The organism is Brevibacillus fluminis (assembly GCF_052072235.1).
Classification (GTDB): Bacteria; Bacillota; Bacilli; order Brevibacillales; family Brevibacillaceae; genus Brevibacillus_D; species Brevibacillus_D fluminis_A.
This window is the reverse complement of the sequence record NZ_CM125436.1, coordinates 1,852,442-1,967,784: the sequence shown is the minus strand read 5'-3', so window position 1 is coordinate 1,967,784 and position 115,343 is coordinate 1,852,442. Positions and strand designations below refer to the sequence as shown.

Annotated in this window: 105 protein-coding genes, 1 pseudogene and 4 other annotated features (1 of these 110 cut by a window edge); of the genes and pseudogenes, 15 read left to right on the top strand and 91 right to left on the bottom strand. The window is 53.7% G+C overall.

Annotated elements, in window-relative coordinates:
• Window positions 1-86: 86 nt before the first annotated feature.
• A complete protein-coding gene (locus ACTID9_RS09785) occupies window positions 87-368 on the top strand; it encodes a hypothetical protein (protein WP_441071040.1) in 282 nt (93 codons plus the stop codon).
• Entirely contained in the window at window positions 365-1,171 is an 807-nt protein-coding gene (locus ACTID9_RS09780; RefSeq protein WP_441071038.1) for a GGDEF domain-containing protein, read from the top strand. Before ACTID9_RS09785 ends, ACTID9_RS09780 begins: the two co-directional genes overlap by 4 nt.
• A 65-nt stretch (window positions 1,172-1,236) precedes the next feature.
• On the opposite strand, the gene ACTID9_RS09775 is transcribed toward ACTID9_RS09780, so the two are convergent.
• Together ACTID9_RS09775 and ACTID9_RS09770 are read right to left on the bottom strand one after the other, a co-directional pair.
• The gene (locus tag ACTID9_RS09775; protein ID WP_441071036.1) at window positions 1,237-2,409 is read right to left on the bottom strand and encodes an anti sigma factor C-terminal domain-containing protein; all 1,173 of its coding nucleotides are present in this window, start codon (window positions 2,407-2,409) and stop codon (window positions 1,237-1,239) included.
• Window positions 2,406-2,909, bottom strand: a complete 504-nt coding sequence (locus ACTID9_RS09770; RefSeq protein ID WP_441071034.1) for a sigma-70 family RNA polymerase sigma factor — start codon at window positions 2,907-2,909, stop codon at window positions 2,406-2,408. The genes ACTID9_RS09775 and ACTID9_RS09770 overlap by 4 nt, the downstream gene beginning before the upstream one ends.
• Window positions 2,910-3,110: 201 nt before the next feature.
• On the opposite strand from ACTID9_RS09770, the gene ACTID9_RS09765 reads away from it, so the two are divergent.
• On the top strand, window positions 3,111-3,923 hold the full coding sequence (locus ACTID9_RS09765) for a MerR family transcriptional regulator (protein ID WP_441071033.1): 813 nt from the start codon (window positions 3,111-3,113) through the stop codon (window positions 3,921-3,923).
• Between the two features lie 97 nt (window positions 3,924-4,020).
• On the opposite strand, the gene dtd is transcribed toward ACTID9_RS09765, so the two are convergent.
• The 8 genes from dtd to ACTID9_RS09725 all read right to left on the bottom strand — a co-directional run bounded on the left by dtd (window position 4,021) and on the right by ACTID9_RS09725 (window position 13,484).
• On the bottom strand, window positions 4,021-4,458 hold the full coding sequence (dtd, locus tag ACTID9_RS09760; protein WP_441071031.1) for a D-aminoacyl-tRNA deacylase: 438 nt from the start codon (window positions 4,456-4,458) through the stop codon (window positions 4,021-4,023).
• Between the two features lie 119 nt (window positions 4,459-4,577).
• Window positions 4,578-6,746, bottom strand: a complete 2,169-nt coding sequence (locus ACTID9_RS09755; protein ID WP_441071030.1) for a RelA/SpoT family protein — start codon at window positions 6,744-6,746, stop codon at window positions 4,578-4,580.
• Window positions 6,747-6,918: 172 nt separating this feature from the next.
• Window positions 6,919-7,431 carry an adenine phosphoribosyltransferase gene (locus ACTID9_RS09750; RefSeq protein ID WP_441071028.1) on the bottom strand — a complete coding sequence of 171 codons (513 nt, stop codon included), beginning with the start codon at window positions 7,429-7,431 and terminating at the stop codon, window positions 6,919-6,921.
• 15 nt (window positions 7,432-7,446) lie between these two features.
• The gene (gene recJ / locus ACTID9_RS09745) at window positions 7,447-9,816 is read right to left on the bottom strand and encodes a single-stranded-DNA-specific exonuclease RecJ (protein WP_441071027.1); all 2,370 of its coding nucleotides are present in this window, start codon (window positions 9,814-9,816) and stop codon (window positions 7,447-7,449) included.
• Window positions 9,817-9,918: 102 nt separating this feature from the next.
• Complete coding sequence (locus ACTID9_RS09740; RefSeq protein ID WP_441071025.1) at window positions 9,919-10,836, bottom strand: cation diffusion facilitator family transporter; 918 nt, start codon at window positions 10,834-10,836, stop codon at window positions 9,919-9,921.
• 136 nt (window positions 10,837-10,972) lie between these two features.
• Window positions 10,973-11,917: a protein translocase subunit SecF gene (secF, locus tag ACTID9_RS09735; protein ID WP_441071023.1), complete on the bottom strand. Its 945-nt coding sequence runs from the start codon at window positions 11,915-11,917 to the stop codon at window positions 10,973-10,975.
• Window positions 11,907-13,142, bottom strand: a complete 1,236-nt coding sequence (gene secD, locus ACTID9_RS09730; protein WP_441071021.1) for a protein translocase subunit SecD — start codon at window positions 13,140-13,142, stop codon at window positions 11,907-11,909. The genes secF and secD overlap by 11 nt, the downstream gene beginning before the upstream one ends.
• A 99-nt stretch (window positions 13,143-13,241) precedes the next feature.
• Window positions 13,242-13,484 (bottom strand): post-transcriptional regulator, encoded by a 243-nt coding sequence (locus ACTID9_RS09725; protein ID WP_441072528.1) that lies wholly within the window; start codon window positions 13,482-13,484, stop codon window positions 13,242-13,244.
• 113 nt (window positions 13,485-13,597) lie between these two features.
• Between ACTID9_RS09725 and spoVB the strand changes: the two genes are divergently transcribed.
• Window positions 13,598-15,178: a stage V sporulation protein B gene (gene spoVB, locus ACTID9_RS09720; RefSeq protein WP_441071020.1), complete on the top strand. Its 1,581-nt coding sequence runs from the start codon at window positions 13,598-13,600 to the stop codon at window positions 15,176-15,178.
• Here the strand turns inward: spoVB and ACTID9_RS09715 are convergent.
• Window positions 15,175-15,873 carry a YetF domain-containing protein gene (locus ACTID9_RS09715; RefSeq protein WP_441072526.1) on the bottom strand — a complete coding sequence of 233 codons (699 nt, stop codon included), beginning with the start codon at window positions 15,871-15,873 and terminating at the stop codon, window positions 15,175-15,177. The two genes, spoVB and ACTID9_RS09715, sit on opposite strands and share 4 nt — an antisense overlap.
• A gap of 142 nt (window positions 15,874-16,015) precedes the next feature.
• Window positions 16,016-16,993 (bottom strand): magnesium/cobalt transporter CorA, encoded by a 978-nt coding sequence (gene corA, locus ACTID9_RS09710; protein ID WP_441071018.1) that lies wholly within the window; start codon window positions 16,991-16,993, stop codon window positions 16,016-16,018.
• A gap of 133 nt (window positions 16,994-17,126) precedes the next feature.
• Between corA and ACTID9_RS09705 the strand changes: the two genes are divergently transcribed.
• Window positions 17,127-17,501 carry a TIGR04086 family membrane protein gene (locus tag ACTID9_RS09705; RefSeq protein ID WP_441071016.1) on the top strand — a complete coding sequence of 125 codons (375 nt, stop codon included), beginning with the start codon at window positions 17,127-17,129 and terminating at the stop codon, window positions 17,499-17,501.
• Between the two features lie 115 nt (window positions 17,502-17,616).
• On the opposite strand, the gene yajC is transcribed toward ACTID9_RS09705, so the two are convergent.
• The 17 genes from yajC to ACTID9_RS09620 form a co-directional block, all read right to left on the bottom strand.
• The gene (yajC, locus tag ACTID9_RS09700; RefSeq protein ID WP_441071014.1) at window positions 17,617-17,937 is read right to left on the bottom strand and encodes a preprotein translocase subunit YajC; all 321 of its coding nucleotides are present in this window, start codon (window positions 17,935-17,937) and stop codon (window positions 17,617-17,619) included.
• 37 nt (window positions 17,938-17,974) lie between these two features.
• The gene (gene tgt, locus ACTID9_RS09695; RefSeq protein ID WP_441071012.1) at window positions 17,975-19,105 is read right to left on the bottom strand and encodes a tRNA guanosine(34) transglycosylase Tgt; all 1,131 of its coding nucleotides are present in this window, start codon (window positions 19,103-19,105) and stop codon (window positions 17,975-17,977) included.
• A gap of 96 nt (window positions 19,106-19,201) precedes the next feature.
• On the bottom strand, window positions 19,202-20,233 hold the full coding sequence (gene queA, locus ACTID9_RS09690) for a tRNA preQ1(34) S-adenosylmethionine ribosyltransferase-isomerase QueA (protein ID WP_441071010.1): 1,032 nt from the start codon (window positions 20,231-20,233) through the stop codon (window positions 19,202-19,204).
• Window positions 20,234-20,275: 42 nt separating this feature from the next.
• Window positions 20,276-22,345 (bottom strand): SpoIID/LytB domain-containing protein, encoded by a 2,070-nt coding sequence (locus ACTID9_RS09685; RefSeq protein WP_441071009.1) that lies wholly within the window; start codon window positions 22,343-22,345, stop codon window positions 20,276-20,278.
• Between the two features lie 151 nt (window positions 22,346-22,496).
• The gene (locus ACTID9_RS09680; RefSeq protein ID WP_354092754.1) at window positions 22,497-23,027 is read right to left on the bottom strand and encodes an XRE family transcriptional regulator; all 531 of its coding nucleotides are present in this window, start codon (window positions 23,025-23,027) and stop codon (window positions 22,497-22,499) included.
• Entirely contained in the window at window positions 23,020-23,817 is a 798-nt protein-coding gene (locus tag ACTID9_RS09675) for an ATP-binding cassette domain-containing protein (protein ID WP_441071006.1), read from the bottom strand. The genes ACTID9_RS09680 and ACTID9_RS09675 overlap by 8 nt, the downstream gene beginning before the upstream one ends.
• A 4-nt stretch (window positions 23,818-23,821) precedes the next feature.
• Complete coding sequence (locus tag ACTID9_RS09670) at window positions 23,822-24,793, bottom strand: ABC transporter ATP-binding protein (RefSeq protein WP_441071004.1); 972 nt, start codon at window positions 24,791-24,793, stop codon at window positions 23,822-23,824.
• A gap of 13 nt (window positions 24,794-24,806) precedes the next feature.
• Window positions 24,807-25,682, bottom strand: coding sequence for an ABC transporter permease subunit (locus ACTID9_RS09665; RefSeq protein WP_441071003.1), 876 nt, complete (start codon window positions 25,680-25,682; stop codon window positions 24,807-24,809).
• Between the two features lie 12 nt (window positions 25,683-25,694).
• Complete coding sequence (locus tag ACTID9_RS09660) at window positions 25,695-26,699, bottom strand: ABC transporter permease (RefSeq protein WP_441071001.1); 1,005 nt, start codon at window positions 26,697-26,699, stop codon at window positions 25,695-25,697.
• A gap of 29 nt (window positions 26,700-26,728) precedes the next feature.
• A complete protein-coding gene (locus tag ACTID9_RS09655) occupies window positions 26,729-28,348 on the bottom strand; it encodes an ABC transporter substrate-binding protein (protein ID WP_441070999.1) in 1,620 nt (539 codons plus the stop codon).
• A gap of 79 nt (window positions 28,349-28,427) precedes the next feature.
• Complete coding sequence (locus tag ACTID9_RS09650; protein ID WP_441070998.1) at window positions 28,428-29,153, bottom strand: M15 family metallopeptidase; 726 nt, start codon at window positions 29,151-29,153, stop codon at window positions 28,428-28,430.
• Window positions 29,154-29,286: 133 nt separating this feature from the next.
• Window positions 29,287-29,505, bottom strand: coding sequence for a DUF2905 domain-containing protein (locus ACTID9_RS09645; RefSeq protein WP_441070997.1), 219 nt, complete (start codon window positions 29,503-29,505; stop codon window positions 29,287-29,289).
• Window positions 29,502-30,500, bottom strand: coding sequence for a Holliday junction branch migration DNA helicase RuvB (ruvB, locus tag ACTID9_RS09640; RefSeq protein ID WP_441070995.1), 999 nt, complete (start codon window positions 30,498-30,500; stop codon window positions 29,502-29,504). Before ruvB ends, ACTID9_RS09645 begins: the two co-directional genes overlap by 4 nt.
• Before the next feature lie 6 nt (window positions 30,501-30,506).
• Window positions 30,507-31,124, bottom strand: coding sequence for a Holliday junction branch migration protein RuvA (ruvA, locus tag ACTID9_RS09635; protein WP_441070993.1), 618 nt, complete (start codon window positions 31,122-31,124; stop codon window positions 30,507-30,509).
• The gene (gene ruvC / locus ACTID9_RS09630) at window positions 31,121-31,621 is read right to left on the bottom strand and encodes a crossover junction endodeoxyribonuclease RuvC (protein ID WP_441070991.1); all 501 of its coding nucleotides are present in this window, start codon (window positions 31,619-31,621) and stop codon (window positions 31,121-31,123) included. The genes ruvA and ruvC overlap by 4 nt, the downstream gene beginning before the upstream one ends.
• Window positions 31,622-31,767: 146 nt before the next feature.
• Window positions 31,768-31,965 carry a hypothetical protein gene (locus ACTID9_RS09625; RefSeq protein ID WP_441070989.1) on the bottom strand — a complete coding sequence of 66 codons (198 nt, stop codon included), beginning with the start codon at window positions 31,963-31,965 and terminating at the stop codon, window positions 31,768-31,770.
• Window positions 31,966-32,031: 66 nt separating this feature from the next.
• Window positions 32,032-32,625 carry a BofC C-terminal domain-containing protein gene (locus ACTID9_RS09620; protein ID WP_441070987.1) on the bottom strand — a complete coding sequence of 198 codons (594 nt, stop codon included), beginning with the start codon at window positions 32,623-32,625 and terminating at the stop codon, window positions 32,032-32,034.
• Between the two features lie 241 nt (window positions 32,626-32,866).
• Between ACTID9_RS09620 and ACTID9_RS09615 the strand changes: the two genes are divergently transcribed.
• Entirely contained in the window at window positions 32,867-34,792 is a 1,926-nt protein-coding gene (locus ACTID9_RS09615; protein ID WP_441072524.1) for a bifunctional 2',3'-cyclic-nucleotide 2'-phosphodiesterase/3'-nucleotidase, read from the top strand.
• Between the two features lie 99 nt (window positions 34,793-34,891).
• On the opposite strand, the gene ACTID9_RS09610 is transcribed toward ACTID9_RS09615, so the two are convergent.
• Together ACTID9_RS09610 and safA are read right to left on the bottom strand one after the other, a co-directional pair.
• On the bottom strand, window positions 34,892-35,920 hold the full coding sequence (locus ACTID9_RS09610) for a phosphotransferase (protein WP_441070985.1): 1,029 nt from the start codon (window positions 35,918-35,920) through the stop codon (window positions 34,892-34,894).
• A 6-nt stretch (window positions 35,921-35,926) separates the two neighbouring features.
• A complete protein-coding gene (safA, locus tag ACTID9_RS09605; protein ID WP_441070983.1) occupies window positions 35,927-37,075 on the bottom strand; it encodes a SafA/ExsA family spore coat assembly protein in 1,149 nt (382 codons plus the stop codon).
• Between the two features lie 149 nt (window positions 37,076-37,224).
• Window positions 37,225-37,502, top strand: a binding site (T-box leader).
• A gap of 60 nt (window positions 37,503-37,562) precedes the next feature.
• Window positions 37,563-37,834: a binding site (T-box leader), on the top strand.
• Window positions 37,835-37,925: 91 nt separating this feature from the next.
• On the opposite strand from safA, the pseudogene ACTID9_RS09600 reads away from it, so the two are divergent.
• A pseudogene (locus ACTID9_RS09600) lies at window positions 37,926-39,089 on the top strand (2-isopropylmalate synthase); the annotation flags it as partial.
• A gap of 146 nt (window positions 39,090-39,235) precedes the next feature.
• On the opposite strand, the gene pheA reads toward ACTID9_RS09600, so the two are convergent.
• The 5 genes from pheA to ACTID9_RS09575 form a co-directional block, all read right to left on the bottom strand.
• On the bottom strand, window positions 39,236-40,114 hold the full coding sequence (gene pheA / locus ACTID9_RS09595; RefSeq protein WP_441070981.1) for a prephenate dehydratase: 879 nt from the start codon (window positions 40,112-40,114) through the stop codon (window positions 39,236-39,238).
• A gap of 20 nt (window positions 40,115-40,134) precedes the next feature.
• Entirely contained in the window at window positions 40,135-41,058 is a 924-nt protein-coding gene (thrB, locus tag ACTID9_RS09590; RefSeq protein ID WP_441072522.1) for a homoserine kinase, read from the bottom strand.
• Window positions 41,059-41,062: 4 nt separating this feature from the next.
• Entirely contained in the window at window positions 41,063-42,154 is a 1,092-nt protein-coding gene (gene thrC, locus ACTID9_RS09585) for a threonine synthase (RefSeq protein WP_441070979.1), read from the bottom strand.
• A 4-nt stretch (window positions 42,155-42,158) separates the two neighbouring features.
• Window positions 42,159-43,457 (bottom strand): homoserine dehydrogenase, encoded by a 1,299-nt coding sequence (locus ACTID9_RS09580; RefSeq protein ID WP_441070977.1) that lies wholly within the window; start codon window positions 43,455-43,457, stop codon window positions 42,159-42,161.
• Window positions 43,458-43,538: 81 nt separating this feature from the next.
• Entirely contained in the window at window positions 43,539-43,985 is a 447-nt protein-coding gene (locus ACTID9_RS09575; RefSeq protein WP_441070975.1) for an ACT domain-containing protein, read from the bottom strand.
• 206 nt (window positions 43,986-44,191) lie between these two features.
• Between ACTID9_RS09575 and ACTID9_RS09570 the strand changes: the two genes are divergently transcribed.
• Complete coding sequence (locus ACTID9_RS09570; RefSeq protein ID WP_183192358.1) at window positions 44,192-44,341, top strand: hypothetical protein; 150 nt, start codon at window positions 44,192-44,194, stop codon at window positions 44,339-44,341.
• 82 nt (window positions 44,342-44,423) lie between these two features.
• On the opposite strand, the gene ACTID9_RS09565 is transcribed toward ACTID9_RS09570, so the two are convergent.
• The 32 genes from ACTID9_RS09565 to ACTID9_RS09410 form a co-directional block, all read right to left on the bottom strand.
• Entirely contained in the window at window positions 44,424-45,287 is an 864-nt protein-coding gene (locus ACTID9_RS09565; RefSeq protein ID WP_441070972.1) for a DUF4097 family beta strand repeat-containing protein, read from the bottom strand.
• 1 nt (window position 45,288) lies between these two features.
• Window positions 45,289-45,840: an HAAS signaling domain-containing protein gene (locus ACTID9_RS09560; protein WP_441070970.1), complete on the bottom strand. Its 552-nt coding sequence runs from the start codon at window positions 45,838-45,840 to the stop codon at window positions 45,289-45,291.
• A 172-nt stretch (window positions 45,841-46,012) separates the two neighbouring features.
• A complete protein-coding gene (gene obgE / locus ACTID9_RS09555; RefSeq protein ID WP_441070968.1) occupies window positions 46,013-47,293 on the bottom strand; it encodes a GTPase ObgE in 1,281 nt (426 codons plus the stop codon).
• 8 nt (window positions 47,294-47,301) lie between these two features.
• Window positions 47,302-47,895 (bottom strand): Spo0B domain-containing protein, encoded by a 594-nt coding sequence (locus ACTID9_RS09550; protein ID WP_441070966.1) that lies wholly within the window; start codon window positions 47,893-47,895, stop codon window positions 47,302-47,304.
• A gap of 245 nt (window positions 47,896-48,140) precedes the next feature.
• On the bottom strand, window positions 48,141-48,440 hold the full coding sequence (gene rpmA / locus ACTID9_RS09545; protein WP_425456287.1) for a 50S ribosomal protein L27: 300 nt from the start codon (window positions 48,438-48,440) through the stop codon (window positions 48,141-48,143).
• Entirely contained in the window at window positions 48,437-48,793 is a 357-nt protein-coding gene (locus ACTID9_RS09540; protein ID WP_441070963.1) for a ribosomal-processing cysteine protease Prp, read from the bottom strand. Before ACTID9_RS09540 ends, rpmA begins: the two co-directional genes overlap by 4 nt.
• Window positions 48,794-48,805: 12 nt before the next feature.
• Window positions 48,806-49,117: a 50S ribosomal protein L21 gene (gene rplU, locus ACTID9_RS09535; protein ID WP_122917508.1), complete on the bottom strand. Its 312-nt coding sequence runs from the start codon at window positions 49,115-49,117 to the stop codon at window positions 48,806-48,808.
• Window positions 49,118-49,130: 13 nt separating this feature from the next.
• Window positions 49,131-49,219, bottom strand: a sequence feature (ribosomal protein L21 leader region).
• Between the two features lie 73 nt (window positions 49,220-49,292).
• Window positions 49,293-50,774, bottom strand: a complete 1,482-nt coding sequence (locus ACTID9_RS09530) for an Rne/Rng family ribonuclease (RefSeq protein WP_441070961.1) — start codon at window positions 50,772-50,774, stop codon at window positions 49,293-49,295.
• Window positions 50,775-50,866: 92 nt separating this feature from the next.
• Window positions 50,867-51,712: a M50 family metallopeptidase gene (locus ACTID9_RS09525; RefSeq protein ID WP_441070959.1), complete on the bottom strand. Its 846-nt coding sequence runs from the start codon at window positions 51,710-51,712 to the stop codon at window positions 50,867-50,869.
• Window positions 51,705-52,505 carry a peptidoglycan DD-metalloendopeptidase family protein gene (locus ACTID9_RS09520; protein ID WP_441070957.1) on the bottom strand — a complete coding sequence of 267 codons (801 nt, stop codon included), beginning with the start codon at window positions 52,503-52,505 and terminating at the stop codon, window positions 51,705-51,707. Before ACTID9_RS09520 ends, ACTID9_RS09525 begins: the two co-directional genes overlap by 8 nt.
• Before the next feature lie 186 nt (window positions 52,506-52,691).
• Window positions 52,692-52,892, bottom strand: coding sequence for a cold-shock protein (locus tag ACTID9_RS09515; protein WP_441070955.1), 201 nt, complete (start codon window positions 52,890-52,892; stop codon window positions 52,692-52,694).
• Window positions 52,893-53,166: 274 nt separating this feature from the next.
• Window positions 53,167-54,294 carry an FtsW/RodA/SpoVE family cell cycle protein gene (locus ACTID9_RS09510; protein WP_441070953.1) on the bottom strand — a complete coding sequence of 376 codons (1,128 nt, stop codon included), beginning with the start codon at window positions 54,292-54,294 and terminating at the stop codon, window positions 53,167-53,169.
• Window positions 54,295-54,376: 82 nt separating this feature from the next.
• Window positions 54,377-55,171, bottom strand: coding sequence for a septum site-determining protein MinD (gene minD / locus ACTID9_RS09505; RefSeq protein WP_441070952.1), 795 nt, complete (start codon window positions 55,169-55,171; stop codon window positions 54,377-54,379).
• A gap of 128 nt (window positions 55,172-55,299) precedes the next feature.
• The gene (gene minC / locus ACTID9_RS09500) at window positions 55,300-55,968 is read right to left on the bottom strand and encodes a septum site-determining protein MinC (protein WP_441070951.1); all 669 of its coding nucleotides are present in this window, start codon (window positions 55,966-55,968) and stop codon (window positions 55,300-55,302) included.
• Window positions 55,969-56,052: 84 nt separating this feature from the next.
• Complete coding sequence (locus tag ACTID9_RS09495; protein WP_441070950.1) at window positions 56,053-58,500, bottom strand: peptidoglycan D,D-transpeptidase FtsI family protein; 2,448 nt, start codon at window positions 58,498-58,500, stop codon at window positions 56,053-56,055.
• A gap of 31 nt (window positions 58,501-58,531) precedes the next feature.
• Window positions 58,532-59,056: a rod shape-determining protein MreD gene (gene mreD / locus ACTID9_RS09490; RefSeq protein WP_441070949.1), complete on the bottom strand. Its 525-nt coding sequence runs from the start codon at window positions 59,054-59,056 to the stop codon at window positions 58,532-58,534.
• Window positions 59,056-60,039: a rod shape-determining protein MreC gene (gene mreC / locus ACTID9_RS09485; protein WP_441070948.1), complete on the bottom strand. Its 984-nt coding sequence runs from the start codon at window positions 60,037-60,039 to the stop codon at window positions 59,056-59,058. The genes mreD and mreC overlap by 1 nt, the downstream gene beginning before the upstream one ends.
• Window positions 60,040-60,051: 12 nt before the next feature.
• Window positions 60,052-61,095 carry a rod shape-determining protein gene (locus tag ACTID9_RS09480; protein WP_122917497.1) on the bottom strand — a complete coding sequence of 348 codons (1,044 nt, stop codon included), beginning with the start codon at window positions 61,093-61,095 and terminating at the stop codon, window positions 60,052-60,054.
• A 64-nt stretch (window positions 61,096-61,159) separates the two neighbouring features.
• Window positions 61,160-61,861 (bottom strand): RadC family protein, encoded by a 702-nt coding sequence (gene radC, locus ACTID9_RS09475; protein WP_441070947.1) that lies wholly within the window; start codon window positions 61,859-61,861, stop codon window positions 61,160-61,162.
• Between the two features lie 74 nt (window positions 61,862-61,935).
• Window positions 61,936-62,529, bottom strand: a complete 594-nt coding sequence (locus tag ACTID9_RS09470) for a Maf family protein (protein ID WP_441070946.1) — start codon at window positions 62,527-62,529, stop codon at window positions 61,936-61,938.
• Window positions 62,530-62,560: 31 nt separating this feature from the next.
• The gene (locus tag ACTID9_RS09465; RefSeq protein WP_441072520.1) at window positions 62,561-62,755 is read right to left on the bottom strand and encodes a DUF4321 domain-containing protein; all 195 of its coding nucleotides are present in this window, start codon (window positions 62,753-62,755) and stop codon (window positions 62,561-62,563) included.
• A gap of 210 nt (window positions 62,756-62,965) precedes the next feature.
• Window positions 62,966-64,342 (bottom strand): hypothetical protein, encoded by a 1,377-nt coding sequence (locus tag ACTID9_RS09460; RefSeq protein WP_441070945.1) that lies wholly within the window; start codon window positions 64,340-64,342, stop codon window positions 62,966-62,968.
• A gap of 73 nt (window positions 64,343-64,415) precedes the next feature.
• Window positions 64,416-65,123, bottom strand: a complete 708-nt coding sequence (gene pilO / locus ACTID9_RS09455; protein ID WP_441070944.1) for a type 4a pilus biogenesis protein PilO — start codon at window positions 65,121-65,123, stop codon at window positions 64,416-64,418.
• Window positions 65,124-65,152: 29 nt separating this feature from the next.
• Window positions 65,153-65,788, bottom strand: coding sequence for a PilN domain-containing protein (locus tag ACTID9_RS09450; RefSeq protein ID WP_441070943.1), 636 nt, complete (start codon window positions 65,786-65,788; stop codon window positions 65,153-65,155).
• Window positions 65,785-66,876, bottom strand: coding sequence for a type IV pilus biogenesis protein PilM (gene pilM / locus ACTID9_RS09445; protein ID WP_441070942.1), 1,092 nt, complete (start codon window positions 66,874-66,876; stop codon window positions 65,785-65,787). Before pilM ends, ACTID9_RS09450 begins: the two co-directional genes overlap by 4 nt.
• 10 nt (window positions 66,877-66,886) lie before the next feature.
• On the bottom strand, window positions 66,887-67,660 hold the full coding sequence (locus tag ACTID9_RS09440) for a prepilin peptidase (protein ID WP_441070941.1): 774 nt from the start codon (window positions 67,658-67,660) through the stop codon (window positions 66,887-66,889).
• A gap of 26 nt (window positions 67,661-67,686) precedes the next feature.
• Window positions 67,687-68,226 carry a type II secretion system protein gene (locus ACTID9_RS09435; protein ID WP_441070940.1) on the bottom strand — a complete coding sequence of 180 codons (540 nt, stop codon included), beginning with the start codon at window positions 68,224-68,226 and terminating at the stop codon, window positions 67,687-67,689.
• A 22-nt stretch (window positions 68,227-68,248) separates the two neighbouring features.
• Window positions 68,249-69,457 (bottom strand): type II secretion system F family protein, encoded by a 1,209-nt coding sequence (locus tag ACTID9_RS09430; protein WP_441070939.1) that lies wholly within the window; start codon window positions 69,455-69,457, stop codon window positions 68,249-68,251.
• A complete protein-coding gene (locus ACTID9_RS09425) occupies window positions 69,450-70,508 on the bottom strand; it encodes a type IV pilus twitching motility protein PilT (protein ID WP_441070938.1) in 1,059 nt (352 codons plus the stop codon). Before ACTID9_RS09425 ends, ACTID9_RS09430 begins: the two co-directional genes overlap by 8 nt.
• 14 nt (window positions 70,509-70,522) lie before the next feature.
• Entirely contained in the window at window positions 70,523-72,181 is a 1,659-nt protein-coding gene (locus ACTID9_RS09420; protein ID WP_441070937.1) for a GspE/PulE family protein, read from the bottom strand.
• Between the two features lie 30 nt (window positions 72,182-72,211).
• Window positions 72,212-73,717 carry a VanW family protein gene (locus tag ACTID9_RS09415; protein ID WP_441070936.1) on the bottom strand — a complete coding sequence of 502 codons (1,506 nt, stop codon included), beginning with the start codon at window positions 73,715-73,717 and terminating at the stop codon, window positions 72,212-72,214.
• 43 nt (window positions 73,718-73,760) lie between these two features.
• A complete protein-coding gene (locus tag ACTID9_RS09410) occupies window positions 73,761-74,759 on the bottom strand; it encodes a hypothetical protein (protein ID WP_441070935.1) in 999 nt (332 codons plus the stop codon).
• A gap of 246 nt (window positions 74,760-75,005) precedes the next feature.
• Between ACTID9_RS09410 and ACTID9_RS09405 the strand changes: the two genes are divergently transcribed.
• Genes ACTID9_RS09405 through ACTID9_RS09395 form a run of 3 tightly spaced genes read left to right on the top strand, consistent with a single transcriptional unit; the run spans window position 75,006 to window position 78,207 of the window.
• Window positions 75,006-75,662, top strand: coding sequence for a hypothetical protein (locus ACTID9_RS09405; protein WP_441070934.1), 657 nt, complete (start codon window positions 75,006-75,008; stop codon window positions 75,660-75,662).
• Window positions 75,659-76,372 carry a type II secretion system protein gene (locus ACTID9_RS09400; RefSeq protein ID WP_441070933.1) on the top strand — a complete coding sequence of 238 codons (714 nt, stop codon included), beginning with the start codon at window positions 75,659-75,661 and terminating at the stop codon, window positions 76,370-76,372. Before ACTID9_RS09405 ends, ACTID9_RS09400 begins: the two co-directional genes overlap by 4 nt.
• Window positions 76,373-76,389: 17 nt before the next feature.
• A complete protein-coding gene (locus tag ACTID9_RS09395; protein ID WP_441070932.1) occupies window positions 76,390-78,207 on the top strand; it encodes a hypothetical protein in 1,818 nt (605 codons plus the stop codon).
• A gap of 120 nt (window positions 78,208-78,327) precedes the next feature.
• Here ACTID9_RS09395 and ACTID9_RS09390 read toward each other — a convergent pair whose 3' ends face one another.
• The 7 genes from ACTID9_RS09390 to ACTID9_RS09360 form a co-directional block, all read right to left on the bottom strand.
• Complete coding sequence (locus tag ACTID9_RS09390; protein WP_441070931.1) at window positions 78,328-83,619, bottom strand: Ig-like domain-containing protein; 5,292 nt, start codon at window positions 83,617-83,619, stop codon at window positions 78,328-78,330.
• Window positions 83,620-83,773: 154 nt separating this feature from the next.
• The gene (gene murC / locus ACTID9_RS09385; protein ID WP_441070930.1) at window positions 83,774-85,162 is read right to left on the bottom strand and encodes a UDP-N-acetylmuramate--L-alanine ligase; all 1,389 of its coding nucleotides are present in this window, start codon (window positions 85,160-85,162) and stop codon (window positions 83,774-83,776) included.
• 1 nt (window position 85,163) lies between these two features.
• Window positions 85,164-86,522: a bifunctional folylpolyglutamate synthase/dihydrofolate synthase gene (locus tag ACTID9_RS09380; protein ID WP_441070929.1), complete on the bottom strand. Its 1,359-nt coding sequence runs from the start codon at window positions 86,520-86,522 to the stop codon at window positions 85,164-85,166.
• 48 nt (window positions 86,523-86,570) lie between these two features.
• Window positions 86,571-89,237, bottom strand: coding sequence for a valine--tRNA ligase (locus ACTID9_RS09375; protein ID WP_441070928.1), 2,667 nt, complete (start codon window positions 89,235-89,237; stop codon window positions 86,571-86,573).
• Window positions 89,238-89,281: 44 nt separating this feature from the next.
• Window positions 89,282-89,537 (bottom strand) — a binding site (T-box leader).
• Window positions 89,538-89,598: 61 nt separating this feature from the next.
• The gene (locus ACTID9_RS09370; protein WP_441070927.1) at window positions 89,599-89,922 is read right to left on the bottom strand and encodes an STAS domain-containing protein; all 324 of its coding nucleotides are present in this window, start codon (window positions 89,920-89,922) and stop codon (window positions 89,599-89,601) included.
• Window positions 89,923-90,054: 132 nt separating this feature from the next.
• Window positions 90,055-90,609, bottom strand: a complete 555-nt coding sequence (locus tag ACTID9_RS09365) for an ATP-binding protein (RefSeq protein ID WP_441070926.1) — start codon at window positions 90,607-90,609, stop codon at window positions 90,055-90,057.
• A 17-nt stretch (window positions 90,610-90,626) separates the two neighbouring features.
• Window positions 90,627-92,747 (bottom strand): PP2C family protein-serine/threonine phosphatase, encoded by a 2,121-nt coding sequence (locus ACTID9_RS09360; RefSeq protein WP_441070925.1) that lies wholly within the window; start codon window positions 92,745-92,747, stop codon window positions 90,627-90,629.
• Window positions 92,748-92,966: 219 nt separating this feature from the next.
• Here ACTID9_RS09360 and ACTID9_RS09355 point away from each other — a divergent pair, with 219 nt between their 5' ends.
• Window positions 92,967-93,149 (top strand): hypothetical protein, encoded by a 183-nt coding sequence (locus tag ACTID9_RS09355; protein ID WP_441070924.1) that lies wholly within the window; start codon window positions 92,967-92,969, stop codon window positions 93,147-93,149.
• A gap of 54 nt (window positions 93,150-93,203) precedes the next feature.
• Here ACTID9_RS09355 and ACTID9_RS09350 read toward each other — a convergent pair whose 3' ends face one another.
• From ACTID9_RS09350 to ACTID9_RS09320, 7 genes are all read right to left on the bottom strand, one after another.
• On the bottom strand, window positions 93,204-94,205 hold the full coding sequence (locus ACTID9_RS09350; RefSeq protein ID WP_441070923.1) for a hypothetical protein: 1,002 nt from the start codon (window positions 94,203-94,205) through the stop codon (window positions 93,204-93,206).
• Window positions 94,202-95,200, bottom strand: a complete 999-nt coding sequence (locus ACTID9_RS09345; RefSeq protein WP_441070922.1) for a phosphotransferase — start codon at window positions 95,198-95,200, stop codon at window positions 94,202-94,204. The genes ACTID9_RS09350 and ACTID9_RS09345 overlap by 4 nt, the downstream gene beginning before the upstream one ends.
• A 21-nt stretch (window positions 95,201-95,221) precedes the next feature.
• Window positions 95,222-97,150 carry a LysM peptidoglycan-binding domain-containing protein gene (locus tag ACTID9_RS09340; RefSeq protein WP_441070921.1) on the bottom strand — a complete coding sequence of 643 codons (1,929 nt, stop codon included), beginning with the start codon at window positions 97,148-97,150 and terminating at the stop codon, window positions 95,222-95,224.
• 127 nt (window positions 97,151-97,277) lie between these two features.
• A complete protein-coding gene (locus ACTID9_RS09335) occupies window positions 97,278-98,594 on the bottom strand; it encodes an esterase-like activity of phytase family protein (protein WP_441070920.1) in 1,317 nt (438 codons plus the stop codon).
• A 250-nt stretch (window positions 98,595-98,844) separates the two neighbouring features.
• Complete coding sequence (locus ACTID9_RS09330) at window positions 98,845-100,089, bottom strand: MFS transporter (protein WP_441070919.1); 1,245 nt, start codon at window positions 100,087-100,089, stop codon at window positions 98,845-98,847.
• A 315-nt stretch (window positions 100,090-100,404) separates the two neighbouring features.
• A complete protein-coding gene (locus ACTID9_RS09325) occupies window positions 100,405-102,222 on the bottom strand; it encodes a bifunctional metallophosphatase/5'-nucleotidase (protein ID WP_441072519.1) in 1,818 nt (605 codons plus the stop codon).
• Between the two features lie 129 nt (window positions 102,223-102,351).
• Window positions 102,352-102,765 carry an Lrp/AsnC family transcriptional regulator gene (locus tag ACTID9_RS09320; RefSeq protein ID WP_441070918.1) on the bottom strand — a complete coding sequence of 138 codons (414 nt, stop codon included), beginning with the start codon at window positions 102,763-102,765 and terminating at the stop codon, window positions 102,352-102,354.
• 140 nt (window positions 102,766-102,905) lie between these two features.
• Between ACTID9_RS09320 and ACTID9_RS09315 the strand changes: the two genes are divergently transcribed.
• The gene (locus ACTID9_RS09315) at window positions 102,906-103,679 is read left to right on the top strand and encodes an MBL fold metallo-hydrolase (RefSeq protein ID WP_441070917.1); all 774 of its coding nucleotides are present in this window, start codon (window positions 102,906-102,908) and stop codon (window positions 103,677-103,679) included.
• 176 nt (window positions 103,680-103,855) lie between these two features.
• Here ACTID9_RS09315 and hemL read toward each other — a convergent pair whose 3' ends face one another.
• The 9 genes from hemL to ACTID9_RS09270 all read right to left on the bottom strand — a co-directional run bounded on the left by hemL (window position 103,856) and on the right by ACTID9_RS09270 (window position 114,400).
• Window positions 103,856-105,145 (bottom strand): glutamate-1-semialdehyde 2,1-aminomutase, encoded by a 1,290-nt coding sequence (gene hemL / locus ACTID9_RS09310; RefSeq protein ID WP_441070916.1) that lies wholly within the window; start codon window positions 105,143-105,145, stop codon window positions 103,856-103,858.
• A gap of 102 nt (window positions 105,146-105,247) precedes the next feature.
• A complete protein-coding gene (gene ahbA, locus ACTID9_RS09305; RefSeq protein WP_441070915.1) occupies window positions 105,248-106,300 on the bottom strand; it encodes a siroheme decarboxylase subunit alpha in 1,053 nt (350 codons plus the stop codon).
• Between the two features lie 2 nt (window positions 106,301-106,302).
• On the bottom strand, window positions 106,303-107,280 hold the full coding sequence (gene hemB, locus ACTID9_RS09300; RefSeq protein ID WP_441070914.1) for a porphobilinogen synthase: 978 nt from the start codon (window positions 107,278-107,280) through the stop codon (window positions 106,303-106,305).
• 13 nt (window positions 107,281-107,293) lie between these two features.
• Window positions 107,294-108,802, bottom strand: a complete 1,509-nt coding sequence (cobA, locus tag ACTID9_RS09295) for a uroporphyrinogen-III C-methyltransferase (RefSeq protein ID WP_441070913.1) — start codon at window positions 108,800-108,802, stop codon at window positions 107,294-107,296.
• Window positions 108,799-109,743: a hydroxymethylbilane synthase gene (gene hemC / locus ACTID9_RS09290; protein WP_441070912.1), complete on the bottom strand. Its 945-nt coding sequence runs from the start codon at window positions 109,741-109,743 to the stop codon at window positions 108,799-108,801. The genes cobA and hemC overlap by 4 nt, the downstream gene beginning before the upstream one ends.
• Entirely contained in the window at window positions 109,740-110,390 is a 651-nt protein-coding gene (locus ACTID9_RS09285; RefSeq protein ID WP_441070911.1) for a precorrin-2 dehydrogenase/sirohydrochlorin ferrochelatase family protein, read from the bottom strand. The genes hemC and ACTID9_RS09285 overlap by 4 nt, the downstream gene beginning before the upstream one ends.
• Window positions 110,391-110,403: 13 nt before the next feature.
• Window positions 110,404-111,222 carry a cytochrome C assembly family protein gene (locus ACTID9_RS09280; protein ID WP_441070910.1) on the bottom strand — a complete coding sequence of 273 codons (819 nt, stop codon included), beginning with the start codon at window positions 111,220-111,222 and terminating at the stop codon, window positions 110,404-110,406.
• Between the two features lie 79 nt (window positions 111,223-111,301).
• Window positions 111,302-112,660 carry a glutamyl-tRNA reductase gene (hemA, locus tag ACTID9_RS09275; protein ID WP_441070909.1) on the bottom strand — a complete coding sequence of 453 codons (1,359 nt, stop codon included), beginning with the start codon at window positions 112,658-112,660 and terminating at the stop codon, window positions 111,302-111,304.
• Between the two features lie 120 nt (window positions 112,661-112,780).
• Window positions 112,781-114,400, bottom strand: a complete 1,620-nt coding sequence (locus ACTID9_RS09270) for a methyl-accepting chemotaxis protein (RefSeq protein WP_441072517.1) — start codon at window positions 114,398-114,400, stop codon at window positions 112,781-112,783.
• A 130-nt stretch (window positions 114,401-114,530) separates the two neighbouring features.
• Here ACTID9_RS09270 and ACTID9_RS09265 point away from each other — a divergent pair, with 130 nt between their 5' ends.
• Together ACTID9_RS09265 and ACTID9_RS09260 are read left to right on the top strand one after the other, a co-directional pair.
• Window positions 114,531-114,887 carry a hypothetical protein gene (locus ACTID9_RS09265; RefSeq protein ID WP_441070908.1) on the top strand — a complete coding sequence of 119 codons (357 nt, stop codon included), beginning with the start codon at window positions 114,531-114,533 and terminating at the stop codon, window positions 114,885-114,887.
• An 82-nt stretch (window positions 114,888-114,969) separates the two neighbouring features.
• Window positions 114,970-115,343, top strand: the 5' end (the start) of a protein-coding gene (locus tag ACTID9_RS09260) for a DMT family transporter (protein ID WP_441070907.1). The gene runs 562 nt beyond the window's last position; 374 of the gene's 936 nt are visible here — the first part of the coding sequence; its start codon is at window positions 114,970-114,972; its stop codon lies off the right edge, out of view.

Below are 115,343 nucleotides of genomic sequence, written 5' to 3'. Positions count from 1 at the left end.
ATGAGGGAATACACATGATCAATGGAAATCCGTACTCGCGAAAAGCGTCTTTATCCTTACATATAACCGAATTTGAGATGCCTCCCATGCAAGATTTGTTGATTATCGGCAAAAAAGCGCCCATCGGGCCAGAGGCAGTACGGCGAATGGCAGAAGCACTCTCTCCCGATCAATTTGAGGTGATCCATCTCGACCATGCCAAGATCGAAGCGCTTCTGGTCAAGAAAACGCTGCTGGAAATGCTCGATCGCGAAACCTTGATGCAAATCGCCTTGGAAGAAACGCAAACCATCTTTAACGAGTACATGGTGTTGCGCTCTGAAGTGAAGCTTTCTATCAAAGTAAATCGAGAGGTTGATTTGAAGTGAAGTTAGCCCACATTTTGACACGTGACGTGCATACGATTACATCGGATAAAAGCGTCAAAGCCGCAGGCGAGAAAATGGATGCCTGCAAGGTTGGCTCGCTTGTCGTCGTTGAAGCGGAGCAGGTGATCGGCATCATCACCTCGCGCAACGTCCGGACAAGCCATCCGAACCGTCTGGTAGCAGACGCGATGACCACCAAGCTCATCGCGGTCTCGCCTGAGCTTTCCATTTTTGACGCGATGAACACGATGCAGCGGCATGAGATCGAGCGTTTGGTTGTGATGCAGGAAGGCCAGCTGGAAGGAATTGTGACGCGCGAAACCGTGATGGCCAGCATCAGCATGTTGCTGGACCCGCTGACAAAGCTTTACCGCAGCCCGTACATCACCTACATCACCGAGCAATTGCTGGCTTCCGGACAGCCCTTCTGGTTTTTGTTTGTGGACATGAACGATTTCGGTTTCGTCAACAAAGAGTACGGCCATATGGTCGGCGACCAGGTCTTGACCCATTTCAGCGAGCAGTTGCGCCAGTGTGCGCTCGAAAGCGACGCGCTGTGCCGCTTTGCCGGCGACGAATTCATTGTCCTGACGACCCATTCGCAGGAACATGCGCAGCGGCTGGTTGATCGGCTTTCGCAGCCGTTCCTATGCGAGCCGGTCACCTATAGCGCAGCGGTTGCCATGTACACGCACGCCGGTACCTCCACCTCCCCTTCCCCGACCTTCCGGGACATCTTGAACCGGACCAGTCTCCAAACGTCACAGATGAAAAAAAAAGCCGCACTCGCCCACCACAACTGAAGACCTGCGAAAAAAAGCAAAAGCACCCCTTTTGACGCAAGCGCCAGGGGTGCCCGTTTTTTTGTCTAGTAACTGTATTCGATCCCGTACGTGCCTGCCTGGTCCCAGTTCCACCATTCGACTTGCCCCACATACGGGTGGGAAAACCGCGTTTCCTGCTTCAGTTTAAGCAGCTCTTTCGTCGGTCCCGTGATGACTGCGCCGTACAGCTTGACGCCGTGCTGCTTCAGGTAGTCGATGCGCTCCCCAAGCTTGGGAGCCGGGCGGAAGCGCGCGTCTTCCAGCATGGAGGTGGCCAGCGCTTTTTGGCTGTCCAAATACTCGAGTTCCCGAATCAACAGCTGTGACCGGCGCTCCCCCTGACCATTGACTTCTAGCGAGCCATCCGCGAAAAGGAAGTGCGCCTCGGTATCGTATCCCCATACCTCGCCTTTGCCCAGCGTCCCTTTCTCCTGCCCCTCCTGACCGGTATCGATGGCCAGCCAGGTCGTATCCAGATCATACTTGCGGATAATGGCAAAATACTCGTCGTGCGTCATCAGCCGGTCAAACGAGACGGCAAGCTGCGCGACCGTCCCTTCCGGCAGTTTTTCCAGCGTCCGCCATCCGGCGCTGGTGACTCCCGGCGTATCCGCTTTCGACTGCTGTACTGCTGGCGGAAAGTGAAAAAACAGCCGGTTTTGATGAAACCCCTGATTCCAGGCGTACTTGAATTGAGGCTTGAATAAAAAAACATCGTTCTCCGCTTTGCCCACCGACTTGCGCTCGCGGCCCACTTTCTCCTCCAGATCGTACTTCATCTCCATGGAAAAAAACAAGCCGCCGTTCGTCCCCCCGCCGCCAACGGACATGCCCGGATTCGTAAAGGTCACCACATCCTCCATCACCCGCTGAAAATCTTTGGACGCGGGCCAAAACCACAAATAATTGAAAACCTGGCTCAAGATCAACAGCGTCACGATGATCGCCGTAATTCCCCCCGTGGTGAAAAAAATGTGGGAGAATCGGCTGCGCCACTTGCTCTTTCGCAAAATTTGCCGCTGCTTTTGCTCGGAGAGCGCCGGCAGCTCATCCGGATCTCCAGCGAGGAGTTCGTCGAACATCAGCTTCTCCAGCTTGCCCTCCAGCATCGCATCCTGCGCAATCTCCGCCCGCAGCTTGCGAATCTCGTCTTCGTCCAGCTCGCCGCGCAAATAGGCTTGCAACTTTTGGACCGAATCGTTGTGGCTGTCTTTCATTTGTTCATCCGCTCCTTCCAAATCCCCTGCAGCTTCTGCCTGCCGCGATAGACGGTTATTTTGACATCCGCTGCCGTCAAATCGAGCACTTCGCCGATTTCCGCATAACTGAAATGATGCTTGTAGCGAAGCAGCAGCACCTGTTTTTGTTTTTCGGAAAGCAGGTCGAGCAGTTTCAGAAACGTGTGCCACTCTTCCTTTTCCAGCAGCTGCCTCTCCGGACTGCCTCGTTCATCAGCGTGCTCCACCATTTCTTGCAAGACGACAGGGTCCATCGGAATTTGCAACCGCTGTTTGCGATGCCAATCGACAAAGGCGTGGTACGCCACTTTAAACAGCCACGGCCTCACTTTTTCCCCCTGGTAGTCATCGAGATACAAGTAGGCACGGATGAACGTATCTTGGGTCAAATCTTCCGCCTGCTTTTCATTTCTCGTCAATCGGTAGAGGTACAAGTAGATTTCTTTCATGTACAGGCGATAGATGTGATCTAGGTTCACGGCTCCACCTCTCCCTTTCACTCCTTTCCACGGCTCTGCCGTCAAAGAAGTTACAGCTCTGCACGATTTTTTTTGGCAGTAAAAACGTTTTCAACGAATGCGATTTTTCTGGTATTGTAAAAAATAGAAGGAATCGCCATTGACCTTCCCCCAAGGGCAATGATGTACGCTACGGTTGTAGCCGAAGAAAGGAGGCGTGCGATGTTAACCATCGGCCAAATCGCGAGAATCTTTGGAATCTCGACCAAAACGCTGCGGCACTATGACGCCATTGGCCTGTTTTCACCGACGCATATCGGCAGTGAGAACCAGTACCGGTATTACGCACCGGAACAGCTAGCCATCCTGCGCAATATTCTCATGCTGCGACAGCTCGGCCTCGGGCTTGAGGTGATCAGCGGCCTCGTCCAAAGCAACGCTTTTGATGATCCGGCCCTGATCTCACGCATCCTGCAGGAGCATGCCGAGCGCATCCGGATGGAAATCGAGCAGAAGCAAACCATATTGCGAGCAGTCGAGATGATGAACCATCAAATTGAGAAATGGGGAACGATGATGCTGGAGCCAAAAGTAGTGGTTTTACCCGAAATAACGATCGTCGGAATGGAATATCGCAGTACAAATACGGAAGACAGCATCCCAGCGATGTGGCAGCGGTTCATTCCGCGCGAGCACGAAATCCGGCATAAAGTGAATCCGGACGTGTCCTACGGCGTTTGTGACGGCAAAACCGATGGGCTGCTGATTTATGTGGCCGGCTATGAAGTCTCCCAAGCGGTGGACATCCCGGATGGCATGCGGGCGATCACGATCCCGTCGCAAAAATATGCGGTCTTTACGCACACGGGCCCAACCACGCAAATTGCCGCCACCTTCCAAAACATTTATGCCAAATGGCTGAAGGAGTACAAGCTCGAGCCGGTCGAAGGCTATGATTTCGAACGGTATGATCAGCGCTTTCTCGGGCCTATGCACGAGCAATCGCAGCTGGACTTGTATATTCCCGTCCGTTAAATGAAAAAACCATCTCGCAAGTGCCGGCTGTGCGGCCCAAGAGATGGTTTTTTCATGGTCTGGGGGTGTGGCCGTTTTCGCTGTGTGAATCGCAGCCTCATGATTCAACAATCAACGTGGTCGGTCCATGGTTGATCAGCTGCACGTCCATCATTGCCCCGAAGCGGCCCGTCTCCACGACGAGGCCGCGCTCGCGCAGCTTGCGATTGAACAAGTCGTAGAGCGGTTCCGCCTGCTCGGGACGCGCCGCCTCGATAAAGCTGGGACGACGGCCTTTGCGGCAGTCGCCGTACAAGGTAAACTGTGAAATCGAGAGAATTTGTCCGCCCGTGTCCAATACGGACCGGTTCATTTTCCCTTCCTCGTCTTCAAAAATCCGCAGATTGGCCACCTTTTCGGCCACATACTCCACATCTTTCTCGGTATCTGTATGCGTGATGCCGACCAACAAAACCAGGCCGTGCTCAATCTGCCCGACGATTGCCTGATCGACTGTTACGCTCGCTTGTTTGGAACGCTGCACAACAACGCGCATCTTCTTCTCTCCTGTCTGCTTCCATCCTTTTTTCAGATGCCGAATACATCCGTTTTCGCGCATGAAAGAAAAGCAGTGACCCGCACGTAAACCGGGCCGCTGCTTTGGGTGTATTCCGTCTATGTGTTCAAAATCCGGCGCACCGAGTAAATGTCTTTGATTCGCTTAATGCGCTCCACAACCTTGTGCAAATGCTCCACATTGTTGATCGAGATCGTCATGTGAATGGTGGCGACCCGGTTTTTGTCTGCCTTGCCGCTAACGGCGGAGATGTTGGTCTTGGTTTCGCTCACAACCTGCAGCACGTCGTTGAGCAGACCGTGGCGGTCATGGCCGGTGATCTCGATATCCACGCTGTAGTTGTGGGTCAAAATCTGATCCCACTCGACGGCAATCAACCGCTCCTCGTTATTTTCCGCCAACACGTTTGGACAGTTCAGACGGTGTACAGAGACGCCGCGCCCGCGCGTGACAAACCCGATGATCTCATCCCCCGGCACCGGCGTACAGCAGCGCGACAGGCGCACCAGCAAGTTTTCCACGCCTTTCACCTTGACGCCCGATTCGCTGCGCGCCTGCTTTTGCGGAGCAGCCGACTTGAACTCTGGAATCGCCTGCTGCTCTTCCCGCTCTTTGCGCAGCTTATCGGTCAGGCGCGTCACGACTTGCGCGGCGGTCAAGCCGCCATAGCCGACTGCGGAGAACATATCCTCATGCGCGCTGAAGTTGAACTTGTCCGAGGCTTCCTTCAGGTTTTCTTCCGTCATGACCTCTTTGACATCGAACCCGCGCGCCTTGATCTCCATCTCGACCATCTGCTGCCCTTTGGCAACGTTTTCTTCGCGGCGCTCTTTCTTGAACCACTGCTTGATCTTCGCTCTGGCCTGCGCCGATTTGGCGATCTTCAACCAGTCCTGGCTCGGCCCGTACGAATGCTTCGAGGTGAGAATCTCTACGATATCACCCGTTGCAAGCGTGTAATCAAGCGGCACGATCTTGCCGTTGACTTTGGCCCCGATCGTCCGGTTTCCGACCGCAGAGTGAATCCGGTAGGCAAAGTCAAGCGGAACGGAACCTTTCGGCAGCTCGACGACGTCTCCTTTTGGCGTAAAGACGAACACCATGTCGGAGAACAAATCTTGCTTGAGCGATTCCATGAATTCCTGCGCGCTCGGCGATTCCTCCTGGCGCCCCTGGATGATTTCCCGCAGATTGCCGATTTTCTCCTCGAACGAGTCCTTGACGACGCTTTTGCCTTCCTTGTATGCCCAGTGCGCGGCAATCCCCATCTCGGCCGTCCTGTGCATGTCCCATGTGCGAATCTGCACCTCAAGCGGCTCCCCTTTTGGGCCGATTACGGTCGTATGCAGCGACTGGTACATGTTGGCCTTCGGCATCGCGATGTAATCTTTGAAACGCCCTGGCATCGGCTTCCACAGCGTATGGACGATCCCGAGGACGGCATAACAGTCGCGAATATCCTGCACGATCACACGCAGCGCAAGCAGGTCATAAATCTCATAAAACTGCTTGTTCTGGGTCGTCATCTTCTTGTAAATGCTGTATATATGCTTCGGCCGGCCTGAAATCTCGGCCTCGATATGCAGTTCTTTCAGCTTTTCCTGAATGTTGGCGGACGCTTCTTTCAAATAGTCCTCTCGCTCCGCGCGTTTCTTTTGCATCAGATTGACGATGCGGTAATACTGCTGCGGATTGAGATAGCGCAGCGCCGTGTCTTCCAGCTCCCATTTGACCGAGGCAATCCCCAAACGATGGGCCAACGGAACATAAATCTCCAGCGTCTCGTCGGAGATTTCCCGCTGCTTGATTTCCGACATGTGCTTCAATGTGCGCATGTTGTGCAGACGGTCAGCCAGCTTGATCAAAATCACGCGAATGTCCTGGGCCATGGCCACAAGCATTTTCCGATGGTTTTCCGCAAGCTGTTCTTCTTTGGACTTGTACTTGATCTTTTCCAACTTGGTCACGCCGTCTACAAGCAAAGCGACTTCGTTGCCGAACTCAGCCCTGAGCATATCCAGCGTAATGTCCGTATCTTCCACTACATCGTGCAGGAAGCCTGCCGCCACTGTAACTGCATCCAGCTGCAGATTGGCCAAAATCCCGGCAACTGCAATCGGATGCATGATGTAAGGAACGCCAGATTTGCGAATTTGGCCTTCATGAGCCTTGTTCGCCATCTCATAAGCGCGCTTAATCATTTCCACGTCAGCTTCGGTTAAATAGGCACTCGCCTTCTTAATCACTTCTTCTACGCCGCTTATCATAGGTCCCTTCCCTTGTACGCAACCTGTTCATGTATGGTGAATCCTCCGGACAAGCCGAAAGAAAAGAATGTAGGTGTTTCATATTATTATCTGGTAAGTCGGGTTGCTTGTAAAGGTGTAGTTCGATGAAAACGAAAAAACGGGCATTTGCCCGTCTTTTGTAAGCGAAAGATTAATATTGCACCAAGGATTTTACTGGAATGTCGCCCAGGTGATTGCGTCCATCCAGGTAGGACAGTTCAATCAAGAATGTGGCGCCGACCACGATGCCGCCCAGCTGCTCAATCAGCTTGATCGTCGTCGCGATGGTTCCGCCGGTCGCGAGCAAGTCGTCTGCGATCAGCACGCGCGTGCCTGGTGTGATCGCGTCCACGTGCATCGCCAACGCGTCCTTGCCGTATTCGAGGCTGTAGTCAGCCTTGATCGATTCATACGGCAGCTTGCCCGATTTACGCACCGGCACAAACCCGATGCCCATTTCTACTGCAAGCGGCGCGCCGACCACGAAGCCGCGCGCTTCCGGGCCCGCGATGACATCGGCTTGCAGCGTGTCCGCAAAGCTTTTCAGCTCCATAATCGCCGCTTTGTACGCAGGGCCATCCTTCAACAGCGTGGTGATGTCTTTGAAACGGATGCCTGGCTGCGGAAAATCGGGAATAACGCGAATATAATCTTTAAAATTCATCGATTTCATGTCCTCCTAAGACGGCGTCGTCGCCATCCATGTCGTAAGATAGTGAGTCAGTGATTCGTGCGAGGAAAGCAACAATTCTGTCGCCATTTCGGCTTCCTCTTGCCATGATTGAAAATAAGTGGAACGATCCAGCGCTGACTTTGCCGGCTGCGGGTTCAGCACGTAGTCGGTTTCCGTCTCGGTGATGAAGGACAGCTCCAAAAACACAGCCAGCATTCGTTTCAGGATGTCAGGCTTGAGCTGCTGCCGTTTCGCCAACGCATCAAGATGGATCTTTTTGATGGCGGGATATTGTCTCATGAATTGGTACAGTTGTTTGAATTGCTCTTGCCGCGGAAACTGGATTTGGTCGAGACCGTGCTCCGGGTCGCCAAACATGCAGTAGATCCGTTCAAGCTGCGGGCTTGCGGCAAGCAGGCTGGACAGCGCTGCGCGTCTTCTCGGCATGTCGTAGAGGATGAGCCAGCGGCACTCCTGCGGCACACGCTCGTGCCCCTCGCCGCGCCAATGCAGATAGCTCGCCCGCCCCGCTTCCCCTTCCGCATCCTTGCGCATCAGTTCATCAAGGCCGGGGATGCTCTCTTCATGAAAAACAACGGTCAGCGCCTGCTTCTCGCGCGCAAGCTGGCGCCATTTCGCCCGTTTCTCCCGGCTGCCGCGCCAGTCGAACACTTGCAGATGCGGAATCGATGCGTCGCGGATGATGACTTGCGGCTTGCGCCTGCCGTTCCACTCGTTGACCGACAGCTCGCCGACCACGGCAAGTTTTGCCTTCGGCGTCACCTGGTCGCCCAAATGCGCCAGCTTGAATCCGATCGCGTCCAGGTTTTTGCCCCCGTTCGCCAAAGTGCACTTCAAATGGTTTTCATCGCGCCCGATTTTGCGGATGTCTGTCGCCGCTACCTCGTCGATGAGCAAAATCGGCGTTGTGTTGCCCATGCCAAACGGTGCAAGCGCCTCCAATTGCTCTGCCAAATCCAGACCGATCTCGTCGATGGTCGTCGCCAGATCGACTTTGGTGATCGGGACGTAATCCTCGGGCTTCAAGCACTCGTTCGCCACCTGTTTGAGACGCTCGCGCAGCAAATCGACGTTTTCGATCGGCAGGGTCATCCCCGCCGCCATGACATGGCCGCCGTAATGCGGCAGCAAATCTTTGCAGGCCGTCAGCGCTTCATACATATCAAACCCGACGATGCTGCGGGCCGAGCCTTTGGCAATGCCTTTTTCGCGGTCGATGCCAAGCACGATGGTCGGGCGGTAGAACGTTTCCACCAACCGCGAGGCAACGATGCCGACTACGCCTACGTTCCAGCCTTCTTGCGCCACGACGAGCACCGGATTGGTCTCGGGCGGAAACTCGCGCTCCACCATGGCGATCGCTTCTTCCGCCATTTGGGCGACCAGCTCCTGACGCTCCTGGTTCAGTTGGTCGAGTTCCTGCGCGTACCGGTCGGCTTCAGCCGGATCGGTCGCCGTCAACAGTTTTACAGCTGCCTCTGCGGTTTCCAATCGTCCGGACGCGTTAATCCGGGGCCCGATCGCGAAGCCGACATGACCTGCCGACAGCTCCGTTTCCTCCAAGCCGCACACACGAATCAGCGACTTCAGCCCGATGTTGCGCGTCGCATGTAAACGGCGCAAGCCCAATGCGGCAAAAATCCGGTTCTCATCCACCAGCGGGACCAGGTCGGCAATCGTGCCAATGGCCGCCAGATCAATGAGATGCATCGGCGGTTTTTCCAGCAAAGCATGCGCCAGCTTAAACGCGACGCCCACTCCTGCGAGCATGTCGAACGGATAGGTGCAGCCTGGCTTTTTGGGATTGATTACGGCATACGCATCGGGAATGACAGCAGGCGGTTCATGGTGGTCCGTTACAATGATGTCCATCCCAAGCTGCTGTCCGTGCTCGACCTGCTCCACAGCGCTTATGCCCGTATCGACTGTGATGACGAGCTTCACACCGGACTGCGCCAAATGGGTCAGCGCTTCATTGTTTAGGCCGTAGCCTTCTTTAAAGCGATTCGGTATATAGTAATCAAAGTTCGCCCCCAGCTCGCGCATGAGATGCACCATCAAGCTGGTAGAGCTTACCCCGTCGGCATCATAGTCGCCATAAATGCAGATGGCTTCCCCTCTTTCGATTGCCTGCCGAATGCGGAGCACGGCTTTCTCCATGCCATCGAGCAAATAAGGGGAATGAAACTGTTCTTCGCTAACATGCAAAAAGGCTTTTGCCCGCTCCGGCGTATCGAGTCCGCGAATCGCCAGCAATCTCGCCAGCAGCGGAGAGATTCCACAGGCTTGCGCAAGCTCGCTCGTGATCGCTTCATCATAGCTGGCCACTTGCCAGCGCGTCCTCGCTTTTAGCATAGGCCCCCCTCCAATCCCAGTTAATTATATGCGAAAACGGGGCGGGAGCCAAGCCTTTGCCGACGATCGACTGTACGCTTGCAAAACGGAACTGTATGTACGTTATTCCGACTTCTGTTCGTGCCCTTTTTCGGTCGGATCAAACGGATTGATGTGGACGAACACATCGCGCACTTCTTTGAACCGGGTGAGCAAATCATGCTTCACCTGCTTGCCGATCCGGTGCCCTTCCTCCACGGTGATATGCGGATTCACGCTGATTTTCACATCGACGATCTGATAATGGCCATGCTCCCGTGCGCGCAGCTCATCGACGCGGAGCACGCCTTCTACCGAGCGGATCGAGTCGCGCAGCGGAGCTGTCTGTTCCTCATGCAAGACATGGTCGAGCGTGCTGTGGATCGACTCCATCAAAATATCGTACGCCATCTTCAAGACGAGCAAGGATACGAATATGCCTGCCACCGGGTCGAGATACAGCATCCAGCCTACATGCCATTTCGCGCCGAATATGGCGCCGCCGATGCCAATCAGCGCGGCGAATGAAGAATAGACGTCCGAGCGGTGCTCCCATGCGTTGGCGATCAGCGACTGGCTGTTTAATTTTTTGCCCAGATTGTATTTGTAGCGGAACATGGCTTCCTTGACGATCATCGAGCCGATCGCCGCCCATACCGCCAGCATGTCGGGCGCCTGCAACGGCTTGAACAGCGATTCGATCGAACCGTACCCGATTTCAAAACCGACCAGCATCAGCAGGACGGAGACGATGATGGAAGCGACAGATTCCGCTTTCCCGTGTCCGTAAGGGTGGTCCTTGTCTGGCGGTCGTTCGGCGGCGCGAAGCCCGATGAGCACAGCGACAGACCCGACGACATCCGAGGCGGAATGGGCAGCGTCGGCGATCAACGCACGCGAATTGGCCGCGTAGCCGATCACCCACTTGATGGCGGTCAACAAAATGTTGCCGATAATTCCCACCCAGGCGCCAAACTGGGCTTTTGCCAAACGATCGTCCATGAATGTACTCCCCTTTCTCCCAGATAGTTTATCACGATGGAGCGATTTCCTTTCCTCGTTTGCAAAAATCTTCGCGAAGCCGCAAGCGTCACAAAACGAAAAACCCGCAGGTGATGTCCACCTGCGGGAGAATGTCTTACCCTTCGTTCGGGGTCGGAGCAAATTTTTTGCGGGCCATTTCGCGTTTTTTCAACGTTACCCACACTTGTGCAGCGATAAAGATGGAAGAATAGGTACCGCTCACCAGACCGAAAATAAGGGCAAGTGAGAAATTGCGGATTCCTTCGCCACCCAAAAGCGCAATCGCCAGCGCTGTGAAGAATACCGTCGCAACGGTAAAGACCGAGCGGCGCATCGTTTGCCAGAGGCTCACGTTGACCAGATGCTCAAGGTCTTCCGGCGTTTTTGCTTTCATCGTACGCAAGTTTTCGCGGATCCGGTCAAAGATAACGATGGTATCGTTGATCGAGTAACCGACGATCGTCAAAATCGCCGCGATGAACGTCAGATCCACTTCCAGACGGAAAACGGAGAACAGCGCGATCGGAATGAACGCATCGTGCAAAAGCGAGATGATGCAGGCGATCCCGAACAGGAACTGGAAGCGGAACGCAATGTAGATCACGATCCCGACAGAGGCGATCGCGAGTGCCACCCCTGCTTTCCACGCCAGCTCTTTCGCGATGGACGGGTCTACGGACGACTCTTGCTTCGTTACCTGGTTGCCGTATTTCGCTTTCATCGCCGTTTCAATGTCCTCCAGCTGCTTGGACGGTACTTTTTGGTCAAAGCGAGTGGTTGCCGACTGATTCTTGTCACCGAACTTGGTCACGATGGATGCGTGATAGCCCGGTGCTTTTTCTTCGATGATCTTGTGAACATCTTCTGTGTTGAAATCTTTGCCGATAAACAGATCGAGTCGTGTCCCCGCTTTGAAGTCTACCCCCAAATTGAGGCCGAACACCATCATGATGATAAGCCCGACGACCAGGATCACCCCGGACAAGGCGTAAAATTTGCGTCTGTTTTTAACAATGTCAAACTTGATGACATCTTCATGATCCAGCTTCTTAGAGCTCACCGATGTCACTCTCCTTTACTCCGTACCAGAACGGTTTCTTAAACATGTTGGCGCGAATGACCATCCAGAGCAAAAGGCGCGAGAAGAACACATTGGTGATGATGCTGACGATGATCGTCATAATCAGGATGATCGCGAAGCCTTGAATGGAGCTTGTCCCGAAATACATCAGAACTGCAGCCGCGATCATGGTTGTCACGTGTCCGTCGATAATCGTGATGAACGAACGGCGTTGTCCAGCACGGAAAGCCGAAAGGATGGTTTTCCCCGAACGAATCTCTTCCTGAATCCGCTCAAAGGTGATGATATTCGCGTCGACCGCCATCCCGACCGACAAAATGAAGCCCGCGATCCCTGGCAGGGTCAGCGTCGCATTCATCCAGTCGAGGACCAGCATACAAAAATACGTGAAGCCTGCGAGCGCAATGTTCGCGATCATACCAGGCATGCGGTACACGACGAGCATAAACACAACGATCAGCGCCGCGCCGATGTAACCGGCATAAATCGTTTTTTGCAGCGCCATCGCACCAAGGCTTGCTCCTACAGACGTTACCTGCATTTCCGTCAGCTTGGCAGGAAGGGCACCGGAGTTCAAAATATCAGCCAGCTGCTGCGCCGATTCAACGGTGTAATTCCCGGTAATCTGCGCGCTTCCGCCAGTGATCACCGATTGAATGGTCGGGTCAGTCAGCATATTTTCATCCAGATAGATGGCAACTTTCTTTTTCAGGTTGACTCTTGTCACTTCTGCAAACTTTTCTGGATTCGCGAATTTCAACGTAACCAGCGGGCGTTTCAGATCGTCAAACCCGACTCCTGCGCCGTTGGCAGCCAAATCGCTTCCGTTCAGCACGGTTTTGCCCGATTCATCGCGGAACGTCAGCACAGCCGGTTTCCCGATGATGCTGCGCAATTCTTCCTGGCTCGCTTTGGCTGAAGCAATTTTCACGCGAATCCGGTCCGGCAGCTCGATCGTGACATCCGGTTCGGCGACGCCCCCGATGTTTACGCGCTTCTCTACCATTTTTGCGGTTGCCTTGAGCAAATCGGTATTGACCGCTTTGCCCTCGAGCGGCTCAACTTTGTACAGGATCTCAAATCCGCCCTGCAAGTCCAAGCCCAATTTGATATTGCTTGCCACATTCCCCGTCGTCGTTCCGACCAAGGTAGCCAATAATCCGACCACGACGAGGAAGAGCAGAAATCTGCTCCATTTAATCATCTCTCTAATATGCCCCTTTCCCTCACAGCTCTCGCTGGTTCACAATCCCGATAATTCCGTAACCAACATGCCCATTATAGCCAAGCAGAAAAATCGGTGTCAAATCGAGTCCGGATTTTTGTACATGGCGATCATCACATAGTTCATATATTTGGTTATTTTCAAGGAGAGAATATCGTTTACCAACTGGTGCATCGCCGGGATTTGCTTGTATTGTCCCGCTACACATTTCCAAATATCCTGCGGCCCAATATTTTCATAACCCAATAAGGAAAATTCCTCTGCTTTGCTCCTGCACAGGTCTCGCAGCTCTTCATAGAGGTCACCAAACGGAAGTTCCATGCCCATCGCTATCCTCTCTCCTCTCAAATTAGTCATGCCAAGCCCGGCACGTCCATATCCTTACAGTAAGAACAAGTGGAAAAGCCACTACTCAATACAGAAAGGACCTTTGTATGCGACAATCGTTCTTTTATGGCGCGGTGATCTTAATCGCCGCAGGTGCAGTTACCAGAATTCTCGGCTTTGCCAATCGCATCGTCCTCTCCCGCATCATCGGGGCGGAGGGCATGGGATTGTATCAGATGGTTGTGCCGCTTCTCTATTTTATGATTACCCTCACCACCTTTGGATTGCCGGTCGCAATCGCCAAGCAAGTGGCCGAATCGGAAGCAGCGGGCGATTCCAACAAATCGCGCCGGTACTTGCTCCTGTCGCTCGCGGCCACGATCACCTTTAGCGTTGCCATCACCCTGATCCTGTTTTTTACGGCCAACTGGGTGACAAGTTTCATGTTTGCAGACAAACGTGCCTATCTCGTCTTGCTTGCGGCACTCCCTGTCGTCACCATCGCGAGCGTGTCCGCCGTATTGCGCGGCTATTTCCAAGGGAAGCAAAACATGGTGCCGACAGCCGTTTCCCAGCTGGTCGAGCAGGTCATTCGCCTTCTTTTCGTCGGCGTCATCACGATCGCTTTCCTTGGAAAAGGCGTGGAATATGCCGCAGCGGGCGCCGTGTTATCGATTTTGTTTGGCGAAGGTGCCGGTCTTCTCTACATGCTGTGGCAGACAAAGCGCGCAACCGTCCACACGACCGAAAAGCTGTTGAAAACGCCGCTTTTTGCTTCATTGTCACAAAATAGAGAACGATTCAACGAGCTTTTTCACGTTTCGCTGCCCGTCACAATGAGCCGGTTGGTCGGATCGATCGCGTACGTGCTGGAGCCGATGCTGGTCCCGTTTGCCTTGATCTTCTCCGGTGCGACGACGGCCCAGGCGACCGGGTTATATGGACAATTTGCCGGCATGGCGGTGCCGTTGCTGCTGTTTCCGACGTTTTTGACCTACTCCCTGTCCATTTCTCTCATGCCGGCGGTCGCAGAAGCGGCCTACCAGAAAAAAGCACAGCTCGTCCATCGGCGCATTTACCAGGCGATGCGCATCTCGCTTGTGATCGGCGCGCCGTTCACCGTCCTGCTGTATGTATTTGCCGAACCGCTCTGCACGCTGCTGTACGGTCATCCGGATGTCGGCGTCTTGCTGCGCCAAATGGCTCCGTTCTCCGTATTCCTGTTCTTTCAGGCCCCGCTCGCCTCAGCATTGCAAGGACTCGACCATGCCAATGTCGTGTTCCGCAACACCTTGATCGGGGCGGTAGTCAAAACGGCCGCCATGGTGCTTCTGACCATGCAGCCCTCGTTTGGCATTCACGGAACGGTCATTTCGCTCAACCTTTCGATTACGCTCGTGACCATGCTCCATTTTGCCAGCTTGATGAAAGGGATCGGCTTCACCATCCAGGTGACGGAATTCCTGAAAATTGGCGCATCGATGGTCGCGATGGGCTACGCCAGCTCCTATATAGCGACGCACTGGCTGCCCCATCTTGCGCTTGCGAAAACGTTGTTGATCGCAAGCGTTTGCGGAACGACGCTGTATGTCGGACTGCTGGTAGCCATGCGCATCCTCGGCAAACAGGATGTCAAACGAATCCCGTGGATCGGCGATCAGCTGGCCGTCTTTTTCCCCCGTCGCTAACTTTTTGGACGGGGGCCATCTTTTTTATCGATGAACAAGATGCCGCGATTGTCGATGCTGCAAAAAGAGACTTGCTTCACGTCCTTGATCCCGTGCTTGCGCAGCTCCTGTTTCAGCCAAAACGTATTTTTGCCGACTTTTCGGAGCGCTTCCTGCCTGACTTTCCCATCCATGACCAACGGGATTGGCAAGCCGCTGAAGGAAACGCCCGTCGTTTGGGGCTGCGTCGAAGGTCCGCGAATATCCCCTTTCGTCAACGGTTCCTTGTCCCGTTTTGGAAAAACGCTCATCTGACCCGTCGGCTCCAGCAGGGCAAACTCGACGTCTGCCAGGTTTTTGATATTTTTCTGGCGCAAATGCACCATCAAGTCATCCAAATTCATCCGGTTGCGCCGCATCGCGTCCTCGCGAATCTCGCCGTTCTCGATGATCATGTCAGCAGAACCATCGACGACATCCCGGAATTTTTTGCTTTTCAGCGAAAGCATGGCGGCACCCACTTCCAACAGCGCGATCAACAGCATCGGCAGCAAGAAATGCATCGCCGGCTTGTCCACATTTTCAATCCCGAGCGAAGCCAGTTCTGCGAGAATGATGGAAATGACGACATCAAAAACGGACAGCTTGCCCAATTCCCGCTTGCCCATCACCCGCAGGAGCACCAATATAAAAAAGTAGGTGAAAAGGGTACGCATCAAAATCGTGATCAATTCCACTTTCGACTCACGCCTCCCCCCGAAAAAGAATCGAGTTTAGTCTTGTCGAAAGCGCCTCAAGCTATGCGTTTCCTTTTCCCCTACTGTTTTTTCGCGAGAGACTGCGAACCTGCTTCCTCTGCTAGATCCATTTTCTTTTCTTGAAAATATAGAGCATCGCAAGCGTCATGACCAGCATCACGACAACCGCGATGATCAGCATGATCGGCTCCGCCTTTTCCCCCATCCAGGCAAACGTGTTCATCCCGAATAGTCCGGTAACAAACGTGAGCGGCAGGATGATCGTCGAAATGATCGTCAGGACGCGCATGATCTCGGTCGTTTTCGCACTGATGATCGTGTAATACGTATCCAGGGCGCTGTTTACGAGGTCGCGGAACGTCTCGGCCGACTCCGATATTCGCTCCAGGTGGTCCGTCAAATCCGTGTAAAAGGGGATATTGTCTTCATTTATATCAAACGAATATTTTCCATTCACATTGGCGAATATTCGCTTCTGCGGCATGATGACCCTTCGGATCAGAATGATCGTCCGTTTCAAAGCCAGGAATTCCTCGGTGATCTCCTCCATCTGGTGCTCATAAATCTCGTCTTCCAGCTCATCGATACGTACGCTGATCCGGTCCATAATCGGAAACACCTCATCTGTGATGCCGTCCACAATCGCATACAGCAGATAGTCCGGTCCCCGGTTTAAAAACGCATTGCTGCGATGGCAGGCAGCCGCAATCCGCCCGATTGTATTCATCGGCGACTTGTGGATGGTGACCAGGTAATTCGGGCCCAAAAAGACATTCAGCTCAGCCGTCGTAATCTCATTGTCGCTTTCTTCATTATAGCGCAGGCCGTGGAATACGAAAAAATAATAATCCTCGTAATTGTCCACTTTCGCACGCGGGCTCACATGCAGACAGTCTTCAATCGCCAGCGGGTGGAAGTCGAATATTTTGGCGATATATTGCAGCTCATTGTTTCCCACATCGTACAGATCGATCCACAGCAAATCTTCCGGAGCGCGAAGAAAGCTGTCCTTTTGCGTCAGATCGACATCGTGGTGCATCTTCTTTTCCGAATGATTATAAAAGTACGTTTTGATCATTTCGTTCACCCCCGTCTGGTTCCTCATCCATCATACGAAAAATCTTTCTATTGTTCAATCCGAGAATGAATACCTAGGCCCAGCCTCTCATAAGATGGTACAAACCCAATGGGAGACAAGGAGGGATTCCCACGTGCGCAGTACATCCACCTCTGTCATGACCGGGCTGATCTTCACGTTTGCTCTGGTCTTAACCGGTTCGCTACTCACGGCTGTGCTGTTGTCGTTTACCAATCTGCGCGAAAGCTCGCTTCCCTACTTTACGTATGTCATCAACGTGCTCGGGCTGTTGGTCGGCGGCTTCATCACCGGACGCAAATGCGGAGGAAGAGGCTGGTATTATGGAGGCATCACCGGACTGTTTTACTTCCTGTTCGTCATCTTGATCGGCTATCTCGGCCTCGATACACCGCTTTCGCTGAAAACGCTGTTTTACTTGATCGGCGCATTCGTACTCGCCGCGATCGGCGGCATGTTCGGCGTCAACACCAGCTCGAACAGAAGGTAGCAAAAAAAAAGGCAGACGAGCCGCACGCTCATCTGCCTTTTTTGCTTCGCGTTTATTCTCTTTCCGCCAAAAAATCGCCCCTGCACTCTGACAGCAGGGGCTGGTTCACTGACGATTATTTGCTTTCTTCCTTGGCCGCCTCTGTCGCTTGCGCAGGTGCGCTTTCCGTTGCAGTAGAAGCGGAGGAAACAGCATTCACTGCGCCGCGGTCAAACGTGACATTCACGTTGTGCGCGATGCGCAACGTCACGGATTGATCGTTGATTTCCTGGATCGTGCCGTGCATGCCGCCGATCGTTACCACTTTGTCGCCTTTTTTCAGCGATGCCAGCATCATATTGCGCGTTTTGTTGCGTTTTTGCTGAGGACGAATCAGCAAAAAGTAGAAGATCGCGAACATGATGATGATTGGTAAAAACTGTTGAATCCCTTGCATGAAAATTCCTCCTCGGTCATTTTACGAAAATGAAGGTTTAAAAGGATCTATTCTCGCCCAATCCGTATTGAGCAAAAAACTGGTCGCGGAAATCGCCCAGCCGATCTTCTGCAATTGCTTGTCTGACTCGCTCCATCAGCTTGATGAGGAAGTACAGATTGTGGTACGTGGTCAAACGGATGCCAAACGTCTCCTCCGCCTTGATCAGATGGCGCAAGTATGCGCGCGAATAGTTGCGGCATGTGTAGCAGTCGCACTCCGGATCAAGCGGGCCGAAATCGCGGGCGAATTTGGCGTTGCGGATGACCAGACGCCCCTGGCTTGTCATGCATGTCCCGTTGCGGGCAATGCGTGTCGGCAGCACGCAGTCAAACATGTCGATTCCGCGAATCGCGCCTTCCACAAGCGCATCCGGGGAACCTACCCCCATCAAATAGCGTGGTTTGTTGCCAGGAAGCAGCGGAACCGTGCTCTCCAGCACCTCATACATCAGCGGGAACGGCTCCCCGACGCTCAGGCCGCCGACCGCGTAGCCCGGGAAATCGAGCGAAACGAGGTCGCGCGCGCTTTGCGCACGCAAATCGTGATACATGCCGCCCTGCACGATGCCGAACAGCGCCTGGTCCGCTTTGCGCCCATGCGCGGTGAGGCAGCGTTCCGCCCAGCGGGTTGTCCGCTCCATCGACTGTTTCACATAATCATAATCAGCCGGGTACGGCGCGCATTCATCAAAAGCCATGATGATGTCGGCGCCGAGCGCGTTTTGAATGTTCATCGCTTCTTCCGGCCCGATGAACAGCGACTCGCCGTTCAGGTGCGAACGGAAGGAAACGCCTTCCTCGGTAATTTTGCGGAGCTTGCTCAAGCTGAACACCTGGAAGCCGCCGCTGTCGGTCAAAATGGCGCCAGGCCAGTTCATGAATTTGTGCAAGCCGCCCGCTTCCCGGACGATCTCGTGTCCCGGACGCAAAAACAAGTGGTATGTATTGCTCAGCAGGATGCCTGCTCCCATTTCGCTGATCTCTTCCGGACTCATCGTTTTTACGGTTGCCTGTGTGCCGACCGGCATGAAAACCGGTGTATCTATCGTTCCATGAGGCGTATGCAGCTTGCCCAGACGCGCTCCCGTTTGCTTGCAAGTTTTAATCAATTCGTACCGTACCGCCACGTTTTGCAACTCCTTGAAGTACCAAATTCTTCGTTAGAAATATAACCCAATTCTTATCTATTATAGTGGTTTGCGAACAGAAGTACAAGGGAAATGCTACGGGTTAATCAGCATCGCGTCGCCAAAGCTGAAGAACCGGTATTCTTGCTCGACCGCTTCGCGATACGCGTTCAAGATCGTTTCCCGCCCGGCAAGCGCGCTGATCAGCATGACCAGGGTCGATTTCGGCAAATGGAAATTGGTGATCATGCCATCGATGATGCTGAACTGATAGCCTGGGTAGATGAAGATGTCCGTCCAGCCCGATTCGGCCGCCAGCTTGCCGCCGTGTGCTTTTCCGACTGTCTCCAGCGTCCGGCACGATGTCGTCCCGACTGCGATCACGCGTCGCCCCTCGCTTTTCGCGGCATTGACGATCCGTGCCGTTTCCTCCGGAATTTCATAGTATTCGGCATGCATCACGTGCTCCTCGACCGTATCGGCACTCACCGGCCGGAACGTGCCCAGACCTACGTGAAGCGTGATGTAGGCGAGCTGGACGCCTTTTTGCTCCAGCCGCTGCAAGTAGTCTTTCGTAAAATGCAGGCCAGCCGTTGGGGCTGCCGCCGATCCCAGCTCCCGCGAGTATACGGTCTGGTAGCGCTCCCGATCTTCGAGTTGCTCATGAATATACGGCGGCAGCGGCATGGAGCCGAGACGATCGAGCAGCTCATAGAAAATTCCTTCATAGGAGAAGCGGATGATCCGCCCGCCCGTTTCTGTCGATGATTCGCATACGGCCCGAAGCAGTCCGTCGCCAAAGCTGATCTCCGTTCCCGGCTTCACCCGCTTGCCTGGTTTGACGAGCGTTTCCCAGCGGTCATCCCCCAATGATTTCAAGAGCAGTACCTCGATGTTTGCGCCGGTATCCGTCTTCACGCCGATCAATCGCGCCGGCAACACGCGGCTGTCGTTTAAAACCAGCACATCGCCTTCGCGCAAGTAATCGATCAGGTCGGTGAATTTGCGATGCTCAACCGCTCCGGTCTGTTTGTGCAAAACAAGCAGCCGCGACGCGCTGCGGTCCGCCAGCGGGTGCTGGGCAATCAAGCGCTCTGGCAAATCAAAGTCAAATTGCGTTACGTCCATGTTGATGCTCCCATCTGTCATTTATGTCGTGAACGGCTTGCGTTACTCGCCGATCGTAATATCGTTGTAGTAATACTCGAGAATTTGTCTGTAATCCAGCCCTTGCTCCGCCATTGCTTTCGCTCCGTATTGGGAAACGCCAAGGCCATGGCCGAACCCGTTCCCGCGGAACAGGAATTTTTTCGTTTTGGATAAGACACTCCACTCGCTAGAACCAGTATAGACAACAAAATCATCGCTGAATCCGTTCGCAGGCATTGTTCCGTATCCGCTGCCGCTGATCGCATACAGCTGGCCCGATCCTTTTGCCTGGCTCACCCGCCCGTTCGCGCCGACCATGGTGAAGCCACCCAGCTCCTCCACCGTAAACCGCGTGCTGCGCAGCGAGCTGTCACCCTGCTTGAATATGGAGCGGTGCGCGTCCGGTGACGAAACTGTAAGCTCGCGTCCGTCCGCTTCCATCGCGATTACGCGTCCGGACGGCCCTCTTTCGGATACGGTGAGCGTGCTGATCGGGGAGGAAAAGCTGCCTGCCTTGCTGTTGTTGATCATCGTGGTCACTTCTTGCGCCGTATACGGGCCGCGCGTCCATGAATAGGCGTTTTCCTCGGGTTCTTCGCTGATGATCGTGACCGCTGTCCCGATCGATAGCGTTTGCAGCACTTTGTTGTAGGTCGCGCTCGGTCCGTTGCGGAAGTTCAGGTTATCCGTATTGACGATCCCCGTCTGCAAACCGAGCGAATTGGTCCCGCTGATCGTGACATAATCGGAACGAATATAGCCAATGGTCCCGTCCGCAAGCTCGACACGGTACCACATGATTGCCGTCGCCTGCGGAGCTGCATCCTCACTCTCTACGACGTGTGTGTACGGAACCGGATTGCCCCACACTTCCGTGCCGTCCGCCGTAATGCCGCCAGCATTGGAATAGTAGAGGGCTTCGACCAGCTTGCCGTTGTAACGAATGACCTCGCCTTCCGTCTGGTCCACCGCCCTGCGAATATCGGCCGCTTCCTTCGTATAGCCATAGTACGCCTGCTCGTTCACCGTATCGGAAACGTCCGCAACCTTGTACTTGTTCGGCTGGCTCATCGCCTTCGTCCGCGCCAGCACCGCCTGCGCCTTCAACGCTTCGAGCGGCCAGCCGGTGGCCATCTCGGAGCCAACAACGCCGTACAAATACTCCTCCACCGGCAATTGGTTGACCACCGTCAAATAGCCGTTGTACCTGGACAGCTCAAAGTGGCCGCGATATTTCCGCTTGTCCCGCTCCAAAACGCCGATGAGCGGTGTGCCGCCGCCTTTGTCAGGCTCTACGACGAGCGTAGACTGCGGTGCGAACGCGTACTGATAGATGGTCGAGCCGCCGGACAGCTCGCGGTTTACCAGCACATAGCTTTGCGCGGTTGCCGTCCGGTAGGAAATCGTCGGCAGCACCGCTGAAGCGGTTACGCTCAGCTTTGCCAATGAATCCTTGTTTACTTCACTCCCGACCCATACGCCGTAGCCCGCTTTGTTCTTTCCTGTCGGCACCAGAACCACGTGCGCCGGTACTCCCGCTGATTCAAACACGGCCTCGATCTGGGCCGCTTCTTTCAGGCTGCCGTATTGTCCGGCATCCAAATGGTACGGTCCCGTTATTTTGGGGGCTACGCCGAGCGCCTTCGCTTTTTGCGCATGCGTCTGGGCAGCCTGATAGCTTTCAAATGATCCGCTAACGACGCGGTAGAATGGCTGCGCATCGTTCCCTTCCACCTGAATGGACGCATCGAGTTTCTTTTGCGCCGCGAGGGTGGCGATCCGCTGCGCTTCGCTCTTGCTCGGCGTTTCGATGAGCGTCACCTGCAGCTGGTCGACCTTGAACCGCGCTGCATTCCCCGGCATGTCAGGCAAGGAAACATCCCCCGACTCGGATTGCAGCTCCATCGCAAGCCCGCTGTCACTCGACAGCGTGACGGCCGGTACGACGCCGCGATAGCCGACTCCTGCATCGATAAATAAAGCGACGCGGATTTCATCGGCTTTTGCCGCAACTCCGGTTGTGCCGCAAGGAATCGCCAGGGAAAGTGCGCTTGCCAACAAAGCGGCCTTCCCGATCCATTTGTTCCGCATGTGCTTCTTCCTTTCTGTCGTGTCATTGTTGCGAAAAGCGCAAGTTTACCAAGAATCTCCTCCTCTTTTTTCGACATCGTTCCCCATTCTCCTGCCCACGGCGCGGTTGCGCAGATGCCGCTTGCGTCGTGAAACACACAAAAAAGCGCGCCTATGTGGCGCGCGCCCAAATCGAGATGGATGTTTTTTTCCCTGGATTGAGGTAGCGATGCGGGTGCGTGCTGGGAAACCCGATGCTGTCCCCCTCATGCAAGTGGTATTCCCGATCGTCAAGCATGACCTTCAATTCGCCTTGGAGCACAAAGCCGCATTCTTCCCCCGAGTGTGCGACAAGCTCCGGCTGCACGATCTCGCCCGGCTCGATCTCCACCAGCAAAAACTCGATCTTCCCCTGCTGGATCGGTGTGAGCACGTGATATTTGACATTGGTCTCCGCCAACTCGATGATTTTCCGCTGGTCTTTGCGAATGACCGGATCTTGCTCCGGCGGCAGCTGAAAAAAATGGTTGATCGGCACATCGAGCGCCGAACAGATTTTCCAGAATGTGCTGATGGTCGGATCGACCAAACCTCGTTCAATTTGCGAGAGCAGACTGACGCTGAGCGAGGTCTTGTCCGCCAGATTTTGCAAGGTCAGCCTTTTTTGTTGGCGCAGCTGCCGTACCTCCGCCCCGTTAAACATGGCTCGGCTCCTCGCGATCGGCGAACATGCTTGGCAGAGAGGACAGCAGCGTTTTCGTATAATCGTGGGCAGGCGCCTGAAAAATTTGCCGTGACGCCCCGACCTCAACGATTTTGCCTTTGTACATGACAGCCATCCGGTCGCACATGTAGCGGATCACCGCCATGTTGTGCGAGATGAACAAGTAGGTCAGGTTGCGCTCCCGCTTCAATTCCTTGAGCAAGTTGAGAACCTGCGCCTGAACCGATACGTCCAGCGCGGAGGTCGGCTCATCCAGCACGACAAATTGGGGATCGGACACGAGCGCCCGCGCGATGGCGATGCGCTGCCGCTGCCCGCCGCTGAATTCGTGCGGGTAACGGGACAGATGCTCCTCTTTCAATCCGACACGGGTAATCAGTTCGCCAAGTCTTCGCGGCTCCGCTTTTTCCCTTCTCTGCGCAGCGGGCAGAGCCAATAGCGGCTCAAGCACAATGTCTTTTACCCGCATGCGCGGATCAAGCGAGGATTGCGGGTCCTGGAACACGATCTGGACCTCGCCCGGCCGCTGCCGTTTAAAGGCGCCTCCTTGCCACAGCCGCCCCTTGGCATAAAGGATGTCGCCTTGGGTGGGCGCTTCCAATCCGATCAGCATTTTCCCCAGCGTGCTCTTCCCCGAGCCCGACTCACCAATCAATCCGAATGTCTCACCCGGATAGATGTCAAAGCTCACATCGCTTACTGCGGTTACCTGCTGGCTGCCGCTGCCGAACACTTTTTGTATGTTGGACAATTGAATGAGTGGTTCCATCGTATCACCTCAACCAACAAGCAGCCAGATGACCGTGATTCGCCCCTGCTGTCTCGTTCCAGGATTTCAATTCCGGCCGCTCGCGGCGGCAGCGCTCATCGGCATACTCGCAGCGCGACGCGAAGATGCAGCCTTGTGGCCGGTTGCGCAGATTGGGGATTTCGCCCGCAATGGATTGCAGCGGCTGATCCGGATCGGTCAGGTCGGGAAGCGCCCCGATCAAGGAGCGGGTATACGGATGCTGCGGATCAGCGAGCACCGCCTTGGTTTCGCCGGTTTCTACAACCTCCCCCGCATACATGACCGCCACCCGATGGCAAACTTCCGCTACGACGCCCAAGTCGTGCGTAATGAACATGATGGCTGTGCCACGGGTTTTGGACAGTTCTTTCATCAGCTTGAGAATTTCGTGCTGGATCGTGACATCCAGCGCTGTCGTCGGTTCGTCGCAGATCAATAAATCAGGCGGGGCCGCCATTGCCAGCGCAATCACCACGCGCTGGCGCATCCCGCCGCTCAGTTCAAACGGGTATTTTCGCGCCACCAGCTGCGGCTCGCGAATATGCACCTCTTCCAAGCTTTTCACGGCTTGTGCATACGCCTCTTTTTTGGACAGATTGCGGTGGCGGCGAATAACCTCTGCCAGCTGGTCACCGATTTTCATCGTCGGGTGCAGCGCGGTCATCGGCTCCTGAAACACCATGCCGATCTGCTTGCCCCGCAGCGCATGCAGCTCTTTTGGCGGAAGCGTGAGAACATTTTGGCCATTGTAGATGATTTCGCCCTCGGTAATTTTCGCATTGCGTTCAAGAAGTCCGAGGACGGTAAGCGCGGTAACGGATTTGCCCGAGCCGGACTCCCCCACGATCCCTACGATCTCCCCGCGGTCGATGGAAAGCGAGACTTGATGCAGCGCCTTGATCTGGTCTTGCATCGAGGTAAAGGAAACGGACAAATTCTGGATCGACAGCAGCATGCGGCTCCTCCTTTCAACGGTTGTTTTTCGGATCGAGAATGTCGCGGATGCCATCGCCGATCAAATTGAACCCACAGGAGGCGAGGAACAGCGCGAGCCCCGGAAACGTAGGGTACCACCAGTAATCGAGCAAGTATTTCCAGCCGATGCTGATCATGGCCCCCCATTCGGGTGTCGGCGGCTGCGCTCCCAGACCGAGGAACCCAAGCGTGGCGACCACCAATATCGCATCGCCGATATCTAGCGTAACCTGTATGACGACAGGAGAGATTGCATTGGGAATGATGTGCTTGAAAATGATCCGCCAGGAAGAGAGGCCGAAGGTGATGGCCGCCTGGACGTACAGCTTTTCACGCAGCACCAGCGTTTCGGCACGTGCCAGTCGCACATAAACCGGAATTTTTACAATGGCGATCGCGATCATCGCATTTTGCAGATTAGGCCCCAGCGTCGCTGCGACCGCCATTGCGAGCACGAGTGACGGAAAGGCGAGAATCATATCCATCGCCCGCATGATCGCCTGATCGACGCGCCCGCCGAAATACCCGGAGATCGCCCCGATCAGCGTGCCGAAAAAACCGGCCCCGAGAACGACGGCCACCCCGACGCCAAGCGACAGGCGGGCACCGTACAAGATTCGGGTAAAAATGTCGCGCCCAACTTCATCGGTCCCAAACCAGTGCTTGGCACTTGGGGCGCCAAACCGCTCGATGATGTTGATTTTCGTCGGATCATAGGAAGTGATCAGCGGGGCGAAAACGGATGCGAGCAAAATCAGCACGATGACGGAAAGCCCTGCGAGCGTTAACGGATTTTTCTTCAGTTTGAACCAGAATGGATTGACAGCCTTGCGTTTTTGCGGAACTTGCACAACGACTTCTGTAGACACCTGTCTCTCCCCCTACTGTTTGATTTGCGGATTGAGCATGTAGTATGCGAGATCGACGAGCAGGTTGATCAAGACGTAGCCAAATGCGATGACAAACGTGAAGCCCATAATCGACGGAAAATCGAGGAACGCAATCGATTCCACCACATATTTGCCCATTCCCGGCCAGCCAAAGATCGTTTCCGTCACGACGGCGCCCCCGAGCAGGGAGCCGAAGGACAAGCCGACGACCGTAATCGTCGGGATCAGGGCGTTGCGCAGCGCGTAGCGGTAAAGCAGCGTGGCGCCGCCGATCCCGTTTGCCAGTGCCGTGCGGATGTACTCCTGGCCCAACACCTCAAGCATGCTTGCACGCACCTGGCGCGAGACGACGGCGAGCTGTGCGAAGGACAAGGTGAGCGCAGGCAGGATCAAGTGCCACAAGCTGTTTTTCAGCGCGGCCATATTGCCCGTCAACAGGCTGTCCAACACGTACAGCCCGGTGATCTTGGTCGGCGGCGCCACAGCGAAATCAAGCCTTCCGCTCGATGGCAGCCAGCCTAAAAATTTATAAAAGATCAGAATGCCGACCAGCCCGCTCCAAAATACCGGTGTCGATACGCCAGCAATGGAAAAGAACCGGCCTGAATGGTCATACCCCGTGTCTTTTTTTACCGCCGATAAAATCCCGATCGGCACGCCGACCAAAATCGCAAGGACGAAGGCGGTTAACGCAAGCTCAAGCGTGGCGGGAAAAAATGCGATCAAATCGTCGAGTACCGGTTTTTGCGTGCGGATCGAGGTTCCAAAGTCGCCTGTAAAAAGCCCGCTCATGTACGTGAAATATTGGACCCAGATCGGTTGATCCAGGCCCAATTGTCGACGAACTTCCTGCAGGGTTTCCTCACTAGCACGCTGTCCGACCATCATCCGCGCCGGGTCGCCGGGAATGACATGCGACATGAAAAACGTGATCAATGTCACTCCCACCAACACGAATGCGAGTAGTCCAAGTCGTTTCGCGATCAATTGCTTCATGGTGACACCCCTTGCATTCGATTACCCGGTTACTTGGAGAGGTCTGGCAGGTTGTACATGTTTTCCAGCATCGGGTTGTAGACGAATCCTTTCAATTTCTTGCTGATCGGCACGATGTAATCTTTTTGATACAGATAGATGTAAGGCGCTTCGTCGATGACGATTTTTTGCGCTTCCTGATACAATTTCGTGCGCTCGTCTTTGTTGTTAGTCGTCGCAGCCTGGCGAACCAGCTGGTCCACTTTGTCGTTTTTGTAGAAAGCGCGGTTGCCAGCCAGACCGAAGTTGTTGGAGTCGAACCAGTAGTTCATGAACATGAACGGATCCGCAAAGTCTGGGCTCCATACACCCAGGCACAAGTCGAATTCACCTTTGTCAATCATTTCACGCGCTGTCGCATACGCAATTTTCTTCAAATTCACTTTGACGCCGACATCAGCCAAAAATGCCTGGATCGTCAACGCTTCGGTTTCCCACCACGGCTTGTTGTCCGAATACAGCAGATCGAGCGTCAAATTGCTCGCGCCCGCTTCCGCAAGCAGCGCTTTCGCTTTTTCCACATCATGCTTGTATTGCATCGCATTGTCGTCATGTCCCCACATCCCCTGCGGGATTGGGCCGCGCATCTGCGTCGCAAAGCCTTCCTGAACCGAGCTTGTCAAGGCATCGTAGTCGATCGCGTAGCTCAACGCTTGGCGCACCTTCGGATTTTTCAGGGCCGGATTGCCTTTGGAAGTGTTCAGGTACACGATATCGACGAACAGGCTCGGCTTTTGAATCAAATCGATGGCAGGCGACTCTTTGAGCGACTTGAGCTGCTCAACCGGGATGCCTTCCGCAATGTCGACCTCACCTTGTTCCAGCTGCAAACGCTGTGCCGTCGCGTCCGGAATGATTTTGAAATAAACGGTTTTCAGTGCGGGCTGTGTTTTCGCTTTCGGATTGGCGATCAATTTGAAATATTCGCCCTTTTTCCATTCCGACAGCTCATAGGCGCCGCTTCCCATCGTATTGCTCGCCAGGAATGCTTGTCCCAGGTCGCCGTTCTGTTCTTTTTCCTTCACCTTCGGATTGACGATGCTGCCGTAGTTGGCTGCAAGTGTCGAGAGGAACGGCGGGAAGTTTTTGGACAGGACGAACGTGACGGATGTCGGCGAATCGACCTTCACTTCCTTGATCACGCTGAAGACGTCATACGGCCCTTTTTTGATGTTCAAGATCCGGTCAAAGGAAAATTTGACCGCATCCGCGGTGACCGGCGTTCCGTCTGCAAACGTATTCCCGTCTTGCAGCGTAAAGGTCCACTTCAGCCCGTCATCGCTAACTTTCCATTCTTTTGCCAAGCCGGGTTTCACTTCCGATGTGGCTCCATCGTACTCGACAAGGCGCTGATACGCGTAATACGTGATTGCCCATGCGCTGTTGTCCATCGTGACCGCCGGATCGAGCGTGCCTTGGTCAGAGCTGATCGCCACAACCAGCGTATCGGACGGCACGGCATTGGCAGAAGGCTGCGCCGGTTGGGCCGATTGCTCCGCCGGTTTCGATTGATCCTGGGCAGGCGCTGGTGTCGAACTGCTACAGCCGGCCAGCCCGAATGAAGCAGCCACTGCCAGACTGAGCAGTGAAGGTAGCCATTTCCTTTTCACGTAGAACTCCCCCTGTTATTTTCATATATTGATGATAAATTAAATATATTGAAAACTATGCCAAAATTCAATCTATTTTTTATTCCTCCATCGTTAAAATTCCTTTATAGATCGGTTGGGCGTTTTTCTGGGCCGCCCATCGCGGATTCCCGTAATCGAAATGCCACCACTCTTCCTGATAATTGGTAAAACCGGCCTCCCGCATGACATGGAACAGCAAGCGCCGATTCTCCCTGACCGCTGCCTCGGCTGGCGTCGGGTTCTTCAGCGATTCAAAATAACGTGTTCTCGCCTTTGGACAAAATTCATCAAACTCCGTCCCCATGTCGAGCCACCCATCCGGGCCGGCGATCGTCAAGTCGACTGCACCGCCCGTCAAATGAGGCGCAGGCTGATCCGGATTGACGGAGGGCAGCGCCACAAACTTGGTCACCTCCTGCCTCAACGCTTCGCCATCTGTCCAGCCTTGACCGATCAACACGTCGCGGTATCGGTCGTACAGCTCCTGCTGCAGCTCATACGGTCGCCATCCGTCCCAGATGACGAGCGAGTACCCTTCCGGCAAAAGCCCGGCCGCCTCCACAAGGCGTTTTGCAACGCCTTCTCGCACATAACAGTCGGTCAGCGCCGCCTTGAAGCCAAGCTTTCGGTAATACGGATACGACTGAATCCGCGGCGACAACCCGGTGATGGAACGGAGCGGCTCCCCACACTCTGCAATCGCCACACAAGAATCCAGCTGGCGCTTGTTTCGCTGATCGAGACGTTCTGGTATCGGCATCCCTTTCACAATCGTCAACTCCATACCATTGATTTTCCTTTATTCTAAATAATTTTTATTTTTTAGTAAACTGCAAATGTTTTTAATTAAATGAATCCCATTTGTCAAAAGCCAAATACAAAAAAACCAGCCGCAGAATCGGCCGGTTTCGATGCTTTTATTTAAACAGCTTGAACAGATAGCTTGCCAAAGAGAGCAACACGCTGATGACAATACACGTGACCACCGGAAAGTAGAAGCGCATGTTTTCCTTTTCCACGACGATATCCCCGGGCAAGCGGCCCAACGGTAAAAAACGACCGCCGATCTGCCAGAGCAACCCGATGACAACGAGCACAATTCCGCCGATAATCAGCAATTTGGCAACAGGATTCAATTGCTCATCTCCTTCCCGAAATGCTGGTAGGCGCTGATCGTAGCGGTACGGCCGCGCGGCGTTCGCTGCATGAAGCCGATTTGCATGAGGTACGGCTCATACACATCCTCGATCGTCTGCGACTCTTCCCCGATCGTGGCGGCAAGCGTATCCAGCCCGACCGGTCCGCCCGCGAACTTTTCGATGATAGCCAACAGCAGTTTGTGATCGACATGATCGAGACCGCAGGCATCCACCTGAAGGCGCTGCAACGCTTCATCCGCGATGTCGTTGGTGATCACACCATCTCCACGCACTTGCGCGAAATCGCGGACGCGCTTCAGCAGACGGTTTGCCACACGCGGAGTCCCCCGCGAACGTTTGGCGATCTCCACCGCCCCGCCCTCGGAAATGCCGATTTGCAAAATATCTGCGGCACGGGTGACGATGAAGGCAAGCTCATCAACTGTGTAAAATTCCAACCGATTCACTACGCCGAAGCGATCGCGCAGCGGCGCCGACAAAAGACCTGCCCGCGTCGTCGCCCCCACCAATGTGAACGGCGGCAAATCGAGCCGCACGCTTCTGGCGCTCGGCCCTTTCCCGATGATAATATCGAGGCAAAAATCTTCCATCGCAGGATACAGCACCTCTTCCACGCTTCGCTGCAACCGGTGAATTTCGTCGATGAACAGCACGTCGCCTTCCTGCAGGTTGGTCAAGAGCGCCGCCAAATCGCCCGGACGCTCGATCGCCGGTCCCGAGGTTGTGCGGATGTTGACGCCAAGCTCATTGGCGATGATTTGCGACAACGTTGTTTTGCCCAATCCAGGCGGTCCGTACAAAAGCACATGGTCCAATGCCTCTTTGCGCAGCTTGGCCGCTTCGATAAAAATTTTCAGGTTCTCCTTTGCCTGCTGCTGTCCGATGTATTCGGAAAGATAGCGCGGGCGCAGGCTGAACTCCGTCGTATCTTCCTCCCAATTCAGATGGGTGGTAATGATTCGGTCATCCAAGCTCCACTACCCCCTCATCAACTGGGCGAGACCCAGCTTAATCAACCGCTCCACATCGGCTCCCGCCTCCGCTTGGGCCGCAAGCTCGCTTTTGATCTTGAGCATTTCCATATCCGTATAACCGAGCGCCGCCAACGCTTCCAGCGCTTCCGTCAGGCTGGAATGGGCGTTATGCGCAGCGGCGGCCGCGACGCCATCCACCGGCAGCACCATCGACGGCGTGTAGCCGGCCAGCTTGTCTTTCAGATCGAGGATCATGCGCTGCGCGGTCTTTTTCCCAATGCCGGGGAATTTGGTCAAATACGCCACGTTTTCCTGTTGAATCGCACGGACGATCTCCTCAGGTGTGGCTGCGCCCATGATCGTCAAGGCACCTTTCGGCCCGATCCCGGTCACTTCCAGCAGCTTGCGGTACAAATCGCGCTCGTCCCGGGTGGCGAATCCGTACAGATGCATGGCATCCTCGCGCACGTGATGATGGGTGAAAAACCGCAGCTTCATCCCCTGGCTTTGGATAAAGGCGTACGGGTTTGGCGAAAACAGCCGATAGCCGATCCCGCCCGTCTCAACGACAACGAATTCAGATTCCAGATAAACGAGGGTACCTTCCACGAAATCGATCATTTTTTCGCACCTTCCGATAATCGAACATAATTGCTGAATTGCGCATGCGTGATCGCAATGCCGATCGCATCCGCCACGTCATCCGGTTTCGGTGTATCCTTCAGCTTCAGCAGGATGCGCACCATCTCCTGGATTTGCTTTTTTTGCGCCCCGCCATAGCCGGTCACGGCCTGCTTCACTTGCATCGGGGTATATTCGTAAACCGGGAGCCCTGCCAGCTCGGCGGCCAGCAAAATGACGCCGCGCGCTTGACCGACGGTGATCCCGTTTGTCACATTTTTGGTAAAAAACAGCTTCTCCACAGAAATCTCGTCCGGCTGATAGGTAGCCAGCAAGTTCTGCATCGCTTCGAAAATTTGCTTTAAGCGAAGCGGCACCGGAAGTCCCGCCTCCGTCTGGATGCTGCCGTACTGTACCGGCCGCAGCTGACTCCCCTGTTTCTCGATGATCCCGAAACCGACAATCGCAATCCCGGGGTCAATTCCCAAAATTCGCATGGAACACTCTCCGTTACGTCTCTCTCATTTCTTCTTAACTGTACCATATTCAGCTAGAAAAGCGAACATGCATTTGGATGCGACTTTTTCTTTCCACAGGAAAAAGCCCGACTCGAAACCGAGCCAGGCTTTTGATACGGCGTCAATTAGTGTTTGTTCAATCCGAGCTCATCCGCATGGTCATGCTGCATATGGGCGAATTGGTCCACTTGTGACTGCATGTGCTCCTGGATCACATTCATCCGACGATAGTCGAGCTTTCCGTGAGCCGCACCTTCATTCAACCGAACATACAAACGCTGGTGGAATTGGTCTTTGTAAGAGCCACGAGGCATTGTCGACATGCAAAGACTCCTCCTTTTGATCGCCGTATCACGCTTAGTATGGTTGGAATCGGTCAGGCTTATCCTTCAATGACCGCCCGAAACCGTTCCGTCCGCCTGAAAATGGACGAACGTCGACAGCACGCTGTTGTACTCAGCCAGATCGCGGATGCGAATGCCTTTTTTCAGCGCTTCCACCTCTTCCTTGGGCAGGCTTGCTTCCATGCGCGAGGTATTAATCGGATAGTACGTCTGGATCACCTGCTTCTCCTTCGGCATCCCGTTGAAAAGCGTCAGAATGTCTTCCTCGTTGATCCCGAAATAGCCATTTTCCTTGCACAGCGGCGAGATGTCGTTTTCCCGCTTCAAAAGCATCAGCTTGCCGTTCTGGTACCCGATAATTTCCCAACCGGCATAATCCCCGAGCATTTTGTCAATGGAGTCGTTTAGCACCGGCTTGCGCTCCTCATCGCGCGAACCGCACAAATACGAGTGGGCCAATACCAGCTCCGTCACCTTCGCTTTGCCAGGCGCAGGTTTCTGGCCGGTCAGCAGTTGCGGAAGAGACGGCAGCGAGAACATCGTCTCCTTTGTGTTCGTCATGACATAGGCGGTGACACCCGAGGTCACCATCACCAAAGCGATCGACCATACAAATAAATACGAATAGCGCTGTTTCATCGAAAGGAACCCCTCTAAGGTCTTTTTTCATAGGTTGCCCCGAAACTGCCAAAAACATACAAAATGACAAATTTGCTGATGATCTGAAAAAAATCAACAAAAACTTTCAGGAAACTAGCACATTTTCTACCAAAATTTCCTGACCTGTGATAGGATTAATTTGCTATTAAAAAATTTTTTTGGGGGTATCACAAGCATGAAGAAACAACGTATTGCTCTGACCAGCGTGCTGGGCGCATCCATGCTGGTAAGTGCTGCCGTTCCAACATTTGCGGCTGGTACGAACGCTTCTCCGGTTGTAAAGCTGCGTTTGCTGGAAACGACAGATATTCATGAAAATTTGGTTAACTACGATTACTACAAAGACAGCGCAACCGATGAATTCGGTTTGGCGAAAACCGCCACTTTGATCAACAACGCTCGCAAAGAAGTGAAAAACAGCTTGCTGTTCGATAACGGCGACCTTCTCCAAGGCAACCCGCTGGGCGACTACGTGGCGAAAGTAGACCCATTGAAAGCTGGCCAAATCCACCCGGCTTACAAAGCCATGAACCTTTTGCAATATGATGCGGGCAACGTGGGGAACCACGAGTTCAACTATGGCCTCGACTTCCTGCAAAACAGCCTGAAAGGCGCCAAATTCCCTTACGTCAATGCGAACGTGTATGTTGACGACAAGGACAAAGATCCGAACAACGACAAAAACTACTTCACTCCGTACCAAATCATCGAAAAAACCGTAACAGATGAAAGCGGCAAAACACATACACTGAAAGTCGGCGTCATCGGCTTCGTTCCACCGCAAATCATGCAGTGGGATAAATCCAATCTCGACGGCAAAGTGATCACCAAAGACATCATCGAGTCTGCGAAAAAATTCATCCCTGAAATGAAAGCAAAAGGCGCTGACCTGATCGTCGCGCTTCCTCACTCCGGTATCGGTCCGGTAGAAAGCCAAGGCGGCATGGAAGAAAACGCAACCTACCTGCTCAGCAAAGTGCCTGGCATCGACGCGATCATGTACGGCCACACACACATCGTGTTCCCTGGCCCTGGCTATAACGTTCCTGGCATCGACGCGACCAAAGGCACCATCAATGGCGTAGCAGCTGTTCAACCGGGCTTCTGGGGCGACCACCTGGGCGTGATCGACCTGACGCTGACGCAAGTAGACGGCAAATGGAAAGTATCCGATTCCCAATCCGTCGCTCGTCCAATCTATGACAAGGCGACGAAAAAAGCTTTGGTCGATGCCGATCAAAAAATCGTCGACGCTGTAAAAACCGAGCATGAAGCGACAGTAAAATGGGTTCGTTCTGCAGTTGGCAACACCACGTCCCCAATCTACAGCTTCTTTGCCTTGGTTCAAGATGACCCATCTATCCAAATCGTAACCAACGCACAAAAATGGTTCGTTGAGAAAAACGTAAAAGGCACCGAGCTGGAAGGCTTGCCAATCCTGTCTGCAGGCGCTCCGTTCAAGGCAGGCGGCCGCAATGGCGCCAGCTATTACACCAACATCCCGGCTGGCACGATCGCTTTGAAAAACGTTTCTGACCTGTATGTCTATCCAAATACATTGAAAGCTGTGAAAGTCAGCGGCGCAACCGTGAAAGAATGGCTGGAAATGTCCGCAGGTCAATTCAACCAGATCGACCCGAACAAAAAAGAAGAACAAGCCTTGGTCAACAACGACTTCCCAACCTACAACTTTGACGTGCTGGATGGCGTGACCTACCAAATCGACGTAACGCAGCCTGCGAAATACGACAAAGACGGTAAAGTCGTAAACGAAAAAGCAAACCGTATTAAAAACCTGTCCTACAACGGCAAACCAGTGACCGCAGACCAAAACTTCCTGGTTGTGACCAACAACTACCGTGCAAGCGGCGGCGGCCACTTCCCAGGTCTCGACGGCAAAAACATCGTCATCGATTCCCAGGACGAAAACCGTCAAGTGATCATCAACTACTTGCTGGAGCAAAAAACGATCAACCCTGCTGCCGACAACAACTGGTCTTTCGCTCCACTCCAAGGTAATCCCGTTGTGACGTTTGAAACTTCTCCAGATGCAAAAGCGTTTGCTGAGAAAATTCCGGCGCTGAAATACGTTTCCACGCTTGAGAGCGGTTTTGCGAAATATCAAATCAACCTGTCCCAAAAATAAGGTTTCGTTTCACACAAACGAGGGTGCCGCCTGTTGACGACGCCCTCGCTGTAAAAAGCTGGTGATCCCTTCCGATCATCAGCTTTTTTTGTTTTTGGATCATCCAACGTACGTATACGGGCCAATCCGCTGGAAGATGCGTTGCTCGGATTGGAGAAATGCGCGCCTGGCGTGCCTGAGCTTCCGTTCCATCTGCAACAACTCGGCAACCCCGCGTGCTGAATAACCGGGACGTTTGTAGTAGACGCCTGTCACCTCACGCAGCACATTATCCGGGTAGCGCAGCATTTGGAAAACCATCCAGATTTGCGTGTCGCTCAGCGGCTTGACTTTGTGGTACGCGTCGATTGCTTCCATGAACGAATCGAAATTGTATTCTTGCAAGAGCAGCATGCGTCCCATCAGTTGAACGAGGTCCACAAGCTGCATATCGTTATCGACGGTGTCCAGGTCAATCAAATAGCAGCTGCCCGTCGGCGCGATCAAAAAGTTGTGGCTCGCCACGTCGCGGTGTGCCATCGTCCCATTCTCGATCGCGCGCTCCATTTCGGAAAACAGCGGAATTTTGTACATCTGCTCCAACACCTGGTCAGCGTCGCGCTTCACTTCCTTCACCATCAACTGGATGGTTTGCTCGATGCGGTTTTGCGGTTCCCGCTTTTTCAATTTTGCCACAATCTGGTCAAATTGCTGCAAACGTGTCTCCCATTTGTCCATGATTGACGGCCTGTAGCAGGTAAGTCCCTGCCGCGTCGGGAAGCCTTGCGCAGCCAAGTGAAACCGCGCCAGTGCGGTAGCCGATTTTTTCACGTCATACAGGGAAGAATTATTCGCTTCCCTGCCCTCGATCGCTTTCATGATCGTGTAATACTGCCCGTTATAAGGAAAAACGGTTTGTCCCTGGATGTCGCTCATATACTGGACGGTTTGATGGAATCCACGTTCTCTGAGCTGGTGGGCAAGCTGTGTGACCCATTCAGCCTTGATTCGGTCGCTATACCCTTTTACTACCCACAATCCACGGTTGGTTTTGACAAAATAAACATTTCTGCGCGGTTTCACCCCATGTATGTGACAGCGAAATGCTTGTTCAAGAGAAGGAAACAGTCCTTCATCCATGGCTGCCATATTGCGTTAATCTGTGCAGTGCAGGGAAGAGGATTCTTCAAACCCTTTTTCCCATCTTGGCCAGACTTCATGTCCAGGCATCGGTGGCATCAGCTGTGGTGCCGGATACATGGAGCTGTTCCGATTCGACCGATGCGTACTGCTCGAGGGGTGTCCGCCTGTATAACCGCGCATGTAAGGGTTGTCATACGATTCGGGTATGGCATGATGGCGATGGTGATGATACAAAACCGTTTCGCTCGTTTCGTCACTGCTTCTCGGCATTCTGCGTACGGGTGATTCACAGCTATCTTCCATTTCCCAAGGGGCCTCTCGTTTTGGCATGAGCGCTGGCGGACAAATCGGTTCCTGCTGCATCGGCATCATAGGATAGCGCTGTGCATGACACGGCGGACAATACGGGCGCGGCTGCATTTGCGGAATCGGCAGTTGCGGTTGCGGGATTGGCAGCTGCGGCTGCATTTGCGGAATTGGCAATTGTGGTTGCGGCAGCGGCAGTTGCGGATGCATCGGCATAGGCATGGGCGGCAGCGGCATGATCGTAACCGGCGGCATCATCGGGCGCGGCTGCATGAACGGACTTACCGGTGGATTTGGCATCGGTGAGAACGGCATGACTGGCTGCTGCTTGATGAATGGCCGAATCTGCGGCGTCGGTTGCGGTACGACTGGCGGCGCGGGAGGTGGCGCTACCTTTATTTGCGGAGCAGGGGGCGGCGGCACGACTGGAGCTGGTGCTGGAGCAGGAGCTGGAGTCGGAGCTGGCGCCGGGATGGGCGCTGGCGGTGTCGGCGCTTGCTGAATTTGCGGTGCGGGTGGTGGCGGTGGGGCCGGCTGCTCAGGAGATTCATATGGTCTTGTTTCCACGCTGGGCGGCACTTCTTCTTCCTCCACAGCTGGTGGCGGGACGATCGGGGCCTCTTTGATCGGAGCCTCTTTATGCGGCCTTTCTTTTACCGATCCCATCCCGCTGTCTGAATGATGATGCGGTCTTGCAGGTACTCTACCAGAAGGAACTTTGATTTTCATCCCCGGATAAATCAGGTCAGGGTTTTTTAGTTGGCTGTTCGCACGGAGCAATTCTTTGAAATCGACGCCGTATCTTCGTGCGATTTTCCACATCGTGTCACCCTTTTGTACGATATGAATTTTCACGAAATGATTCTCCTCCCTCTCTCAAGTCCTTACCATGGTATGCACCCATAGGTGTTTTGCTCACCGCGCGCCCGTTTCGATCAGCCCATCTTTGCATGGTTGACAACATCAAGCGAATGTCGCTATAATGTTCAACAAATCCAGAATGAGGAAACGCAATGAACAGGAGTAGTACGGGAATCACCTGAGTTTAGAGAGCTGCGGGTTGGTGCAACGCAGTCGATGGTGTTTCGGAACTCGCCTGCGAGCGGCACATTGGAGACATGTCTCAAGACATGGCGTACAGGGTGACGGTTGGCCCCCGTAATCAGGCGCAGCAAAGCGGTATTGTCCGGACAATCTGCTTTTGCTGCACAAGAGGGTTCTCTGCCGATAAGCAGAAACCAAGAAGAGTGGTACCGCGATAGCCAAGTCTGTCGTCTCTTTCCCAAAGAGATGGCAGGCTTTTTTTGTTGCAAGAAATGCCGTCATCATGTTTTTCAACCAAAGAAATGCAACGAACAGAAGCAGTAAGGCCATGACCATCGCGTCAGAGAGCTGCGGGTTGGTGCGACGCAGTCGATGGCAGGCCTGAACTCGTCTGGGAGCAGATGGGCCGAAACGTGAGCATGCGCTCATGGATAAGTCCATCCGGCTGACCTCCGTTATCAGGTGCGAGTCCGCGATGCTGATGCGCACAGCGTCCGGGCTTGCATGAGCTGGGCTTTTTTGAAGCCAAGAAGAGTGGTACCGCGATGGTGAAGACCCGTCGTCTCTTTTACTGGAGACGGCGGGTCTGTTTTTTTTCCCCAAGCTGCATGGGGGCGTAACGAAAATTCATTTTGATCCCCGAAAGGATTGAATATCCATGATGAATACAAATACAGCTGCACGAACCATTTCGATTTTTGACACGACGCTGCGGGACGGCGAACAAGCTCCCGGCGCGACGCTGACGCACGACCAAAAGATGGCGATCGCCGAAAAACTGGTTTGCATGGGTGTCGATGTGATCGAACCGGGCTTCCCGATTTCGAGTCCGGGTGAATTCGCCGCCGTACAGGAGATTGCCCGCCGTTTTCAGCAGGTGGAAATTTGCGGGTTCGCCCGTGCGGTCAAGGAAGATATCGAAGCCGCTGTCAAGGCGACGCAGGATGCCGGCAAACGACGGCTTCACCTCTTCCTCTCCTCCTCCGACATTCACCTGGAGCATCAATTGCGCAAAAGCCGCGCCGAAGTTCTGGAAGTAGCCCGCGAAATGGTCGCCTATGCCAAGCAATTTGTCGATCGCATCGAATTCACCTGCATGGACGCCACGCGCTCCAATCATGACTTTCTGGTCGAAATGGTCGAGGTGGCGATCGGCGAAGGCGCGACGATCATCAACTTGCCCGATACGGTAGGCTATGCCCTTCCCGACGAGTATGGCACTATGTTTCGCCGTGTCCGCAAAGAAGCGCGGGGCGGCGACAACGTGGAATTCAGCGCCCACTGCCACAATGACCTTGGCTTGGCCGTCGCCAACAGCATCGCCGCGATTCAGGGCGGCGCTTCGCAGGTGGAAGTGACCGTGAACGGCGTCGGTGAGCGAACCGGCAATTGCTCGTTAGAAGAGCTGGTCATGGCGCTTTATACGCGCAAAGAAGCGCTTGGCTTTGGCACCAACATCCGGCCGGAAGAAATTTACCCTGTCTCCCAGATGGTCAGCGCTGCCATGCATTTCCCGATCGCCTACAACAAGCCGATTGTCGGGCGCAATGCGTTCCAGCACGAATCCGGCATTCATCAGGACGGCTTGCTGAAGCATCGCAGCACCTACGAGATCATGAATCCCGAGCAGTTGGGCATTCCGCGCGAGATGATCGTGCTCGGCAAACATTCCGGACGCCACGCCATCAAGCATCGCTGCGCACAGATGGGCATCGCCTTGACGGAGCAGGAGCTGCAAGAGGTGTATGTCAGCTTTAAACAAGCCGCTGATCACGAAAAAGGTATCAATGACGAGCAATTGCGCGCGATTGTCCAGCAAGTGATCCGCATTCAGGAAAATTCCGCATCCTGATTGCACGATCACTCCCCCTGCCCAAAAGCGCATTTCGCAAGCACCCGCTTACTGCTTTGCGAACGAAGCGAAAAAAACAGCAGCCATCACTCGCGATGGCTGCCGTTTCATCTTTCATGCTATACGGTTTGATGCTCGTTTTTATGCTGGTGCGTAAACAATGGATACGTCCCCAGCTGGCGGATTTCGCAGCCGATCGCCTCGATCTCGGCGAACGCGCCGGGCAGCAGCACATCATCCATTCGCTGTTCGATATCGATGATGAAATAATAGCTGCCAAGCCCCCGCTTGGTTGGACGCGATTCGATGCGCGACAGGTTGATCTTGCGCCATGCGAATGCCGCCAGCACCTGATACAGCGCGCCCGGGAAATCTTCCGGCAGCGTGATCAGAATCGTCGTCTTCTCCTTATCGGACGGCGGCAGCTCCACCGGCTGCTTGCTAACCAGCACAAAGCGGGTATAGTTGTTTGGAAAATCCTCGATGTTTTGACGCGCGAATTGCAGCGGGTAAATTTCTGGCGTCAGCTTGGTGCCGATCGCGGCCCATGTCTCCTCCGGATGCTCACTGACGATCTGCGCAGCCTTCGCCGTGCTGCTGACAGTCTCAAGCGCAGCGTGCGGCAAAAACTCCTTGATGAACTTGTGGCATTGTGGAATCGCATGGGGATGCGACAAAATTTTGGTGATTTTTTCAAATGGCAGCGGTTCTTCTCTTTTTGCCACTACCAGGTGCTGGGAAATCGGCAGCGCCAACTCGGCTAAAATCGGCAGATCCACCTGATGAATCAGCCAATCCATCGTTGAATTGACCGTTCCTTCAATGGAATTCTCCATCGGCACAATGCCGAGCTCCGCTTTGTCATTCCAGACAGCTTCCAGCACGTCGATGATCGTCGGCTGCGGAAGATAGTCGATCTGTCCCGGAATGGGCAGTGAGCGCGCCGCTTCCTCGCTGAACGTGCCACGCGGGCCTAAAAAGGCTAGTTTCTTCTCCATAAGTAAACTCCTATCCGTTTCTACACGGTTTCGATCTGTACGCCCTGCTCGTCGATCAACAGCTCCATGAGCTTGTAGGACAGCTCGTGTCGGGCCATCACCGCTGCGATAAAACTGCGCAGCTCTTTTTCCTGCTGTTCATTCTCATAGAAAAACAGCGTGGTGGGTCCGGCTCCGCTCAACGCTGCGCCAAGCGCGCCATGTGCCGTCGCTTCGGCCAGCATCTCCGCCAACCCCGGGACTAGCGGCGCGCGATACGGCTGATGCATCCGGTCTTGCATCGCGCTCGCCAACAAATCCAGGCGGCCTTGTGCCAATGCCGCGACCAGCAGGCTGCTATGCCCTACATTATATATGACATCCGCCTTGGTGTACACCTCAGGCAGGACGCCGCGGGCTTTATGGGTAGCCAGCCAGTAATCAGGGATGACGACGAGTGTCTTTAACGTTTTGGGTACAGGAAACGTCGCGTACGGAATCGGTTGGGATTCATCCTGCGGCATGGCAGCGACGACAAATCCGCCAAAAACCGAGGCACCGACATTGTCCGGGTGCCCCTCCAGCCTGCTGGCCATTTCAAAAAGTTGATCGCGGGTAAACGGTTCCCCGGCAAGCGCGTTCGCTCCGGCAAGCGCACCGACAATCGCCGAGGCGCTGCTGCCCAATCCGCGGGTCAGCGGTGCCTCGGTTTCGATTTCGATGTACAGCTCGGGCTCGGGCAGATTGGCTTTTGCAAACAGTCCTGCCGCCACTTCATACACGAGGTTGGTCTTGTCGACCGGAAGCTCTTGCAGCTCCTCGCCAATCAGGCGGATTTCCGTCTTCTCGGCAAAACGCATGGTAATCGTGCTGTACAGTTGGAACGCCATGCCGAGCGTGTCGAAGCCGGGCCCCAGATTGGCGGTGCTGGCCGGCACCTTTACCCGCACGGTCATGTTGCTCACGTCCTTACTCACCCTTGCTTCCTGCGATAACCGCCATCACCGCTTCGCGCGTGGCCGCCACTTCGCGCGGTTCTGCTCCCACCGCTTTCAATGCGATGTTCGGGTCTTTCAAGCCGTTTCCGGTCAAGACGCAGGCAACCGTCAGGCCATCCGCCACTTTACCAGCCTTGCGCGCCTTGATGATGCCGGCGAGCGACGCTGCAGAGGCAGGCTCGCAGAAAATGCCTTCCTTGCTCGCGAGCAGACGGTATGCATCGAGAATTTCCTCATCGGTAACGGAATCGATGTAGCCTTCCGACTCGCGCAGAGCGTTTTGCGCCCCTTCTTTGCTTGCCGGATTGCCGATCCGGATTGCAGTCGCGATCGTCTCCGGATTCTCTACGGTATGACCAAGCACGAGCGGCGCTGCGCCCGCTGCCTGGAAGCCGTACATTTTCGGAAGCGAGCTGATGCGGTCAGCCGCTTTGTATTCCGTAAAGCCTTTCCAGTACGCAGTGATGTTCCCTGCGTTGCCGACCGGGATCGCCAAAATGTCAGGCGCCTTGCCCAAGGCGTCGCAAATTTCGAAGGAGGACGTTTTCTGCCCTTCGATGCGGTACGGGTTGACCGAGTTCACCAGTGTAATCGGCTCTGTCGCAGTAATGTCGCGCACAATGTTGAGCGCTTCGTCAAAGTTGCCGTCGATCGCGATGACTTCCGCGCCGTAAGCGATCGCCTGTGCCAGTTTGCCGAGCGCGATGTTGCCGTTCGGGATCAGCACGATGCAGCGCAGGCCGGCGCGAGCCGCATAAGCGGCAGCAGCAGCGGACGTGTTTCCGGTGGACGCGCACATGATGGTCGTGCTGCCTTCCTCGATCGCTTTGGCAACCGCCATTACCATCCCGCGGTCTTTGAACGATCCGGTTGGGTTCAGCCCTTCATATTTGAAATGCAGATCAAGCCCCAGCTCCCTGGACAAATTCGGTGCATGGATCAGCGGTGTGTTTCCTTCATGCAAGGTAAGCATCGGTGTTTTATCGGTTACCGGCAAAAATTCGCGGTAGCGGGCGATGATGCCGGATTGGCGTGTGTATTGGTTCTGGGCTTGCGCGTTCATTTGTTTATTCTCCTCCTTCAACACGGTAGCAGCTCTTGATTTCTGTAATAAAGTCCATATCTTTCAGGTACAGCAGCACGTCGTTCATGTCGCTCTTGGCCGCCACGTGCGTCACCATGATGATCTCCGCTTGCTTGCCGCCGTTGTATGGCTGCTGCAGCACTTGATCCAGGCTGATGTTTTTGTTCGCCAACAGCTGGGTGATTTGGGCGAGCACGCCGCGTTTGTCGGCGACGATCAGACGCAGGAAGTATTTGGACAGCTTTTTGGAATCGTCTTTCAGTTTCTTCTCTTTATAAGGGGCAACCATGCCGCGGCCGTTTACGCCGAGCTTCATGTTTTTCACAACCGTCACGAGGTCGGAGACGACAGCGGTCGCAGTTGGCAATTCGCCTGCACCCGGTCCGTAGAACATGGTTTCGCCCACCGCTTCACCATGGACGTACACCGCATTGAACACGCCGTTTACGGATGCGAGCGGGTGATCTTTGTGCACCATCGTCGGCTGCACGCTTACTTCCACTTCATCCTCATCGCGGCGAGCCAGACCCAGCAGCTTGATCACATAGCCCAATTTTTTGCCGTACGCGATGTCTTCCTTGCTCACGCCGCTAATCCCTTTCACATCGACTTCGTCGAGCTTGAGCGGCACACGGAAGCCAAGCGTGGTCAGAATCGCCATCTTGCGCGCTGCATCAAACCCTTCCACATCGGAAGTCGGGTCTGCTTCCGCATAGCCGAGCGCTTGCGCTTCTTTCAAAACGTCGGTATAGTCTGCGCCTTCCTGGCTCATTTTGGTCATGATGTAGTTGGTCGTCCCGTTGACGATCCCCATCATTTTGGTGATGCGGTCGGAGGAGAAGCCTTCCACCAGCGCGCGCAGAATCGGAATCCCGCCCGCCACGCTCGCCTCGTAAAACACGTCGCAGCCTTTTTCTTCGGCTTTTGCCAAAATTTCCGCCCCGTGCAGCGCCATCAGATCTTTGTTGGCGGTCACGATATGCTTGCCTTGCTCCAATGCATCGAGAATGTATTCTTTCGTCGGATGGATACCGCCGATCACTTCCACGATGACATCTACGTCCGGGTCATTGATGATGTCGTATGCATCCGATGTGATTTTATTATCCAAACCGCTGATGCTGCGGCTTTTCTCTTTGTCTTTGACCAAAATCTTGTGGACTTCGATGCCCATGCCGGTTTGCTTGACCAAATCATCCTGGTGACCCTGCACGATGCGGACGACGCCGGTTCCTACAGTGCCAAAACCCAACAAGCCAACCTTAACAACCTTTTCTGCCATCTCTCTTCCTCCTATTTATGCAAAAAATAAGGTAAACCGGCTTCACCACTGGATCGGCAGAGCCTGGTTCGATGAATGCTTCTATCCCCGCCCTACGATCATCGCCTTGCGCACACCTGTGAACTGCTGCAGGCTATCGAGGAATTCGGTGCTGGATATTTTCAAGTTCGCCATTTCAACCGACATCGAGACATTGGCGATCCCTTGCAACGGAATGGTCTGATTGATCGTCAAGACGTTGCCGCCCTGATCTGCCACAAGCTGCAGCACTTTGGACAAAATGCCGGACCGATGCTCCAGCGTAAGCATCACCGTCATGATTTCCTCCCGCATCATCGCGTTGAACGGAAAGATCCCGTCCTTGTATTTGTAAAATGCGCTGCGGCTCAGACCCACGCGCTCCACCGCTTCATGGACGGTGTCCACCTCGCCCGCTTCCAGAAGCTTCTTTACCTCGATCGTCTTGGCGATCGACTCTGGCAGGATATCCGAGCGAATCAGATAAAACTTTTCCTCACGTTTCGACATATGTCCTCCCAAGGAATACAACTGTTTTCCGTTAGTGGACATTATAGCGGAATCAACAAGGAGTGGCAACCCCAAATCGCAAAATAGAAAAAAGTCAAACAAATGATGATATTGGATAAAACCGGGCAGATGAGCATTTACATAAGGAAGGGGTGCTACGCTAACACTAGAGGCGTGTTGATCAAACAAAGAGAGGTGAGTCCAGCATGGGTGGACGTGGCAAATCGGACAAATCGGAACGCCGCAACAATCATCCGCCGGGACGCCCGAGCGATCTCGATCAGTTTGGGCGCGAGGCAGACAAAAGAATGGCGTCTTCTTCCCCGGTTACAGAAGGAAACGAGCGAGGCGGCTGAAGCCTCTGCTCGTTTTTTTCTGAAAAACGCTTGCGGTCCGCACTTTTGTCCCCCGATGAGAGGGGAAAAACAGTCATGACCATTATTGTGTCAATTCGATTTCTCCCGTCGACGTTGTAACGCGAATCAGTGGGCCGTTGGTGCCGTATGCGGCTTGGAACGAATGCTCTTTTTGCTCTTCTGCCTGCAACCCCTTGATTCTCGCCCTGATTTCGCCTGTCGATGATTCCAGTTCGGTACGCAACGCATCCGGAAGCGCCCCCAATCGAATCGCCACATCGCCCGTTGAGGAATCGATTGTCACGTCTTGCTCCAGCTTTTTCGTAAAGGTCGCGTTTATGTTGCCCGTATCGGTGGAAAGATCCATTCTCCCGGTGAGATCCGCCAGCTTGACATCTCCTGTGGATGTGTGGATCGCTGCATCCTGTGTCTGGCTATCCTGTGCCAGTGCGTCCCCTGTCGACGTTTCCACTTTCAGCTGCTTGGCTTGCACGTTTTTGATCTTGACATCGCCTGTGCCGCTCGTAAGCTCGATGCGTTCAAACGCTTTTGGCGGAACGGAGATGATCAGCTCCAGCCTGCCGTCGAATTGAAACGGAAAGCTGAATACGCTGCCTTTTTTAACATTGACGCGCAGCGTGCCGTCCTTTGATTGCGTGGCCTCGAACGTCAGCACCTTCCTTTGCTGCTCGGAAATTTGTCCCCCCAGATTCACATGGATGTCCGCATCGCCGGACGGAATGACGGAAATGTCGGTCGTGTCCGTTTCCACCGCAAGCGTTGAAATCGGGTCGGCCGGAATTTTTTTCTGTTCGTCAATCTTTTTCGACGCAATCGAGCCAAATTGAATGTCCGGGTGTTTGACGTACGTATAGGCAAGTCCGCCGGCCCCGACCAAAAACAGCAGTAACGACAGCAAAAATACAGATTTCAAAATTCGTTTCATGTTATTTCCCCCGGATCAGCGTCAAATTAAACTGGAGGTAACGCTTGGTCAAATAGAAGATCCATTTGGTGAAGGCAATCAACGCTACTCCGAGCATGCCCCCAAGCCCTACCGCCGCGATTCCGGCAAAGACGATAAACCATCGTTCGGCTTCCGTGCCTGCATAGCCCATGCCGCTTACGATGCCGAGCGGAGACAGCACGAGGGCGACAGCTACCGCGAACATGCCGAGCAGCGTGCCTAACAAGCCGATAAACGGCCCCAGCACAAAAATCAGGTTGATCATGATCAAGGCGATCGCCATGATGATCGATCTGACACCCATCGGGACGGTCTCCCCCGCTACCCGCCGCTCATGTCCCCGCGCCTCGATGATGCGCTGGGCAATCAATTCGGGACTTCCCAGTGATGCAGCGATCTCCTCCTCGCTTTTCCCCTGCTCCATGCCGCTTAAAAAATGTTTGGTATAGTCAGCGAGGATGTCCAACCGTTCCTTGTCGGACAAACTGCGCAGTAATCCGTCCAGCTCCTGGATAAATTCCAACCGCGTCAAGCTCTCTACTCCCTTCAAAGCCAAGTTTCCCAAATAGTAGCATCAAACCGATCATACTGACAATCCGCTTCATAAAATCTTTGCAGTTGTCCTTTTGCAAAAGCAATACGGTCGCTGTCCCGTCCAAAAAGAAAAGGAGGGACTCTCCCCTCCTTTTGCCTGCTTGTGATGATTATTCGACGAAATCGAATTCGAAATCGCCAATGTGCACGGTATCGCCATCTTTCGCGCCGCGCTTGCGCAGCGCGTCGTCGATGCCCATGCTGCGCATGATGCGTGAAAAGCGCTGAATCGAGTCGTAGCTGTTCAGATTGGTCATCCGCGCCAGCTTCTCGATCTTTTCGCCGCTCACGATAAATGCACCCTCGCTGTCGCGCGTAATTTCGAACTCCGCCGCTTCCGGCTCCGCCTTGAATACGACGCGCGCTTCCACCTCTGCCACTTCCTCGATCACCGGTTTTAGCGGCAAGGTTTCCAGCTTGTCCGCTACCGCATACATCAGTTCTTTGACGCCCTGATTCGTAGCTGCCGAGATCGAATAGATCGGCACGTCAGGAACCAGCTCACGGAAACGCTTGAGGTTCTCTTCCGCTTCCGGCAGGTCCATTTTGTTGGCTGCGATGATTTGCGGACGCTCTTCCAACCGGATGTTGTACAGCTTCAGCTCCTGGTTGATCGATACATAATCCTCGTACGGATCGCGACCTTCTGTGCCTGCCATATCGATCACATGAATGATCAGGCGCGTCCGCTCCACATGCCGCAGGAACTGGTGTCCCAAGCCGACGCCTTCATGTGCGCCTTCAATCAGCCCTGGCAGGTCCGCCAGCACAAAGCTGCGCTCGCCCAAATCGACTGCGCCCAAATTCGGCTTGAGCGTCGTAAAGTGATATGCGGCGATTTTGGGGCGTGCTGCTGTGACGCTGGCAAGCAGCGTCGATTTGCCCACGCTCGGATACCCGACGAGTCCGACGTCCGCAATCAATTTCAGTTCCAGCGTGATGTTGCGCTCCTGGCCCGGTTCGCCGTTTTCCGCAATCTCCGGCGCCGGATTGGCAGAAGTGGCGAAGCGGATGTTCCCGCGTCCGCCGCGTCCGCCTTTTGCAATGACCGCACGCTGCCCGTGCTCAACCAAGTCAGCGATCACTTCGCCCGTATCCGCATCGACGACGGTTGTTCCTGGAGGTACGCGAACCAGCATATCTTCTGCGCCCGCGCCGTGCTGCGACTTGTTGCGTCCGTGTTCGCCGCGCGGTGCCTTAAAGTGACGCTGATAACGAAAGTCTACCAACGTGCGCAATCCTTCGTCCACGACAAACACGACATCGCCGCCGCGGCCACCGTCGCCTCCGGCAGGACCGCCGAGCGGAACGTATTTTTCCCTGCGATAGGAAACCGCTCCGTTTCCGCCGTCCCCGCCTTTAACATAGACTTTCACTTGATCTACAAACATGGTGCCACCTACCCTTTGATCGTTACATCCTGTATGAAAAAGCGTGTTTCCAAAAGCCATTCTTCTTCGGTATGTATCCACTCGGTCATACACGCAGCTGATTGTTTTTCTACCATTTTTGCCACAATCGCTTCCCCTGATGCAGTGAGCATCCCGTCTAAGTCAAAACGAATGACAAGGGCTTCCTCTGTTTGAGAAAACGAAATCAGCATGCTGGCTGCATCAGGAGCCGATGAGTCCAGATGTTCCTGTACCGCAAACACCAGACCTGTTAGAAACCGATACACGCTTTCGCGATCGATATCGATGGTTGAGAAGTCGATGGGCCCGTCCATCTCCACTTCGAGCCGCAGCTCATTGTGCAGCGCATGAAAGCTAAGCAAAAAAACGGCCAATTGTGGAAATTGAATGCGAGAGATCATTCCTTCATGAAATGTCAGCTCCGTTACCCGCTTCAAATATTCTTCCGCACGCTCCGGACGACCCAGCTTCAAATAGCTCATCAGCACCTGAACATGGTTTAACCAATCATGTCGCTGTTGATTTAAGAGCTGGAGCACCAGATCCGTCTGCTTGGTAATCATTTTTTGGTCGTCGCTCAACGTCTTCACACCCGATACCATAGATTCCCCGCTTGCCAGCGCATCGATTCAGAATGCGGCCACTCCTTGTCTGAGCCAGCGATTCCGCAGCGGCTCGCTTCACAAAAACGGGGTCCTTTTCATACAAAAACCTCCATCGCGGCCAGCTCAGCGATGAGTGGCCGCGATTGGATGGAGCGTATGAATCGTCGTACGTTAAAAAGAAAACCCAGCGGTTAGGCTGGGTTATGTCTCGCTGACTTTTCTTATGCTTGAGTCGCTACTGGTTCGATCACAACTTGTTTGCGATCGCGGCCCAGACGCTTGAAGCGAACGATACCATCAGCAGTAGCAAACAGCGTGTCGTCACCGCCAATGCCTACATTCGTACCTGGATAGATCTTCGTGCCGCGTTGGCGAACGAGGATGTTACCAGCTTTAACGAATTGACCGTCACCGCGTTTGGTGCCCAGACGTTTCGCGATGGAATCGCGTCCGTTCTTGGTCGAACCTACCCCTTTTTTGGAGGCGAAGAACTGAAGATCAACGGAAAAAAGCATTTTCATTGTGTTGCACCTCCTTGCCATTTTGTATCAGACACCGTTACATACTTGCCGTAGTTTTCCGCAATCATGATCATCGAAATCGCCATGCTTTCCGCCAGCAATTGCTGCTTCTCCCCGATGGCCTCATCGGTATCGGTGGCAAGCCGCCAGCTGAGGTAGCCGCCGCTCTGATCCGCTTGCTTGACGTCAGGTATGATTCCGAGCAATACGTGAACAGAATTGAGAGTGCCAAAGGCGATTGCCGAAACAGCGGAGCAGACGATGTCTTTTCCGTGTCTGGCAGCTTTGGCATGTCCGGAGACAATGATCTCTTCAATACCGGTAGGATTGCGTTTGATTTCAATCGTAATCATCGTGTCACCAAATTAAGCGTTGATTTTTTCAATCACAACTTTGGAGAATGGTTGACGATGACCTTGCTTGCGGCGATAGTTTTTCTTGGCTTTGTATTTGAACACGAGCACTTTTTGACCTTTGCCATGTTTTTCTACTTTACCAGTTACAGTCGCGCCAGCTACAGTTGGAGCACCTGCAGTTACTTTGCCGTCTTTGCTCACGAGCAAAACTTTGTCAAAAGTAACAGCTTCGCCTTCACCTGCAGTCAGTTTTTCGATGAAAAGAACGGAGCCCTCTTCAACTTTGTACTGTTTGCCACCAGTTTCGATAATAGCGTACATTTGTATTGCACCTCCCTATACTAAGACTCGCCATGACAGGTGTGACTGCTCCCCGTGGGGACAATCAGCTTATGTACCTGGTTCGTGCGGTTACAGCATGCTTGAGGTGACAAGCATATCTGCATGACAAAGATTAGAATAGCATAGCTGGCGGCCTATCGTCAATAGCACAGGCTCATTTCATTCTCTCCGCTTTTGCGCGTGCTTCGGCCAAACTGCCCGCATAACGAATCTGACAGCGGTCCTGCTGATGGTTGTCCGGCGTTCCCAGCAGCAGCTCGATGGAAAGACGTTTGGCCATTTCTTTTGCTTGTTCGTGCAGTTCAGCAGGCAGCTCGATGACTGCGGCCTCGATGTCATTGAGGCGAACCATCTGCTGCAAGTCCCGTTCCAGCTGATACAGCAACTCGCCCCCTGACAAAACCCTGCCCTTGCCGCTGCACAGCGGGCATGGGACGGTAAGCGCGTGCGAGAGTGTTTGCCGGCTCTTTTTGCGGGTCATCTCCATCAAGCCCAGCTTGGTGAACCCCAAAACGTTGCCGGGCGAACGATCAGCCGCAAGCGCCGCCGTCAGCTCCGCCTGCACCCGCTCGCGATTGGCCACTTTTTTCATGTCGATGAAATCGATGATGATGATCCCGCCGATGTCACGCAGTCGCAGCTGGCGTGCGATTTCTTTGGCCGCCTCCCGATTGGTGCGCGTCACGGTCTCCTCCAGATCACCAAACGCCTTGCCGGTAAACTTGCCCGTATTGACATCGATGACGGTCATCGCCTCCGTCTGGTCGATCACAAGCGAGCCTCCGCTCGGAAGCGCGATTTCACGCTGCAGGGCCCGATGCAGCTCGTCATCGATTTTGTATACGTCAAACAGCGGCTGCTTGCCTTGGTAGAACGACAGCTTGTCGAGCAGATCGGGAAAAACGGCAGCCACATACCGTTTTACTCGCGAAAAAACGGTAAAATCGCCGATGACCAGCTCATCAAGCTCCGCGGATGCCGTATCGCGGATCATTTTTAACAGCGGATCGGCATCCTGGTAAAGGAGACACGGCACTTTTTTTCCAGCCGTATCGGCAAGCGCATCCGTCCAAATGCTCCGCAAGTATGCGAGTTCTTTGGCCAACTCCTCGGCGCTCGCGCCTTCCGCCTGCGTCCGCAAAATCACACCCTCCGTGCCGGCAAGCAAAGGGGCGGCGACCTGCTTCAGGCGCAAGCGTTCTTTCTCGTCGCCGAGCTTTCGCGAGATCGAAATGTGACCGCCTGCAAAAGGTTGATACACCAGCATCCGGCCGGGCAACCCCACGTCCAGGGTCACGCTGGGCGATTTGCTGCCCACCGCTTCCTTGTAAACCTGCACGATCCGCTCTTCCCCCTCGCGCACCAAATCGCGGATATTCGGCTTGGGCGTCCCGCGCTCTTCCTTCCAGCCTGGAGGCAAAGCATCGTCGATATACAAATAAAAATTGCCCTCCGGTCCGGCATCCACGAATGCCGCTTGCATCGCAGGCAATACTTTTTGAATTCGAACCCGATAAATGTTGCCGAGAATTTGTCCCGTTCCGTCCGCTCCCACGAATAGCTCGGCGAGCCGTCCATGCTCCAAAACGGCAATGCGCTCATTCCCGTTGTACGCCTCAATCAAAATTCGCTTCAACCTGCCCGCCTCCGAAAGTATCGATAATAAAAGGTCTATCCCTGTTATACAAGGAAAGACCATAGGCTTGCAACCCTGCTGCAAGTAGCTCCTTACGTCAGCAAGCTCGATATCGGATGCTGATGCCTTCGTTCCACAAGCAGCGCATACAACAATCGCTCTTCCGTCAAAATGCCGCCTGACATCCCTTTGACAATAAACATATGCTGACATCCGCGCCGAAGCTCCTGACAAGCTCCCGCCACTGATGTCGCCCCATGAAGCGCGATCGGATGCATGCGCTCCTCTTCCTCCAGCCGTGCGTACTTGTCCATCAAAAACCGGATAAAGTGATAGGGAAATCGCAAAAACGCCTCGACGTTCACAAACAGCAAGTAAAGCGCAACCACCACGCTGTTGATATGATGAAAAAACAGGCCGCTGCCCAGGAGGATGCCGGCAAGAAGCACGCTCATGCCCAATGTCCCGAGCGCTGCCGTCCGGTAAGGGAGCCGGAAGCAAAGGATCGCCTGCACGATGCGTCCCCCGTCAAGCGGCCAGATCGGCAGCAGATTGAAGCCTGCGATCAGCCAGTTGCTCATCATGAAAAACCGGGTCCACTCTTCCGTCCACCAGCCGAACCGCCAAAAGAGAAGCGAAAAAAAAATCATCACAATATTCATAAACGGCCCTGCCAAGGCGATTACGATCTCATCCAAAGGGGCCGAGGCCGCCTCATCCTCCATAATCGCCACGCCGCCAAATGGCAGAAACTGCACTTCCTTCACGGTCCAGCCCAGCTCCCGGGCGACCGCGATATGTCCGAGTTCGTGGATGAAAACGATCACGAACAGCGTGATCGTTTCAATGAAGTAGCCGGCTGCGAGCGATAACGCGATGACGCCCCAGAAGAGCAGATGGATGCGAAACTTGATGCCGCGAAATTGCAGATTACTCAATCGGAATCACATCCAGTGGATTGATGAATTTCTCTCCCTCCTTGACCACAAGCACGGCTTGCCGCTCTTGATTCCCATTTGCTCTCGCAATGCCGATCGTGCTGCCAGGGTACACCCAGTCGTTGAGAGCGACAGCCGCTTGCTCCAGGTTGCTAAACCAGACTTCCCGCTGATTGGCATACTGGACCACAACCGAAAGCCCCAGCCCCGGCTTTTCGCCGATAAAGGTCACCCACCCTTGTTCCGCATTCAGCACCTTGCCGTCGGCGCCGACATTCACCACGACACGCCCGTTTGCATTTGTGAACGGCTGTACGACTTTCCACGTCGCAGGCGCTTTCCATTTTTGCGTCTGAACATTGGTATGGGCAGGCACAGCCGCATCTTTTCCGGCAAACGCCGGCAGCACGGACGGAAGCTTGCCAAACGCGCTTTGATACCAGTTCGCTACGCTTTCAAAGTTGTAATCGCGCGTCATGACCTCCTTCGCCGTCTCCTTCCATCCGTTCGGCAGCGCGACATTGGATTGGAACACCAGATAGGCTACGCCGATTAACAGGAGCGAGCCAAACGTTTGCAAGCCGAGCCTGTCCTGCGGCGGCATGCGCAAGGTCTCGTCCTTCTCCTCTTCCGCACGATTGCCTGCGGGATACAGGCTTGGCCGAAAACTCTCCTCGATCGGATCATCCAGCTCATGAAAATAAGGGGGCATCCCGTCCCGCGGCTGCTGCATGCGGATTTTTTCGATGCGCTCCCGTCTTCGCTCTTTAACACGGTCTACCTCATTGAACATAGGCGTCCCTCCGGGGCAAGCGTTTGTATCATTCTATGACTTGTCTCCCCCGTATATGCCGCGTCTGGACACGCCTTGGGCCGCATGTCCTTCAGCGATCGGACATGCGCGGCAGCATCTGCGAAAAAAAAGAAAAAAGCAGTTTCCCTTTTCCAAGAGAAACTGCTTTGCTCGTTCAATCAAAGCTTACAGCTTGATAACGTTAGCAGCTTGTGGGCCGCGGCTACCTTGAACGATTTCGAATTCAACTTTTTGACCTTCTTCGAGGGTTTTGAAACCTTCGGATTGGATCGCGCTGTAGTGTACGAATACATCTTCTCCGCCTTCAACTTGAATGAAGCCGAAGCCTTTTTCTGCATTGAACCATTTTACTGTACCTTGTTGCATGAAGAAATACCTCCCAAAAATCACGCCTATATGAGGCGTTAAGTTACGTTAACCTAATTTACTAAAGCGCTCTTTCATGTACGAAAAAAGCCGTACCAAATGAGATTTGACCACATGGTGACGCATCTCATAAGGTACGACTATCATCCAATCATCAAATCACTTTTAGGTCAGTAAAATGGTTAACTTAAACAGAGTTTACCATACTTATCTGGGTTTGTCACGCTTTTTGATCGCATTGGAATGTAGAAGTGAGCGATCTCACAAAATTTTGTTACCTGCCATACTGCTTTCTCATGCCAATATTCAGCACGACGGCAAGGATCATAAAGTTCGTGATCAGCGAGCTTCCCCCGTAACTGATAAACGGCAGCGTAATCCCCGTAATCGGCATCAGCTGGATGGTCATCCCGATATTCTCGAATATTTGGAAGGTCAGCATCCCGACGACGCCGGAGACGACATAGGAGCCGAACGGGTCCTTCACCTGCATCGCGATCTGGATCAGACGATAGACGAGGAAAAAGTACAGGATCATCAAAATCCCCCCGCCGATAAACCCCGTCTTCTCCGCAATGACCGTAAAGATGAAGTCGCTTTCCCCTACCGGCACCCACCCGAAGCTGGCCTGTGTTGCCGTATGGACGCCTTTTCCCATCAATTGGCCCGACCCGATGGAAATCAGGGCTTGCTTGAGCTGAAAGCCTTTTCCCACTGCATCCAGATCGGGATTCAGCCAGTAGACGATGCGGTCCCACTGGTAGGGCTTGAAAATTTTAAAGAAAATCGTATCCCGATGGAACATGTAAAAGTACGTCATGACCCCGAAAAAAGCCCCAATCAAGGTCAGCAAAACCATGATGTGCCGCTTGCGGATCCCGCCGACAACCAGCATCGTGGCCGCGATTCCCAAGTAGACCGTGGCATTCCCCAGATCGGGCTGAACCAGGATCAAGAGCGTCGGTATACCGATGAGCATCGCAGGAGGGATCAGCTGGTAAAAATAGCGGAAACGGTCCGGATTCTCCGAGTGTTTGGCCAAAAGACGCGCCACCGCCAAAATCGTGAACAGCTTCATCGGCTCTGCCGGCTGCAGCAGAACCGGTCCCAAATTGTACCAACTCGTCGTGTTGTTGATCGGCGTCGTCCAAAAGACCCCGATCAGCAAGATGATCCCAAGCCCGTAAAAAGGAAACGCGAGCGTATAGAAAATGCGGTAGTCAAAAAGCAGCATCGCGAACAGCACGACGTATCCGGCTAAATACCATATCACTTGCATGTTCGCCTTATCGACGCCTGCTGCCGACCCTGAGATGCCTAAGTAACTGAATGCGCCTAGACCAAGGAGAATCAGCAGGACCATCCAGTCCAGCTCTTTCCACAGTCTTTTTTCCAAGTCCATGTTTCTCCTCCTACAAAAATATAGAAACAGGGTATTCCCCTGTCTCTGATAGGAAGCTCAAAGTGCGAGAGCCTTCTTTGTTTTAGCCCAATCCGAAAAATTTGCGCATCTTGGTCAGCATGCCGCTTTTTTGGTCAAGCTGCATGAGCGGAACCGATTCTCCCAGCAACCGGCGGGCAATGTTGCGGTACGCAAGCGACGCGCGCGATTCATGGCTCAGCACGGTAGGTTCCCCCATGTTGGCCGACTTGATGACATAATCATCATCAGGGACAACGCCGATCAAGTCAATGGCTAGCAAATCCAGAATGTCCTCGACTTCAAGCATGTCGCCATTTTTCACCATGTGCTGGCGCACCCGATTGATGATGAGCTTCGGCATTCCTACTTTTTCCCGCTCCAGCAAGCCGACAATGCGGTCAGCATCGCGTACCGCCGCTTTTTCCGGGGTGGTGACCACAATCGCCTGATCAGCACCGGCGACCGCGTTGCGGAATCCTTGCTCAATCCCTGCCGGACAGTCGATCACGACATAATCGAACTCTTCCTTCAGCTCCTTGATCACCTGCTCCATTTGCTCAGGTGTGACGGCTGATTTATCTTTTGTCTGTGCAGCTGGCAAAAGCGCAAGCGTTTCTACGCGCTTATCCTTGATCAAAGCCTGCGACAGGCGGCATTCGCCTTCAATCACGTCTACCAGATTGTAAATGATCCGGTTTTCCAAGCCCATCACAACGTCGAGGTTACGCAGTCCGATGTCCGTATCCACCATGCAGACTTTTTGACCGTTCATGGCAAGTGCAGTTCCCAGATTGGCCGAGGTCGTTGTCTTGCCCACCCCGCCTTTTCCCGATGTTACTACAATTGCAATACCCAAATCGCATCCCCACTTTCTTCATGCCTCATGCCTCATTTGCAAGGGAGCCTGTGCTTCCCTTATGCAAACCTATCGATGTAGTCTCGTTTATCAGCAGTTTCGCTCTCTTGCACAGGGCAACCGGCTCTTCACCGCTTTACCCCCAATTCAGGGCGAACGCGCATCAAATGATTCATTTTGGCGACGATCATTTTATCCTCTTCCAAATAGGCGAACTCGGTCGAACCTTTTTGTTCCGCCCATTCCTCACCTGGCCTGCTGATCACTCCAGCGATCCGCAATTGCGTCGGTTCCAGGGAGGCGGCAGCAATGATCGCTTGCTTGTCGCCGTTTACGCCGGCATGAGCAATTCCTCGGAGATGGCCCAATACAAAAATACTTCCCGTGCTGGTAATCATCGCGCCTGGATTCACATCTCCAAGCAGCAAAAGATCGCCATCAAAGTGAATGACCTGTCCATTGCGGACATTGCGGACCTCCAAGGAAAAGCGCGCCTTCAACATCTCGGCATACGCCTCTTCCTTGGAGATTACGTCGGAGTCGATTGTATGAATAACCAGATTGCCTTTTTGCCGAATAACCTGTGTCAGCTGCTCCATCTGCTCGGGGGAGCAATAGCGCTTCCCCAGCTGGATGGTGACGCGGATCAACGGGCCAGACAAGATCTGATTGTGACTATGCTCTATTTTTTCACGCAGGTCAGCCATTAGTTCCTCGAATGAACAACTGTCATCCATGAAGAAGACCAGGCCGTCTTTTCTGCCTTTAATGGTAACCTTTTGCTTTGTTGCAGTCATTGTCGCCGTTCACCTCAAACGATACCATTCGCCAATCCCCGAATACTTTCCTGCTCCATGGGGAAATTTTGGCGAAACCCGTCGTTATTTCTTTTGCTGTGGAGAAGGAACGACGGGTGCCGGCGTCAATTTTCCAGGGTACATCTCGTTGTAAGCCTCTAAAATTTTGCGGGCAATCGGGCCGGACGCGTCAGAGCTGTGCCCGCCGTCCTTAATGGAGTTAGGGACCAGCACGACAAAAGCCAACTGTGGATTTTGATAAGGCGCGTAGCCGATCATCAGCGCATTCTCCGCTTTTTTCCCTAACTGGGCCGTACCTGTTTTGGCTGCTACTTCAAATGGCAGCCCTCTGAACGTGCCGGAAGCCGTACCACCCGGCTGTGTCACCATGTGCATCCCTTCTTGCACGACCTTGATCCATTTCGGGTCGATCTGCACGCGGTTCAACACTTCCGTCTCCATAATCGTCAACGTCTGTCCCGGCTTTTTCAAATCGGTCGTCCCTTTGCGAATTTCTTTGACCAGATGCGGACGAATCCGATAGCCGCCATTGGCGATGGCTGAAACATATTGGCCGAGCTGCATCGGTGTGAAAAGGTCGTACTGCCCGATCAGCGCATGCGCAAGGTTGCCGTAATAATTGTTGGGGTTTGGCCAGCCTGAGCTTTCATACGGCAAATCGACACCCGTTTTCACGCCGAGGCCGAATTGCGCATTGTAGTAATCGAGAACCGAAAACTGTGTGGTATAGCTAATGTTTTTATTCATCGCGCGGTCAGCGAGACGGACCGCCATCGTGTACATGTACGTGTTATTGGAAACCTGCAGGGCACGCCGCGCATTGACCGGACCGTGTCCGCCCGCTTTCCAGTTGCGCATGTACACATTCCCGACCTTCAAGCCTCCCGGGTCCATGATCGTTTCACCCGGAGTCGTCAATCCTTCCTGCAGTGCCATCATGACGGACAATGGCTTGTAGGTGGACGCTGGCGGATAGGAAGAGCCGATGAAATGGTTCAGCTCGTTTGGCAAAATCAACGTCTTCCATTGCTTGTTGAATTCTTCCTGGTCGTAGTAAAGGTTCAGATCATAATCCGGATAGCTGGCCATCGCCAATATTTCCCCATTTGTCGGGTTCATCACCAGGACGTGTGCATCGCGCAGCTCTTTTGGCGTGGAAGGGCGCTTTTTCAAGTCCTCGATATGATTCTTCAAAATGCTCTCCACTTTGCTTTGGAACTTCCAATCCAGCGCAAGCACCAAGTCGTTCCCCGGCTCCGGATCGCGTTTCTGCCGTTTCTCGACCGTCTGCGAATCTTTGTTCACGTGCACTTCGCTTGCGCCATCTTTCCCGCGCAACGTGCGCTCATAAAAACGCTCCAGCCCTGTCTCACCGACCATGTCCGTCCGCGAATAGCCTTGCGCAACGTATTCAGCCAGCATTTCGGGACGGATCGGCTTGATATAGCCGAGGAAATGCGTGCCGAATCCCGTTCCGTCCGGATCTTTGTGAATCTCTCGCAGCGGCTCCAGGATGACGTTAATCCCGGGCAGCTCAGAGCGTCGCTCCTCAATCTGGAACATCTCCTCATGCGAGATGTTTACTTTGACGCGGCGCGGGATATAGCTTGCGATGCCATATGACCGCATCTCCTTCAAAATCCCCATCTTGCGCCATTGAAAGAGTCGCTGCTCTTCCGTCAGATTGAGCGGCACATCCAAATCGAACATCGCGGCGTATTTGAGCAGGTCCATGTCGGAACGCTCCTGGAGATTCGCTGGTTCGGGCAGCAAGCGCAGTCCTGCCTTTACTTCCTTGGCCAAATTTTCCCGATCCTTGTCATCGAGACGCGCCGGAATGGCGAGGTTGTATTGGATGGCATATTTCATCAACTCCCCGTCCGAGACATCCTGCAGATCGGTCGCGGGAGCATTTGTTTTCCAGGCCGCTTTAACCTGGCTTTTCAGTTTTTCCCGCCCGTCGCCGTCAAGCGGAGAGCGGACGGTCAGGTTGATCTTCAGCGCCGTCTTGATCAAATCCGAATCGTTCAGCCGATCGACAGTCTCCGCTTTCGGGAGACTGTTTAAGTAAGGCACGAGCCGACTGATCAGCTTGGCGGTATCTTGCGCGTTAAAAGAAACAGGGAGCGTCGCTTTGTACTCGAGCGCTTTTTTCACCAATTCCTTGTCCGTACCCGGCTTTTCATCGTTTTCTTTCAGAATGCCTGCCAGCTTATCGGCAACCTGTTCCTGGTTGATCGATTGATTCTGGTCTTCTACGAACGTCACCGTATAAACCGGCTTGTTGGCAACCAACACTTCGCCGTTCGCGTCCAAAATACGCCCGCGCGGTGCCGGAAGCGGCAGTTCACGCGTGCTGTATTTCTCCAAATCGTGCTTATATTGTTCACCTTCCACAAGCTGTACGAACGCAAGCCGAAGGATAATAATCGCGAAAAACAGAAACACGACGACGAACAAGATGTTCAAGCGGGTCGGAATATGTGATTGGTGTTCTTTCTTTTCGCCCATCAACGCATCCTCCTCCTCTCACATACTCCCACTACTCACTCGTTTTTTCACGTCTTGCCCGAACTTTGTCGCATAGCTTTGCCATCGGCCAATAGACGATGATCGCGAAGATCACATTGGCAATGACGTTCGGGATAATCTGCTTCGTTAACACCCACTGCACATCGACGACCGCAATCGAAAACAAGCGGAACAAACTGTAGACAAGCCACTCATGGCCGAACAGGACAATGCTGATCGTCGTCAAAAAAACCGCAGCGCTGCGATGGAACAGCTTGACGATCAAACCGGAGAAATAACTCGCCACCATCATCGACAGCGTGTAAACGCCGATCAGATTGCCGAACAGGACGTCATGGAGGAAACCGAGCGCCATGCCATAAAACAGTCCTTCCCGCCTCCCTAAAAAGAAGGAGACCAATATGGCACCGACCAAAGCGAAACGTGGAACAAGCGTCATTGTCTCCAGAAATCGTTGCGGGGTAAACACTTGAAAGACGGTGCCTTCAAGCAAAAACAGAAGCAGCAGCGTTGCGGTCAAATAAAAACGTGGCATTACTGTCCGCCTCCGCTGCCTGACTTCGTACCAGGAGTTGTTTGCGATCCGACTGCCGGCGATTTGACATTGCCTGTCTCATCCAGTTGCGAGGACGGAATCAATTCTCCTGTCGGCGTCGTCACATACGCGCGCTCCACAACCATGACTTCATTCAAGTTGCCGAAATCTGCGCTTGGCTGTATGTAGGCGGTTTGGGTCAGGCCGTAATCATCGGGTTGCACGCGCGCCACGATCCCGATCGGCAAGCCGCGCGGTATGACGCCGCCAAGGCCTGATGTCAGCACCTGCTGGTTGACTTCAATTTTTTGGTTGAGCGGAATTTTGCGCATGATCAGCATGCGTTCCCGCGGATCGTACTCTTCGATGACGCCGTTTGCCTGTTGATATACTGTGGTGCCATTGACAACCTGTTTGCCCAAAATGACAGAAGCGATATGGTTGCCACCGTCAATGTTTGTCAAAAGCTCCACAGTTGAGGAGAAATTCGAAACACTTTGCACACGGCCGATCAGACCTTGCGCCGTCACGACTGCCATGTCTTTTTTGATCCCGTGCTTGAGTCCTTTGTCGATCGTCACCGCGTTGTTCCAGTAATCGGAGCTGCGGGCAACAACCTCCGCAATCCGGAGATGGTATTGCTTCAAGGTGGACTTTTCCGCCTGCAACGTTTTGCGCAATTCATCATTCTCCGCTTCGAGAACGGCAAGCTTGGCAGTGACTTGCGCATATTGGTCGAGGCTGGCTTTCAATGCCCGGTTTTCTTCATAGACGTTATAGGCATCGCCGACATCTTCAAAAAAAGCGGAAAAAGCCTGGGCAGGGCCGTAAAAAATGCCCTGCACCACGCTGAATGTATCCTTCAAAAACTTCTCAGGCCACGTCAACGCTCCGCGCGTCTTGGAGGTAAAACCCATGACGGAAATGAGCAGCACGAGCCCGACAAGCACTACCATCAATCGTTTGTTTCCAAAGAACAACATGCCACCGCCTTCTTACCGGCCCCGTTTGGAACGGGAAGAGGTAATACCATGCTTCGACTTGAACAGATGCATATTATCCAGTGCTCGTCCGGTACCGATCGCTACGCAGTCAAGCGCATTTTCGGCAACGTGAACGGGCATCCCGGTCTCCTTGCTGAGCAAACGATCCAGGTTGCGCAGAAGAGCCCCGCCACCGGTCAGCACGATTCCGCGGTCCATAATGTCAGCTGCAAGCTCAGGCGGACTTTTTTCCAGCGTGATCTTCACAGCTTCAACAATGGAAACTACGGTTTCAGACAAAGCGGAGGCAATTTCTTCACTGGTCACGCTGATTGTTTTCGGCAATCCGGTTACGAGGTCGCGCCCGCGAATGTCAACAGACTCCTCTTCTTCCGGTGCGATTGCCGAACCGATTTCGAGCTTCAGCGTTTCAGCGGTGCGCTCCCCGATCATCAGGTTGTAACGGCGTTTGATATACTGGATGATCGCTTCATCCATTTCATCGCCTGCCACACGGATCGAACGGCTGGTTACGATCCCGCCGAGCGAAATGATCGCAACCTCGGTCGTCCCGCCCCCGATGTCGACAACCATGCTTCCTGTCGGCTCCCAAACCGGCAAGTCCGCACCGATTGCGGCTGCAAACGGCTCCTCGATCGTAAACGCTTCTTTCGCCCCTGCTTGCTTGGTCGCATCCTCAACCGCACGCTTTTCGACTGCGGTAATGCCGGAAGGAACACAAACCATCACGCTGGGGCGGCGGCTGAACAAGCCTTGGTTCTTTTGCGCCTGATGAATGAAGTAGCGCATCATGGTCGCCGTTGTTTCAAAATCGGCAATAACCCCGTCCTTCATCGGGCGGACAGCCACGATGTTGCCTGGCGTACGACCGATCATGTTTTTGGCGGCATTCCCCACCGCTTCGATCGTATTGGTATCGGTCCGAATCGCCACGACGGACGGCTCACGGACAACAATCCCTTTTCCTTTGATATAAACAAGCGTATTGGCTGTACCCAGGTCGATGCCCAGGTCGCGTGCGAAACCACCAAACATAAAAAATCTCCTTCCGTATGTTCGCAAGCAAGAACGAATCCTGCTCTTCCTAACGAATTAATCCTTACAAATAACCTTGCTCTTTCAAACTGATGTACTTGCCATCACCAATGATGACATGGTCGAGCACCGAAATGCCCACCAGGTCCCCTGCTCCCACCAGTGTCTTCGTTACAGCAATATCTTCGCGGCTTGGTGTCGGATCTCCGCTCGGATGATTATGTAAACAGATGACGGAAGCACTGCTACGCTTAATCGCTTCTTTGAAGACTTCACGCGGGTGTACGATCGAAGCGTCCAGACTGCCCACAAATACCGTTTGTTTGCCAATCACTTGATTTTTCGTATTGAGAAACAGACAGACAAAATGCTCTTGCGTGAGCATCGACATCTGCGGCATCATCAAGTCGGCTACGTCTCTGGGTAAACGAATGACCGGACGTTTACCAACTATATTTCCCATTTGCCGACGTCCTAACTCAAACGCGGCCTGCAATTCAATCGCTTTGACCGGTCCTATTCCCTTGATCTTGACCAGTTCATCATAGGATGCCTGTGAGAGCCCGCGCAAATCGTGAAATGAAGCCAACAGGCGAACAGAAAGCTGATAGGAATTCTCTTTTTCCGTGCCTGTTCGCAGCAATATTGCGAGCAATTCCGCCTCTGAAAGGGCTTGAGCCCCCAAACGAAGCAAACGCTCGCGTGGACGCTCTTCTATAAAGACGTAATTGCTCCCCCAATTGTTGCACACATTTGCGTTACTCATTTTTCTGCCCTCCGCTTCTTCTTTCGTTGCGGTGATTTTTCTCAAGAAGAAGGTCTAGGCAGTCGGATCATCCGCTACAGAACATGCAAATCAAAACGCTTGAGCAAATCTGCCGTCAATGCAAGTGGCAATCCTACAACCGTAAAATAATCGCCGACGATTCCCTCGACGATGGTTGCTCCAATTCCTTGGATGGCATAGGCTCCTGCCTTGTCCATCGGTTCCTTTGTCGCGATGTAGGCGCGAATTTCCTCATCCGACATCGGCCGCATCCGTACTTTCGTCGAGCTGTGCGCCACTTCATGCCGTCCGCTTGCAGCGTCCACCAAAGCGACTCCGCTGAACACGACGTGCTCGCGGCCAGCCAGAGACTTTAACATGCGGAACGCTTCCGCTTCGTCCTGCGGCTTGCCCAGAACCTGATTGTCCAATACGACGATCGTGTCGGAGCCGAGCACCAGCCCGCTCGTCTTTTCGGCTGCCACGGCATTCGCCTTTCGCAGCGACAGCTCTTCTACAATTGCTTCCGGTGCCAAACCGGCGTCACATGATTCGTCCACATCGCTTGACTGCACAACAAAAGGAAACCCCAATGCGTGGAGCAGCTCTTTGCGGCGCGGAGAGCCCGAGGCCAAAATGAGCGGAAGAAGCGTTGATTGAATTGACATTTTTGTTCCCACCCAGCTTACCAGCAAGTAATTATCTTACACGTCGTGAAATCCAGAATGCGAATGCGAGCCCAGCGATGCTGGCCAAGTTGAATTTCAACTGAAGCGAAAGTTTGAACGTCAGAATGTCAAGGTCCAGAGAAGGAGACCATGACACAGTCTTGGATACCCTCAAAAAAGGAAGCCACTCCCCCAAAATATCGCCGAGAATACTTCCCGCAATCATTCCAGCGAGCAAAATCAACACGAACGTAACCGTCTCTCTCCCGACCATTCTCTCTCTTCCTTTATATCCTTACTTTCATAAGGGTGGATGGTATCACAACCACACATAAGTGTAGCAAATGACAGATGGCGAAACAATCCCTGAAATCCTCTTGCACTCCACTCTACAAAAAGACAGACCTCCCTGCAAGAAAGTCTGTCTTATCAATTGTTACGGCTGTATTTTCTTGACGATCTGCAAGTAGCTTTCCACAAATTGGAGTACCCCTTTTTGCGCCTGCCAGGCATACGATTCTGCGTTCGGATTTTTCACCTGGGCATACGCCGTCACCGCTTGGGTGATGCCGTTCACCATTGCCTCAAGGTCTGCATGCGCCGCTTCCGGCATCATCTGGGCAAATGATTTTTTTTGCTCGAGCAGTTTTCGATGCTGCTCGGTCAGCTTGGCATCAGCCTCTGCGGGCAGCTTCACCACCTTGCCGTCACGCATCATCTGCCCCGACCAATCCGCAAGCGTGCGGGCAAGCTCAAAACCCGTGACCAGAAACCCTTGTGCATCCGCCGGATTGAACGACGCGGCAGACTGCGCACCCGCTACTGTCGGTTGGGTTGGGGATGTCAGTCCCTTGTTAATGCCTGGAAATGTCACTTCCTTTATATAAACATCCTGACCAATCGCTTTTAACTGGCTGGCGAGGCCGAGAATTTGGTCGCGGCTCGTGGCTGCAGCGAGGTACAGGTACCGTTTCGGGCCATCCTCGACATACATGTGTGGCAGTTGCTTGTCAGCGAGCGGTTTCACCGCTTGATCAGCCGCTTTCTGATCGCTGAACACACCGCCCTGCGCGATGAAAAGCCGTTGGTCAGGCAGCGTGACCTGGATCTTCTGGCTTCCTGCCGCTCCTTTCGCTGCCTCGCCTGCCACAGGCAGGGCGTGCGTCCCGGCCGCGGAGCTTTGTCCATTCTGTTGGGTATTTTGCTGCGCGTTCCCCTGAACTGCCGCCAACGTCTGCACCGTTCCATCCAGGACTGTTCGATAGGATTGGGAGAGCTGTTCGTTCATGAACACCGCGAGGACGAGGAACCCGAAATGCAGTCCGACCACCACCGCCCCTGTCACCGTAATCAGCATCTTCATCCCGGGCTTTTTCCAGAGCACACGGTATTTGTTGCCAAAAAACGCCGCAAGCTTGCCACGTTTCGGCTCGTCCTCTTCCTCCCACACCGGCCCCTGCTGCCTGTCGCTCGTTTCAACTTCTTCTGCTGCATGGATGTCATTCGGCAGGGCTTCCTCTTCCACCCACCCCGGTTGAAGGAAAGGCTCTACTTCTCTGCTTTCCCGTGCTTGCCGGATGGCAGACAAGCGCTGCATGGCGTCATCGTCATGGGGAATGGCTTCTGGCGCCGTCACGGGATTTGCGGGCATATTCGTTTCATCGAACGGTGGCACGGTTTGATGCTGCGTTTTTTCCTGATGTTCATGCAGGGTGGATTTAATTGGCTGTATCGGCAGACGGCCCGGTTTTGCTTGCGGCAAAGGCTGTCCATCCAGTTTGATCGTGATTTGGTTGCTTTTTTTGGCTTGCATAAAAAATCCCCCTCTGACCAGCACTCTTCTAGTAACTAGCATACGGGGGGAAATCTACGAATATGACAAGCTTTTATTCAAATGGACTGTCATGGTTGGCCGGTGGCGCTACGACAATCGGCAAGCGATTCGGGAAGTAAGGCGCGAGCGCTGGCGAGAAGAACGCTTCCATCGTCACTTCAGCGGTGAATCTCTGCGCATCCGCCGAAGGGCGCAATTCTATCAGGTTGTTCCCGCCATTTGACGAGATTTTGACCTGATCGATGCGAATCACCCGAGGCAACTGGTTCACCTCCTGGAAAAAGCGGTGCACCTGCGCATAGTTGCCCGTGATTTTCGTCGAGATGCTGACGTTCTCCAATCCGGTAAACGTCGGTCCCTCTTGCCCCGCCGATGATCCGATCGGCGTAAACTTCGCGGCTTTTGCCTTGCCTTGGCCGGTCTGATCCGCTGTATTTTCCAGGCTGTTGGACAGTCCGATCCCGTCCATATCAACTCCGCTGACGGTTTGCAAACGGGTCATGTCCAGCATGATTTGCTCCAGATAGGGCGCTTCCGGGATTTGGTTTTGGAACTTCGGCGGGAGCGTCGCCACTTCCTGTCCCTTATTTTTCGCGTCTGCTGTCTGCAGTGCTGCAAGATACGACTTTTCCTTCTCCAAATCAGCGGAGAGCTGGGCTGACTTCGCTTTTAGCGGCATGAGCGCAAAGTAATAAAAGGCACCCCCGGCAAGGAAAACTAGCATCAGCACCAAAAGCAGTGTCTGTCGACTGATCGTCATGCCTTATTTCTCCTCTCCTTTTTGGTGTGTTATTGTCCCTGGGGCGCGGCAGCTGGCTGCGCATTCGGCGAACCTGTGACCTGATTCTTCTTGACCGTCAATTCAAAGGATAGCATGTAAAACGGTGCGACTTTTTGCCCGATCACGGATTCTACCAATGCTTTCTGATCCTTGCTTACGCTGACGGACCCGATCTTGGCCATCGCAAAATAAGCGGAATGGTCAACAGCCTGGATGAAACTGACCGCCTCCTCGACCGTGCTGAACTTCCCGCTAACCTTCACCTGGTCCGGTTCCTTGAATTCAACGGTGCTGATGACACTGCCTGCAGGCAGCAGCTCCGCCAAGCGGTCCAGAAGAAAATCGGTCGAAACCGACGCGTTGCGGATCAATTGCGGCAGCGCAAGGTATGCGGTCGCATCCACTTTATCGGCCGGTTTTTGGCTGGCTTGCGTCAACGTCTGCTGCAAGGCTTCCTTTTGCGCCTTGATCGCTTGAATCTGCGCTTCGAGCGCGGCATTGTCACGGACCGTCGCCTGATAGTCCCGTACCAAATACCAGCTGCCCGCCCCGATCGCAAGAATGCCGAGCAGCAAAATGACGGGAATTTGACGGATTTTCCGTTTGGGCCGTGGCAACAGGTTGATCTGAATGTGAGCGCTCATCGACTATGCACTTCCTTTAATCCAAGGCCGACCGCCGCTTCAAAAGCAAACAGGCTGCTGATTTTATCCAGACGGACCACCTGTAAAAAAGCCGGGGTATGGACAGGTATGCTATACCGGCTGCGCAGCTTTTCCGCCAGTTTTGGCATATCGCCAAAGTCGCCCGTCATATAGATTTGCTCGACTTTTTGTTTGCCATCGTGCATGGAATATTGGTAAAAGTTCATGATTCGTGTCATTTCCGAATTCAGGTCGTTTACATAGCTCTCCAGCCGATTTTCCCGCTCCATCAGGCCGATCGCCTGTCTCGCCATCTCCAGCGAGCTTCTGCTGCGCTGTGCGTTGAAAAAAGGAACCGACAGCTCGACCGAACGGACGAACTCCGGGTAGCCTGCGGAAAAAATGGCAACCTCCGCTCCGGCTAACGTGATGTTGATCAGCAAAATGCCATTGCCCGCGATTTCCGGAAACTCCTGATCGAGCGTGCGATACAGGGCAAGCGGCTCGATATCGACCGCAACCGGCTTCAAACCGGCTTTGCGCACCGTATCGACATAGCTTTGGACCGTATCTTCCGGCGCGGCGATCACCATCAGCTGGATTTGCTCGCGCTGAAGCTCCAGCTCGGCGTCCAGCTCATACCCGGTGGCACTCGCGCTGTTTTTTGCCTCGTCCTTTTTGGGCAGGAGAAGCGGATTTTGGATTTTGACATAATCGAATACCGGTTTTTGAAACGGCAGGTGAAGCGAGTTTTCGATTTCGATCTCCACCAGATCGCGAATCTCCTTGTCAGGCACTTTCGGGATTGTCAACCGGCGAATGATGATATTGGAAAGCGGCACAGACAGGATGGCTTCCTTGCCGCGCAGATGCCATTCCTTCACTTTTTTCTCCAGTTCAAAAGCCAACCATTCCCGGTCGCGAACGCCATGGTTATCAATGATGTCGGGATTAATCGGGACGATCCCCTGCTTGCGCACATAGGTAGAATCGGCGGCGCGCACCTCCGCCAGCTTGATCGCATAGGGAAGGAAGTGCAGCCCGACCTGCCAATTCGGTGTATTCCCTTTCAGTAGACGTTTCCACATGACCTTCACCTCACAGTTGGATGAACAAGGATAGATAGGCTTCGAGCAAACGGTCGCCGCAAAAAAATGCGAGCAGCGCCGCAGCACAGAGAGAAGGGCCAAACGGGATTGCGCCCTTCCATTTCACTTTACCTGAAACGAGCAAAACGATGGCGACTGCCAAACCGATCACGGATGCAAGAAACAATGTGAGCAGCACGTTTTGCCAGCCGATGCCGAACCCCAACACGCCGAGCAGCTTCACATCGCCCATCCCCATCGCCCCCGGCTTGATGGCCGCGATCGCAAACAGCAGGGCAAAGCCGAGCACCCCGCCGAGCAAATAGCTGTACCAAAAATCCACCGGCCAGATGATCCGGCATAGGGCGATCAGCGGCAAGAAGGTCAGCAGCACCGCGTTGGGGATTCGCCTGTAGATAGTATCGCTGACCGATACGATGATAGAAAGCGAGATTAGCAGAAGCGCGATAAACAGCTCTGTCGGCTGCGTGTTGTATTGCAGATAGGCAAACGCGAACAATATGCCAGCCAACAGCTCCATGAGCGGATATAGGATTGCGATTGGCTTTTTGCAGTTGGCGCATTTGCCGCGTCGGAACAGATAACCTGCGAGCGGCAGCAGATCGAGAACGCTCAACCGCCGCTCGCATTTCGGACAGCGGGAGGGCGGGCTCACGATCGATTGCTTCAGCGGGATGCGCAGGCCGACAACGTTGTAAAAGGAGCCAAAGCAGAGCCCCAGGATGAAGAAGAAGAGGGTGAAGAAGAGATCCAGTGGCGTCATGTTGGCTCCTTTCGGGGGGATTATTGCTATTTTAGTACAAGTTTATCTATATCAGCTTCAGGAATATCTGTAAAATCGGAACTATCATTAGCGCTATTAATAGTTACAAAGTAGGAGTAAGTGCTTCCGTCTTTATAAACCCTTACTATTTGCGCATTTGAAGTATAGTCACTTCCGTCCGATGCTTCCGGATCTTTAATTCCAGTAAAATACCCCAGTGTAATCATTTCCGCTAAAGAAATTTCCATTACATTTGATTTAGGTGCTGTTGCTGCTTTGCCAGCCTTGATTTTACCGTCACTATCAACTGTATTAGGTGTCCAATTATCTGAGCTGTAATCAGGCTTAAATCCATTTACTGCTACAATCTGCTTAGCAGCCTCGACCATCTGATGCGCATTCGCCTTATGTGCTTCTCTCTTCGTATTATTCGTAATCCCCGTAATCGCCGGCACCGCAATCGCCGCAATAATCCCCAAAATCACAATAACTGCCAAAAGCTCGATCAGCGTCAAACCTTTTTCCTCTTTAACCAGCCGTTGCAAACGCGACCACAGTTTTTTCATCCAACATCTCTCCTATCCGTTCCTAGTGTATCGTTTCATAAATCTTAAACATCGGCAGCATGATCGAGGCGATGATGGTGCCGACTACTCCTGCGACTACGAGGAGCATGATCGGTTCGATCAGTGATTTGAGCTTGTCTACGGTGTTTTCCACATCGGATTCATAGAAATCGGCGATCTTGTTAAGCATGTGGTCCAGCGCACCTGTTTCTTCGCCGATCGCGATCATTTGGGTGACCAGCGGCGGGAAGACCCAGGAACGGCGCAGCGGATCGGACAGGCGCTGGCCGGCGCTTAGGCTTTCGCGGGAGTTGCGGATGGTCTCGGCGATGACTGCGTTGCCGATGACTTTTTCCACGACCGACAGCGATTGCAGCACGGGCACAGAGCTGTTGAACAGCGAACCGAGCGTGCGGGTGAACCGGGCGATCGCGGCTTTGCGGAACACGACGCCGAAAATCGGCAGGCGCAGCTTGACGTAATCGATCGTGTATCGTCCCTTCGGGCTGTTCGAGATGAGCTTGTACGCAAGCAGAATGGCTGCGATGCCGAGCAGCCACAAATACCACTGCTCGACCAGGCTGCTGCTGATGCCCATCACCCAGCGTGTCAGCGCAGGGATTTCCGTGCCTGCCGCCGTGAGGATGCCCGCGAATTGCGGTACGACATTCGTCAGCAAGTATGCGATCGACAGGATCGAAAAGATGCCGACCACAATCGGATACGTCATGGCCGATTTCACTTTCTCCATGGTGAAATAGTCTTTTTCAAATTGGATCGCCAGCCGTTCCAGCACGTCATCGAGATTCCCCGCTTCTTCCCCTGCCCGTACCATATTGATAAAGATCGGCGGAAAAATTTTCGGGAATTCGCCGACTGCCTGCGACAGCGCTGTTCCTTTGCGCAGCTTTTCGGTCACTTCCATCAATGTTTTGCGGAGCACTTTGCCGTCGACCTGGTTGCTCAAGATGTTTGTCGCATCTACCAGCGATACGCCTGCGCGGATCAGCGTGGCGAATTGGCGGCAGTAAACAACGAAATCTTCCGTTTTCACCGGTTTGCCGATCTGGATTTCCGTGTGCAGAAACGATTTCGGCTTTTCCTCGATCGCCCGCACCATCAGGCCCCGCTTTTTCAGCTCGGCGATCGCTGCCCCTTTTGTTTGGGAAGCGATCACGCCCTTTTGCCGTTTCCCCAGCTCGTCGACCGCTTGGTATTGAAACTCAGCCATGTGCCCACTCCTCGTCCGCCAGATAGAGCTTGGCTTTTTCCGGCGAGATCAGCCCTTTTTGCAAAAGCTCCTGGATCGACATTTCCAGCGTGTTCATGCCGAGCGCTTTGCCTGTCTGCATCATGCTTCTGATTTGGTGCACCTTCTCCTGTCGAATCAGGTTGGCGATCGCCGGGGTGTTCACCATGATTTCCGTCGCGGCTACACGCCCTTTGCCTTCTGTGCGCGGGAACAGTCGCTGCGAGACGACACCGAGCAACACGGCCGCCAGCTGTATGCGAATTTGCGGCTGCTGGTGTGCCGGAAACACGTCGATGATCCGATCGATCGTTTGGCTTGCATCTGAGGTATGCAGCGTGGCGAGCACCAAATGTCCCGTCTCCGCTGCGGTAATCGCCGTATGGATCGTCTCCAGATCGCGCATTTCCCCCACCAGAATCACATCCGGGTCCTGCCGCAGCGCTGCCCGCAAGCCATTGGCGAAATTGTGCGTATCAAAACCGACTTCCCGCTGATTGATGATCGACCGCCCGTGACGGTGCAAATATTCAATCGGGTCCTCCAGCGTAATGATGTGGCGCGACATCGTTTGGTTGATGTAATCGATCACGGCGGCCAGCGTCGTCGATTTCCCGCTGCCGGTCGGCCCCGTCACCAAGAGCAGTCCCTGCGGCTTCTCGGCGAATCGCTGCAAAATGTCGGGCATGTTCAACTGATCAAGCGTCGGCACCGTTGTCGGGATCACCCGTGCGACGAGTCCGATGCAAGAGCGCTGCATGTAGGCATTGATCCGGAAGCGGCTGACGCCGGGCACGCCGTAGGAAAAGTCCAGCTCGCCTTTGGTTAGGAAATGCTCGTATTGGTCCGCTTTCAGTAATGTTCGCGCGATTCGCTCGGTGTCCGCCGGGGTGAGCAAGTTTTGCCCGTACCGTTTCAAGTCGCCGTCGACGCGAAAAATCGGCGGTGCCCCCACCGTCAGATGCAAGTCGGACGCTTTGGAGGAAAACGCCAGCTTCAGCAAATGGATACTGTCAAATGTCTGTTCATCCATGAGGACATTCCCTCCTATTCGTTTACGGCAACGCGCAGGACTTCATCGATGGTGGTATGTCCCTGCAACACTTTGAGCAAGCCATCATCGAGCAAAAGGATCATCCCGTTTTTGACCGCATGCTGGCGGTACTCCCGTGCCGACCGGTTTTCCAAAATCATCCGGCGCAGCGTGTCATCCACCATCAGCACTTCGTGAATCGCCAAGCGTCCACGGTAACCCGTCATACTGCAGTTGCCGCAGCCTTGTCCCTTGTACAGCTTTTGCCATTGCAGGCCGCGCCGTTCCAACAAGGAGCGTTCATGCGCCGTCGGCTCGACTTCTATCCGGCAATCCGAGCAGATGCGGCGCACCAGCCGCTGGGACACAACCCCTGTCAGCGACGAGGAGAGCAAAAACGGCGGGATGCCCATATCGACCAGCCGCGTGATCGTGCTGACCGCATCATTCGTATGCAGCGTGCTTAGCACCAGGTGTCCGGTCAAAGAAGCGCGAATGGCGATTTCGGCGGTCTCCAGGTCGCGGACCTCCCCCACCATCACGATGTTCGGGTCCTGGCGCAAAATCGCGCGCAGCCCTTTGGCAAATGTCATGCCTGCCGCCGGGTTGACCTGCACCTGATTGACGCCTTCAAGCTGGTACTCGACCGGGTCTTCGACCGTAATGATATTGACATCCTCGCCGTTCAACCGGTTGAGAGCGGCATAGAGCGTAGAGGATTTGCCCGTTCCCGTCGGACCCGTGATCAAGATCAGGCCGCTCGGCACGTCCAGCATTTTCTGGAACAATCCGATGTTCCGCTTGTTGAAGCCCAGCCTCTCCACATCGCTGATTGCGGTCGACAAATCCAAAAGCCGCATGACAACTTTTTCCCCATACAGGGTGGGTAGCGTGGAAACGCGGATGTCGATCTCCTTCATGTTGATCTCCATCTTCAAGCGGCCATCCTGCGGAATCCGCCGTTCGGCGATATTCAGATTCGCCATGATCTTCAGACGAGCCGTCACGATATTGGTCATGTGGCGGGGCAAGGTTCGCTCCGTGCGCAGCAGACCGTCGATCCGCAGCCGCACGCGCAGACTGTCCTCCTGCGGGTCAAAATGAATGTCGCTGGCTCGCGTCTGGACCGCTTGCTGGATCAGCTGGTTGACCAGGCGGACGATCGGCGAATCTTCATCGGCCAGCTCGTTTTCCATTTGCGACGGGTCTTGCGGCAAATCTTCCATCAGCTCGTTGACGGACTCCTGCAAGCTGTAATACCGCATGATCGCACGCTGGATGTCATCTCGCGTCGCAATCGCCTGCTCGATCTGAAAGCCGGTCGACATCCGCAAATCGTCGAGCGCGAAATAATCAAGCGGATCGGCCATCGCAACCGTCAGCTTGCTGCCCTCTTTTTTCAACGGGATGACCTGATAGCGCTTGGCCATCGATTCAGTGATGATGCCGGTCAACGACTGGTCGAACTTGAATTTGAACAAGCTGACATGCGGGATGCCGAGCTGGAATTCCAAAACCTCGATGAGCTGGGTTTCCGAGATGTAGCCTTGCGAGAGCAGCACATCCCCCAGCTTTTGCCTGCTTACTTGCTGTTCCTGCAACGCTTTTTGCAATTGTTCGGCGGTAATCATGCCGCTTTCAACCAACAGATCGCCTAGTCTTTTTCGTTCCATGTGGCTTTTGCTCCCTTCTATGCGTCGTGGTTATGGAGAAGGGGGGATCACGTTCGGGTCATTTTGGAATGCAGATGGCGCTTGACCTTGCACGTTACCCTCTGCTGGCGTTTGCTGCAGCGGAATGTCTGCCGGGCGCTCCGTCCCGCTCGCACCCTCTCCCGTTTGTCCGTTTTCCACTTGTGTTGGGGGAGGGCCGATATATACTACTTTCGGTATCGGCCGGTAGTAATCCTTCGATACCAGTTCTTGTTTGGTACCCGTCGGCACCTTGTCTGTCTTGGTCAAACGAAACACCTGTGCCATGACGCCGCTGACACCGGGACGCGCTTCCCTCTGCTCGTAAGAAGGCATCTGTCCATCGATCAGCACAACCGTGTTCGCTGGAAACGTTTCGACGTTCTCCACCCGCACTTCCGTTTGCCGCACGTCCTCTTTGCTGCCGTACAGGCGGATAAACAAACGGTTTTGTTCGATTTTGGCATCGATGTAAACCGGATGTGAAAAGGGGTTGACCAGCTTCAGGTCAAGCTGTCCGTCCCATACCGCGGCATCGAGGCCCGGTGCGGTGTACGATTGCGGCTGCAGATGCGCATGTCGCTCGCGGATGTCCAGACCGGACCGCAGAGCTGCTTCATACAGCGTTGAAGCGGCTTGTCCGATTCCGAACTGCACCCCGCCCGTTTCCGTCAACGGATGCGCGGTCGGCAGCGTCATATAATCGTCTCCCGTCACAAACGGTCCCAGTTTTTTCGTAAAGGAAAACGTGCTGCCGCTTTCCAAAAGCGTGCCGTTCAATCGTTTGACAAGCGTCTCGAGGTTTTTTTGCACGGTTTTGTAGTCGGCTGGCAGCGCGGTCGACGCTTGAGCAAGCAGCGCGGTGATTTGCTCCAGCTTGTCTCCTGTAACAGACGGCTGCGTCTCTTTAACCGCAAGCGCAACTGTCCATTCCGGCTGCGCCGTCCCCATCGCGACTTCCATTCGTTTGATCGTTTCGTCGACAGACAGCTCCCGCCCGATCTGATGGGGCGTGTAACGGATTTGCCCGCCCTGGATCGAAAATGCTGCATTTTGCGGCTGCTGGTCGATTTCTTTTGCGATTTGCTGCAAGGTCTCGATTGCGGCTTCCTGATTCCACTTGAATTGAAAAGGGATTTGCGTGGAAACCGGTTCATGCGTCCAGCTGTTCCACAGCTTTTTGATCCCTTGCGAATTGGCGGAAGCGTACAGGATGTCCTCATACATTCCTTGTTCGTCATAGTTGATCCCTAGCTGTTCGGCAGAAATCGTCCACCGCTTTTCTCCATATTCCACATGGACAGGTTTTTGCTTCGCTGCTTCAAGCAGCGCATGCAGTCTCACCTTGACCTGGTCCGCATCGAGCGCTCCCAGGGAAAGTCCGCCCACTGTAACTGCTGGCGACAGCTGTTTTGGCGCCAGAAGCGCGGAAAGCGGGTTGGCGAAAAGCGTCGTCAGGCCGATCGAGAGAAGGACGATGATGAGGTACAGGGCGAACAGAAATGATCTTTCCGGCATTCTAGCGACACTTCGTTCCATTCGTTTTCACCCGGCTTTTCCACTATTCTTTTAGAGGTTGCATGAGTTCCTCAAGTTCGTATAATCGCGATTTTTCTTGTTCAATCGGCACTTGTTCCATTGCAGCTGCGCTTTCCTGTGCCGCCACCTCCAGCGACTCCATCTGCAAAACGGGAGAGGTTGGCAGCGACCACAACGCCTGCTCTTGGCGTGATTGCAGGGCACGGGAAGGTTCCTGCAGAACGTGTTCTTCTTCCAGCAATGCGGACAAATCCGAGAGCAATTCGCGCTCGCGCGAATCTTCCTGATCCGGCAATACGGCGTTCTCGTCTGTCCCTTCCTTATCTTCCGGTCTCGAATAAAAATGCTCGATATCGTAACCGGCTTCCTCCTCCTGCACTTCTGGCTGTGCCAAAACAGCTGCAACGTCGTGTTCGGGCGACGTTGCATGGATCGGCGCATGTATGTATACGGGACTGTTCTCATCAGAGAAGAGCTTAGCAGCAGCGCTGTCCTCTTCTCCTGCGGCCATGGCCGCAATCTCCTTGCTCGCAAGCCCGGTCTGTGTAAGCTGGATTGCTGTGTCGTCCACAACGGCCACCGTCACCTCTGTGTCCACGGTCGGTAGCGGCTGTGTTTTCTCTGCGATCGGATTATCGCTTGCAAGCCTATCATTCTCAATGACTGACTCCGCAGTTGTGAGTTGCATCTGCTCTTTTTCCGGCAGTTCCCACGAAAAAGCAAGCAGCGCCTCTTCTTCCTCATCCGCCTGTTCGTCCCTGTTGCCCCTCTTCCAATACAGCGCAATGGCGACTAGCACAACCGCCGTCCATAATGCCAGGGTGAGCAGGAACGCTGATAAACCAAATTGCAGCTTAATCAGAAAAAACAGCGGCGGACTGAAAAAAGCGAGATACAGCATGAGAACATGGGCTCGTTCATTTGCCGCAGGATAAAGCGCGTACGTCATGCGTCCTGCAAGCAAGCTGAGGCAACCGCTCACGACGGCTGACAGTAGAACGGGCAGCATGATGGCATCCACCACCCTTTCATGATAAACTACACTTGATTTCGACTAAAATCGACAAAAATGGATAGCATGGAATGATTGGAAGCGGATCGAATCAATCTCGTGAAATTTGGCGTTTGCTCGTCATATCGCGTTTTTTCACTCCCAATTTGCTCCCATTTATAATACAATAGTCCTATATTTTTTGGAAGAATCAAATGAATTTCGTCAATAATTTGTGTCATTCTAGCAAGTCTTGCAGAGAGTACGGTGATACTTATGTCCTACATATATCAGTTTCGATCGGAGCGAGGCTCCTCGCTTATCGAGGTGATTGCGGCGATTATGATTATTTCCATCATTTCGCTTACATTCATCAAATATTTCTATCAGGCGCAGAGCACTGCGCAGGTGTCGGATCGCAAGCTGATCACGAGCACGCTGGCAAGGCAGGAGGCGCTGCGCTGGAAAGAGGCGAGCTTTCAAAAAATTCGGTTGAAACTGGTTGGAACCGAACCATCGCAGGTCAGCGAGCAGCTGGAACATTTGCTCAACAGCTATCCTGCTGAGGAACTGCTGAGCGATCCGGGCAAGCTCAATGATCCAGCGGCTGCCGCCATTCCCGATCTTGCGACGAAGCTGGAAAATTTGCATCAGGCGGCTCCCGCACAACTGCTCCCGCCTCTTGTTGACGTCAGTCCCGTCACGCTCGCACCCAAAGCCGAAGCGGACCTGGACCATATCAACGGCACCACCTACCATACGAAAGTCGTTTTGACCAATGTCAATTCGCTTGCAAAAAGCGAGTCGTTCGAAGATTTGCTGATCAAAGCCACCGTTACGGTTTACTGGGGAGATGCGCCCGACGCAGCAACGAATCCGCGCACTTCCTCCACGGTAGAATGCTACATCACGAAGGAGGACTTGAGACGATGAAGCGCAATCGCTCCTTTCGTGACCGATTCCAGGATGACAGCGGTCTGACGCTGATTGAGCTGCTGGCTGGTCTGGTGCTTTTCGGGCTCGTGATCACGATGGTCAACGGCGTGTTTTTTTCCGCGCTTTCCTTGAAGAAGGAAGTGACCGCTGATGTCACGATCCGCAACCATGCAGACGCCCTGGCCAATGCGATCATCAGCTCGATGACCAATACGGACCAATCGGAAGATGTTCTCGCCTTCATCAATTCCAAGCCGGGCGATACGGTTGGCGGTGTGAAGAATACGACTGCCAATTCTACCAATGATCTCTATCAGAGTGCGTTATGGACAAGCAAGAAGCAACTGGAAAATGCGACCAGCCCGCGAATCTATTATCTCTACTCGATCGTTCCTGTCACGAAAGGCAGCAACGGGCCGCCCTATAAACTGATTCGCGAAACGTTTTCCGTGCCGACGAACCGGTCGAATCTGCTTTTTACGGAGACGTGCTATTTTACAAGCTATGCGGAAGGAACCGAGGACTGGCGTGCGCCGATCGAGACGGTACAGTTGAATGATCCGGCTTTTCCCCTGCTCGCCCCCTCTTCGCTAACGGTGGAAACGAACGAAACCGGCGATTCGGCGCTGGTGCTCAATCTGACCATGGGCCAGACAGGCAACGAGGCCGTCCATTATCAAATCACAAGCCGGATTCACATTGACTAAAGAGAGGGACGACAGCCATGAAGCTTAAAGAAGAGAATGGATACGCCGCGATCGTCGCTCTCATCGTCATCGTTTTATTGACCGTGATCGGCACCAATCTGCTGCAAGTCACGCTAAGCAGCCTGGTACAGGCGCGAAAAACCGAAAGCCGCAGCGAAGCCGAATATAACGCGCGGATGGGCATGGAAGAAGCGCTCGCCCGCATCAACAAGGCGGTGGCACAAGGCAACGCCGAGATCCAGCGAAAAACAGCCATGCTTACAGGCGACAGCAATACGCTTGATGTCGAGGGAGTCCAGGACGCTTATCACCATGCATTTTCCAGCCTGGAAGCGAATTCGTTTACCCCTTTGAACGAATCCGCCTACAAAATCACGATCAAGCGGGAGCCGACCAAAGCGGAGACCGAAAAGAAGAAAATCGAGGCGTTTGTGGCCAAGCTTGTTGTCGAGTCGGTGGGGGAAGCCCCTTCTGCGAACGGACATGTGGATCGGAGCACCTTGAAGGCAACCATCTACGTCACTTCGCTGCCTGAAGAATTTTATTATGTGCTGTCGACGCCGGACGACCCGGCCTCCGTGCTCACCTTGAATGGCGCGGCTTACATCGAGGGCGATGTGTTCTCACATGCTTATTCGCTTTCCAAAACCGCCACGTACTATCTGGAAACAAACGAAAATGTTGCGAATATGACGCCCAGATATAAGGAGTCGACCTATCCTTCGATCATTGGGGTCGCTGAAGTTCCCTTTGTCCCATCCCAGGACTTGCTGAGCCGGTTTCAAAAGGACGGCATACCCTTCGATGACAACGGCTCTTCCTCGGTGAAAAAGGCCGTCCAAAGCCAATGGAATCAAGCGCTGGTGCTTGCACCTACGCTCAAGTTCCAGGCAAATCCGCATTTCGGGAACATTCAGCCGATTGATGAGGTCGTAGTGCGGAAAGGAGCAACCATTCCTTTTAAAAAGCTCGGCGAATCGTCCGCAATCGAACCGCTCACCTATCAAGGGGAAGATCAAAGTGGAGTGGTTAGCACAAGCGAGGTAAATCAAAGCGTCATCATCGGGGAGAAGCATCATCTCCAGTCGCCCGGAACGTTCCAAATCAACGGAAATCTGACCATGCAGGAAGACGCGGACCTGCAAGTCATCGACGGCAATCTGCTCGTCGGCGGGAGCGGGGACGAAACCGATACGGCAGCGTCTGCCACTCTGCGAGGCACCGTCTCCCTGGTTGATTCCGCAGGCACGCGCAATTCCGACGCGTTCATCTATGTGAACGGCAATGCTGTCCTGGAGGACCTGACGTTTGAAGGCAACATTTACGTAAACGGCGATCTTTACGTACAGAAAAATTTCCAAATCAACGGAACCGTTTACGTATCCAAAAACGTCTACTTTACCGAAGACGGTGCCACAAAGGAAACGCCGAACACCGGAAAAACATTGGTGATTTTGGCGAAAGGGACGGTCGAAGCCTACAATCTCAATCTATATGACTACGACTCCCCGACACCAAAGCCCAAGGAAATGCATGTCTTTATCGTGAGCCAAGCCCCGGCAGGCGTCACGCTGTATGGCGTCGGTTCGAACGTACGGTTTGTCGGCGGGATTCACGCGAACCGAATCGAGTTGAATGCTGTGCGAGGAAAGGTGAATAAGCCAAAACAAGACACAACCGAACCGGATTTCGCTGACGCTCAAAACAATGATCCCAAATCGTCCCGCCTCAGCACGATCTATGCGGACGACATTTTTGAAAATACACCGCCTGGCATCCCGATCATTCACCGGCTGTCGTATCATATTCAATCGATGGCGTTTGAATCGAACTGACGCTGCGGCTTTTTCGCACATCCAATCGATACGCAAAGAAACCGGCCATTTTGAAAGGCCGGTTTCATATCTGGATAAGGAAAACTCCTTCCGCCACAGCTGACGGAAGGAGTTTTTGCCTTACAGTTTTTTGTTCGTTGGGTTGACACGGAATGTGCCTTGGATTTTTGTGTATTTCGTGACGGGGATTTTCCCCCAGCGCGTTGCGTTGTCCGTTGTCTTGATGTAAATGTCCCAATCGACATTCGGCGTCGTGATCACGAACTGCGTGGTCGTGAGCGGCTTCCATCCCGAATATGTCTCGATGTTCGTTCCCTTCTGTACGATCGCATATTCGATACTTTTAACGCCCCAATCCCAATCGTCGCCAGGCCGGATGACACCGTCGCCATTTTGATCAAACAATGTGCCGAACTTCAGCTTGTCTGCATCCGAAAGCTTGGCAACCTCGGCCGGGAAGAACGAGTCGGCCGTTTTGACCAATGTCACGGTGATCGGTTTGCTGGAGATAAACGTGTTGCGATCAGACGGCAATGGCAATAGATTGCCATCCGCGTACTGAGCCGCTTTCAGCTCAAAGCCCGGGCTGATCAGGAAGCCTTCGTGGTAGCTTTGCGACAGCGTTTTGGTGTCGACCACATTTCCATTCTCATCCTCGATTTCGATCGTCCTGGTTGCCGTTATGGTGAGCAGGTAAAATCCTTTCGAATCGTTTTTAAAGAACGAATCATGAACCTCTGCCTCAAAAGCTGATCCGCCTTTTCCCACCATCGTGCCATCGCCTACTGAAGACAGCTGCGCACCTTTTTCAATCTTATAGCTCACTCGATCCGATTTTTCCATTTCCGTGCCTTTAAGGTCGATGCTAAACGTCAAGTCACCGCTGCCGCCGTTGATCTGCGTAATTTTGATCATGTTTGCAGGATTGAACGGGTTTTTGTCAATGGTGATCAGCTTGGTGGTCTTGTCCTTGCCGACGTCCGACGGTTTGGCATAGTAACTGATTTCGGTCGTACCGTCCTTCTCAACCTTAAATCTTCCGGTGTAGGTGGCTTGCTGCCCATCAATCCAGTACATGTGATTCCCCATGCCGCTCGGGAATTGAAGCTCCACATAAACCGGGCCCGGGAATGTGAAATCCTGATAGCGAACCGGAACCCCTCCTGATTGGGACAAATAGACCCGGAAGCCCGTTTCCCCTTCTACCACCGTCACCAGGCATGTTGCTTGAAAATGACCGTCATTCGTCGTTACGGTAATGGTCGTTTTGCCAGGCGCTACAGCGGTGACCAATCCATCTGCATCGACGGTTGCGATTCGGCTGTCTGCCGTGCTCCATGTGACGGTTTTGTCCGTCGCATCAGCTGGCGAGACGGTCTCCGTCAGCTTTTGGCTCTCACCAATGCCGAGCGTCATCGATGTCGGGGCAAGCGTCACACCGGTAACCGGAATGACTTCGTTGACTGTGACCTCGCAGGTCGCCTGATAGTTGCCATCATTCGTGGTGACCGTGATGGTCGTTTTGCCCTTCGCTTTGGCGGTAACGGTTCCATCCGCGTCGACCGTTGCGATGCTGCTGTCCGCTGTGCTCCAACGGACGGTTTTATCCGTTGCATCGGCTGGCCGTACCGTTGCGGTGAGCTGGCCAGTCTCATTGACATTCATGGTCATGGACGATTTATCAAGCGTCACACCGGTCACCTTGATGACAGGGATCGGCGCTGGCTTGACTTCTACCTCGCACGTCGCGGTGAAATTGCCCTCTTCTGTCGTGACGGTTACCGTCGTTGTCCCGACCGCAATCCCGGTGATTTTGCCGTTCGCATCGACTGTGGCGATCTTTGGATCAGCAGAAGTCCAGCTGACATTTTTGTTGGCCGCATCGGGCGGTTGAACCGTTGCGGTGAGCTGCAAGGACTCGTTTACCTGCACGCTGACCCTGGTTTTATCCAGCGTTACCCCTGTGACCGGGCTCAAGCTGCCGCCGCGCGCCAACACGTGCGAATTCCCTGCGGCAATCTCTTTCACACCGCCCAATCCAGGCACCTTTGTCGGAATTTTGGTATCGGTTGTGTTGCCCAAGCCTAATTGGCCTTGATTGTTCAGCCCCCATGTATATACATCGCCATTCGCGGTGAGCGCTACGGAAAAACCGTCGCCTGCTGCTAGCTGCACCACGTTTTTGCCGGCGAGCGCCGGGATTTCCACCGGGGTCAGCACTTTCGGTCCACTCGCCTGATTGCCCAGCTGCCCGTACTGGTTGTCACCCCAGGCGTACACTTTTCCATCCGAGGTAGCCGCCAGACTGTGGCTTTTGCCAGCAGCCATCGTCGTCACGTTGGTCAGTGCCGTAATTTGTCTCGGGGTCGTCTGCTTTGTTTCGGCAAACGTGAGCTGACCGCTCGCGTTATCGCCCCAGCCCCATACGATTCCGTTGTTTTGCAGGGCAAGCGCAAAATTGTCCCCTGCAGCTATGTCTTTGAAATTCGTAAAGCCTGTATAGCCGGTAAAATCTTTATAAATCTGCACAAATTGTTCCGTCCCGCTGAACCCGGGATTGCCGCGCTGTCCGTACGTATTGTCCCCGGCCGTATCCACACGGTTGGCGCCCATCATGGCAACGGTATGCGAGCTGCCGCTTGCGATTTTGGACAACGGGTTCAAGGAGTTTATCAGCAAAGGTGATTTTTCCCGACCGTTAGCCGATTTCGCACCTAGCTCACCCGACTGGTTGCTTCCCCACACATATACGTTTCCCAAGGCATTTTTCGCAAAGGAGTGATTGCCGCCTGCCCAAACAGCTGTAAAATTCGTGTTGCTATCTTGCTTCGGCAACCGCTGCGGAAAATGCTCCGTTCTCCACGTATTGCCCATGTTGCCGATTCCGAGCTGGCCTTGATCGTTGCGTCCCCATGTGTAGGCGTATCCGTCTTTGGTCACCGCCATGGAGTGCTTTGCGCCAGCTGCGATGCCGGTCGCTTCCACATCAGCAAATGCGGGGACTGGAATCGGTTTGAGATAGCGGTCGACTTTTTCCTTTTCGTCGCCGATTTGGCCTTCGTCGTTCGCACCCCATGCGTAGATGGAAGAAGACGTTGCATTGCCGTTACTTGCCTGCACGACAGTGACGTCACATATCGCAATCAGCCCGCCATCCTCGGTCTTGACCGTGATCGTCACGGTTCCACGCTGTTTGCCCTGGATCGTTCCATTGCTGTCGACTGTGACGATCTGAGGATCACTTGACGTCCAAGTCACATTTTTATTGGACGCATCGGCAGGCTGAATGATGGCGGTCAGCTTCATCGTTTCGCCGACATTCAATTCCACGCTTGCCGGCTCGATCGCAACGCTTTTCACCGGCTGAGTCACCGTGACCTGGCATTGCGCACTGATCCTGCCATCCGCGGAAGTGACCGTAATCGTGGCCGTTCCCGGGCCTTTCGCCGTCAGCACGCCATTTTCCACGGTGACGATGCTCGTATTACTGCTGCTCCACGTGACGCGCTGGTCAGCATTTGCCGGCAGCACGGTGGCTTTCAGCCGGTCGTATACATCGCCGACCTGCATCTTCAATTCTTTTTGGTCCAGGGTGATGCTGGCGACAACCGGTTCGACATAAAATACCAGCGCATCGAAATTGGCTGTTTTGCGAGAACCGTCCAAATACGGATACTCCAGCTGCCCCTTGTCCAAAACATAGGAGCCTTCCTTCGATGCTTTGAGCTTCATCGTGTAGGTTTGTTTTGGAGCCGTGTATTGATCGCCATTTTTGGTATAGAGAATATCCGGAAGTTTTACCTCGATATGACTGGCTGTATGTTGAGCAGTCGTCGTCCAGTTTGGATCGATTCCCGCCGTCACATTCGCGGGAAGGTCTTCGCGATAGATGATGTTCCTCATCAGATAGGAAGCGCCCCCGCCTGTGACTTGGTCGGCACGCAGCGGTTTCGGCTCGATCACATAGGTAACCGTCGCCTCTTCATTCGCCTTCACCGTATTTTTTGCAAGTGAGCGCGAAATGCTGAGCTGCGGTGTTTTGATCGTAACCGTGTATGTTTTGGTTGTGCCGTTCGGTGCAGTGACGACAATCGTCACGACCGTCTGCCCGATCGAGAGCGGAATCTCTTTGGCCGTACCGCTTGGCAGCGAGACCCCGTTTACCGTAAGCGTTGCCCCTTTATCCTCTGTGGTAGGCGTCACCTGCACACGATCGAGGTTGCTGTCGAGATCAATCGTATAAGATGTGACGTCGTTTCTGAACGAAGGGCTGAGCGGCAGCGGATTGCCCGAGGATACCACCAGGTTTTCCAAATTCGCGTTGTTGCTTTGGGCAGTCAGCACGAAATTGGCCGGCTGATTATACCCGCTCTTAAAGTTGGGGATTTCGATCCGCCCCGTTTGGTAGCCGGAAGCGGACGCCTCCAATACGACCAGGCCAAACGGCACTTTGTTCAATTGATAGTTTCCTGACGCATCTGTGGTGGCAACGGCCATCCCCATCGCGGAAACCGTTGCACCAGCGATCGGTTTGCCCGATGTGTTTTTTACCGTCCCGCTGATCGAACCGACATTGGAATAGTCGCCCGGGTTGATCAGCAGTTTGGCAAAGTCGATCGCAACCCCGTCCCCATAAGGCGTCTTGGTCGTGCTGTCATCATCGAGCTTGATGGAGAGCTTTCCGTCTTGCAAAAGCGGCAAATACTCGACAGGAATGTTAAAAGTAAGCAATTGGCCGAGGGGGCCGCTCTGGTTCATCGAATTGATCTGGTTGGAAATGAACGGGGCTGCTACCCCATCGAAATATGCCGTGTAGGTAACGTATTTGTCCCAGCCTTTATCTTTCGGCTTTTTCGCCTGAAAATCGTTTACGTATAATTGCAAAATGGCGGACTTAACCTTGATGTCGCGCAGGTTATACACCATTTCAATCGGCACGGCACCCGGCAATGACTTGTTATTGTTGTTGTAATACGTCCGGGTGTACCCATCCGCCACGCTGTCATCGCTTGTCCAGTTTTTGGGCTTCTGGTAATTGATAAACGTTTTAATGACCATCAATTGGTCCGTACCCGCCGGATCGCTGCTCCCATGCATGATCGTCGGGTAAGGCGCATTGATGATTTCCCCCGTAAACGGGTCTTTTCCGCCCCAACCTGCTCCAAAGTTGTCAATGTCGCCATAGCGAACCATCATCTCGGCGCCGATGTTGGCATGGTTCGGATCTGTCGCGTAATACGTCGCTTTGGACGCGGTCCAATCACCATTCGGGCCATTTCCGGTCGTATCCTGCGCCGCCTGCGCTGTCGGCAAAAACAGCGACTGTCCCGAGAAGCTGATCGGGAGAAACGGCATGATCGCCGTGATGATCAGAATCAGCGCGAGCAGGATGACCAGGATGCGTTGAGTCATACCCCTTTGTCTCATCAAAAACGTTCCCCTCCTCCAATTGCTTGTCCATTTGCAATCGATTGAATAATCATTACCATTTTACCATATAAAAGGACAAACAAAAGGAAAACTCGCCCATCTTGAAGCGAGTTTTCCGAGAAATATCACAAATTTGTTAGGAGTTTTTTCCTAATTTTTCTACCAACCAATACGCGGTTTTGTAAATATCGCCCGCCCCCATGGTCAGTACCATATCGCCGGAACGAACGGAATCGAGCAATTTCTCCTGCACGTCTTCCTTCGTCGCGATATATTGGGCGCGAGAGTGACTGTTGGCACGAATTTTCTCGACCAACACCTGGGAATTGACCCCTTCGATCTGCTTCTCCCCTGCCGGCGAATAAATATCCGTGATGATCACCTCGTCGGCGTCCGCAAACGCACGGCTGAACTCTTCCATCAGGAAATAGGTGCGCGTGTAGCGCTGCGGCTGGAAGACTGCGATGACGCGGCGGCCGGATGCCCGCGCTCCGCTGAGCGTCGCCATGATCTCCGTCGGATGGTGCGCGTAATCATCGACCACCAGCACATCGCGCTCCTCGCCGATGATTTGAAACCGGCGCTTCGCTCCGCGGAATGTGGTCAGCGCTGCCGCGATTTTTTCAAACGGCAGCCCGATATCCAGCGACACGATGATCGCCGCCAGCGCATTGGCCACATTGTGCTTTCCTGGCGCACACAAGTGCAGCTCGCCAAGCAGCTCATCCTTGTGCCAAATTTGGCAAGAGGTTTTGCGATCGCCGACGATGATGTCTGTCGCGTGATAATCAGCCATTTCGCGATGCAACGGGTCGATGCTGTAACGCACGACCGTGCCTTTCACCTTCGGCATCAGCTCGCGGACGTGCTCGTCATCCACACAGACGACCGCTTTGCCCTCCGGCTTCAAATGGCTGAGAAATTCAGCGTACGCCGCTTTCAGGTTGCCGAAATCACCATCGAAATGCTCCAGATGGTCCGGTTCGATATTCGTGATCACCTCATAGACCGGATGATATTCGAGGAACGATCCGTCGCTCTCATCCGCCTCTGCGATGACAAAATCGCTTTTTCCGGCCTTTGCGTTCGTGCCGGCATTCATGAGTTCGCCGCCAATGATAAATGTCGGGTCGACGCCGCACTCTTCGAGCACATGGGCAATCATCGAGGTCGTTGTCGTTTTTCCATGCGCTCCGGCAATCGCCACGCCTTTTCGTTCGTTCATCATTTTTGCGAGCATCTGCGAACGGTGCAGCACTGGCACACCGCTTGCTTTTGCTGCACGTATTTCCGCATTATCCTCTGAAATGCTAGTCGAATAGACGACCAGGTCGGCCCCTTCGATCTGCTCCGCCGCATGCCCTATGTAAACTATCGCACCGCGAGCCTCCAGCTTCTTCGCCAATTCGTTCATGGCTACATCCGAGCCGGTCACCTTGTATCCAAGGTCGATCAAGACACGGGCGATGGCGCTCATGCCATAGCCGCCGATGCCCACGAAGTGGACGTGTTGGGTCTGATCCACCTTATTCACCTGCCTCTTCCACGTTGTATAAAAATGCTCGCACCTGTGCAATGAAGTAGAGGGAACCGCAGATCACCAAACAATCGTCTGCTTCTGCTCGTTCCTTCCACATGCTCACATAGCTGCGCCAGTCTGGCGCCAAAAACAGCTTCTGCGGCTCGACACCTGCCGTCACATAGGCATCCTGCAGTTTTTCCACGGTCGCTGCACGCGGAAAATCAAACTGGGTCAGCGTCAGTCGCTCGGCCAATGCGACGAGCGGCCGCGCTGCCTCTGCCATCTGAACAAGCGGCTTGTCGGCCAACGACGATACGAGCAGCTCGATCGATTTGCCAGCGGGCAGCAGCTGCTCCAGACTTTGCGTCAGCATCTGCATTCCTTCCGTATTGTGCGCCCCGTCCAAAAAGATCAGCGGGCGTTGGCTCACTACCTCCAGACGGCCAGGCCAGCTCGTTTGTTGCAGTCCTCGCGCAATTTCTTCCTCTTCGGCCATGTAGGCATAGAAATTGCGCAGCACGTCCAGCGCTGCCAAAGCTGCGGCTGCATTTTTGGGCTGATGAACGCCGTTGAGCGGCAGCACATATTCGCTTGCGTGCCGGCGATGCTGGCTCTCATAGCGGATCGTTTGCGACCCGAGCTGCTCTGCCAGCTGCTCCACCGAAAAATCGCGGTTCAACACATACAAGGTGCTTTTCTTGTCGCGTGCTGCCTGTTCGATCACGGCCAGTGCGTCCGGCGATTGCTCGCAGGTGACAACCGGCACGCCCGGCTTGATGATGCCCGCTTTTTCCCGGGCGATCTCCTCGATCGTATGCCCCAGGACATCCATGTGGTCCATTCCGATATTCGTGATGATGGAGACGAGCGGGTGGACGACATTGGTCGAATCCAGTCGTCCGCCCAGTCCGGTCTCCCAGATCACCACAGCCGGACGAGCCACGCGAGCAAAATATTGTATCGCGATTACCGTAATGACCTCAAACTCGGTAGGGGTTCCATGAGATGTCGTCTCCGCACATTCCTCTGCCAGCGGTCTGATCTCGCTGGCAACCATGCGAAACTCCTCTTCGCTGATCATTTCTCCGTTATAGCGAATCCGTTCGCGGAAATTGATCAGATAAGGCGACGTGAACATCCCGGTGCTATAGCCTGCCGCTTGCAAAATGCCATTCAAATAGGCGCAAGTCGATCCTTTTCCATTGGTTCCGGCCACATGGATGAAAGGGACCCGGCGTTCCGGGTGATCCAGCCTGGAGAGCATCCATAAGACGCGCTCCAAGCCGGGTTTTTGCCCGAAACGCAGCAGGCCGTGCACCCAGTCGAGAGCTTCCTGATACGTTGTAAAGCCTGATTCACTCATGAGGAACGACTCCATTCTTCAAGATATGCCGCTCGGGCTTGGCACATGCTACTGCCACTCTGCCAGTCGCGCCAATACTTTTTCGCGCTTGTCGGCGTAATCCGCCATTTTGGCGCGTTCTTCCTCGATGACTTTTTCCGGCGCTTTTGCCATGAAGCCTGGATTGTTCAGCTTCTTCTCGATGCGCTCCACTTCCGCATTGAGCGTCGCTACTTCTTTTTCCAGACGTTTTTTCTCCGCTTCCACATCGATCAAAGCGGCGAGCGGCAGGAACAATTCAGCGCCCGTCACGACGGCCGACATCGCTTTATCCGGAGCGGCAACCGCCTGATCGATAACGAGTGATTCCGGATTGCAGAAGCGCACGAGGAACTCTTCGCCGCGCTTTAAGCGGGACAAGGCCAGCTCATCGCTTGGCTTGATCAACAGCTCGACTTTTTTGGACATCGGCACGTTCACTTCCGCACGGATGTTGCGCACGCTGCGAATCACGTCCATTAGCAAGGCCATTTCCGCTTCTGCTTCGGCATCGATGCGGCTGTCGTCCGCTTTTGGCCACGCGGCTACCGTAATGCTCTCACCTTGGTGCGGCAGTGCTTGCCAAATTTCTTCGGTCATGAACGGCATGAACGGATGCAAGAGGCGCAGCGTTTGATCAAGAACAGTCACCAGAACGGATTGCGTCGTCTTCTTGGCAGCTGCATCGGTACCGTACAAGGACAATTTCGCCATTTCAATATACCAGTCGCACAAATCATCCCAGATGAAGTTGTACAGCACGCGGCCGGATTCACCGAACTCGTATGCGTCCATCAGACGGGTCACATCAGCGATCGTGTTTTGCAAGCGGGAAAGAATCCACTTGTCTGGAGCGGACAGCTCCCCGGTCAAATCGATGTCGTCATAGGTGAAGCCCTCGAGGTTCATCAAGGCGAAACGGGACGCATTCCAGATCTTGTTGGCGAAGTTGCGGTTCGCCTCAACCTTTTCCCAGTAGAAGCGCTGGTCATTCCCTGGCGAGTTTCCTGTCGCCAGCGTGTAGCGCAGCGCGTCTGCGCCATATTTTTCGATAACTTCCATCGGATCGACACCATTGCCGAGCGACTTGGACATTTTGCGTCCTTCCGAGTCGCGGATGATGCCGTGGATCAATACGGTGTCAAACGGATTTTGACCGGTAAATTCCAACCCACTGAAGATCATCCGCGCGACCCAGAAGAAAATGATGTCGTAGCCGGTAACCAGTACGTTGGTCGGATAGAAATATTTCATATCCTCGCTCTCATCCGGCCAGCCCAGTGTAGAGAACGGCCAGAGGCCCGAGGAGAACCATGTATCCAATACATCCTCATCTTGCTGCAGGTTGTGGCTGTGGCAAGAAGGGCACTCGGTCACATCCGTGCGAGAAACGATTTCGTGACCGCAATCTTGGCAGTACCAAGCCGGGATGCGGTGGCCCCACCAAAGCTGGCGGGAAATGCACCAGTCGCGAATGTTTTCGATCCAGCGCAGGTACGTGTTTTTGAAGCGCTCCGGCACAAAACGCACGCTCTCTTCGCTCGCCGCGTTGGCCAGGGCAGCATCCGCCAGCGGCTGCATTTTGACGAACCACTGTGTCGACAAATACGGCTCAACGACAGCATCGGAGCGCTCGCTGTGGCCCACTTGGTGAATATGCTCCTCGATTTTGAACATGATGCCTTGCTCGCTCAAATCTTTGATGATTTGCTTGCGGCATTCAAAGCGATCCAGACCGGCGTAAGGGCCTGCCTGCTCATTCATTTTGCCTGCCGTATCCATGACGACGATTTGCGGCAAGTTATGGCGCAGCCCCAGTTCAAAGTCGTTCGGGTCATGGGCAGGCGTAATTTTCACGGCACCCGAGCCGAATTCCGGGTCGACGTAGTCATCGGCAACGATTGGAATTTCGCGGCCGGTAATCGGCAAAATGACCGTTTTTCCGATCAGATGCTTGTAGCGCTCGTCTTCCGGATGCACCGCGACAGCCGTATCGCCCAGCATTGTCTCCGGACGGGTGGTCGCCACTTCAATCGAGCCGCTGCCATCCGCGAGCGGATAGCGCAGGTGATGCAGCGCACCTTTTACTTCCTTGTAAATCACTTCAATGTCGGACAGCGCTGTGCGCGCCGCAGGGTCCCAGTTGATAATGCGGTTGCCACGGTAGATCAAGCCTTTTTCGTACAGGCGGACGAACACCTCGCGAACCGCGCGGGAGAGTCCTTCATCCATGGTGAACCGCTCGCGGGAGTAATCGAGCGCCAGGCCCAGCTTCTCCCACTGTTCGCGGATATGGCTCGCGTAGATGTGTTTCCATTCCCATACTTTTTCGATGAATGCTTCGCGGCCGAGATCGTGGCGGGAAATCCCTTCTTCACGCAGCGTCGCTTCGACGCGCGCCTGGGTCGCAATCCCCGCATGGTCCATCCCCGGCAAAAAGAGCGTGCTGTAGCCCTGCATCCGCTTTGCCCGTGTGATGATGTCCTGGAGCGTCGTATCGAGCGCGTGGCCAAGATGCAGTTTCCCCGTAACATTCGGCGGCGGGATTACGATCGTGAAAGGCTTTTTCTGCTCGTCACGCTCCGCACGGAAAAACTGGTTGTCGATCCAGTAGCGGTACCATTTGGCTTCCGCCGCTTTTGGGTCGTAGTTTTTCGGCAATTGGTTGTCAATGTTTGGCGTCGTTTCATTCGACATGTGCATTTCCTCCTGAAAACTGAAATAAAAAAACCCCTCTCGATCCAAAGGACGAAAGGAGTTGTTTTCGCGGTACCACCTTTGTTAACGCCCCGCATGACACAACGATTGCGGTGACGTTCACTTAGCTTGACGTAACGGGTCAAACGCCGAATCAGGCTACTTCACTGTACAGCAGGTTCACCTGATTAACTCACGGGCGACCTTCAACATGGTCGGCCTTAGAGAATCTCGCAGCTTATGGATTCTCCCTCTCTGCCAAGGCGACGGATGTTTACTCTTCCCGTTCATCGTATTTCTTCGTTTACATCGTGAGCATTGCTCTACCATTATATACAATTGTGTCCGATTGCGTCAAACCTTAGACCTTCGGTTCCACTTGTTTGATGGAAACGCCCAATGCTTCGACAAAACCGATCACGCAGAGAACATCATAAATATCCTCCTGCACATTGACAATCTCGATTTGCTTGTCCTGCGCGAGCAAATCTTTTGTCGTATAAAACAAGCTGCCGATCCCCGATGAATCAACAAACGTCACATCAGTGAAATCCAGCGTCACACTCGGATATTTTTCTCCATAATGGAGGATGAATTGACCAACCTTTTCACCTACGGACATATCCAGTTCGCCTTCTAAATAAATCGTCACATGTTGTGCTACTTCATTCACACGATACGCCATGCATCTGTATCTCCTTTCACCCTTTTCATCGTCCGTTACAAAACGTGATTCCACAGGGGTCCCTCACTGTGTTGCTTTCGCTTACACCGTTTCGTTCCCTCTATTTGGAACCGTTAAACCTAAAAATTGCCGCTATTGCATTTTTACTTTTCGCGCTGCAGGCAAATCCACAGCCAAATCAAGCATCAGCACGGTTCCGTTTTGCGAGGTGGACAACCACAGCCGATCTGTGTAATGAAGCATCACGGGAAATCCTACCCCGAGCGTATTGCGCTTGGAATAACCGCGGAGCAACACGGCTTTGGGGAGTTCGCTGAGCGAAATGCCCTCTCCGCAATCGCACACCGCAATCCGGCAGAACGGTTCCTCTTTCATCGGCAAGATCCGGACGCTGACGTTTTTCCCATACAGCAACGCATTGGTTGCCGCTTCATTCACTGCGACCAAATAGTGGAACAGTCGCTTGGACGGCAAGCACAAGCCCTCTATGTATATACGGATGGCATGGCGCATCGGTGCCAGATCGTCCGGCGAGTTGATGTGATACGTGAGCACCGGTTCGTTCTCGCCGATCATCCGCACCGCTTCTTCCCCTGTCAACAGAATCAGCTTTCCTTGTGTCTGCTCAGCCAATAGCTGGCGAAACGCATGCCAGGTCTCAGCTGTTTCCCCTCCTGCACGTTTCACGATTTCCACCCCCGAGCTCAACGTTTTCCTTGAAAATGGAACTTGCCCCCAATCGGTTCGTCCCGATTTCGATCTGCTGTTGTCTTGAAATCCATGATGAGGATGGATATGTCGTCATCCTGCTGCATCTTGCGGGCAACCGTCCAAATTTTTTGCTCGATGGCTTCTATCCGATCTTGTCCGTCCCGCTCCGTATCCGCATACGTATCCGCAAGCGTCGACAGCCAGCGGTCGTTATACATCACGCGGTCATCTTCCCCGAGATTGATCAGGCCGTCCGTGTACAGCAAAAGCATGAAGTCTTCCTCGACCTTCCACTCATCCTGCGGATAGACCGCGAACTTGTTAAAGCCGAGCCCCATCCCGTTTGAGCAGGGGAGAATCTGCGTTTTGGACGCAGAAAAATAATACGGCTCCGGATGCCCCGCTCTGCTTGTCCACAGCGTCTTTTGCTGCGCATCGTAGACAGCGACGATCATCGTGATAAAGGAGCGGGTTTTGCTCAAATCGTCATACATGAGATAGTTGAGCCGCCCCAAAATCTCGTTCGGCATCCGACACGTTTGCAGCACCGCTCGAAAGGAGTTGCGCAAGCCCGTCGTCAACAAACTGGCCGGTATCCCGTGCCCCGAGATGTCCGCTACCAGAAAGCAGCTGTAGCGGGAGTCCATCTGGATGAAGTCGACATAGTCTCCACCGACATAAGCGGCGGGGAGATAGACCACTTTCGCCTGTACATCGTCCATTATCAAACGTTCCTTCGGAATCAGGGAAAACTGGATTTTGGCCGCGAACTCCATTTCCTGCTCGACCAGGCGCAGCTCCAGCGATTGCTGGTTTTGCAGGCAACGGTCGAGCAAACCGCGCACATGAATCACCAGGAGGCGGAGAAAAGACTGCTGCAGCTCCTCTTCCTCGATCTGTTCGCTCGCGGATATCGCTTCTGCGATCACGACTCCTGTGGTATGGGCAAACGATGTTTCGATCTCAATCTTGAAAAGGTCTTTGTCTGGCTGGCGCTGCCCGTATGCGATCTGATAGGTGACCTCGCCTTCTGCCGTTTGCAAGGCAACGTGCAAATAGCGGAGCGAGTTCATCGTCCTGTACCATTTTTGGACAATTTCCCCGATAAACTGATGAACATTCTCATAATTGACTTCTTTCATGCTTTGGGCATTCGTTTCAACCAGCAGCGTTTCATACCGCTGCTTGATATCGAGAAACCATGTCAGCTCTTCATTTTTTGCGGTAATTTCCTTGACGTGAACCTCAAAGCGTTTCTCCAGATTGCGCGAGATTTCAAAGATTTCCTTGATCTCCACCTGATTGAGCCGGCGGGAAATGATCAGACGCACGCACAAAATGATCGTGACCAGAGCCATCCCGATGAGATAGACGGACGGAAGCTTTTTCATCGCCAACACAAGGCAAAACAGACTGGTCCCGACAAGCAGACGATTCATGTTTTCTTCACGCAGCAAAAATTGCATCCGCTCATGGTAGTAAAAATACTCATCCATGACAGCGACCTGAATTTTTTCCGTATGGGCGCTCTTGTAGCCGGCGATAATCATGGCAAAGCTGACCATCGTGAGCACACCCGCCACCGTAACATACTTGTCCGAATAGATCGTCTGCACGCCGAGAAACACGAGTGTCCCGAGGATCAGCCAATTGGCTCGCTCCCACAGTTTGCCGTGCCGATTCGAGAACAGCACGACACAGCCGATACCCAGCACAAAAATGCCGGTATGCACCTGCAGGAGAATGCGCAGCTGTTCTTCTAACGACGGGTAGTACCATGTGGTAAGCTCGACGGTGCCGTATAGCAGGAGCAAAACAAACAAATCAAGCAATTTTTTCCAGCGTTCAAAATAAAGATTGGGCAATAATGGAAAAGTCTGAAACATTAGCAGAAGAAACACATAAAAGAAAAACGTGAACGGCTGGGCAATGACTTGGAAATAGAAATTGTCATGATGGATAAATAAATGACCGATGCCCCATGTAAACAGGGCGAGTCCCAGCAAAAAGGCGGGATCAAACCATCTTTTGTAGGTGGTAAGATGATGAGAGGAGAGCAAAAGCAAAATAGCCAGTACCAAGCTCACTAAATACAAGATGTATGCCCCGATCATCGATGTGTCTCCTTCGAAATAGGCTTCGTAAGCCTTATGCAAGAGAAAAGCGTATCGCTATCCATGAAAATTGTACTATATTCTGACCGGGAAAACACATAGGACCTATTATTTATTTTCCAGCAAACGTCAAACCCCTTTCCCAACGTCCCGGCGAAAAAAATCCACGAACCGCACTGAAACGCATTTTTCTGCATACGATATGATGAGGTGATTGCCATGAATCCGCGATGGAAGTACAACCCCATCTATCTTCGATTCAAATATGCCTGCAAACAGGTGCTGCTCCCTTTGATCATTTTTCAATTTGTCCGCTGCCTGATTCTCCCCTCGACTTTCGATGTGATCATTCTGGGTCTTTTTGCCATTACGTATGTCGCCATCTCTCTCGATTGGATTTAACAGTCAAAAGAAAGAGAAAAAGCAAAACAGCGTCTCTTTGCATGGAGACGCCGTTTAACGAGTGAATGCGCGTTCGGTCCATCGACTGAGACGGTACAATCTGTCAATGTCCTTTTCAACGCGCTTGACAGCTTGCAGCTCGCTCCAGTTCTGCTTTTTGTTGTAATACTGGTCCAAATCCCGCATGATTCGCTCCGGATAATGGAGGAACGCTTCTAGCAAGCGGATCTCGTCGGGCCGCAGCGGAAAGATGTTTTGGTAGGATGCGAGCAAATGGTCAGCCCCTTCATCCTCTCCTCCAAAATGGAAATAGGTGCGATAAAACAGGGCCAAATCGCGGACAGGGGTATCAAACTGCGCCCGGTCGAAATTAATCAGCCTCGCCTGCCCCGCGTGGTCTGTGACCAAATGGGCCGGATGGGGGAACCCGTGTATGATGGACAAGCGGAAATGAGAATGCGCCCGGTTTTTCTCTTGCCATTCCCCCAGCAGTTGAATCGCGGTCTGCGCCCGCTCGGCAATAAAGAAATGATTGGCCAGAAACACAACATCAACTGGCGACGGATACGTCCGCTGCTGGGCAGCTGTCGCGAACAGCTCCAGCTGATCCAGCCATAGCTGCCATCTGGCCAAAAGCGATTTAACCAGCGGCTCAATTTGCTTCGTATCATCAAATCGGTAATTTTGCGTCAGATGATGCAGTTCTGCCAACCGCTGGACCAACGCTTCCGCCCAGTCTTGGTCGGGCAGCTCCTCCCCTGGGGCAGGAGACTGCCACTGTGAAAGATAATAAAGTTGGTTGCCCGCCTCTACATACGGCTCGTCGTATTTCGTGTACGTGAACGGAACGGCCCCTTCCCACCCCCGGTTCTGCAAATTCCGCAGGACACCACCCAAAAACTGAATTTTTCCCGTCTTGACGGGTGTTCGCTTGCAGACAAAGGAACCGTATGGCGTCATTACCTTGTATACGTTTGGTGCCTTGAGCAACTCGATTGTTTGGGCGAACATGTCGTATTCATGAAACAGCGGGTAGATATCCTCAAACCGGCTCATGACAGCCTCTCGCTCCTTGTGCGCTCCGCGCGTTCGGCCACTTCCAAAAGCAGCGCATCCACCTGTTCCTGCCGCCGGATGGCCGCTTCAACCTCGCTGGTTCCCGCCTTCTCGCGTTCGCTGGGCACTTGCGTCACATACGATTCCATACTTTTCCACGTCTCTTCCGGAAAAGCCATAAACGCGAGCAGCATCTGATACTCGCCATACGTTAGCGGCTTCGTCTCTTCATAGCCGTCCAGAAACGACTGGACTTTCGCAGACTCGGCATCCTGCATGATCACTTCCCGCAAAAAGCCGGCGGTGTCCCGATGCTGAACCGATAAGACCGGGCGGTAAAATCCGCGCAAGATCAGGCGTCCATCCTGCATGCCCCAGTTGTGACTCGTCAATTCACGATGGGAGACGCTCAGCCAATCCTCGTCTGCAGACACGGCTTGCAGCAGCTCTGCACTCCGTTCCATCCGTTCGAGCAGGGGGGGAAATTGGCTGGCGACCCATGCATCCGCCTCCGACCAGTCGTCTTTTCCTTCTTCAAATTGGGCAAAGGTCTCGCGGGCACGCTTCACTTCTTCTGCGATCAGCAGCTGCTCCTTTTTCAAGACTTCCTCGGAGGTGAAAAAGGAATCTGCCTGCTGCGCCTTATGCATGGCCGCCACGACGCTGCCGCAATGAGCGGACTGGGAGGAGTCAGGCAAAAGCGTCTCCGCTTGCGGCACATGGTCGGTCAGCGTGAAGCCTTTTTTGGCCAGGACGACGTACGGTTTGGCATCGCGCGTCCGGATGAACCGCTCAACATCCCGCACGCCGTGCCGCGCCAACTGTTCGCGCCAGGCGAACGACCATCGCATCACGTCGACGCGCGGCCACACCCGCAATTCCTTTGGCCCGCGATTCGTCTCTAGCAGGTAATAATCTTTTTTCGGTGTCATATGGATGACCCTGACCTTATACCGCTGATACACCTGTTTCAAGTCAAGCTTTTCACGCGCCACTGTCCCCTCACTCCTTCCTCTCTAGGGGATATACAAAATCTGGCCTGCTGCAATCCGGTCGGAGGGGAGCCGGTTTACCTCCATCAATTTGCTCATGGACACCGAGTAACGCGCCGCGATCCCTTCGAGCGTTTCATTCCGCTGGATGATGCACATCCGCATTTTGCTGAAATTTTCCGATTGGCCCTGGGCAAACGTGCTCAAACTGCTGAACAACTCCAGTGACGAACGGCTCGATTCCTGCGCAGCCTGTGCTCCTCGGGCACTGGATGACGCAGACTCCACGTCGTTCCCTTTTCCCCCCACGTCTCTGCGCGTCGTGAAGAGGTTGGTCAGATTGACGGATTCATCCTTTTCAGGCGCTGCTTTGGTGCTGATGGCGATTTTGACTTCTTTATTATCAGCGGTCTGGTCCTGCGCTTCCGCCAGCACGCTTTCCGCACCCAGCGACGCGCTTTCCAGCTCGGCGGCAACCGGCTGGGCCTCCTCTGCAGCGACCGCGTTCCCTTCGGGATGAATCGAAAGCTCCGCCTCTTCCTCCACATGCCCGCCATTGCGAACATCGGTGTGCAATGCGGAATCATGCAGCGGAATCGCCTCCGCCTGCAATTTGAGGTCTGACTGGTAGCTGACATCGTTCGGCTGCCCGTTTTGCGCTGATTCCCTCAACTCGACTTCCTTGATCGCTGATTCGGTCAGCTCGACTTCCGTGATCGCCTGTTTGTGCTGAATCGCTGCTGACGGGAATGCTGTCGATTCTTTTGCAGAAGCGGGCCCTGAACCCAGGCTGATCGTGAACGGCTGCGCCGAATCGAGCGGCATTCCTTCCGCCACCGATTGCAGATGGGGGGAATCGAACTGCTTGCTTTCGCCAAACTCAATGGAACGCTCCGGCTCCTCCCGCGTCGTGAATGAAATATCCCCGAACTGAAGCGGAACGGAATGCTCTGCGGATTGCTCCTCACCCTCTTCTGCCGAATGTTCGGCCGACTCCTGAAGCTGCTGCCAGTTTTGCGCCAAAACATCCGATGAAGGCGGCTGGTAAAACTGGAAAGCGTGCGGAGACTGAGCGGGTGACTGTGGCGACTGTGGTGACTGCGGGTACGTATAGTTTGCATTGTACGGGAGATAGGGCGGAAAAGGCGGCGTTACCGCACGTTGTTCATCCTGGTTGCCAAAAGGCTGAAAAGACGACTGCTGCTCCATTTGGTTCTGGAAAGCGATCTCCTGTTCCAGCGCATCCAGCTTCCGTTCGATCTCGTCGAGCGACGTCGGTTCGTACTGCGTGTATGGCGGGTGCGATTGGTGGTAAGGATCGTACGGCGGAAATGGCTGCGCCTCGTCTTGTTCCGCCTCTGCTGTATGCACGAACTCCCAGTTTTCCCCGGACCCTTCTGCCTGGTCCTCGTACTGATTGGCGTATCCAAACGGCGGCGGATAGCTGGCTGATTCGTCCGTTTCAACCGCATCCCATGCCTGCTCTTGCAAGGAGAGACCGGTTATTTGCAGCTCAGCCTGCACCGTCACTTGGTTCGTGCCCAACAGCTCATAGTCGATGGAATTGACAATCGCCCCAATGTCCGTTTTTTCGCCGATATCGGAGCGGGGGATCGAAATGTTGACGGGGATACGGTGAGTGAAGTCCTGCTCTTGCGAATACAGGTAATCCGTGGACTCACCTTGTTCCAAGCGAAATGGGGTGAACTTCATCGCCTCGACAAGCGATTTGGTTCCCTCCCCTGAATCACGCTCTTCCTCCGCTTCATCGATCGGATCATATTTGGCAGTAAGCAGCAAGTACCCTGTAATGGATACACCTGCTTCATTTTCGATGATTTCGACATTCGGCTCCAGTTCCAGCTCGGTCAACGATTTTATGCCTGCCTTCTCAGCAGTGAGGAAGATCGTCTCCTTGAACGTATACGACAGCAAATCATTCTGTGGCGACACGCGTGTTCCTCCTTTCAAGTACAAGACATTTCCCTATACTATATGGACACACGCCTTCATTTAGACCTATGAAAAGCAAACACCCCTCCCTCTTGCAACAGCAAAGAGAAAGGAGTGCTACCACGGTTTATTTCAGTTTCGTCGGGAGCCTGAATTGCCAAAGCTGGGTAGTCGTGCCTGTGTTGTCGATGTCAAAATCGTTATCGTTTACCAGCGCAACGGTAGAAGAGTCCACCATCGTCACGCCTTCTACTTTTTCAAACGGATAATCGTATGCGAGCAAATCAAGCACTTGCCGTTTGCTCGGCACTTTCACCTTCGCCTGCTTCAAATCCGATTCGGACATTTGCTCCAGCGTCTTGCCGTTCACTTCCTCATCGTACGTGCCCAGCACGTTGGTTGCACTTTTCAAATTCACCGTGAACAGTTTCTTCACCTGTGCATCTTTACCGGCATTTTTATCGCGCTCATCGACCAGCAAGGTGTTTTCGTTAATCGCATGCAAATCGGAAATGACGATGTCATACTGCTGGACGCCTTTCAGCTGTGCCGCGTCCGTGGTGAGGTAGGCAAACTCAGCTACCGGTTTTCCCGTTTTCAGGTCGATTTTGACGATGCGCAAAACCCGCGAAGCTTTCGCTGCTTTGGCGTCGGGATTGGCAAGCGGACTTTGGACGGCGGCAAACATCCATTTTCCGTCAGGTGTGATGCTCACGCCTTCAAAGCCGCGGTTTTGGTTACGTGTGCCATAGATGGCTGGCAGCACATCCTTGATCGGAACGAGCGGCGCATTGGCGAACCGCTCCTTTTCGCCCCGCGGAATCAGCCGTTGGATGATGGTGCCGTCCCGCTTGACTTGAACGAGGCTCGGACGATATTCATCGCAAAGCCAAAACGTATCGTCATTGGGGTTGTACGCAATGCCCTCGACATCGAGACCATATGGATCATAGGCTAACTGCGTTTTCGCTTCTCCATCGTACGGGACCTCATCCTCTCCCTCCAGATTGGAAACACCGGAGATGAGTCTGGTGCCGGTAATCGGGTCGTTGCCGGCTGGCAGAGAAAGCGGAATGGTCTCCAAGATCGTAATCGCGTTTTTCTCAACGGAAATCTTGTAGATGCTCGGCGTAAAGTTTTGCAGCGGGAACGTCCGACGCTTTTCATCGCCAACCTTGATTTCACCATTCGGCCCCCTGTCAGTGGTCGTATAGAACACGTTTTTCGGATCATTGGGAAGATGGATGAGTGCGGAAAAGCCTCCCTGCATGATGCCGTTCCCCAATTCTGCGGGATGTTTCAGCTCGTACGTGCCCGCGAGCCGCGGTGTTCCCTTTGCAGACTGCTCCTCCTGATCAGCAGCTTGTGCCGTGTAGACCACAGCGGAAGCCAAAAGAGTCGCCGCCACTGTCAGACTTGCGGTCGTGCGCCATGCTTTTTTCATCTGGAATATTCCTCCTGTTTAAATCGCTTAGGTCAAGTGTACAGACTCTTTATGGAGGGAATATTGAACAGATGTAAATTTCCGGAAAAATAACGATCCTTTCGTCACAATGATCACCATTGTAGCTGTCTTCATGAATGGATGCCGTCACTTCCTCAGTCGCTGCTGCCGTCTGCCCGGTAATGGAGATGACGGTCAAAACTTCGTTGGATAAGGCATGCCATTTTTTAACCAATCGATACAATTGCTTTTAGATTGTCTTCGCTTCCATTTGTGCTTCATCCAAATTCTCTTTGGTCAGTACGGTGATCATCGGAATAAACAAGGCAAGGTTGATCAATGCGCCTCCTAGAAAAACAACAGGTACACTTGCCACTTCGGCGATCATTCCCGCTACGATAGCCCCCAGTGAAAGCGTGCCCCATCCAACCAAGCGATAGGCAGCATAGACGCGTCCGAGCAATTCGTCGGGTATCAAGTTTTGACGGATCGTCGCAACACCAACACTCCACGTCGCCCCTCCAAATCCGCCTAAAAAAATGGCGGCTCCGACTAGCCAAACGTTTGATGTAAGTGCTGGAATTGCCAGCATGACAATCGTACCGACGATATCTATCCCCAATAACCCTCTGCGTCCAAGTATCTTTTGTATCGGCCCTACCATTGCGGCACCCGCCAAACTCCCCGCAGCCAAGGCAGTCAACAACATGCTGTAGCCAAATTCGTTTAACTGTAGTGGACCTGGTGCAACTGCATGCAGGACCAATAGAGAAAAGAAGGCGCTCCAGCACCCTGACATCACGGCAACCATGATGGCCAGTGTCCGTAAGATCTGATTACTCCAAAGAAACCGGACTCCCTCCGCAACGTCCTTTCGTATTGATGATTTGCTTGTTCTTGCCGCTTTAAAATCTCCTCTCAAAAACAGCAACACAATAACTGTCATAAGGTATGTAAATGAGCCTGACAGCACAGTCATGGAAATACTGATCGAGATGAAAAAACCTGCTAGTGGCCCTCCCACGAACCTGTTCGTGATTGTTTCAACGCTGAATATGCGTGCATTTGCCTGTTCCAATCGATCTCTGTGGACGACGGAAGGGACAAGGGATCCAGAAGCTGTGTCCGAGAATGTCTCACACACACCCAGTACCACTGCAAGGAGATAAAGAACGTAAATGTGCAGCCAACCGCCAGCAGCAGCAAGAAAGAGCGTCATCACTACAGCAACCCGAAACAGGTTGATGAGTGTAATCAATCTCTTTCGATCAACGCGATCAACGATAGCTCCAATCGGTAAAGAAAACAGCAGCCAAGGGAGCGTAGCCATAAAAGAAACGCCTGCCACAAACGCAGGGGATGAAGTCGTTTTTGCAGCCAAAACCGGCAATAGAAATTTGATGATTCCATCACCCAGGTTAGAAAATGCGGTAGCTGTCCACAATGTCCAAAAGCCACTCCCCATCCCTCTCTTAGCAATAGCGCTCTTTGCCATCTTTCATCCTCCAGTTAACTAGTAAAATGGAATTCGTTGGTTACATTATATTGTGTCGTTTGTAACTAGTCAAATTGATTTGGTTAGTTACAAACAGCAATATAATTTCACGTTCCTCCCTATCCCCGATACTCCATAAACCGCATCTTTTGCATCCGACTGTGCCACCCTCAGTACCTATTCCCTATTGGTTGTAGGTATATATTGAAAGAAATACAGTAAAATTGACCAGCCTCTATACCTGGTGAAAAAAGAAAGAAACCACACATATTGCGTGTGGTTTCTTTCCCATGCGCTGCGCTTGCGTCAGCTTTCTTATTTCTTCACTTCGACAATGCGGTTTTCAACTTTCGGACTGATTGTTTTTTCTTTTGTGATTGCTTCTTCAATTACGCTGTACAACGTCAGTCCTGTATTGAACGACGGTTTGTTCATCGTTTCGTAGCCGTCTCCGCCGACAGCGATGAAGTCGTTCGTCGCGACTTTATAGGTTTTCTTCTCGTCGAGTGGCTTGCCGCCTACGAGCACTTCCACGACGCGTTGGCCGGCAGGTTGTGTTTTGTCATAGGTGAAAGACATGCCGCTGATTTGCGGGAAGCGTCCAGCGCCTTGCTCGACTTGGCTCACTCCGCTTTCCAGCGCTTGCTTCAGTTCGGCGCCTGTCACTTCAACGACGACCAATGTATTCGGGAATGGCAGCAACGAATACAAATCTTTCTTGGTGATGTCGCCTGCTTTCAATTGGACGCGGATGCCGCCCGCATTGGTCAGGGCAACGTCTGCTTCATGGCCTGCGATCGATTTGGTGCGCTCCAGCATTTTGTCTGCAATGTAGTTGCCGATGTTGGTTTCACGCGTGCGAACCAGCGTACGCTCGCCGTCCAGGTCAACCGCTGCTTTGGCGATCACGACGTTCATCGCATCGTCTACTTTTTTCACTACGTCTTTTACGAGCGCTTCGATCTGGGGATCTGCTTTGACGTTTGGATCGTATTCTTTCAGACCGCCGCTGAACGCGACCAGCTCGTTGCCGAAATAGTAGAGGTCAGCTCGTCCGAGCGATTTGCCATACTCCCAGTCTTGCACGATATATGTACCGTTTACAAGCTCAGGCGCTTTCAATGCAGTGTGGGAGTGACCGCCGACGATCAGGTCGATGCCTGGCACGTTTTTGGCGATTTCCCGGTCTACATCGATGCCCACGTGGGAAACGACGATGACGTGATCCGCTTCTTTTTTCAGCTTCGGCACGACTTCTTTCGCCACTTCAATCGGATTTTTGAATGTGAGGCCTTTTACGTTGTCCGGGTGAGTCAAAATCGGCGTGTCTTCCGCAACCAGACCGACGAATGCGAATTTTTTGCCGCCGACCGTCGCTTCAAATGTCGGCACCAACAGATTGGTCCCGTCCGCTTTGAAAACGTTGGCAGACATGACCGGATATTTCAGCATGTCACGCAGCTTGAGCAGCTGCTCATAGCCGAAATCAAATTCGTGGTTACCGGATGCCATCACATTGTAGCCAAGTGCATTCAAGATCGGCACGACGGATTCGCCTTTGAACTGGTTCACAAAAACTGTACCCTGGAACGTGTCACCTGCATCAAACTGCATGAAGTTTTCGTTCTCGGCGCGCCATTCTTTCAGCAGCGTAGCGATTTTGGCATAGCCGAACTCTTTGCCGCTTGCATTTTCATCGATATGGCCATGCACATCGTTCGTATGGGCAATGGTGTAATGCGTGGTCAACGCGTCACCCAATGCATTGAAGAAATCCCCGCGCTTTACGGTCGCGGACTCAGCCAGCTTCAGGTCATAGCCGAGCGCTTTTCCAAGAGCAACCAGTTTCGCCGAGGAAATCGCTTGGTTCGGGTTTTTCACATCCGCTGCAACCAGCCCTTTTTGGGACTCTGCCCAAGCAAGATATGGCGCTGCCCAGTGTGTGCTACCTGTAACCGGTTTCACCTGCGCACCTTTTACTTTCGCGAACAAAGCAGCAGCCTCCGCAACGGTCAACTGACGGTCCAGAAATAAGTTTCCAGCCTTGTCGGGCGTGATCCATTGTTTCTTGCTCATCCAGTCTGCGTGGTTAACAGGCGTGAGTGGTGCTGCGAATGCGGAGCTTGCCAGCATGGCGGTAGCCAAGAAGCCGGATGCCAATGATACGAAAAGACGACTTGAACGTTTCAAAGAATGAGTCCCCTCTCTTTATTAAATCAATGATTGCTTATGCGTCAAGTATAGCAAATTTTGGGGAAATTGTTAGTCGATTTTTGAAATCGATAGCTGCAATCGATAGTTTCCGTATGGCAAAAGCTCATCCAACAAGGCGTTCAGCTCCTGCTGTGTCCCCACTCTCGCCCGGAGCCAGTAGCAGCCATCGCCGCTGATGCGGTGCGCTTCGACAATCGCCGCGCTCTCCTTGATGTACTGCTGAAATTCCTGATGGGCGCCTGCCGCCATGAACATCGTGATGAAGGCGAGCAGCGGCCCTCCCAGCTTTTCCTCATTAAGCTTGAGCGTAAATCCCTCGATGATCCCTTGCTCCGTCAATTTCTGGATGCGCTGGGCAACAGCTTGCCCTGTCATGTGGACCTGCTCGCCGATCTCCTTCCATTGCAGGCGGGCGTTCGATTGCAGCAAACGGATGATTTCCAAATCAGTTGCATCAAGCATGCGTGTTCAAATCCTTTCACGGTGAAAATGCAAGCGGCCATCTCGTTTCGCGCCGAAACGGCCGTTTTTGCTATTCTTTCTCTATAAGCTTTATCGATAGTCCGTACTATCCACGATAACAAATGGAAGGAAGATATGCGATGAAAATTCAATTGATTCGCCATGCCACTCTCCTGATCGAATACAAGGGACGTACGCTGCTGCTCGATCCGATGCTGAGCGAGCAAGGCGCGCTGCCACCTGTGGTGAATACGGCAAATGCCGTCAACAATCCGCGCGTTCCACTGCCGTTTGCGATTGCCCCGCTCCTTGAAAAACTCGACGGCATCATTGTCACACATCTGCACGGCGATCATTTGGACCAGGCGGCTATCTCCCAATTGCCAAAAGGGCTGCCATTGTTTTGCCAGCCGGAGGACCAGAATGTGCTGCGGGGCCACGGCTTCACGCAGGTGATCCCGGTCGATCGCGAGCTTGCATGGCAAGAGATTCGCCTGACCCGTACCGGCGGCCAGCATGGCACGGGCGAGATCGGTGCCAAATTGGGACCTGTTTCCGGATTTGTGCTCGCCGCACAGGACGAACCGACGCTTTATGTCGCCGGCGATACGATTTGGTGCACGGACGTTGCCGACGCGCTTGCCGCACACACCCCGGCAGTCGTCGCGGTCAATGCTGGTGCAGCCCAGTTTTTGGCAGGGGACCCGATTACCATGACGGCCGCCGACGTCGTGGAAGTGTGCCGCCATGCGCCGCAGGCAACCGTCCTGCCTGTCCATCTGGAAGTGTGGAACCACTGTTTCCTGACGCGCTCACAGCTGGCAGAAGCGCTTGAGGCGGAGGGCCTGGGCACACAAGCGGTGATTTTGGCGGATGGCGAAGAATATGTCCCTGCCGGTTCCAGGCTGGACTAAGCGAACCTTGTTTTACCATGCTTCTTAGAAAACCTGGCTACGCCATGTTTTTTGGCGTAGCCGCGGTTGCACTTATACTGGATAAGAATTTTATAAATTCTTATCTGTAAAAAAAAGCATCCCGCGCCACTTCTCACAGTGGAACGGGATGCTTTTCACTTTTCGCCCCTTGGCGATTACAGGCGTTTCATCGCACGGTGTGCGGCTTCAATCGTAAACTCAATGTCGTCCTCGGTATGCGCCGTGGAAACGAACATGCCTTCAAACTGCGATGGCGGGAGCATGACGCCTTCTTCCAGCAAATAGTGGAAGTATTTTTTGAAGCGCTCCAGGTCGGAGGTTTTTGCCGTCTCGTAGTTGATGACAGGTGTTTCGGTGAAGAACAGGCAGACCATCGAGCCGACGCGATTCATGGTGTATGGCAAGCCGACTTTGCGTGCGCTGTCTACCAGTCCTTCAGCCAGTCGGGCGGAACGCGCTTCGAGCTGCTCATACACGCCCGGTTTGCCGAGTTCATTCAATGTCGCGATACCCGCTGCCATCGCAAGCGGATTGCCGGACAGCGTGCCTGCCTGGTAAATCGGCCCAGCCGGTGCCATTTGTTCCATGATCTCTCGTTTGCCGCCGTATGCGCCAACCGGCAATCCGCCGCCGATGACTTTGCCCATCGTGGTCAGGTCCGGATCGATTTTGTACAAATCTTGCGCACCGCCGCGCGCAACGCGGAAACCGGTCATCACTTCATCGATGATGAAGACGGTGCCATATTGGCGGGTAATTTCACGCAAGCCTTCCAGGAAACCTGGCTGTGGCGGCACGACGCCCATATTGCCTGCGATCGGCTCGACGATCACCGCTGCCAGCTCATGGCCAAACGTTTCAAAGGCGAGGCGAACGCTCTCCAGATCGTTGTACGGAACCGTGATCGTGTTGACAGCAGTCGAGCTGGGCACGCCCGGGCTGTCCGGCAGACCGAGCGTCGCCACGCCCGAGCCCGCCTTGATCAGCAAGCTGTCGGCATGACCGTGATAACAGCCTTCGAATTTCATGATTTTATCGCGTTTGGTGTAGCCGCGCGCAAGGCGCAGTGCGCTCATCGTCGCTTCTGTACCGGAGTTGACCATGCGGACGATCTCTACAGAAGGCACGATGTCGCATACAAGCTTTGCCATCTCGGTTTCGCGCTCCGTCGGTGCACCGAAGCTCGTACCGAGCACAGCCGTATCCAAAATCGCTTTCAAAACGTTCGGATGGGAGTGGCCCAAAATCAACGGACCCCAGGAACCGATGTAATCCAGGTATGTATTTCCGTCCACGTCTGTGATACGGGAGCCTTCTCCCTTGGCGATGTAAACCGGATTGCCGCCTACGCTTTTGAACGCGCGCACAGGGCTGTTGACCCCGCCCGGGATATATTGCTTGGCTTCTGCAAATGCTTGAATGGATTGTTCGTAACCGCGATGCATAGGGATTCACCTCAAGTATTGTGATGTGCGAACAGCGCTTGTCTGTGGATCTCGTCAACAAGCGCTGTCAGCTATGAAATCGGTAAACGCCGGGCGCTGCTCTTACAGCCCGAGACGTTGCGCCACTTCCTCTTCCCACTCATAAATTTCCGGTGTGAAGTACGAAACGCGCGTCTTTTTGTATTCTTTTGTGGAGTACAGCGTGATCCGGTCCGTAATGCCGGTCTCGTCCTCGATCGCTTGCAGAATCGATTCGCACTCTTCCATGTCGCGGCCGTGAACCATCGTGAAAATGTTGTATTTCCAGTCTGGATAGGTCGGACGCAGGTAGCAGTGGCTGACGGCGCGGAACGAACCCATTTTCAGGCCGATTTCGTTCGCTTGGTCTTCCGGTACGTTCCATACACCCATGCCGTTGGCGCGGAAGCCTGCTTTGCGGTGGTTCAATACAGCGGAGAAACGGCGCATTTGACCGCGCTCGACCAGCTTGTGCGCATGACCAAGCAGCTCGTCTGTCGTCATGCCGGCGTTGGCAGCCAGCACATCGAACGGACGGGACGTGATCTCCAGGTCTTTTTGCAGCTCCAGAATCGCCTTGATGTCGCTGTCGGTCAATTCCATATTCATCGCCGCCTGGCGCATCTCCTCGGTATAGGTAGGCGCTGCTTTGGCATTGGCCTCGCTCTCTTTTTTCACGTCGAGCTGCACGCCGATCTTGTACAGCTTCAGCGTCGGCAAAATGCGGATCGACTCGACATTTGCCATTTCGCCGAGAATCTCAACGGTTTTTTCCAGGCCAAAACGGCTGTTAGGCGGAACCGCGATGGTGAACCACAGGTTGAAATCATGGTTGCGCTTGTAGTTGTGCGTAATGCCCGGATGCTGGTTGAACACTTTCGCCATTTCATCGAGCTTGTCTGGCGCGATGCGAGCGGCAACCAGGCTGGATTTGTACCCCAATGCCTTGGTGTCACAGATCGCGGAAATTTGGCGGATCGACTCGCCTTTCATCTTGTTCAGACGCTGCAAAAATTCTTCCTCGGAAATGCCCACTTTTTCCGCCAGCTCTTTGAACGGCTCTGCTACAAGCGGAATTTCCTTTTGTACCAAGTCCAAAATCTCTTTATCGACTGCATCCAACAAATCAACTGACATCGTTAGTTCCCTCCCAGCCATTTGGCAACATCTTTTGCGTGGTAGGTAATGATCAAGTCCGCACCTGCGCGTTTGAAGCCAACCATTGTTTCCATGACAATCCGCTCTTCATCGATCCAGCCGTTCAACGCGGCAGCTTTCACCATGGAGTATTCGGCGCTCACATTGTACACAACCATCGGCACGTCGAACTTCTCGCGCAGGCGGTGCACCATGTCCATGTAAGCAAGCCCCGGCTTGACGATCAGGAAATCCGCGCCTTCGGCAATATCGGAAGCGGCTTCGCGCAAGCCTTCGCGCGCATTGGCCGGGTCCATCTGGTACGTTTTGCGATCGCCGAACTGCGGCGTGGATTCTGCCGCCTCACGGAACGGGCCGTAGTAAGCGGAAGCGTATTTTACCGCATAGGACATGATCGGGATATTCGTAAAGCCTGCTTCGTCCAGCGCCTGACGGATGGCAATCACGAAACCGTCCATCATGTTCGACGGAGCGATGATGTCCGCACCTGCTCTTGCTTGCGATACAGCCGTTTTCGCCAGCAGTTCCAGCGACTCATCATTGTCTACATCGTGATTATGGATGACGCCACAGTGGCCGTGGTCCGTGTACTCGCACAGGCATGTATCGGCAACGACGACCAGCTGAGGATGCGTTTCCTTGATTTGGCGAATCGCTTTTTGCACGATGCCTTCCTCTGCATAGCCTTGCGAGCCGCAAGCGTCTTTTTCATCGGGAATGCCGAACATCAGGACCGACTGAATCCCGAGCGCTACGATTTCGTCCAGTTCTTCATGCAAGCGGTCGAGCGAAAATTGATAAACGCCCGGCATCGAGGAAATCTCGTTTTTCACACCCGTTCCTTCCACAACGAACAGCGGGTAAATCAAATCTTCTTTGCGAACATGAAATTCACGGACCAGATTGCGCATCGCCGGACTTGTACGAAGACGGCGATGACGATCGAATGAAAGTGCCACGTGTTTCTCCTCCTTACCCTTGCTTGATCACGTCAAGCAGGCCTTGAATCGTATAATCTGTCGCCACCCAATCGACAGCGAGTCCCAAGCTGCGGGCTGTATCAGCCGTAATCGGACCGATGCATGCGATTTTCACACCGGACAGCAGCTGGGTCAGGTCATGCCCTTGCATGGCTTGAACAAAATTTTTCACCGTAGACGAGCTTGTGAAGGTGATGATATGAATTGCGCCTTCTTGCAGCAGTTCAAGCGTCTCGGCAATATTTTCCGCATCTATCAGCGTATCATAGGTGTCTGCTTCCGTCACGTCGAGCCCTAGCTCACGAAGCGCTTTTGGCAGCGTCTCCCGCGCGATGTCTGCACGCGGCAAAAGGACGCGTTCTCCAGGCTTCAGCTGGCCTTGCAGCGTATCCAGCAAGCCTTCCGCGCGAAATTCCCCGGGCAATACTTCCACGGTTAACCCTTTTTCCTCCAGCACAGCCGCTGTTTTCGGGCCGACTGCGGCAATTTTGGCACGCATTGTCCGAATATCTACGCCAAGCTCACGCAGTCGTTTAAAGAAAAAGGCGACCCCGTTCGCGCTCGTAAACATGACCCAGTCAAAGCTGCCCAGCTGGTGGATCGCATCGTCAAGCGGCTTGCTGTCTTCCGGCGAAACCATTTTGACCAGCGGAAATTCAAACGGCTCTCCGCCCAGCTCGGCGATTTGCTCGGACAGTTCGCTTGCCTGGCTGCGGGCGCGTGTAACCAAAATGCGTTTGCCGAACAACGGTTTTTTCTCGAACCATTGCAGCTTGTCACGAAGTTCCACCACTTCTCCGACAATGATGATCGCCGGGTTGGAAAGCCCTGCGGCTTCGCGTTTTTCCACGATGTCTTCCAGTGTGCCAACCAGCGTTTCCTGGTCGATCGTCGTGCCCCAGCGCACCAGCGCCACCGGCGTTTGCGGCGAACGGCCGTGCTTGATCAGTTGCTCACGGATAAAGGGAAGGTTCCCCACGCCCATATAAAAGATGATGGTCCCGACAGCGGTCGCCAGCTTTTCCCAGTTCACGCTGGAAACCGTCTTATCCGGGCGCTCATGCCCCGTCACAATAGCCAGTGAGGAGTTGAAATCACGGTGCGTCACCGGGATGCCTGCGTATGCCGGCGCTGCGATCCCCGATGTGATCCCCGGAACGATCTCAAACGGAATCTCGTGTTTCACCAGCTCTTCCGCTTCTTCGCCCACACGGCCGAAAATCGACGGGTCCCCGCCTTTGAGCCGTGTGACGATTTTGCCTTCCAATGCTTTATCCACCAGAACCTGATTGATTTCTTCCTGTGTCAATGTGTGGCGGTCAGGCAGCTTCCCGCAGTAAATCAGTTCCACGCCAGGCTTGGCATGGGTAAGCAGTCTCGGGCTGGCCAGCCGGTCATAAACGATGCAGTCCGCAATCTTGATCGTTTCCAATCCGCGGACGGTAATCAGTTTGGGATCTCCCGGGCCTGCGCCAACCAGATATACTTTGCCTTTGCTCATCGTGCATTCTCCTCCAATACGCTGGCCAAAATCTCACCCGCACCCAAATCCAGCAGGTGATTCGCGACCTGTACCCCAAGAACCTCAGGATCGGTTCCGGTGATCGTATGTTTCATCAAGGTAGAGCCATCCGGCGCTCCAACCATGCCGGTCAGGGTGATTTGCGGCAGCGCGCCCCCGGTTCCTTCTTCAATCGTTGCGTATGCCCCGATCGGTACCTGGCAGCCCCCTTGCATTTTGTGCAGGAATGCGCGCTCCGCAGTAACCGCAAGCTTCGTCGGCAAATGGTCGAATTTTTTCAGCAGAGCCAGCATTTCCGTGTCGTCCGCGCGGCATTCGATCGCCAATGCCCCTTGGCCAACCGCTGGCAAACTGATTTCCACCGGCAAAAATTGCGTGATCGTACCGTTCCAATTGACCCGCTCCAAGCCTGCTGCCGCAAGGATAATCGCATCGAAGCCTTCTTCCTTCAGCTTGCGCAGGCGCGTGTCAATGTTTCCGCGAATCGAGCGGATTTGCAAATCAGGGCGATAATTCAGCAGCTGTGCAGCGCGGCGCAGGCTGCTCGTTCCGACAACCGCCCCTGTCGGCAGCTCATCGAGCGTTTTTCCTGTCAGCGAAATCAGCACATCCCGCGGGTCTACCCGCTTTGGAACCGCGCCGATCACAAGTCCTTCCGGCAGCTCGGATGGCATATCCTTCATGCTGTGAACCGCCATATCCGTTTCTTTATCAAAGAGCGATTGCTCGATTTCTTTCACGAACAAGCCTTTGCCGCCCACCTTGGAAAGCGTCACGTCCAGAACGACGTCCCCTTTTGTCACAATCTCATGCACTTCAAACGATGACTCGGCATCCAGCTTTTTCAATTGTTCGATGACCCAATTGGTCTGGGTCAGGGCCAGCATGCTTTTGCGAGATCCTACTTTCCAGTTTTTCATAATTGCCTCCCTACATACTCTTCTGCTACATTCTTTACCAATTCAGCAGCCATCGCATAGCGCTCCGCTTCCGACGCTTCTACGAATCGATCTTGCAAAAGCTCGCGGAAAATCTTTTTGCGCTGTCCGTGATTGTCTACCTCCGCCAGCACCTGCTGCCGAATCCGCGCCAGGAAATCGACGTATTCCTCATATTCCGGACCAATCTCCTGTTCGATCGTTTGCTTGATTTTGCGCGCCAGCCCCGGGCTCGCCCCCGACGTAGAGACCGAGATCGTCAGCTTGCCGCGTTTCACCACCGACGGCAGAATGAAATTGCACAGATCCGGCCGATCCACGATGTTGACCCAGCCGCCCGATTGACGAACGGCTTCATAGACGGCATAGTTGACCTCGCTTTGGTTGGTCGCGGCAATGACGAACGCGAATTCGGTCACATCGTTTTCCGAAAACACCTCGTTTCGCCAGTGCAGCCGCCCGTCCTGTGCCCATTCGCGGATGCTGTCACCCGCTTCCGGCGAGATGACCGTCACTTCCGCACCTGCCTGCAGAAGCGACTCTACTTTGCGCGTCGCCACCTCACCGCCGCCTACCACCAGGCACTTTTTTTCATGTATGTCGATCACGATCGGAAAATACGAATCCATACACCTAACTCCTCTACATCCAACGATGAAAACCAGATATGTCCGTAAACAGGAAGTTCAGCAGCAGCAATGAAAACGCAACCAGATTGCTAACCGCCAGCCTGCTCCCACGCCATTTGTCCGTAATGCGCTGATACATGACGATGGAGTAGCCGATCAATACCAATGTCGACATCCCTACTTTCGGATCGAGCCAAAAATGCCCGTTCAAGACGAGATGGCCCCAGATCGCGCCGAGAATCACGCCCAACAGCAAAAGGGGCAAGCCGATCATGTTGAGCCGATCGGAAAACAGCTCCAGCCGCTCAAGGCTCGGCAAGCGCCGGAACAGCGGCGACCAGCGCTTCCGTTTGAGCATGTAGTGCTGCACCAAATACATGATGGAGAACACAAGCGAAAGGGAAAAGGCCGCATAGCTGATCAACGCCAGGGTGATGTGGATGAACAGCAGCTCCGATGTCAACGCCTTGGTCTGCTCGATCATCTCCGTCTCCTGCGCGAACATGGAGAGCGAAAGCACGACGAACCCGATTACATTGGTAAAAAAGACAATTAAGTCAATCCTGAATAAATAATTCATGACCATGGAGAGCGTGACCAGCACCCATGAATAAAAAAATAGCGTCTCAAACAAAGTAAGAACCGGGAAGTACAACTTCGCGGTCATTTGCGAGACGAAAAAGACGGTTTGCAGGCACCAAACGACGGCAAGCAACCCAAAAGCCAGTCGGTTGACTTTTCGGTTGCTTTGCAAGAAGTCATGAAAATAGAAGAGGACGCTCGCCGCGTAGAGAAAGATGGTAACATCATAGACCCATCTTACATCTGCCATCTCTTCTCCCCTCTTTCGCATAAAGAACGGGCACCCTTTACGGCAAGCCCGTTCTCCTTTCTATTTGTAGGCAAAACGTTTAGTCGTTGATCCGGGAAGGAACCAGTTTCTCACGAACGGTTTGCTGTTTTTTGGCAAGCTCCCATTCGCTTTCCTTTTTGTTGCGTTCCAAAATGTCTTCCAACGCAAAAATGGATGAAAAGATCTCCAGAACGTCATCCCCGCTTTTTTGAACAGCCAGCTCTTTCAAACGGACAACCGGGTCATGCAAAATTTGATTGATAATTCCTTTTGTATGCTTGCGGATAATGTGCAGTTCCCGTTCGGTCAAATTCGGCAGCTTGCTCTCGATTTTGTCCATCGCATCGCCGTGAATGGCGAACGCTTTTTCGCGGAGCGCGGAAATGAGCGGCACCACGCCCAGCGTTTGCAGCCAGGACGTGAAGGCGACGATCTCCTCGCAAATCATTTCGCGGATCGCGGCAGCGGCTTGCTGGCGCTCTTCCAGATTGGTCGCAACGATTCCTTGTAAATCATCGATGTCGTAAAGATATACGTTGTCCAGCTCATGCAAGGCCGGGTCCAAATCGCGCGGCACGGCGATATCGATCATAAACAGCGGACGATGCTTGCGTTTTTTCACGATCGGCGCCAGGCTGTCTTTGGTCAGCACATAGCCGGTAGCACCGGTCGAGGAAATCACGATGTCGGCTGTAAGCAACTGCTCGGGCAAGCGCTCCATGGTGGTTGCGTCCCCGTTGAATTTTTCGGCGAGCAGACGCGCTCGCTCGATCGTCCGGTTGACGACGCACACTTTGTTGACGCCGTTTGCGGACAGATGCTTGGCCGTCAGCTCGCTCATTTTGCCTGCGCCCAAAATCAGCACCCGCTTGTCATGGAAGGAGCCAAAAATCTTTTTGCCTAGCTCGATCGCCGCATAGCTGACGGAAACGGCATTTTCATTGATGCCGGTCTCGGTATGCGCGCGTTTTGCCAGTGTGACAGCCTGGCGGAAAAGCGTGTTGAACACGGTGCCGGTGACTTTGTGTTCCTGCGCCAGCAAAAACGCGGAACGCACCTGGCCCAAAATCTGCGTCTCACCCATCACCATGGAATCGAGTCCACAGGCTACGTTGAACAAATGCTCAATCGCTTCTTCGTTTTCTTTGATATATAAATACGGCTGGAACTGTTCCTTGTCGATGCCGAACCAGTCCGCGAGAAAATTGCGCGTATAAAAACGGCCTGTATGTAGCTGATCGCACACCACATAAATCTCCGTGCGGTTGCACGTACCGATAATGACACTTTCGACGATGCTTTTCGTCTGAGAGAGAAGGTGCAGCGCCCTGGGTGTGCTGTCGTCGTTGAATGTAAATTTCTCCCGAATTTCGACAGGTGCTGTTTTATAGTTTAGTCCCACTAGCAGGATATCCATGGTCTTCCTCCCAAACGTCATCGTTCAAATTGCACTCTCATTATATCATTATGTCCGTAATAGAGGGGTTTAAAATGTGAAAAGTTTATTACGACCTTGCTGATTCCGACACTTGCGCCATCAATAGCGGAATCGCTCGACAATGGTTTCCAGCTTTTCCGCCTGAATCGACAATTGATTCGACTCGAGCGCAAGCCGGTTGACCGCTTCGGTCTGACCCTCTACAGCCGATGCCGCTTCGGCGACGCTCTCGGAAAACTCGTGGGCGATCGCTTCCACTTGTTTTATTGTTTGCATAACGCTGCGACAATTATCCAAAACCGCTTCGGCCCGTTCCTCATTTTGGACGGACTGCCGTTCATTTTCTTTGACAACCGCTTCCAGCGAACGAATGGCTTGGCCGGCTTCCGTCACTTCCTTATTCGCAGCCAAAAGCACATGAAGACCCTCCTGCGAATCTTGCCTTGCGCGCGCGGCTTCCTGATGGATCATCTGGATCGTGGCGACGATCTGTTCCGCAAAGCGGGTGGTTTCTTCCGCAAGCTGGCGCACTTCGCCAGCCACGACCGCAAAGCCGCGGCCATGCTCGCCTGCCCGCGCTGCTTCGATGCTCGCATTGAGCGCAAGCGTGTTGGTTTGGCGCGCGATCCGCGTGATCGACGTTGCCTGCTCGCTGATCAGCTCGGCGCCTTTGGCCAGCTCTTGAATGCGGTTGGCCGTTCCGTTCATCGCAGCCTCCATCTGGACCATCTGGTTCGATGCGGACGAAACCGCTTTCGTTCCATCGGACGTCACGACGGCCGCTCGCTTGCCGAGTTCCCGGGCGACGACGGCCGCCTCGCGTATTTCCATGAGCCGCTGCAGCACTTCCTCCAGCCGCTCCGTCGCTTGTCTGGTGCCTGTCGCCTGCTGGCCCGCTCCTGCATGGAACTCGCTCATGATGCCCGTCAGCTCCTCAAACGTCTCCGCCAGTTCGTCCGCCTGTTTGGACTGCTGCTGGCTGATCGACCGCGTCGTTTTTGACGAAGCGGCAATTTCGCTGATCATGCTTTTCATGCCCAGCACCATTTTATTTAATTCCAGCCCCATCTGATGGAATTCGTCGCGGGCTTGCGTCTCGATCCGTTTCGTCAGATCGCCGGAAGAGACCGTCCGCGTCATCCCCAACCATGTTTCCAGCTGTTTTTGCATATGCGAATAAAGGAAATGGCCGCCGATCATGCCGACTGCCAGTGAAGAGCCTGCGATGATGGCCACCTCGCCGAGCCCTGCTCCGCACAACAGACCGATCGGTACACTGACCAACGACGGGATGGCGCTCAGACTGAGGAGTGCCGGCTGCAAAAACGGCCGATGCAGCAATGTCCCCATCCGCAGCACGTATCGCTTTTTGCCATATACACCAATGGGACATGACGTATCGATCAGCCATTCGCCCGTATCGCGGCGGTACAGCTGCGCCAAAAGCTTCGTGGTGCCTGCCGCCCGCTGTCCGACCACATCGCCGAACAAGACGCCTTCGCGCAACCGGTTCGTATGGATGACGCCCAAACCGGTCTCATCGATGACGACAAAATATTCGCGTTTCCCCAACGCTTGATCCAGCAGCGCCCGAATCTCCTCTTTCTTTTCTTCCAGGCTATTGCTTGCTGCAAGCAAATTGCCGATCCGAGCCGCAACTTCTTCTGTCGTTTTCCCTGCAAGCCTGGCGCGACGCGATTGCAAAGCGGATGATTTCATCACGATCCCCAACCCCCTGATCTTCCATTTTTCTACAAACCCTCTATTTATACTAGAGAATAGCATAGGAAAAACCTTGGTTGGAAGAAAAACATCCGATAAAATCAATTTGGAAGGGTGGAATGATAGTTTGACCAGATCACAACAAGTATTCATCGGATTGCTTGGAGGCATCATGGCCCTCCTGTTCTCCTGCCTGCTGCCGCAGATGATGAACGACTCCGCAGCTTTCGGCGGCTTTATCGGGGCGGCGATGGGGTCGTTTGCCAACCGGATGATTTTGGAGCGGCGCGGGATCAGACAACCGCCCGCAAGCACGGTGACGGGCTTTCTTGTCATCGTCCTTGTCGGTTCACTTCTGATCACGCTCCTGCCGCTCAAACTGGCCGCGGCCGCAACCGGCTCCCTGCCATACTTGATCGTGGTGGGACTCGGACTTTTGTACGCGGTCATTTCCAGCGGAATCCGGTTTCGCCGGAACGGGTAAAATTCCTTGCCAGCCGCGACGGCATCCCGTATGATCGGGAGAGTGTGCATCATGCTTACAACAAGTGAAAAGTGGGGATATTTTGAAAAAGCAGCTTTGGGCAGAATTCACCCTGCTTTTGATCACGGTCGTGTGGGGCGCAACCTTTCTCGTCGTGCAAAATGCAATCGCGGTTCTGCCTCCGAATACGTTCAATGGCGTTCGCTTCACGATCGCGACTGCCTTTTTGGCAGCGATCCTGCTGTTGTTTTATCCGAATATGCGCAACGCGTTCACGCCAAAGCTGATCCGCCATGGCGTCTGGATCGGGTTTTGGCTCTTTCTCATCTACGCCTTCCAGACGATCGGACTCCAGTATACGACTCCGTCGAAGGCTGGATTTATCACCGGATTGGCAGTCGTGCTCGTCCCGCTCTTTTCCATCTTTCTGCTGAAGCAAAAGCTGGGATGGCAAGC

Excerpts from the sequence above, each read along its gene's own strand:
- ACTID9_RS09785 (WP_441071040.1), top strand. The coding sequence starts at position 87 with ATGCAAGATTTGTTGATTATCGGCAAAAAAGCGCCCATCGGGCCAGAG.
- ACTID9_RS09360 (WP_441070925.1), bottom strand. The coding sequence starts at position 92,747 with ATGATCGGGGCATACATCTTGTATTTAGTGAGCTTGGTACTGGCTATT.
- rpmA (WP_425456287.1), bottom strand. The coding sequence starts at position 48,440 with ATGAAAATGCTTTTTTCCGTTGATCTTCAGTTCTTCGCCTCCAAAAAA.
- secD (WP_441071021.1), bottom strand. The coding sequence starts at position 13,142 with ATGATTAAATGGAGCAGATTTCTGCTCTTCCTCGTCGTGGTCGGATTA.
- ACTID9_RS09375 (WP_441070928.1), bottom strand. The coding sequence starts at position 89,237 with ATGTCGAATGAAACGACGCCAAACATTGACAACCAATTGCCGAAAAAC.
- hemL (WP_441070916.1), bottom strand. The coding sequence starts at position 105,145 with ATGCATCGCGGTTACGAACAATCCATTCAAGCATTTGCAGAAGCCAAG.
- ACTID9_RS09725 (WP_441072528.1), bottom strand. The coding sequence starts at position 13,484 with ATGGAACTTCCGTTTGGTGACCTCTATGAAGAGCTGCGAGACCTGTGC.
- ACTID9_RS09440 (WP_441070941.1), bottom strand. The coding sequence starts at position 67,660 with ATGACGCCACTGGATCTCTTCTTCACCCTCTTCTTCTTCATCCTGGGG.
- ACTID9_RS09660 (WP_441071001.1), bottom strand. The coding sequence starts at position 26,699 with ATGAAGCAATTGATCGCGAAACGACTTGGACTACTCGCATTCGTGTTG.
- ACTID9_RS09615 (WP_441072524.1), top strand. The coding sequence starts at position 32,867 with ATGCTGGTAAGTGCTGCCGTTCCAACATTTGCGGCTGGTACGAACGCT.
- mreC (WP_441070948.1), bottom strand. The coding sequence starts at position 60,039 with ATGTTGTTCTTTGGAAACAAACGATTGATGGTAGTGCTTGTCGGGCTC.
- ACTID9_RS09470 (WP_441070946.1), bottom strand. The coding sequence starts at position 62,529 with ATGTCAATTCAATCAACGCTTCTTCCGCTCATTTTGGCCTCGGGCTCT.
- ACTID9_RS09650 (WP_441070998.1), bottom strand. The coding sequence starts at position 29,153 with ATGGAGTTGACGATTGTGAAAGGGATGCCGATACCAGAACGTCTCGAT.
- hemC (WP_441070912.1), bottom strand. The coding sequence starts at position 109,743 with ATGAAAAACTGGAAAGTAGGATCTCGCAAAAGCATGCTGGCCCTGACC.
- ACTID9_RS09775 (WP_441071036.1), bottom strand. The coding sequence starts at position 2,409 with ATGAAAGACAGCCACAACGATTCGGTCCAAAAGTTGCAAGCCTATTTG.
- obgE (WP_441070968.1), bottom strand. The coding sequence starts at position 47,293 with ATGTTTGTAGATCAAGTGAAAGTCTATGTTAAAGGCGGGGACGGCGGA.
- ACTID9_RS09420 (WP_441070937.1), bottom strand. The coding sequence starts at position 72,181 with ATGGAACGAAAAAGACTAGGCGATCTGTTGGTTGAAAGCGGCATGATT.
- ACTID9_RS09415 (WP_441070936.1), bottom strand. The coding sequence starts at position 73,717 with ATGCCGGAAAGATCATTTCTGTTCGCCCTGTACCTCATCATCGTCCTT.
- yajC (WP_441071014.1), bottom strand. The coding sequence starts at position 17,937 with ATGCAAGGGATTCAACAGTTTTTACCAATCATCATCATGTTCGCGATC.
- ACTID9_RS09620 (WP_441070987.1), bottom strand. The coding sequence starts at position 32,625 with ATGAAACAGCGCTATTCGTATTTATTTGTATGGTCGATCGCTTTGGTG.
- ACTID9_RS09335 (WP_441070920.1), bottom strand. The coding sequence starts at position 98,594 with ATGAAAAAAGCATGGCGCACGACCGCAAGTCTGACAGTGGCGGCGACT.
- ACTID9_RS09315 (WP_441070917.1), top strand. The coding sequence starts at position 102,906 with ATGAAAATTCAATTGATTCGCCATGCCACTCTCCTGATCGAATACAAG.
- ahbA (WP_441070915.1), bottom strand. The coding sequence starts at position 106,300 with ATGTCAGTTGATTTGTTGGATGCAGTCGATAAAGAGATTTTGGACTTG.
- ACTID9_RS09610 (WP_441070985.1), bottom strand. The coding sequence starts at position 35,920 with ATGGCAGCCATGGATGAAGGACTGTTTCCTTCTCTTGAACAAGCATTT.
- pilM (WP_441070942.1), bottom strand. The coding sequence starts at position 66,876 with ATGTGGAAACGTCTACTGAAAGGGAATACACCGAATTGGCAGGTCGGG.
- ACTID9_RS09355 (WP_441070924.1), top strand. The coding sequence starts at position 92,967 with ATGAATCCGCGATGGAAGTACAACCCCATCTATCTTCGATTCAAATAT.
- dtd (WP_441071031.1), bottom strand. The coding sequence starts at position 4,458 with ATGCGCGTTGTTGTGCAGCGTTCCAAACAAGCGAGCGTAACAGTCGAT.
- ACTID9_RS09580 (WP_441070977.1), bottom strand. The coding sequence starts at position 43,457 with ATGGCAGAAAAGGTTGTTAAGGTTGGCTTGTTGGGTTTTGGCACTGTA.
- ACTID9_RS09330 (WP_441070919.1), bottom strand. The coding sequence starts at position 100,089 with ATGGCAAAGAGCGCTATTGCTAAGAGAGGGATGGGGAGTGGCTTTTGG.
- ACTID9_RS09400 (WP_441070933.1), top strand. The coding sequence starts at position 75,659 with ATGAAGCGCAATCGCTCCTTTCGTGACCGATTCCAGGATGACAGCGGT.
- ACTID9_RS09325 (WP_441072519.1), bottom strand. The coding sequence starts at position 102,222 with ATGCTGGCAAGCTCCGCATTCGCAGCACCACTCACGCCTGTTAACCAC.
- hemA (WP_441070909.1), bottom strand. The coding sequence starts at position 112,660 with ATGGATATCCTGCTAGTGGGACTAAACTATAAAACAGCACCTGTCGAA.
- ACTID9_RS09435 (WP_441070940.1), bottom strand. The coding sequence starts at position 68,226 with ATGAAAAAACTGTGGTCGCGTTTGCAACGGCTGGTTAAAGAGGAAAAA.
- rplU (WP_122917508.1), bottom strand. The coding sequence starts at position 49,117 with ATGTACGCTATTATCGAAACTGGTGGCAAACAGTACAAAGTTGAAGAG.
- ACTID9_RS09380 (WP_441070929.1), bottom strand. The coding sequence starts at position 86,522 with ATGAGTGAATCAGGCTTTACAACGTATCAGGAAGCTCTCGACTGGGTG.
- ACTID9_RS09465 (WP_441072520.1), bottom strand. The coding sequence starts at position 62,755 with ATGATTGCGGGAAGTATTCTCGGCGATATTTTGGGGGAGTGGCTTCCT.
- ruvA (WP_441070993.1), bottom strand. The coding sequence starts at position 31,124 with ATGATCGATTTCGTGGAAGGTACCCTCGTTTATCTGGAATCTGAATTC.
- radC (WP_441070947.1), bottom strand. The coding sequence starts at position 61,861 with ATGAGTAACGCAAATGTGTGCAACAATTGGGGGAGCAATTACGTCTTT.
- queA (WP_441071010.1), bottom strand. The coding sequence starts at position 20,233 with ATGGACGTAACGCAATTTGACTTTGATTTGCCAGAGCGCTTGATTGCC.
- ACTID9_RS09480 (WP_122917497.1), bottom strand. The coding sequence starts at position 61,095 with ATGTTTGGTGGTTTCGCACGCGACCTGGGCATCGACCTGGGTACAGCC.
- ACTID9_RS09270 (WP_441072517.1), bottom strand. The coding sequence starts at position 114,400 with ATGAAATCATCCGCTTTGCAATCGCGTCGCGCCAGGCTTGCAGGGAAA.
- ACTID9_RS09670 (WP_441071004.1), bottom strand. The coding sequence starts at position 24,793 with ATGCTGCTGTCGATCCAGAATTTGTCCGTTTCCTTTACCTCGATGCAA.
- mreD (WP_441070949.1), bottom strand. The coding sequence starts at position 59,056 with ATGCCACGTTTTTATTTGACCGCAACGCTGCTGCTTCTGTTTTTGCTT.
- ACTID9_RS09575 (WP_441070975.1), bottom strand. The coding sequence starts at position 43,985 with ATGTCGAAACGTGAGGAAAAGTTTTATCTGATTCGCTCGGATATCCTG.
- ACTID9_RS09750 (WP_441071028.1), bottom strand. The coding sequence starts at position 7,431 with ATGAATTTTAAAGATTATATTCGCGTTATTCCCGATTTTCCGCAGCCA.
- spoVB (WP_441071020.1), top strand. The coding sequence starts at position 13,598 with ATGCGACAATCGTTCTTTTATGGCGCGGTGATCTTAATCGCCGCAGGT.
- ACTID9_RS09430 (WP_441070939.1), bottom strand. The coding sequence starts at position 69,457 with ATGGCTGAGTTTCAATACCAAGCGGTCGACGAGCTGGGGAAACGGCAA.
- corA (WP_441071018.1), bottom strand. The coding sequence starts at position 16,993 with ATGATCAAAACGTACTTTTATAATCATTCGGAAAAGAAGATGCACCAC.
- ACTID9_RS09675 (WP_441071006.1), bottom strand. The coding sequence starts at position 23,817 with ATGGAACCACTCATTCAATTGTCCAACATACAAAAAGTGTTCGGCAGC.
- ACTID9_RS09320 (WP_441070918.1), bottom strand. The coding sequence starts at position 102,765 with ATGCTTGATGCAACTGATTTGGAAATCATCCGTTTGCTGCAATCGAAC.
- ACTID9_RS09390 (WP_441070931.1), bottom strand. The coding sequence starts at position 83,619 with ATGACTCAACGCATCCTGGTCATCCTGCTCGCGCTGATTCTGATCATC.
- ACTID9_RS09520 (WP_441070957.1), bottom strand. The coding sequence starts at position 52,505 with ATGTTCAATGAGGTAGACCGTGTTAAAGAGCGAAGACGGGAGCGCATC.
- ACTID9_RS09405 (WP_441070934.1), top strand. The coding sequence starts at position 75,006 with ATGTCCTACATATATCAGTTTCGATCGGAGCGAGGCTCCTCGCTTATC.
- ACTID9_RS09510 (WP_441070953.1), bottom strand. The coding sequence starts at position 54,294 with ATGGACTTGGAAAAAAGACTGTGGAAAGAGCTGGACTGGATGGTCCTG.
- ACTID9_RS09350 (WP_441070923.1), bottom strand. The coding sequence starts at position 94,205 with ATGAGCCGGTTTGAGGATATCTACCCGCTGTTTCATGAATACGACATG.
- ACTID9_RS09765 (WP_441071033.1), top strand. The coding sequence starts at position 3,111 with ATGTTAACCATCGGCCAAATCGCGAGAATCTTTGGAATCTCGACCAAA.
- thrC (WP_441070979.1), bottom strand. The coding sequence starts at position 42,154 with ATGAACGCGCAAGCCCAGAACCAATACACACGCCAATCCGGCATCATC.
- ACTID9_RS09680 (WP_354092754.1), bottom strand. The coding sequence starts at position 23,027 with ATGTTTAACGGGGCGGAGGTACGGCAGCTGCGCCAACAAAAAAGGCTG.
- ACTID9_RS09565 (WP_441070972.1), bottom strand. The coding sequence starts at position 45,287 with ATGAAACGAATTTTGAAATCTGTATTTTTGCTGTCGTTACTGCTGTTT.
- pheA (WP_441070981.1), bottom strand. The coding sequence starts at position 40,114 with ATGGAGAAGAAACTAGCCTTTTTAGGCCCGCGTGGCACGTTCAGCGAG.
- ACTID9_RS09370 (WP_441070927.1), bottom strand. The coding sequence starts at position 89,922 with ATGGCGTATCGTGTGAATGAAGTAGCACAACATGTGACGATTTATTTA.
- ACTID9_RS09395 (WP_441070932.1), top strand. The coding sequence starts at position 76,390 with ATGAAGCTTAAAGAAGAGAATGGATACGCCGCGATCGTCGCTCTCATC.
- minC (WP_441070951.1), bottom strand. The coding sequence starts at position 55,968 with ATGACTGCAACAAAGCAAAAGGTTACCATTAAAGGCAGAAAAGACGGC.
- recJ (WP_441071027.1), bottom strand. The coding sequence starts at position 9,816 with ATGCTAAAAGCGAGGACGCGCTGGCAAGTGGCCAGCTATGATGAAGCG.
- pilO (WP_441070944.1), bottom strand. The coding sequence starts at position 65,123 with ATGACGATCAGTCGACAGACACTGCTTTTGGTGCTGATGCTAGTTTTC.
- ACTID9_RS09285 (WP_441070911.1), bottom strand. The coding sequence starts at position 110,390 with ATGGATTCGTATTTTCCGATCGTGATCGACATACATGAAAAAAAGTGC.
- ACTID9_RS09540 (WP_441070963.1), bottom strand. The coding sequence starts at position 48,793 with ATGATTACGATTGAAATCAAACGCAATCCTACCGGTATTGAAGAGATC.
- ACTID9_RS09715 (WP_441072526.1), bottom strand. The coding sequence starts at position 15,873 with ATGCGTACCCTTTTCACCTACTTTTTTATATTGGTGCTCCTGCGGGTG.
- ACTID9_RS09685 (WP_441071009.1), bottom strand. The coding sequence starts at position 22,345 with ATGCGGAACAAATGGATCGGGAAGGCCGCTTTGTTGGCAAGCGCACTT.
- ACTID9_RS09425 (WP_441070938.1), bottom strand. The coding sequence starts at position 70,508 with ATGGATGAACAGACATTTGACAGTATCCATTTGCTGAAGCTGGCGTTT.
- ACTID9_RS09515 (WP_441070955.1), bottom strand. The coding sequence starts at position 52,892 with ATGCAACAAGGTACAGTAAAATGGTTCAATGCAGAAAAAGGCTTCGGC.
- ACTID9_RS09570 (WP_183192358.1), top strand. The coding sequence starts at position 44,192 with ATGGGTGGACGTGGCAAATCGGACAAATCGGAACGCCGCAACAATCAT.
- ACTID9_RS09450 (WP_441070943.1), bottom strand. The coding sequence starts at position 65,788 with ATGAGCGCTCACATTCAGATCAACCTGTTGCCACGGCCCAAACGGAAA.
- ACTID9_RS09740 (WP_441071025.1), bottom strand. The coding sequence starts at position 10,836 with ATGGACGATCGTTTGGCAAAAGCCCAGTTTGGCGCCTGGGTGGGAATT.
- ACTID9_RS09460 (WP_441070945.1), bottom strand. The coding sequence starts at position 64,342 with ATGCAAGCCAAAAAAAGCAACCAAATCACGATCAAACTGGATGGACAG.
- cobA (WP_441070913.1), bottom strand. The coding sequence starts at position 108,802 with ATGAGCAAAGGCAAAGTATATCTGGTTGGCGCAGGCCCGGGAGATCCC.
- ACTID9_RS09495 (WP_441070950.1), bottom strand. The coding sequence starts at position 58,500 with ATGGGCGAAAAGAAAGAACACCAATCACATATTCCGACCCGCTTGAAC.
- ACTID9_RS09625 (WP_441070989.1), bottom strand. The coding sequence starts at position 31,965 with ATGTCGACAATGCCTCGTGGCTCTTACAAAGACCAATTCCACCAGCGT.
- ruvC (WP_441070991.1), bottom strand. The coding sequence starts at position 31,621 with ATGCGAATTTTGGGAATTGACCCCGGGATTGCGATTGTCGGTTTCGGG.
- ACTID9_RS09755 (WP_441071030.1), bottom strand. The coding sequence starts at position 6,746 with ATGATAAGCGGCGTAGAAGAAGTGATTAAGAAGGCGAGTGCCTATTTA.
- ACTID9_RS09280 (WP_441070910.1), bottom strand. The coding sequence starts at position 111,222 with ATGGCAGATGTAAGATGGGTCTATGATGTTACCATCTTTCTCTACGCG.